This window comes from Campylobacter concisus (genome assembly GCF_902460895.1).
Taxonomy (GTDB): domain Bacteria; phylum Campylobacterota; class Campylobacteria; order Campylobacterales; family Campylobacteraceae; genus Campylobacter_A; species Campylobacter_A concisus_BC.
The window spans coordinates 1-115,343 of record NZ_CABPVL010000001.1 but is presented as its reverse complement, the minus strand read 5'-3'; the positions used below and the strand labels follow the sequence as shown (position 1 = coordinate 115,343).

At 40.3% G+C, this 115,343-nt stretch carries 113 protein-coding genes, 2 tRNA genes and 1 pseudogene (1 of these 116 running past the window's edge); 82 read left to right on the top strand and 34 right to left on the bottom strand.

Annotated features, from left to right (window positions below):
* Positions 1-1,422, top strand: the 3' portion of a protein-coding gene (locus F3G98_RS00585) for an EAL domain-containing protein (RefSeq protein ID WP_149725603.1). 948 nt of this gene lie to the left of the window's left edge; only the last 1,422 of its 2,370 coding nucleotides appear in the window; its start codon lies off the left edge, out of view; its stop codon occupies positions 1,420-1,422.
* Here F3G98_RS00585 and F3G98_RS00580 read toward each other — a convergent pair.
* Complete coding sequence (locus F3G98_RS00580) at positions 1,419-1,607, bottom strand: hypothetical protein (protein ID WP_002940779.1); 189 nt, start codon at positions 1,605-1,607, stop codon at positions 1,419-1,421. The genes F3G98_RS00585 and F3G98_RS00580 overlap by 4 nt on opposite strands.
* 129 nt (positions 1,608-1,736) lie before the next feature.
* On the opposite strand from F3G98_RS00580, the gene dut reads away from it, so the two are divergent.
* Positions 1,737-2,432: a dUTPase gene (dut, locus tag F3G98_RS00575; protein WP_149725602.1), complete on the top strand. Its 696-nt coding sequence runs from the start codon at positions 1,737-1,739 to the stop codon at positions 2,430-2,432.
* The gene (locus F3G98_RS00570) at positions 2,429-3,169 is read left to right on the top strand and encodes an EI24 domain-containing protein (RefSeq protein WP_149725601.1); all 741 of its coding nucleotides are present in this window, start codon (positions 2,429-2,431) and stop codon (positions 3,167-3,169) included. The genes dut and F3G98_RS00570 overlap by 4 nt, the downstream gene beginning before the upstream one ends.
* Positions 3,170-3,186: 17 nt before the next feature.
* Here the strand turns inward: F3G98_RS00570 and F3G98_RS00565 are convergent, their stop codons facing one another.
* Positions 3,187-3,708: a hypothetical protein gene (locus tag F3G98_RS00565; RefSeq protein ID WP_021092115.1), complete on the bottom strand. Its 522-nt coding sequence runs from the start codon at positions 3,706-3,708 to the stop codon at positions 3,187-3,189.
* 84 nt (positions 3,709-3,792) lie between these two features.
* On the opposite strand from F3G98_RS00565, the gene F3G98_RS00560 reads away from it, so the two are divergent.
* From F3G98_RS00560 to F3G98_RS00450, 23 genes are all read left to right on the top strand, one after another.
* Complete coding sequence (locus F3G98_RS00560; RefSeq protein ID WP_035169808.1) at positions 3,793-4,161, top strand: hypothetical protein; 369 nt, start codon at positions 3,793-3,795, stop codon at positions 4,159-4,161.
* On the top strand, positions 4,162-4,569 hold the full coding sequence (locus tag F3G98_RS00555) for a hypothetical protein (protein ID WP_149725600.1): 408 nt from the start codon (positions 4,162-4,164) through the stop codon (positions 4,567-4,569).
* Between the two features lie 293 nt (positions 4,570-4,862).
* A complete protein-coding gene (locus F3G98_RS00550; RefSeq protein WP_149725599.1) occupies positions 4,863-9,884 on the top strand; it encodes a retention module-containing protein in 5,022 nt (1,673 codons plus the stop codon).
* A 110-nt stretch (positions 9,885-9,994) separates the two neighbouring features.
* Complete coding sequence (locus tag F3G98_RS00545; RefSeq protein ID WP_021088893.1) at positions 9,995-10,588, top strand: LemA family protein; 594 nt, start codon at positions 9,995-9,997, stop codon at positions 10,586-10,588.
* Positions 10,588-11,445 carry a TPM domain-containing protein gene (locus tag F3G98_RS00540; RefSeq protein ID WP_103643024.1) on the top strand — a complete coding sequence of 286 codons (858 nt, stop codon included), beginning with the start codon at positions 10,588-10,590 and terminating at the stop codon, positions 11,443-11,445. Before F3G98_RS00545 ends, F3G98_RS00540 begins: the two co-directional genes overlap by 1 nt.
* Positions 11,446-12,066: 621 nt before the next feature.
* A complete protein-coding gene (locus F3G98_RS00535; protein WP_103643023.1) occupies positions 12,067-12,750 on the top strand; it encodes an ABC transporter substrate-binding protein in 684 nt (227 codons plus the stop codon).
* Complete coding sequence (locus F3G98_RS00530; protein ID WP_103643022.1) at positions 12,731-13,252, top strand: 4'-phosphopantetheinyl transferase family protein; 522 nt, start codon at positions 12,731-12,733, stop codon at positions 13,250-13,252. The genes F3G98_RS00535 and F3G98_RS00530 overlap by 20 nt, the downstream gene beginning before the upstream one ends.
* 26 nt (positions 13,253-13,278) lie before the next feature.
* A complete protein-coding gene (locus F3G98_RS00525) occupies positions 13,279-13,656 on the top strand; it encodes a hypothetical protein (RefSeq protein ID WP_149725598.1) in 378 nt (125 codons plus the stop codon).
* Positions 13,643-14,809, top strand: a complete 1,167-nt coding sequence (locus F3G98_RS00520; protein WP_149725597.1) for a beta-ketoacyl synthase N-terminal-like domain-containing protein — start codon at positions 13,643-13,645, stop codon at positions 14,807-14,809. The genes F3G98_RS00525 and F3G98_RS00520 overlap by 14 nt, the downstream gene beginning before the upstream one ends.
* Complete coding sequence (locus tag F3G98_RS00515; protein ID WP_223231277.1) at positions 14,809-15,249, top strand: hotdog family protein; 441 nt, start codon at positions 14,809-14,811, stop codon at positions 15,247-15,249. The genes F3G98_RS00520 and F3G98_RS00515 overlap by 1 nt, the downstream gene beginning before the upstream one ends.
* Positions 15,242-15,961 (top strand): 3-oxoacyl-ACP reductase FabG, encoded by a 720-nt coding sequence (gene fabG / locus F3G98_RS00510; RefSeq protein WP_149725596.1) that lies wholly within the window; start codon positions 15,242-15,244, stop codon positions 15,959-15,961. The genes F3G98_RS00515 and fabG (F3G98_RS00510) overlap by 8 nt, the downstream gene beginning before the upstream one ends.
* A complete protein-coding gene (locus F3G98_RS00505; protein WP_149725595.1) occupies positions 15,961-17,214 on the top strand; it encodes a beta-ketoacyl-ACP synthase in 1,254 nt (417 codons plus the stop codon). The genes fabG (F3G98_RS00510) and F3G98_RS00505 overlap by 1 nt, the downstream gene beginning before the upstream one ends.
* Before the next feature lie 12 nt (positions 17,215-17,226).
* Complete coding sequence (locus F3G98_RS00500) at positions 17,227-17,643, top strand: hypothetical protein (RefSeq protein ID WP_021088905.1); 417 nt, start codon at positions 17,227-17,229, stop codon at positions 17,641-17,643.
* A complete protein-coding gene (locus F3G98_RS00495) occupies positions 17,643-18,311 on the top strand; it encodes a beta-ketoacyl synthase chain length factor (protein WP_103643017.1) in 669 nt (222 codons plus the stop codon). Before F3G98_RS00500 ends, F3G98_RS00495 begins: the two co-directional genes overlap by 1 nt.
* Positions 18,247-19,047: a lysophospholipid acyltransferase family protein gene (locus tag F3G98_RS00490; RefSeq protein ID WP_223231276.1), complete on the top strand. Its 801-nt coding sequence runs from the start codon at positions 18,247-18,249 to the stop codon at positions 19,045-19,047. Before F3G98_RS00495 ends, F3G98_RS00490 begins: the two co-directional genes overlap by 65 nt.
* Positions 19,031-19,288, top strand: coding sequence for a phosphopantetheine-binding protein (locus tag F3G98_RS00485; RefSeq protein ID WP_103573562.1), 258 nt, complete (start codon positions 19,031-19,033; stop codon positions 19,286-19,288). The genes F3G98_RS00490 and F3G98_RS00485 overlap by 17 nt, the downstream gene beginning before the upstream one ends.
* A gap of 2 nt (positions 19,289-19,290) precedes the next feature.
* The gene (locus F3G98_RS00480; protein WP_012140380.1) at positions 19,291-19,536 is read left to right on the top strand and encodes an acyl carrier protein; all 246 of its coding nucleotides are present in this window, start codon (positions 19,291-19,293) and stop codon (positions 19,534-19,536) included.
* Positions 19,526-20,071: a COG4648 family protein gene (locus F3G98_RS00475; RefSeq protein WP_103643015.1), complete on the top strand. Its 546-nt coding sequence runs from the start codon at positions 19,526-19,528 to the stop codon at positions 20,069-20,071. The genes F3G98_RS00480 and F3G98_RS00475 overlap by 11 nt, the downstream gene beginning before the upstream one ends.
* A complete protein-coding gene (locus F3G98_RS00470; RefSeq protein ID WP_103643014.1) occupies positions 20,061-21,617 on the top strand; it encodes an AMP-binding protein in 1,557 nt (518 codons plus the stop codon). Before F3G98_RS00475 ends, F3G98_RS00470 begins: the two co-directional genes overlap by 11 nt.
* Entirely contained in the window at positions 21,614-23,224 is a 1,611-nt protein-coding gene (locus tag F3G98_RS00465; RefSeq protein WP_103643013.1) for a glycosyltransferase family 2 protein, read from the top strand. The genes F3G98_RS00470 and F3G98_RS00465 overlap by 4 nt, the downstream gene beginning before the upstream one ends.
* Positions 23,221-23,649, top strand: coding sequence for an acyl-CoA thioesterase (locus F3G98_RS00460; RefSeq protein WP_103643012.1), 429 nt, complete (start codon positions 23,221-23,223; stop codon positions 23,647-23,649). Before F3G98_RS00465 ends, F3G98_RS00460 begins: the two co-directional genes overlap by 4 nt.
* Positions 23,646-24,164: a LolA family protein gene (locus tag F3G98_RS00455; protein WP_012140375.1), complete on the top strand. Its 519-nt coding sequence runs from the start codon at positions 23,646-23,648 to the stop codon at positions 24,162-24,164. Before F3G98_RS00460 ends, F3G98_RS00455 begins: the two co-directional genes overlap by 4 nt.
* Entirely contained in the window at positions 24,161-26,389 is a 2,229-nt protein-coding gene (locus F3G98_RS00450; RefSeq protein WP_149725594.1) for an MMPL family transporter, read from the top strand. Before F3G98_RS00455 ends, F3G98_RS00450 begins: the two co-directional genes overlap by 4 nt.
* A gap of 50 nt (positions 26,390-26,439) precedes the next feature.
* On the opposite strand, the gene F3G98_RS10865 is transcribed toward F3G98_RS00450, so the two are convergent.
* The 3 genes from F3G98_RS10865 to F3G98_RS00440 form a co-directional block, all read right to left on the bottom strand.
* The gene (locus tag F3G98_RS10865) at positions 26,440-26,871 is read right to left on the bottom strand and encodes a pectate lyase family protein (protein WP_262974959.1); all 432 of its coding nucleotides are present in this window, start codon (positions 26,869-26,871) and stop codon (positions 26,440-26,442) included.
* 49 nt (positions 26,872-26,920) lie between these two features.
* Complete coding sequence (locus tag F3G98_RS10860; RefSeq protein WP_262974958.1) at positions 26,921-27,685, bottom strand: pectate lyase family protein; 765 nt, start codon at positions 27,683-27,685, stop codon at positions 26,921-26,923.
* A gap of 90 nt (positions 27,686-27,775) precedes the next feature.
* Positions 27,776-28,873: a CinA family protein gene (locus F3G98_RS00440; protein WP_149725593.1), complete on the bottom strand. Its 1,098-nt coding sequence runs from the start codon at positions 28,871-28,873 to the stop codon at positions 27,776-27,778.
* Positions 28,874-28,968: 95 nt separating this feature from the next.
* Here F3G98_RS00440 and ileS point away from each other — a divergent pair, with 95 nt between their 5' ends.
* The 15 genes from ileS to F3G98_RS00365 all read left to right on the top strand — a co-directional run bounded on the left by ileS (position 28,969) and on the right by F3G98_RS00365 (position 45,565).
* A complete protein-coding gene (gene ileS, locus F3G98_RS00435) occupies positions 28,969-31,725 on the top strand; it encodes an isoleucine--tRNA ligase (RefSeq protein WP_149725592.1) in 2,757 nt (918 codons plus the stop codon).
* Positions 31,726-31,824: 99 nt separating this feature from the next.
* Positions 31,825-33,183, top strand: coding sequence for an Asp-tRNA(Asn)/Glu-tRNA(Gln) amidotransferase subunit GatA (gatA, locus tag F3G98_RS00430; RefSeq protein ID WP_103643007.1), 1,359 nt, complete (start codon positions 31,825-31,827; stop codon positions 33,181-33,183).
* A 4-nt stretch (positions 33,184-33,187) separates the two neighbouring features.
* Positions 33,188-34,636 carry an IMP dehydrogenase gene (gene guaB / locus F3G98_RS00425; protein ID WP_021085271.1) on the top strand — a complete coding sequence of 483 codons (1,449 nt, stop codon included), beginning with the start codon at positions 33,188-33,190 and terminating at the stop codon, positions 34,634-34,636.
* On the top strand, positions 34,636-35,742 hold the full coding sequence (gene metX / locus F3G98_RS00420; protein WP_103643006.1) for a homoserine O-acetyltransferase MetX: 1,107 nt from the start codon (positions 34,636-34,638) through the stop codon (positions 35,740-35,742). Before guaB ends, metX begins: the two co-directional genes overlap by 1 nt.
* A 3-nt stretch (positions 35,743-35,745) precedes the next feature.
* Positions 35,746-35,937 (top strand): exodeoxyribonuclease VII small subunit, encoded by a 192-nt coding sequence (gene xseB, locus F3G98_RS00415; protein ID WP_004317712.1) that lies wholly within the window; start codon positions 35,746-35,748, stop codon positions 35,935-35,937.
* The gene (locus tag F3G98_RS00410) at positions 35,930-36,724 is read left to right on the top strand and encodes a carbon-nitrogen hydrolase family protein (protein WP_103621071.1); all 795 of its coding nucleotides are present in this window, start codon (positions 35,930-35,932) and stop codon (positions 36,722-36,724) included. Before xseB ends, F3G98_RS00410 begins: the two co-directional genes overlap by 8 nt.
* Complete coding sequence (locus F3G98_RS00405; RefSeq protein ID WP_103643005.1) at positions 36,721-37,281, top strand: DNA-3-methyladenine glycosylase I; 561 nt, start codon at positions 36,721-36,723, stop codon at positions 37,279-37,281. The genes F3G98_RS00410 and F3G98_RS00405 overlap by 4 nt, the downstream gene beginning before the upstream one ends.
* Before the next feature lie 3 nt (positions 37,282-37,284).
* A complete protein-coding gene (locus F3G98_RS00400; protein WP_103643004.1) occupies positions 37,285-37,638 on the top strand; it encodes an MmcQ/YjbR family DNA-binding protein in 354 nt (117 codons plus the stop codon).
* A gap of 86 nt (positions 37,639-37,724) precedes the next feature.
* Complete coding sequence (gene murC / locus F3G98_RS00395) at positions 37,725-39,032, top strand: UDP-N-acetylmuramate--L-alanine ligase (RefSeq protein ID WP_103611688.1); 1,308 nt, start codon at positions 37,725-37,727, stop codon at positions 39,030-39,032.
* Positions 39,032-39,349: a hypothetical protein gene (locus F3G98_RS00390; RefSeq protein WP_103611667.1), complete on the top strand. Its 318-nt coding sequence runs from the start codon at positions 39,032-39,034 to the stop codon at positions 39,347-39,349. The genes murC and F3G98_RS00390 overlap by 1 nt, the downstream gene beginning before the upstream one ends.
* Positions 39,343-39,687: a hypothetical protein gene (locus tag F3G98_RS00385; protein ID WP_103611668.1), complete on the top strand. Its 345-nt coding sequence runs from the start codon at positions 39,343-39,345 to the stop codon at positions 39,685-39,687. Before F3G98_RS00390 ends, F3G98_RS00385 begins: the two co-directional genes overlap by 7 nt.
* Positions 39,684-41,888, top strand: a complete 2,205-nt coding sequence (locus F3G98_RS00380; RefSeq protein ID WP_149725591.1) for an endonuclease MutS2 — start codon at positions 39,684-39,686, stop codon at positions 41,886-41,888. The genes F3G98_RS00385 and F3G98_RS00380 overlap by 4 nt, the downstream gene beginning before the upstream one ends.
* A 90-nt stretch (positions 41,889-41,978) precedes the next feature.
* Entirely contained in the window at positions 41,979-43,889 is a 1,911-nt protein-coding gene (locus F3G98_RS00375; protein WP_149725590.1) for an EAL domain-containing protein, read from the top strand.
* Positions 43,889-44,980: a succinyl-diaminopimelate desuccinylase gene (gene dapE / locus F3G98_RS00370; RefSeq protein ID WP_149725589.1), complete on the top strand. Its 1,092-nt coding sequence runs from the start codon at positions 43,889-43,891 to the stop codon at positions 44,978-44,980. Before F3G98_RS00375 ends, dapE begins: the two co-directional genes overlap by 1 nt.
* Positions 44,981-45,169: 189 nt before the next feature.
* Complete coding sequence (locus tag F3G98_RS00365) at positions 45,170-45,565, top strand: YeeE/YedE thiosulfate transporter family protein (RefSeq protein WP_223231275.1); 396 nt, start codon at positions 45,170-45,172, stop codon at positions 45,563-45,565.
* A gap of 25 nt (positions 45,566-45,590) precedes the next feature.
* On the opposite strand, the gene F3G98_RS00360 is transcribed toward F3G98_RS00365, so the two are convergent.
* A complete protein-coding gene (locus F3G98_RS00360) occupies positions 45,591-46,421 on the bottom strand; it encodes a peptidylprolyl isomerase (RefSeq protein ID WP_107968971.1) in 831 nt (276 codons plus the stop codon).
* A 70-nt stretch (positions 46,422-46,491) separates the two neighbouring features.
* Here F3G98_RS00360 and gltX point away from each other — a divergent pair, with 70 nt between their 5' ends.
* The 6 genes from gltX (at position 46,492) to F3G98_RS00330 (ending at position 51,303) form a co-directional block, all read left to right on the top strand.
* Positions 46,492-47,871 carry a glutamate--tRNA ligase gene (gltX, locus tag F3G98_RS00355; protein ID WP_103636571.1) on the top strand — a complete coding sequence of 460 codons (1,380 nt, stop codon included), beginning with the start codon at positions 46,492-46,494 and terminating at the stop codon, positions 47,869-47,871.
* Positions 47,868-49,121, top strand: a complete 1,254-nt coding sequence (locus F3G98_RS00350) for a malic enzyme-like NAD(P)-binding protein (RefSeq protein WP_103575121.1) — start codon at positions 47,868-47,870, stop codon at positions 49,119-49,121. Before gltX ends, F3G98_RS00350 begins: the two co-directional genes overlap by 4 nt.
* A gap of 90 nt (positions 49,122-49,211) precedes the next feature.
* A complete protein-coding gene (gene upp, locus F3G98_RS00345; protein WP_012140343.1) occupies positions 49,212-49,838 on the top strand; it encodes a uracil phosphoribosyltransferase in 627 nt (208 codons plus the stop codon).
* 9 nt (positions 49,839-49,847) lie between these two features.
* Positions 49,848-50,354 (top strand): ribonuclease domain-containing protein, encoded by a 507-nt coding sequence (locus F3G98_RS00340; RefSeq protein ID WP_103558710.1) that lies wholly within the window; start codon positions 49,848-49,850, stop codon positions 50,352-50,354.
* Positions 50,351-50,623, top strand: coding sequence for a barstar family protein (locus tag F3G98_RS00335; protein ID WP_149725588.1), 273 nt, complete (start codon positions 50,351-50,353; stop codon positions 50,621-50,623). Before F3G98_RS00340 ends, F3G98_RS00335 begins: the two co-directional genes overlap by 4 nt.
* Positions 50,620-51,303: an MqnA/MqnD/SBP family protein gene (locus F3G98_RS00330; protein WP_103642998.1), complete on the top strand. Its 684-nt coding sequence runs from the start codon at positions 50,620-50,622 to the stop codon at positions 51,301-51,303. The genes F3G98_RS00335 and F3G98_RS00330 overlap by 4 nt, the downstream gene beginning before the upstream one ends.
* A 201-nt stretch (positions 51,304-51,504) precedes the next feature.
* Here F3G98_RS00330 and cooS read toward each other — a convergent pair whose 3' ends face one another.
* On the bottom strand, positions 51,505-53,544 hold the full coding sequence (cooS, locus tag F3G98_RS00325) for an anaerobic carbon-monoxide dehydrogenase catalytic subunit (RefSeq protein ID WP_149725587.1): 2,040 nt from the start codon (positions 53,542-53,544) through the stop codon (positions 51,505-51,507).
* Positions 53,545-53,697: 153 nt separating this feature from the next.
* Between cooS and F3G98_RS00320 the strand changes: the two genes are divergently transcribed.
* The 4 genes and pseudogenes from F3G98_RS00320 (at position 53,698) to F3G98_RS00305 (ending at position 58,118) form a co-directional block, all read left to right on the top strand.
* Positions 53,698-54,615 (top strand): ABC transporter substrate-binding protein, encoded by a 918-nt coding sequence (locus F3G98_RS00320; protein WP_149725586.1) that lies wholly within the window; start codon positions 53,698-53,700, stop codon positions 54,613-54,615.
* A complete protein-coding gene (locus F3G98_RS00315; RefSeq protein WP_149725585.1) occupies positions 54,612-55,337 on the top strand; it encodes an ABC transporter permease in 726 nt (241 codons plus the stop codon). Before F3G98_RS00320 ends, F3G98_RS00315 begins: the two co-directional genes overlap by 4 nt.
* Positions 55,334-55,829, top strand: a pseudogene (locus F3G98_RS00310) (ABC transporter ATP-binding protein); the annotation flags it as partial. The gene F3G98_RS00315 and the pseudogene F3G98_RS00310, both read left to right, overlap by 4 nt.
* Before the next feature lie 453 nt (positions 55,830-56,282).
* Entirely contained in the window at positions 56,283-58,118 is a 1,836-nt protein-coding gene (locus tag F3G98_RS00305) for an aryl-sulfate sulfotransferase (RefSeq protein WP_103642994.1), read from the top strand.
* Between the two features lie 34 nt (positions 58,119-58,152).
* Here the strand turns inward: F3G98_RS00305 and F3G98_RS00300 are convergent, their stop codons facing one another.
* The 10 genes from F3G98_RS00300 to gatC all read right to left on the bottom strand — a co-directional run bounded on the left by F3G98_RS00300 (position 58,153) and on the right by gatC (position 66,280).
* Positions 58,153-58,545: a hypothetical protein gene (locus F3G98_RS00300; RefSeq protein ID WP_103642993.1), complete on the bottom strand. Its 393-nt coding sequence runs from the start codon at positions 58,543-58,545 to the stop codon at positions 58,153-58,155.
* 245 nt (positions 58,546-58,790) lie between these two features.
* Entirely contained in the window at positions 58,791-59,579 is a 789-nt protein-coding gene (locus tag F3G98_RS00295; protein ID WP_103642992.1) for a shikimate dehydrogenase, read from the bottom strand.
* Positions 59,576-60,469, bottom strand: coding sequence for an SPOR domain-containing protein (locus F3G98_RS00290; RefSeq protein ID WP_103642991.1), 894 nt, complete (start codon positions 60,467-60,469; stop codon positions 59,576-59,578). Before F3G98_RS00290 ends, F3G98_RS00295 begins: the two co-directional genes overlap by 4 nt.
* A gap of 9 nt (positions 60,470-60,478) precedes the next feature.
* Positions 60,479-61,021, bottom strand: coding sequence for a DUF1882 domain-containing protein (locus F3G98_RS00285; protein WP_002941307.1), 543 nt, complete (start codon positions 61,019-61,021; stop codon positions 60,479-60,481).
* Positions 61,021-62,265, bottom strand: coding sequence for a serine hydroxymethyltransferase (locus F3G98_RS00280; RefSeq protein ID WP_103569665.1), 1,245 nt, complete (start codon positions 62,263-62,265; stop codon positions 61,021-61,023). Before F3G98_RS00280 ends, F3G98_RS00285 begins: the two co-directional genes overlap by 1 nt.
* Positions 62,262-63,770, bottom strand: coding sequence for a lysine--tRNA ligase (gene lysS, locus F3G98_RS00275; RefSeq protein WP_223154912.1), 1,509 nt, complete (start codon positions 63,768-63,770; stop codon positions 62,262-62,264). Before lysS ends, F3G98_RS00280 begins: the two co-directional genes overlap by 4 nt.
* Before the next feature lie 4 nt (positions 63,771-63,774).
* A complete protein-coding gene (locus tag F3G98_RS00270; protein ID WP_002941362.1) occupies positions 63,775-64,242 on the bottom strand; it encodes a Fur family transcriptional regulator in 468 nt (155 codons plus the stop codon).
* Positions 64,239-64,856: a CvpA family protein gene (locus F3G98_RS00265; protein ID WP_149725639.1), complete on the bottom strand. Its 618-nt coding sequence runs from the start codon at positions 64,854-64,856 to the stop codon at positions 64,239-64,241. Before F3G98_RS00265 ends, F3G98_RS00270 begins: the two co-directional genes overlap by 4 nt.
* Positions 64,856-65,989, bottom strand: a complete 1,134-nt coding sequence (locus F3G98_RS00260) for a type IV pilus twitching motility protein PilT (protein WP_021085022.1) — start codon at positions 65,987-65,989, stop codon at positions 64,856-64,858. Before F3G98_RS00260 ends, F3G98_RS00265 begins: the two co-directional genes overlap by 1 nt.
* Positions 65,990-65,992: 3 nt before the next feature.
* Positions 65,993-66,280 carry an Asp-tRNA(Asn)/Glu-tRNA(Gln) amidotransferase subunit GatC gene (gatC, locus tag F3G98_RS00255; RefSeq protein WP_002941258.1) on the bottom strand — a complete coding sequence of 96 codons (288 nt, stop codon included), beginning with the start codon at positions 66,278-66,280 and terminating at the stop codon, positions 65,993-65,995.
* Between the two features lie 124 nt (positions 66,281-66,404).
* Between gatC and F3G98_RS00250 the strand changes: the two genes are divergently transcribed.
* From F3G98_RS00250 to F3G98_RS00225, 6 genes are read left to right on the top strand one after another with little or no spacing between them, the layout of a single operon-like run.
* The gene (locus F3G98_RS00250; RefSeq protein ID WP_103558699.1) at positions 66,405-66,968 is read left to right on the top strand and encodes a hypothetical protein; all 564 of its coding nucleotides are present in this window, start codon (positions 66,405-66,407) and stop codon (positions 66,966-66,968) included.
* Complete coding sequence (locus tag F3G98_RS00245) at positions 66,968-67,975, top strand: L-seryl-tRNA selenium transferase (protein ID WP_012140326.1); 1,008 nt, start codon at positions 66,968-66,970, stop codon at positions 67,973-67,975. The genes F3G98_RS00250 and F3G98_RS00245 overlap by 1 nt, the downstream gene beginning before the upstream one ends.
* Positions 67,972-68,304 carry a hypothetical protein gene (locus F3G98_RS00240; protein WP_103642988.1) on the top strand — a complete coding sequence of 111 codons (333 nt, stop codon included), beginning with the start codon at positions 67,972-67,974 and terminating at the stop codon, positions 68,302-68,304. The genes F3G98_RS00245 and F3G98_RS00240 overlap by 4 nt, the downstream gene beginning before the upstream one ends.
* Positions 68,291-68,920 (top strand): type III pantothenate kinase, encoded by a 630-nt coding sequence (locus tag F3G98_RS00235; RefSeq protein WP_103642987.1) that lies wholly within the window; start codon positions 68,291-68,293, stop codon positions 68,918-68,920. The genes F3G98_RS00240 and F3G98_RS00235 overlap by 14 nt, the downstream gene beginning before the upstream one ends.
* Positions 68,917-69,531, top strand: a complete 615-nt coding sequence (gene hisG / locus F3G98_RS00230) for an ATP phosphoribosyltransferase (protein ID WP_103642986.1) — start codon at positions 68,917-68,919, stop codon at positions 69,529-69,531. The genes F3G98_RS00235 and hisG overlap by 4 nt, the downstream gene beginning before the upstream one ends.
* A gap of 38 nt (positions 69,532-69,569) precedes the next feature.
* Complete coding sequence (locus F3G98_RS00225) at positions 69,570-69,881, top strand: DUF6980 family protein (RefSeq protein WP_219810504.1); 312 nt, start codon at positions 69,570-69,572, stop codon at positions 69,879-69,881.
* 391 nt (positions 69,882-70,272) lie between these two features.
* On the opposite strand, the gene F3G98_RS00220 is transcribed toward F3G98_RS00225, so the two are convergent.
* The 10 genes from F3G98_RS00220 to tupB all read right to left on the bottom strand — a co-directional run bounded on the left by F3G98_RS00220 (position 70,273) and on the right by tupB (position 79,891).
* Entirely contained in the window at positions 70,273-71,598 is a 1,326-nt protein-coding gene (locus tag F3G98_RS00220; RefSeq protein ID WP_103642985.1) for an aminotransferase class V-fold PLP-dependent enzyme, read from the bottom strand.
* Positions 71,599-71,683: 85 nt separating this feature from the next.
* Complete coding sequence (locus F3G98_RS00215; RefSeq protein WP_002941192.1) at positions 71,684-71,872, bottom strand: hypothetical protein; 189 nt, start codon at positions 71,870-71,872, stop codon at positions 71,684-71,686.
* Between the two features lie 25 nt (positions 71,873-71,897).
* Entirely contained in the window at positions 71,898-72,641 is a 744-nt protein-coding gene (locus F3G98_RS00210) for a winged helix-turn-helix domain-containing protein (protein WP_103616443.1), read from the bottom strand.
* Complete coding sequence (gene fdhD, locus F3G98_RS00205) at positions 72,634-73,416, bottom strand: formate dehydrogenase accessory sulfurtransferase FdhD (RefSeq protein WP_103616444.1); 783 nt, start codon at positions 73,414-73,416, stop codon at positions 72,634-72,636. Before fdhD ends, F3G98_RS00210 begins: the two co-directional genes overlap by 8 nt.
* A 219-nt stretch (positions 73,417-73,635) precedes the next feature.
* Positions 73,636-74,277, bottom strand: coding sequence for a formate dehydrogenase FDH3 subunit beta (gene fdh3B / locus F3G98_RS00200; RefSeq protein ID WP_021087450.1), 642 nt, complete (start codon positions 74,275-74,277; stop codon positions 73,636-73,638).
* A gap of 1 nt (position 74,278) precedes the next feature.
* Complete coding sequence (locus F3G98_RS00195) at positions 74,279-77,101, bottom strand: formate dehydrogenase subunit alpha (RefSeq protein ID WP_223231273.1); 2,823 nt, start codon at positions 77,099-77,101, stop codon at positions 74,279-74,281.
* Between the two features lie 30 nt (positions 77,102-77,131).
* Positions 77,132-77,305 (bottom strand): twin-arginine translocation signal domain-containing protein, encoded by a 174-nt coding sequence (locus F3G98_RS00185; RefSeq protein WP_021085020.1) that lies wholly within the window; start codon positions 77,303-77,305, stop codon positions 77,132-77,134.
* Positions 77,295-77,990: a TorD/DmsD family molecular chaperone gene (locus F3G98_RS00180; RefSeq protein WP_103642982.1), complete on the bottom strand. Its 696-nt coding sequence runs from the start codon at positions 77,988-77,990 to the stop codon at positions 77,295-77,297. Before F3G98_RS00180 ends, F3G98_RS00185 begins: the two co-directional genes overlap by 11 nt.
* A gap of 245 nt (positions 77,991-78,235) precedes the next feature.
* The gene (tupC, locus tag F3G98_RS00175) at positions 78,236-79,189 is read right to left on the bottom strand and encodes a tungstate ABC transporter ATP-binding protein TupC (protein WP_149725583.1); all 954 of its coding nucleotides are present in this window, start codon (positions 79,187-79,189) and stop codon (positions 78,236-78,238) included.
* A gap of 9 nt (positions 79,190-79,198) precedes the next feature.
* Entirely contained in the window at positions 79,199-79,891 is a 693-nt protein-coding gene (gene tupB, locus F3G98_RS00170) for a tungstate ABC transporter permease TupB (RefSeq protein WP_149725582.1), read from the bottom strand.
* Between the two features lie 71 nt (positions 79,892-79,962).
* On the opposite strand from tupB, the gene tupA reads away from it, so the two are divergent.
* Together tupA and F3G98_RS00155 are read left to right on the top strand one after the other, a co-directional pair.
* Positions 79,963-80,781, top strand: a complete 819-nt coding sequence (gene tupA / locus F3G98_RS00165) for a tungstate ABC transporter substrate-binding protein TupA (protein ID WP_103558927.1) — start codon at positions 79,963-79,965, stop codon at positions 80,779-80,781.
* 258 nt (positions 80,782-81,039) lie between these two features.
* Complete coding sequence (locus tag F3G98_RS00155; RefSeq protein ID WP_223231272.1) at positions 81,040-83,283, top strand: molybdopterin oxidoreductase family protein; 2,244 nt, start codon at positions 81,040-81,042, stop codon at positions 83,281-83,283.
* Between the two features lie 453 nt (positions 83,284-83,736).
* On the opposite strand, the gene F3G98_RS00150 is transcribed toward F3G98_RS00155, so the two are convergent.
* The 7 genes from F3G98_RS00150 to mraY form a co-directional block, all read right to left on the bottom strand.
* A tRNA-Ser gene (locus tag F3G98_RS00150) sits at positions 83,737-83,827 on the bottom strand.
* 30 nt (positions 83,828-83,857) lie between these two features.
* Positions 83,858-83,933: transfer RNA gene (locus tag F3G98_RS00145), tRNA-Phe, on the bottom strand.
* 126 nt (positions 83,934-84,059) lie between these two features.
* A complete protein-coding gene (locus F3G98_RS00140) occupies positions 84,060-89,372 on the bottom strand; it encodes a TonB-dependent receptor (protein WP_149725581.1) in 5,313 nt (1,770 codons plus the stop codon).
* Between the two features lie 104 nt (positions 89,373-89,476).
* Positions 89,477-91,360: a hypothetical protein gene (locus F3G98_RS00135; RefSeq protein ID WP_149725580.1), complete on the bottom strand. Its 1,884-nt coding sequence runs from the start codon at positions 91,358-91,360 to the stop codon at positions 89,477-89,479.
* Between the two features lie 170 nt (positions 91,361-91,530).
* Complete coding sequence (gene murD / locus F3G98_RS00130) at positions 91,531-92,748, bottom strand: UDP-N-acetylmuramoyl-L-alanine--D-glutamate ligase (RefSeq protein WP_149725579.1); 1,218 nt, start codon at positions 92,746-92,748, stop codon at positions 91,531-91,533.
* Positions 92,749-92,752: 4 nt separating this feature from the next.
* Entirely contained in the window at positions 92,753-93,268 is a 516-nt protein-coding gene (locus F3G98_RS00125; RefSeq protein ID WP_149725578.1) for a hypothetical protein, read from the bottom strand.
* 3 nt (positions 93,269-93,271) lie between these two features.
* Positions 93,272-94,336 (bottom strand): phospho-N-acetylmuramoyl-pentapeptide-transferase, encoded by a 1,065-nt coding sequence (mraY, locus tag F3G98_RS00120; protein ID WP_103606821.1) that lies wholly within the window; start codon positions 94,334-94,336, stop codon positions 93,272-93,274.
* A 79-nt stretch (positions 94,337-94,415) separates the two neighbouring features.
* Between mraY and gpmI the strand changes: the two genes are divergently transcribed.
* The 23 genes from gpmI (at position 94,416) to F3G98_RS00005 (ending at position 115,294) form a co-directional block, all read left to right on the top strand.
* A complete protein-coding gene (gene gpmI, locus F3G98_RS00115) occupies positions 94,416-95,879 on the top strand; it encodes a 2,3-bisphosphoglycerate-independent phosphoglycerate mutase (RefSeq protein WP_149725577.1) in 1,464 nt (487 codons plus the stop codon).
* A 36-nt stretch (positions 95,880-95,915) separates the two neighbouring features.
* Complete coding sequence (fabG, locus tag F3G98_RS00110; protein WP_021083753.1) at positions 95,916-96,659, top strand: 3-oxoacyl-ACP reductase FabG; 744 nt, start codon at positions 95,916-95,918, stop codon at positions 96,657-96,659.
* Positions 96,660-96,745: 86 nt separating this feature from the next.
* Positions 96,746-96,979 carry an acyl carrier protein gene (gene acpP, locus F3G98_RS00105; RefSeq protein WP_002941395.1) on the top strand — a complete coding sequence of 78 codons (234 nt, stop codon included), beginning with the start codon at positions 96,746-96,748 and terminating at the stop codon, positions 96,977-96,979.
* Between the two features lie 34 nt (positions 96,980-97,013).
* Complete coding sequence (locus tag F3G98_RS00100; RefSeq protein ID WP_021085320.1) at positions 97,014-98,225, top strand: beta-ketoacyl-ACP synthase II; 1,212 nt, start codon at positions 97,014-97,016, stop codon at positions 98,223-98,225.
* Between the two features lies 1 nt (position 98,226).
* Positions 98,227-99,162: an acetyl-CoA carboxylase carboxyl transferase subunit alpha gene (gene accA, locus F3G98_RS00095; RefSeq protein ID WP_149725576.1), complete on the top strand. Its 936-nt coding sequence runs from the start codon at positions 98,227-98,229 to the stop codon at positions 99,160-99,162.
* Between the two features lie 200 nt (positions 99,163-99,362).
* Positions 99,363-100,217 carry a CbrC family protein gene (locus F3G98_RS00090; RefSeq protein WP_149725575.1) on the top strand — a complete coding sequence of 285 codons (855 nt, stop codon included), beginning with the start codon at positions 99,363-99,365 and terminating at the stop codon, positions 100,215-100,217.
* A gap of 11 nt (positions 100,218-100,228) precedes the next feature.
* Complete coding sequence (locus tag F3G98_RS00085) at positions 100,229-101,071, top strand: YwqG family protein (RefSeq protein ID WP_103608612.1); 843 nt, start codon at positions 100,229-100,231, stop codon at positions 101,069-101,071.
* A gap of 427 nt (positions 101,072-101,498) precedes the next feature.
* Positions 101,499-102,113 (top strand): riboflavin synthase, encoded by a 615-nt coding sequence (locus tag F3G98_RS00080; protein WP_149725574.1) that lies wholly within the window; start codon positions 101,499-101,501, stop codon positions 102,111-102,113.
* Positions 102,114-102,123: 10 nt separating this feature from the next.
* On the top strand, positions 102,124-102,843 hold the full coding sequence (locus tag F3G98_RS00075) for a purine nucleoside phosphorylase YfiH/LACC1 family protein (RefSeq protein ID WP_149725573.1): 720 nt from the start codon (positions 102,124-102,126) through the stop codon (positions 102,841-102,843).
* Positions 102,833-103,042: a hypothetical protein gene (locus F3G98_RS00070; protein WP_002941393.1), complete on the top strand. Its 210-nt coding sequence runs from the start codon at positions 102,833-102,835 to the stop codon at positions 103,040-103,042. Before F3G98_RS00075 ends, F3G98_RS00070 begins: the two co-directional genes overlap by 11 nt.
* 10 nt (positions 103,043-103,052) lie before the next feature.
* Positions 103,053-104,192 (top strand): beta-aspartyl-peptidase, encoded by a 1,140-nt coding sequence (gene iadA / locus F3G98_RS00065; RefSeq protein ID WP_103608615.1) that lies wholly within the window; start codon positions 103,053-103,055, stop codon positions 104,190-104,192.
* A 190-nt stretch (positions 104,193-104,382) separates the two neighbouring features.
* On the top strand, positions 104,383-105,171 hold the full coding sequence (gene rpsB, locus F3G98_RS00060; protein WP_002941277.1) for a 30S ribosomal protein S2: 789 nt from the start codon (positions 104,383-104,385) through the stop codon (positions 105,169-105,171).
* A complete protein-coding gene (gene tsf, locus F3G98_RS00055; protein WP_103608616.1) occupies positions 105,171-106,235 on the top strand; it encodes a translation elongation factor Ts in 1,065 nt (354 codons plus the stop codon). The genes rpsB and tsf overlap by 1 nt, the downstream gene beginning before the upstream one ends.
* The gene (locus tag F3G98_RS00050; protein ID WP_103608617.1) at positions 106,235-106,879 is read left to right on the top strand and encodes an ABC transporter ATP-binding protein; all 645 of its coding nucleotides are present in this window, start codon (positions 106,235-106,237) and stop codon (positions 106,877-106,879) included. The genes tsf and F3G98_RS00050 overlap by 1 nt, the downstream gene beginning before the upstream one ends.
* Positions 106,880-106,969: 90 nt before the next feature.
* Positions 106,970-107,731 (top strand): flagellar biosynthetic protein FliR, encoded by a 762-nt coding sequence (gene fliR / locus F3G98_RS00045; protein ID WP_103608618.1) that lies wholly within the window; start codon positions 106,970-106,972, stop codon positions 107,729-107,731.
* Between the two features lie 56 nt (positions 107,732-107,787).
* Entirely contained in the window at positions 107,788-109,338 is a 1,551-nt protein-coding gene (locus tag F3G98_RS00040) for a Highly acidic protein (RefSeq protein ID WP_149725572.1), read from the top strand.
* Positions 109,339-109,950, top strand: coding sequence for a guanylate kinase (gene gmk, locus F3G98_RS00035; protein ID WP_009294763.1), 612 nt, complete (start codon positions 109,339-109,341; stop codon positions 109,948-109,950).
* 51 nt (positions 109,951-110,001) lie between these two features.
* A complete protein-coding gene (locus F3G98_RS00030) occupies positions 110,002-110,223 on the top strand; it encodes a Sec-independent protein translocase subunit TatA (protein WP_103635478.1) in 222 nt (73 codons plus the stop codon).
* Positions 110,224-110,232: 9 nt separating this feature from the next.
* Positions 110,233-111,816, top strand: coding sequence for an arginine--tRNA ligase (argS, locus tag F3G98_RS00025; protein WP_149725571.1), 1,584 nt, complete (start codon positions 110,233-110,235; stop codon positions 111,814-111,816).
* Between the two features lie 32 nt (positions 111,817-111,848).
* Positions 111,849-112,814: a Gfo/Idh/MocA family oxidoreductase gene (locus tag F3G98_RS00020; protein ID WP_012140264.1), complete on the top strand. Its 966-nt coding sequence runs from the start codon at positions 111,849-111,851 to the stop codon at positions 112,812-112,814.
* Positions 112,814-113,389 carry an acyltransferase gene (locus F3G98_RS00015; RefSeq protein ID WP_180995835.1) on the top strand — a complete coding sequence of 192 codons (576 nt, stop codon included), beginning with the start codon at positions 112,814-112,816 and terminating at the stop codon, positions 113,387-113,389. Before F3G98_RS00020 ends, F3G98_RS00015 begins: the two co-directional genes overlap by 1 nt.
* A 3-nt stretch (positions 113,390-113,392) precedes the next feature.
* Entirely contained in the window at positions 113,393-114,487 is a 1,095-nt protein-coding gene (locus tag F3G98_RS00010) for a DegT/DnrJ/EryC1/StrS family aminotransferase (RefSeq protein WP_103608622.1), read from the top strand.
* Between the two features lie 21 nt (positions 114,488-114,508).
* Entirely contained in the window at positions 114,509-115,294 is a 786-nt protein-coding gene (locus F3G98_RS00005) for a glycosyltransferase family 2 protein (RefSeq protein ID WP_103608623.1), read from the top strand.
* Positions 115,295-115,343 lie beyond the last annotated feature (49 nt).

Below are 115,343 nucleotides of genomic sequence, written 5' to 3'. Positions count from 1 at the left end.
GATCAAAGCGAAGAGATATATAACGCAGAGCAAAATTTACATGATGCTAAAAACAAAGAGAAGCACCTAAAGACAAACGAACTTGAGATGATAAATTTAAGCTTAGAGGGTGTATCTGAAAAAGACTATCTAACCTCTCTTGGCAACAGAGACTCATTGTTAAATGAACTAAAAGGTATGTGTAGCGTTTTGGGCGAGAAGCAAGAGATCGCAGTTTATTATATAAATATAAGTCGCTTTAAAAATATAAATACCTCTTACGGACATGAGGTTGGCGATAAAATTTTAAAAGCGGTAGCAAAGCGCATACGTGAAGCGTGCAACAGACAAGAGGTCACCGCAAGGATAGGCGCTGATGAGTTTATCGTGCTTTCCAAAATGGAAGAAAATAGCCACACTAAACGCATGAAGCTTGGTATGGAGCTAAGAGATACGATAGAAAAACCTTTGCAAATAGATAAGTATCACTTTGCGATCAAGAGTGTCGTTGGTATCCACGTTGTCACAAGAGATAACATCAGCGATCCTAGAAATATCATCAAAAAAGCTGATATGGCGATGTACTACGCTAAGCAAAATCCAGCCAAAAACCCGATGGTTTATAATAATGAGATAGATAGCGAAATACAACAAAGCTCAAACATAGAGATAGCTCTTAAAAAAGCAAATTTACAAGAGGATTTTGAGGTATATTTTCAGCCGATTTATGACATTAAAAATTTAAAGATCATCTGCGTAGAAGCGCTACTTAGATGGCAGTCAAAAGAGTATGGACAAAAAGAAGCTGGCGAGTTTATGGATATAGCTAGCTTAAATAGCGACATCTTAAACGACATCTGCACGCTTTCTGTCTCAAAAACAGTAGAACAAGCCGTAAGATGGCAAAACAAAAAGCTAAAAGTACCAAAAATAAGCATAAACGTAGCACAAATTCAAAGCACATCTGAAAAATTTGTAAATGAATTTATGCTAACTTTAAACTCGCACCACCTAAATCCAAAGCAGTTTGAGCTTGAATTTAGCGAAGATATATGGAAAAACGACCAAGAGACGCTTGATAAAATTTTCTCACTTTTGGAGAAAAATAGCATAGATGTTTGTATAGATGACTTTGGATCTGGATATATGTCATTTGTCTATATCAGAAAGTATAAGATCGATCGCATAAAGATAGCAAATGACTTTGTCGCTCAGTCAGTGATCAACAAAAAAGATATGCAAATAGTCGCTGCTATCATAAATATAGCAAAATCAATGAAGCTAAAAGTAACAGCAAAAGGCGTTGAAAGCCACGAGATAAAAGAGCTTTTAAAAGAGCTTAATTGTAATGAAATGCAAGGATATTTCTTATCTCGTCCGATGAGTGCGGAGGAGTTTGAGAATTCTTTAAGGCAGAATTCTCACATGGTGGCCGATATTTAAATTTCAGCCTTTATCTCTTCGTTTGATTTTACGACCATGCCTGAGCCATGTATCACGCTTGGGATACAGCTTGTGCAGATATCGACCTCTTCGCCGTTTTTGTGAGCGTGGATGAAAACTGCATTTTTATCATCGCTACTTTTTAGTCCGCAAACGTTGCAAACTACTAGATCTTTCTCTCTCATCTTTTCTCCTTTGAAATTTTGGGTGATTTTACATCTTGTAAGCTTGCATTAAGATGATTTGGGTCAAGCTTGTCGCTTGAGCATTAATTGTTTTTTGTTATAATCATTTAAAATTTAAAAGGTTTAAAAATGGATGAAAGAACTATTGTTTTAGAGATGTTAAAGATGCAACAAAGCCTAAATGACGAGACAAACGGGCTTGGTTGGGAAAATGGCTATACAAATAAAAATAAACTCATAAGCTGGAGGCGCTGCATATATATGGAGTGCGCTGAGCTTATCGACAGCTTTGCGTGGAAGCACTGGAAGAGCATAGATGCCAAGACTGATGAGCAAAATTTACGCATCGAGGTTGTCGATATCTGGCACTTTATAATGAGCCTAGCACTACAAATTTACAAGGCAAAGCAGCTTGGTGATGTTGAGACTTTGGCTGAGGATATCTGCCAGTCAAGCGGTTTTAGTGACTTTTGCAAAGAGCCACTAAGTGTCGAAGACGAGAGCATTTATGAGATCATGAACGACGTTGAGATGCTCATACATGAGTGCAGCGGCTTTGACTATGATATCTTTGATATCTTTAAAATTTATTTCTCAATGTCTTTAAAATGTGGCGTAAATTTATACTCGCTTTATGAGTGCTACATTGCTAAAAACGTGCTAAACCGCTTCCGCCAAAATAACGGCTACAAAGAGGGAAGCTATAAGAAAATTTGGAACGGACGCGAAGATAACGAGGTAATGAGCGAAATTTTATCAAATGGCGTTAGTAAGATAGATGAAATTTACGCCGCACTTGAGCGTGAGTACAAAAAGGTAAAATGATAAATCTTCTTCGCCTTGGCTTTAAAGACTTTTTTACAGCCAAATTTATAACACTATCGATCTTGCCGCTTTGTCTTAGCATACTTTGCCTAGCTTGGCTAAGCATCTGGGGAGGCGGCGAGATATTTGACCTTTTAAGCGATGGCGCTAAAAACGAAAATTTCGCCTTTTTGGAGACAAACTCGACGCTATCTTTTATAGCTATTAAAATTTTAAGTTTTAGCGCTACAAAGTGGATAGTTAGCATACTTTTTTACGTCTTAAGCACCTTTTTAACGATCATCATTAGCATCGTGATCGCCCTAGTCGTAGCTGGCTTTTTAACGCCAGTTGTAGCCAAAGAGATAAACAAAAGGCACTACAACTATGTGCTTAAAAGCGAGGCTAGCACGGCTAGAGTGCTAAAGGTGATGATGGTTGAGATCATGAAATTTCTCGGGATCTTGCTCGTTTGCTTGCCACTTTTGTTTGTGCCATTTGTAAATTTTTTCATCATCAACGTGCCGTTTTTTTACATCTACTATAAGCTTTTGCTAATAGACGTTGGCTCAAACACGCTTGATAGCGATAAATTTGAGCTAGCACTGCTTGAGGGTGGCGGGGTTAAATTTGTAGTTTTTACACTTTTGTTTTATCTCATCTCGCTTGTGCCGCTTGTGGGATTATTTTTTCAGCTTTATTTCGTGATAGTCTTGTCGCACCTCTTTTATCAAAGAGAGGCGCTAGTTAAAATTTAGAGCCAAAAGCTCTAAATTTATGCGTAGTAAGATACTTTTTTGCTCTCATCAAGCAAGGTATCAAATAACCTTTTTGTCGCACTTAGTAGATTTTTGTTTGCATCATTTTTAGCTAAAAGTTCGTCAAACATCTTTAGCATATTATCATTTATGAAATTTTTGTGATCCAGATCTTTTGCGTCAGGCAACATCTGCTTGATCTTGTTTGAAAGCTCGCTTATGCTTTGACTGCTACCTGCGATCTTGTCGCCCTCTTTGACATTTTTCATAAACTCATCAACCTGTGGGCGAATTTGCTTCATCGCCTCTTCGATCTCTTTCATATCCTGCTCGTCTATGCCGTTTCCTTTATAGGCAAACTCGTAGCCGTATTCGTGCGTTAGAGTTAGGCTTCTTTGGCTTGAAGTGCCATTTTTCTGGCTTGAAAACTCTAAATTTTTGTTGTCATACATCGAAAAGCTTATCTCGTCGCCTGAGCTAGTCTTCATCGAAAAGCTCATGTTGTTGTAGCTTCCTTGAGAGTAAAAATTTGTTTGCATTTTTAAATCCTTTTGAGGCTAAATCGGCAAAATTTTAATTTCATAAAGCAAAATTTTGTAAAATGCGTCAAAAAAGGACGGGCGATGTGTTGTTTTGGGACTAGGATCTTTTTGCTGATGCTTATCACTGTTTTAAGCTTCGTTTTTGCTAAGCTTTGCCCAGTTTTGCCAGTCGTTGGCTACTACTTGATACTTGCAAATTTACTTGCCATTTTGATGTTTTCACTATTTTTTAAAGGGCTTTTGCCAAGCTTTGTAAAGGTAAATGCGATCCACTATTTTTCGCTAATTGGTGGCTTTTTGGGAGCATTTTTAACAATGCTTGCTTTTAAAAAGCTTGCAAAAGATAAATTTACTTTAATAGAGCTCATTATTTTTACGCTCTGGGTGCTGATAATCGCCATAGTCATCTTTAAATTTCAAACCATTCTTGACATTTTTAGGGGAATTTAGATGGATGAGAGGATAGTTAAATTTTTAAAAAAGATGCATCTTGCAAGCGTTTGCGCCATTGATGATGATGGGCAGCCTTACGCTTTTAGCGCGTTTTACGTCTTTGATGAGGTAAATTTTTGCCTTTTGCTAGCTAGCTCTGACGAGAGCTCACATATTAAATTTTTAAAAAACTCAAAGCTCGTTGCTGGCACGGTCGCTCTTGATACGAAGATCGTTGGCAAGATAGAGGGCGTGCAGTTTCAAGGAGTGATGAGAGAGGCTTGCGAAAGTGAGCGAGAAATTTACTTTAAAAGATTTTTTTACGCAAAGGCGATGGATCCAAAAATTTGGTCTATAAGCCTTGAAAAGGTTAAATTTACGAGTAACACTCTAGGTTTTGGCAAGAAAATTTTTTGGCAAAAGTAGCTAAAAACCGCATAATATTTTCGTGTTAGCTTAAAAGATGCTCTTTCTTAAGGCGTTCAGAATAACGCTTTTATGAAACGAAAGGTACATGTACCATATAAAAATTTTTTTTAAAATTTTTTACACAAAAGTTACACAAAATGCCTTTTTTAGGGGGAATTTTAAAAATATTAAAGTGTGATAAAAGAGTATTAAATAACTAAAAATAAACTTAAATTTACCCAAATTTTACTTAATATCCCTAGCCTCACTCTTATTATATAATCGCCGAAAAAATTATTAAGGAGAGTTTTATGGCTAAAGAAGCGGGTGTAGTAAAATCGCTAAGTGGCAAGGCGGTCGCAGTTGATCAAAACGGAAACGAGAGAGAGCTAAAAGTTGGCGACATCGTTTATATGGGTGAGAGTGTCAAAACTAGCGATGCAGCCGACAAAGTAACTATTGTTGCAAATAACGGCAAAGAGCTAACTGTACTAGGTAGTGACACGCTTTCTTTAAATCCAAATACGATAGGTGCTGAGGGCTTAGCTGATATAAGCGCTTTGCAAAATGCTATTTTAAATGGCGGTGATCTAACAAAACTTGAAGAGACAGCTGCTGGCGGTAATGCTGCTGCTGGCGGTGGAGATGGCGTTAGCCTTGGCGAAGCTAGATTTGCTGAGGGCGGTCACTACTCAAATATCAATGAAACTTATAGAAATTTAACTGATACAAATAGAGCTTTTGCTTCATACGATAGCCCAATAGGCGGCTACAATGATGGCAACGATGGTGATAATGGTGATAATGGCGCAAACGTTAATATAATCCCAGGTGCACCAACTGTTAAATTTATAAATGATATAAATGGAAACCACACTTTAAGCAGAGTAGAGCACGGAAATGATACAGATATAAATACATCTAAAGTTCTTATCACTGTACCAAATGACGGCACAGTAAGAGCTGGCGATATACTAAAAGTCACTGTAACTGATCCAAATGGTAATGAAACTACAACAAACATAACCATTACTCCAGCTATCATAACTAATGGCTATCCAATAGATGCGCTTGTAGAGCCAGGTAAAAACTCAAAAGTAGAAGCAAGCGTTACAAATTTCCAAGGCAACACTAGCGGTAGCAGTGAAGATCACGTAACTCCTACAAAATCAAGCGTAAGTGTTGAATTTACAGAAGATAGAGATAACGATAAATTTTTAACTTACACAGAAAACAACAATGACAGCAAACAAAATGAGTCACCAGTACTTATAAAAGTAAGTGATGTTATCCCTGGAGATAAACTTCACATTACACTAACAAAACCAGATGGCACAACTGAAAATAGAGAAGTTACTATCGATCAAAATATAATCAATAATGGCTATAAGATAACAGACATGCCAGTTGCTGAGGGTAAAGTTTCAAAAGTAGATGCTTATGTTACTGATAGCACAAACTCTAACACTTGGAAGAGCGATATAGCAACCGATGATGTTACTCCAGATGTAAGACCAACTTTAACATTTACTGAAGACCGCGATAATGATGGCGGCATAAGTGACTTCGAAAATAGCAAAGATGGCAACTTTAGAAGCACAACTGTTGAAGTTACACTTCCAAAAGATGTTGTAGCAGGTGATAAAGTTGTCATAACTTACACTGATCCACTAACTAAACAAAATACAACAACAGAAGTGCCAGTTACACAAGCAGATGTTGATAACCATAAGGTAAATACATCATTACCAGTATTCCCTGACGTATGGAACTATGCAAGTGCTCATGTCGTAGCTGCAGATGGCACACCAAAGAGTGCAGAGTCTAACAAAGACAATGTAATACCTATCGGTAGAAACATGGAGATAAAATTTATAGAGCAAGATACTCTTCATGAAATTTCAAGACAAGAGAGTATGGATGAGCATGAAGTAAATGAGACAACGGCTCTTATAAGACTTCCAAACAAAATAGACAATGGTGACATAGTTACACTTACTATAAATGAGCCTACAAAAGGCGTTTATACAAGAAATTTCACTATAAATATGAATGATAAAGGTGAGGTAACAAGTATAACTGAGATCGGCAATGGCGGACAAAATTTCCCATTGACAAAAGAGAGCTTTAATCAATACTCATTTGAAGTGCCAGGATTTGATCTAAGGCACGGACAAGATACCACTATCAAAGCTAGCATCACAAATATGACACCAGGCAGACATAATACATATATAAATGAGCCAGAAGTTTCAGCTAGCTTAGAGCATGTAAAAGCACCTGAGGTTATCTTTGATGAGGCGCATAACTCAAAAACTATGAGCAGAAAAGCTTCGGCTGCTGATGGTGATGAATTTAACACAACTGCAACTATCAAGATCCCTAAAAATGCAGTAGATGGTGATAGGATCGAAGTTAAGATCACTGAGCCACAGCTTGATGGCACAACTAAAGATAGAACGCTTAAATTTAATGTTCATAAAGATGCTTCAGGCGTTAAGATAACAGATGAGCATGGCAATGATGTAGCAGTAAGCGACAACGGCTTTAAAATTTCTCATGTTGGTACATTAACAGGAGCTGAGACCAAAATTTCAGCTACTATCATCGATAAAGATGATGTTCAAAGTGCTACTGGAACAAATAGCGTAAGCGTAACAGAGCTTGATGACTCTGGAATTTTCTTTGGTGAAGACATTGATGCTAATACATCTATCACAAGAGATGAGAGCATGAAAGATCACGATCTTCATAAGACTGATCTAAAAGTAAAAGTGCCAAATAACGTGATAACTGGCGACAAGATGATACTTGAGGTTAAAGCTGATGGCAACACAACTTTACAAAAAGAATTTACTATCACAAGAAATGGCAATAGCATTACTCTAACAGATGGCACTGATACTATAACAGCTGATAGCGATAATAAAATCACAGTACCAGGCATAGTAATAGGTGAAGGTAAAAACACTGAAGCTCAGGCAACATTTACAGATGCTAAAGATCATGCAAAAACTATAGTAACAAATCATGCCACCCTTGAAAATCTTCACGATGATATGACTGTTATATTTAAAGAGGATGCAGACTTTAACGGAATTTTAAATAGAGGCGAAGCAAGTTCAGATGGTGTTTTAGATAAAACCACAGCTACCATAAAACTACCAAGCAATGTTGTAGATGGTGACGTGTTAAAGATAACTACAAGCATAGAAAATGGCACACCAACTACTACAAGTCACACTATCCACAAAGACGCTCATGGCAACATCACAGTAGATGATCTAAATGTGGTTGGCAATAAAGCTGTTGAGTATACAGTGCCGTTACAAGAAGATAAAACAAGCAAGGTAAGTGCAACAGTTAGCGATGCAACAGGTGTTGATAAGGTAAAAGCTGGTAGCGATATCTTACTTGATGCTGATGGTAATGGTGGTACAAATTTCTATGTACTTATCGATGAGGACAAAGATAGAAATGGCAAACTAAGCAGAGATGAGGCAAACTCAGATGGTAAGGTTAAAGAGACATCTGCAACTGTATCTCTACCAAGTGGTAACCTACATGCAGGTGATACATTTACTGTAAAAGTAAATGGTGTGCCAACTACTTACAAAGTAACTAGCAAAAATAATGATGTGCTAACTATAGAAGATGCAGCTGGACAAAATAAACATTTAGAGCCAGGCAACTTACTAAAGATACCTAATGTCGCTGTAAGCGTTACAAATCCTGCTAAGGTTGAAGTAGAGATACCTAATATCGCGCCTAAATCAGCAGAGGCGATACTACAGCCTATAAACAATAGCGAGCTAAGCGTAATTTTCAACGAAGATAATGCTAATAGAAACAATGAACTAAGTAGAGATGAGGCTATATCAGACAATAACCTAAAAACTACAACAGTAAGCGTAAAAGTGCCTTACAATGTTGTAACAGGCGATCACGTAAAAGTTGATTATGTTGATCCAAATACTGGCACCCCAGGAAGTAGAGAATTTAAAATAACTAAAACAGCAGATGGTAAAATCACTGCTACAGATATAATAAATGGTGGAACACCACAAGATATCATAAAAACTAACACCATACAAGTAGATAATGTCCCTATGAAGCCAGGTGAGAAGACAAAAGTAGATGCGACTATAACTACTCAAGATGATCAAACAGCACATGCTGACGCAGAGGCAAAACTAGCACAGCTAAGCAGCAAAGGTCTAAGTGTAAGCATAGCAGCTGATGCAAACGACAATGGCACTATTACAAGAGATGAGACAAGTAGCAATACTTCAAAAGTAAGTGTATCTCTACCTGGTAGCGTAATAGCTGGTGATAGCATAAAAGTTGAGATCACAAATGCTGGTAGCACAACGCCTGTGACTAAAGAATTTAAAGTTCTTAGCAAAGATCCACTTGGCAATATCGTACTAGAAAATCAAGCTGATCACAGCCAGATCACTCTTGAAAATGGCAAACCACTTGAGCTTGATGCAGCTATCGCAGTAGGACAAGAGACAAAAGCGAAAGTCACTCTATCTGATGGAACAACTACTGTAAGCACAGAGGATCATGCAAAAGTTGAGATGGACGCTATAAGAGGTATGCAGTTTAGCGAAGACGGCAATAGAGATGGACATCTATATGGCAACGAAAATTTTGGCGGTAATAATAAAACTCAAGATACAACGCCAGTTAAAATTTATGTTAGCGATGATGCAAGAGCGGGCGATACAGTTGAGATCAAATATACTGATCCAGACAATCACGCTCAAACAAAAACAGTAAATCATGTACTAACAGCAGATGATATGAGTAAAGGTGTATTTGATCAGTTACTAGACATCAATGCAAGATCAGCTTATGATCTAAAAGTAGATGCCACACTTAAAACTCCAGGCGGTCTTGTAAATAAAACTCATAGCGATACACTTCGCATAGAGCTTGAAGACTTCAGGATGGATTATGATCCAAGCAAAGTGATGAAAGGTGGAGAGGGTACATCTGATACGATCGTCTTTAGAGATACTTCTCACGTAGATCTTAGCGGCGTTACTGACCTTAACACAAAAGTTGAGAGCATCGAAAGGATCGAGCTAAAAGGCAACTCTGAGATCAAATTTGACGCAAAAGATATCTTTGCTATGACTGATAACATCAACACTATCCTTAAGATAAGAGGCGATAGCACTAGCAAGGTAGATATAAAAGATAAGTGGCATGAAGATTCAACAGTAAATGCTGACTTTGGCTCAAAAGGCTACACAAGCAACGATACTGTAAATGGTCAAACAGTACATATCATCATTGAAGATAAGATCCAAACAGACCTATAATCCCAAAAAAGTGAGTGCACTCTAAGCACTCACTTCACTTACCTAACTTTAAATTTACATCATTTTTTAAGCCTTATTTTACTAATATCACCCCTTTTAAAGGAGAAAATATGAAAAATTTAATAGCCATCGTTGTGGTCATCGCCGCACTTGTTTTTGGCGCTTTCAAATACGCAAATTCATTTGTCGTGCTTGATGAAAACACCAACGAGAAGTGGTCGCAGGTGCTAAATCAATACAAAAGAAGAGCCGATCTCGTGCCAAATTTAGTTGAAACCGTAAAAGGCTACGCAGCTCACGAGCAAAAGGTCTTTGAAGATGTGGCAAACGCAAGAAGCAAGAGCATGCAAGTAAGCATCGATGCAAGCAGTCTTAGTGACGAGGCAAAGGTTAAAGAATTTATGGCAGCTCAAGGTCAGTTAGGCTCCGCACTTGGCAGGCTAATGGCAGTTAGCGAGAGCTACCCAGAGCTAAAAGCAAATCAAAATTTCCTCTCACTCCAAAGCCAGCTTGAAGGCACAGAAAACCGCATAAGTGTAGCAAGACGCGACTACATCGAGGCTGTAAAAGAGTACAACGTAGCTCTTAGAAGCTTTCCTGGTAAATTTATAGCTAGCATCTTTCATCCAGAGATGAAGCCAAAGCAAGGCATCGAAGTTAGCAGCGAAGATATGAAAAATCCAAAAGTTTCGTTTGAGAAGTGATGAAAAAAGCTCTTGCTCTTTTGCTCTTTGCGTTTTGCTTTTGTTTTGCTCTAAATTTCAATGAGCAGATCAACGATGAGGCTCATATCTTTTCACAAAACGAAAGAGATGAGCTTTTAAATTTAGTGCAAAATTTCGAGCAAAACAGCACCACGCAAATCGCTATAGTGACTTTAAATTCGCTTGAAAGCAGGAGCATCGAAGAGCTGTCTCTTGAGATCGCTAGAGGCTACAAACTAGGTCAAAAAAAAGATAACAACGGCGTGCTTTTGGTGGTCGCTCCAAATGAGAAAAAGGTCCGCATCGAGGTTGGATACGGACTTGAAGGGATGCTAACTGACGCCGTAGCAAGCCAGATCATAAATAGCGTGATGATACCTCGGTTTAAAAATGGCAAGATGAGCGAAGGCATAAAAGAGGGCGTTTTGGCGATCATAAAAGTGGCTAGTGGCGAGGAATTTAGTAGTAAATCCGGCCTTAGCGACCTGCCTTTTGGCGTGTTTGCCTTTTTTGCTGGCATGCTCTCTTGTTTTGCCTCTGTGATCTTTGGTAAATTTTTTATGCGAACTGGCTTTAGCACGTGCTTTGCTGGACTTGTATCAACCGCACTTGAGCAGGGATTTGGCGTGCAAAACTACCTCATCATCTTTGGCGCTTTTGCCTTTATATTTGCAGTATTTTTCTTTATTTTAAAAGACGTTTTTAAGAGAAATAGCCAAGGCGGCTCTTTGCCAATGGGCTTTAGGCGAGGTGGTTCAGACTCAAATGGAGGTGGTGGTCGCTCAAGTAACAGAGGAGGCGGCTTTAGTGGCGGCGGCGGTGGTTTTGGCGGCGGCGGAGCTAGCGGCAGCTGGTGAAATTTGCCTGTCTTAGAAGTAAATTTCACTACCCTTTGCAAATTTTAAAATTCCATTCATCCCTAAGAATTGACTGCTAAAATTTGGCTTCGCTTACCGCTTAGCTCAAATTTTAGAGCCGAAATTACTCGCTCATGAAATTTTAAAATTTGCTATAAATTCTCTCACACAAACGCATGCAGTGCTTTAGCACTGACGCATGCCACTTCTAACGTCGTAGGAGTTAGGGGATTGTTAAGGGGGAAGGGAGCTCTTTTGCTTCGCAAGCTCACAACTGCAAGCAGAGCGTAACTCAAGCCTCTTCCCCTTTAACAAAGAAATAAAACTTTAAATTTCTAAAAAACTATTTTGTAAATTTTAAAATTTCATTCACTCATAAGAATTGACTACTAAAATTTGGCTTCGCTTACAGCTTAGCTCAAATTTTAGAGCCGAAATTACTCGTTCATAAAATTTTAAATTTGCTTTTTTGGAGTAAAACGCATGCCGTGCTTCACATAAGTCTTAATTTTAAAATTCACTATTTTTGTAATTTAAGAGATCGTTTTGTGGATTTTAGACCCAGCATTTGCATATAAAAGCTAAATTTCTTAAAATATGCCAAAAAATTAGGAGCAAAAAATGCTATCAGGCGAGCTACTTAAAAGCCATTTTGCTAAATTTGATCTAGTGGCGATGCTTAGTGAGTTTTTAAAGCAATGTTGTTTTGATAAAGAAAAATTTCAAGCACTTAAGCGAGATGGTTTTAAAAGCTTAGACAAGAGCCAAAGAGAGGAGCTTCTTAAAATAGCAGGTTTTAAGGCGTATCTTGACGCGAAATTTCAGGGCTTTTTGCGTGAGCTGATGCAAAGCAAGATCCTCGTTGTAAGCGGTGTGGAGTATAAATTTAGCGAGCTTGAAATTTACACCTGCTTTGATGCAAACACCTACAAAAGATCGTGCGAGGCGGGCGAAATTTACTTTCACAATTTTGGTTTTGACATCTCTTTTAAGAGCGAGCCAGCGCTTTATGGCGGCATCTTGGTAAGGAGTTTAAAGCCCTTAAATGAGCGAAATTTCATCTTTGGACCAAGAAAATGTGCCTTGCATATCTTAAATAGCAAAATAAGTAATTTAAATTTTGATCTAAAAGAGGCTGATTTTAGAAATGATGAGGTCGCTTTTACGCCAAGGATTAGATCGTTTAAAGATGAGAGTGAGCTTCAAGATGACGCTTTAAGGGCGGTTAGTGGCGAGTTTAGTAAGGCGCTTGAAAGTGCAAAAGAGTATAAAAAAAGAGTTGAAAATGCCTATAAAAAAGGGTGAAATTTATCTTTTTGTCGGCTTTGAGGCTGAGAAATTTAGCCCCAAAATGCTCTCTAGAAAAGAGCGTAGAAAGCTAAAAAAATATCCAAATTTAGTAAATTCAAACTCATTCAAACTCTCTAGATATTTAAAATTTAAAGCAAAAAAACGAGGCAAAATTTGCCTCTCTCACAAAGAAAATATCGCTGTTTTAGCTATCTCAAAAGAAAAAGTTGGCATTGATGTGGAGGAGCTAAAAGAGCGAAATTTTGACGGAGTGATCAAATTTTGCTTTAACAAAAAAGAGAGCGAAATTTACGCAAATGCCAAAGATAAAATGCAAAAATTTTATGAAATTTACACCGCAAAAGAGGCTGTGATAAAAGCCAAAAATTTAGCCTTTAGTGACCTTGCTAGCGTTAAATTTGACGAGATGGATAGAAGATACTTGATTATTAATAATCTATTTATCATTTGCCTTGCATTTAAGCATTGCAAAGATATAATTGTTAAATTTTTATGATTTTAGAACACTAAAAAAGGCAAAAAGTGCTTGTAAAAAAGATAGCTACGATCCTTGTGGTAACGCTTCTAGCTCTTGGCTGTGCGAAGAAATTTGATGTGCCAAAGCTGGCAGATTTTAGCTTAAAGGCATTTGAGGTTAGTTCATCAAAAGGACCGTTAATGCTCTATGTGCAAAATAGTGAGAATGAGTATAAATTTAGCCTTGTAAATGCACTTGGCGCACCAGAAGCTAGGCGAGTTTTAAAGGACGGCACGTTTGCAAATTTGGGCTTCTTGCCGCCAAATAGCGCCTACAACGAGCTTTTTATCAAGGTGCTTGAGATGATAAAAGATGAAAAAAATGAGCAAAAATTTATGATAAATGATCAAATTTATGAGGTAAAAAGCGTTGATCTACGTTAGCAAACCAGCCATTATCAGCGCTGCAGGCAGTAGTAGTGATGAAAATTTAAGCTCGCTTTTAAGTGGCAAGAGATTTTTAAGCAAAAGCTCTGAATTTCACCCGCAAAATGAGTTTTTGGTGGGTAAATTTAATAGCGCTTTACCTAGCTTTTCAAATAAAACCAAAGAGCACTTCAAAACTCGCACAAATGCTTTGCTTTTAAGCACGATGCTAGAGATTGACGAGGAGATAAAAAGAGCGATCAAAAAATATGGCAAAAGCCGAGTGGGAGTAGTTCTTGGCACTACAACAAGCGGCGTTGAGGAGAATTTCGAGCCATTTAAAGGCTATATCTCGACTGGATTTTTTGATAAAAGCAGGTTTGGCATAAACAGAAACTGCCTTGCAAACGTGGCCGAGTTTGTGAGCGACTTTTACGAGCTTAGCGGTCCAAGCTACTGCGTATCGACTGCGTGCACCTCTGGTGTTAAGGCGGTTATTGAGGCAAAAAGGCTCATTGAGAGCGAGCTTTGTGACGCGGTCATTTGTGGCGGCGTCGATAGCCTAAATACGCTTACGATAAATGGCTTTAACTCGCTTAGCATACTAAGCAGCGCCCCAAGTCAGGCCTTTTCTAAAAATAGAGAGGGGATAAATATCGGTGAGGGAGCTGGGTTATTTTTGCTAAGCCGTGATGAAATTTCAAATGTTGTGGTCGCTAGCTCTGCCTCAAACTGCGACGCTTTTCACATGACGCAGCCTGATTTTAGCGCTAAAATGGCAGTAAATTGTATAGAGGGCGCGCTAAAAAGAGCTAGTGTGAGCTGCGTGGATTATGTAAATTTGCATGGCACCGGCACGCAGGCAAACGACAAAATGGAGGCAAAAGCTGTAAATTTAACGCTTGGTGCCACCTTTGCAAGCACGCTAAAACCACAGATCGGCCACACGCTTGGGGCTGCTGGAGCTATTGAGAGCGCCATTTGCGCCATGCTTTGCATGGAGCAAAATAGCCTCTTGCCACCACACGTTTATGACGGCGAGTATGATGAGAGCTTGGAGGCTATAAATTTAGTAAAAAGCGGCACGAAATTTGACGTAAAAACAGCGATGTCGCTATCTTTTGCCTTTGGCGGAGATAACGCCGCGATAATATTTAAAAGAGTGAGATGATGATAAGTGATTATTTGCCGCACAGCAGCGCCATAACCCTGATCGATGAAATTTTGGAATTTATCCCTTGCGAGAGCATAAAGGTAAGAAGCGTGATAAATGAGCAAAATCCCTTTTTAGAAGATGGTAAATTTATGACGCAAAAGGCGATAGAGATGATGGCTCAAAGTCTTGGGATCTACGACTCAAAGATGCGTGAGCTAAGGGGCGAGAAGGCGATATTTGGCTTTTTGCTTGGTAGTAGAAAATTTGAAATTTTTAGGCCATATTTTAAAGTGGGCGATGAGATAGTGATCATTTCAAAGTGCTCCATTCAAGATGAGAGCGGTTTTGGCGTTTATGACAGCGAGCTTTTTGTAAATGGTGAGCTTGGCGCAAGGGCGGTTTTAAACGTTATGAGCCCTGATGAAGAATTTGTAAAAAAGGCACTTAGTGAGTAAGAGAGTATTGATAACTGGATCAAGTAGGGGTATAGGAGCTAGCATCGCTAGGCGCCTTGCTAATGAATACGAAGTGGTGCTTCATGCAAGAAGTAAGAGCGATGAGCTTTTAAAGATGGTTAGCGAGCTTGGGGCTAAATTTATGACATTTGACGTGGCTGACACTGCTGCGGCAAAAGAGGCCATAGAGGCCGACATGGAGACAAATGGCGTCTATTACGGCGTTATTTTAAACGCTGGCATAACAAGGGATAATACCTTTGTGGGGCTAAGTGACGAAGAGTGGTTTGATGTGATAGATGTAAATTTAAATGGCTTTTACAACGTCCTAAGACCAGCGCTAATGCCTATGATAAGGGCTAGAAAGCCAGCTAGGATAGTGACGCTAAGCTCTGTTTCAGGGGTTATTGGTAACAGAGGTCAGGTGAATTACTCAGCTAGCAAGGCAGGCATCATAGGAGCTAGCAAAGCCCTTGCAGTCGAGCTTGCCAGCAGAGGCATAACAGTAAACTGCGTGGCACCTGGGCTTATAAAGACAGATATGAGCGAAGAAATTTTAAATAGCGATTTTTTAGATGAGGTGCTAAAGGCCATACCTGCAAAAAGAGCTGGCGAGGCAGATGAGGTGGCAGGACTTGTTAAATTTCTACTAAGCGACGAGGCTAGCTACATCACAAGGCAGGTCATCGGCGTAAATGGAGGACTTTGCTAATGCGTGTATTTGTCACAGGTATCGGCGCAGTCAGTGCTTTTGGCAACAGCTGGGAGGAGATGAAGGCTAAATTTCTTGCAGGCAAAAATGCCGTGAGATATATGAGCGAGTGGGAGGGCTATAAAGAGCTAAACACACGCCTAGCAGCTCCCATCATAGACTACAAACACCCGCAGGAGTGGGATAGAAAACAGCTAAGAAGCCTTGGCAAGGTCTCAACTTATAGCGTGCACGCGGCTGGACTTGCATTAAAAGACGCTGGTTTGCTAAATGGCGAAGGCTTGCAGGCTGCAAATTTAGACCCAAGCGTGCAAGACGGTAGAATGGGCGTGGCAAGTGGCTCAAGCACTGGCAGCACCGACTCTATACTTGACATGGCAAAACTAGTTTTGGACATGGATAGTGGCTTTAACGCAAATACCTACATAAAAATGATGCCTCACACCACAGCGGCAAATATCGCGCTATTTTACTCGCTAAAAGGGCGTATCATCCCTACATCTTCAGCATGTACGAGCGGCTCACACGCCATTGGCTACGCTTATGAGAGCATAAAAAATGGCAGCATAGATATGATGCTAGCAGGAGGCGCTGAGGAGCTTTGCGTGAGCGAGGCGTACGTTTTTGACAAACTTTACGCTACAAGTGTGAAAAACAGCACGCCAAATTTGACACCAACGCCGTTTGAAAAAGATAGAGATGGCTTGGTGCTTGGCGAGGGAGCTGGATTTTTAGTGCTTGAAAGCGAAGAGAGCGCCTTAAAAAGAGGAGCTAAAATTTACGCTGAGGTCGTTGGCTTTGGCTCTACGTGTGATGGCACGCACATCACTAGACCGCAAAGCGCTACGATGAAAGCGGCGATGAGTTTAGCACTCCGCGCGGCAAAACTAGAGCCAAAAAGCATAGGCTACGTAAATGCCCATGCGACCGCTACAAAACATGGCGATATAGCTGAAAGTATCGCTACAAATGAGCTTTTTGGAGAGGGCATCGCCATTAGCTCACTTAAAAGCTATCTAGGTCACACGCTTGGCGCTTGTGGCGGGCTGGAGGCGATCGCTAGCATAATGATGATGAGAGAAGAGCTATTTTTCCCAACTATAAATTTAAACGTAACTGATCCTGAGTGTGCAAAGCTAAACTACTTAAAGGAGCCAACGCCGATAAAGACGGACTTTGTGATGAGTAACAACTTTGCATTTGGTGGTGTAAATACATCTTTGATATTTAAAAGAGTAGATAACAAATTTTAAAAAGGATAGAAAATGAAAAGATTAGTTTCATTAGTTGCCGTTTTGGCATTTGCCTCAAGCCTTAGCGCTAGAGATGACGTGAAGTATCACTCACTAGATTTCTTAAATGGTCCAAAGGCTAAAGAATTTTTGCTACCAAACATTAGCGTTAACTTTGGCACAGGCTACACAGGCAACATAATCGTTAAAGACCTAACAGCCAATAAAAAGACAAATGGCTTTAACAAAAGTGACGAAGAGGCTTGCCAGATCGCGCTTCTCTCTGCTATCAAGACATTTCAAGAAAGAGCGGTGAAAGAGGGCGGCACTAAGGTTGTAAATTTGACTGGATATTACAAAAAACAGCCATTTAACTCTAAAACCCAGTTTCAGTGCGGCAGCGGTTCTTTGATGTCTGGCGTTACACTAAAAGGTGACATCGCGAAATAATGAAATTTCAAGTAGATTTTTATGACGTGGTAGCTTATGGTGAGATCAGCGAGGATTTAGCTAGATACAAAAAAGAATTTGATCTAGCAAAGATCCCGCCTATGCAAAGAAGGAGACTAAGTAGTGCCGCAAAGTGCGCTTTTAGCCTGCTTAGTAGTTTTGAGAGCATCGACATGCCAGTCATTTTTAGCTCCTATGAGGGCGAGATAAATCGCTGCTTTGAGTTAGAAACTGCGCTTGCAAAGGCTGAGCCAGTATCGCCAACGTCGTTTTCGCTCTCTGTGCATAACGCTATCTCATCGCTTCTTAGCATCGAAGCTAAAAATCACAATGAAATTCTAGCCATCTCATCATTTAGTCCAGTAGAAGACGCGCTGCAAGCTGCGTTTTTAAGGCTAAATGACGGATATGAAAAGGTGCTCATCCTTGCCTATCATGAGTCGATATCGCAGAGTTATTTTGATGAGCAAAAGCCATCATTTATGCTAGCGCTTGTCGTCTCAAAGGCAAAAGATAAGAGAGCTTTAGCTCTAAAAAGAGTGGAAAAAGAAGAAGAAATTTCAGAAAATTTACTACAAAGCTTCATCGTAAATTTTGACCCAAATGTGGCAAAAACGTGGCAAAGTAGTAGCCATTTTTCATCTTGGAATTTTAGCTATGAGCCTTAAAATTTTAAGAACTGGATTTTTATTTTTCTTTTTTGCGCTCATTTGCATAAGTGGCGACCTTTTGCTAGTGCCAGTCGTGCTTTTAGGGCTAAATAAATTTAAATTTGTGCAAAATTTATGCCGAGATCTTGTTAGAGTTTCTTGGGGATTTTTTATAAAAGTTACTAAAATTTGTGGGTATCTGGACTATAAATTTGAGCTAGACGATCTAAATGGCAGCTCAAATTTAGTCATCGCAAACCACCCTTCACTGCTTGATGTGGTCTTTCTGGTCTCAAAATTTAAAAGGATAAACTGCATCGTAAAGGGTGAGCTTGGTAAAAATATATTTTTATTTGCAGCCATTAGGGCGTGCAACTACATACCAAACACAAATAATGAGGAATTTTTACAAAAAAGCGTAGATGTTTTAAAAAGTGGCGAAAATTTGCTCATTTTCCCAGAGGGCACACGCACAAAAGAGGAGATCATCTTTCATAAAGCGGCCGCGTATATGGGTATAAAAGGCGCGTCTAGCGTGCTTTGCGTGGGTATAAATATGGCTCCAAGAAGCCTTAGAAAAAATGAGCCATGGTACAAAACGCCAGATAAAAAGATAAAGTACGTCTTTAAAGAGCTAAAGAAATTTGAAGTTAGTGAGTTTTTAAAAGATAGGCCAAGCCCCGTAAGGGCGAGAGCCTTGCATGATGAGATAAGTAAAATTTATAAGGAGGAATTTAGTGAAAGAACTAGTTAATGAGATAAAAGAGCTGATCATTACAAGCTTAAATTTAGAGGATATGAAGCCAAGCGATATCGACGAGAACGCACCGCTTTTTAGCGAGGGGCTAGGCCTTGACAGCGTCGATGCACTAGAGCTTGGGCTTGCTGTGCAGAAAAGATATGGCCTCGTGCTTGACTCAAAGACAGCAAATTTAAAAGATATATTCTTTAGTGTATCTTCTCTTGCAAAATACATTTACGAAAATAGGAAATAACAATGAGCGAAGTAGAAATTTTTGAAATTTTAAAGAAGGCTTTGATCGAGCTTTTTGAGATAGACGAGAGCAAGATAAAGCCTGAAACTAGGATATATGAGGACTTGCAGATAGATAGTATAGATGCTATTGATATGATTGACTACATCAAGCGCCAAACTGGTTATAGGCTGATGCCAGAGGACTTTAAAAACGTGAAAACGCTTGATGATATCGTAAAAGCCGTAGCAAAGAAATTTGAAGCATAAGATAGTAAAAGTAGCGCTAGTTTTAGCAAGCATCGCCTATCCTTTGGTGCTATTTTTTTGGCAAAAGGGTGCAACTCTTATCTTTTGCGTGCTATGCGCTCTTTGGTGGGCTAGGGCGTATTTTGAAAGCGGTAAAACAAGGCAGGTTTGCTTAGCAGCTGGGCTATTTTTTGCCGTCTGCGCTATTTTTAGAAGTGTGAATTTAGCGCTTTTATACCCAAGTATCGTAAGTCTTGGCTTTTTGGCGGTATTTTTTTACAGCTTAAAGGGCGAGGCGGTGATAACTAGGCTTGCTAGGCTAAAAGAGAAAAACATAGATGAAAAGGTCGTTAGCTACACAAGAGGGCTAACTAAAATTTGGTGCTGGTTTTTCGTTTTTAACGCAGTTCTCGCCTTTGTTTTGGCGCAGTTTGAGGATAAAATTTACTGGAGCATTTACTGCTCATTTGTATCTTATATCTTGATGGGAGTTTTGTTTTTTGGCGAAATTTTATATCGTAAAATTTTTATTTTAAAGAGGGAAAATGGATTTTAAAAATTGTCTAAAGGCATTTAAATTTGTGGATATAAACAAGGATCTTTACGAGTATGCGGCTACTTTTGGGGCAAATTTAAAAGAGAAAAATTTAAGCGAGATAGAAATTTATTTAAGCCAGAGCTTTGACTTTTGCGCAGCTTTTTTTGGAGCGCTTGGGGTTGGCGTAAAACCTATCTTGCTTGCAAAGCCGATATATAGTGGTGATAAATTTGTCATTAATGATGAAAATTTTGGTGATTTTTTAGACTTTAGCAAGAGCATGGAGCTAAAATTTGATCAAAATTCTACATTTTTCCTTCAGACCTCAGGCTCGACAGGAAATAGCAAAAATATCCCAAAAAAACTTGGCGCGATGATAGATGAGGGGCTATTTTTAAAAGATGAGCTTGGATTTAATAAGGGGGATAAATTTTTTGCTAGCGTCTCGCACCAGCATATGTTTGGCCTTACATTTAAAGTCTTTTTGCCACTCATCTCTGGCGCAAAGGCCGTTAGCAAGGAGCTAAACTACCCAGAGGCGATCTTTGAGCTTGACCTTACAAATTTAAGCTTTGTAACAAGCCCAGTCCTGCTTCAAACGCTAGTTTCTAGCCCAAGAGCAGCTGAAATTTCAGGGCTAAAAAATATTATCTGTGCGGGATCTGCATTAAAGAGCGAGCTAAGAGCAAAGATAGAAAGCTTAAGTAGCGCTAGGATAATTGAAATTTATGGTAGCACCGAAACTGGCATAGTTGCTAGAAATTTAGGTGATGAGCTTTTACTTTTTAGTAAGGTAAAGGCTGCTTTAAACGAGGATGAGGCGTTAAATGTGAGCTCGCCGTGGTGCGAGTTTTTCCAAACTAGCGACTGGGCGCAGATAGATGGCAGCAGGCTCACGCTAAAAGGCAGGATCGATAGGATCGTTAAGCTAAATGACAAAAGGGTCAATCTAATAAGTATCGAAAATAAAATGTTTGAAAGCGGGCTTATAAAAGACTGCTACTGCGACACGCATCCTAAATTTAAGCGTCTAGCTGCGCTTTTGGAGCTTAGCGACGAGGGTGTGAAACTCTTTAGAGATAGCGGTAAAAAGGGCGTTGTAGCAAGGCTAAATGAGCTTTTAAGGCCTGAGTTTAAAAATAGTGTTAGATATTTTAAGATCGTTAGCTCTCTTTGTAAAAACGCTCAGGGCAAGTTTTTAAAGGCAAATTTTAAGCTACTTTTAGAAAAAAACGAGGAGCTTTCTTGGGATAAAAGTAGCGAAGAGGGCATTTATAAATTTAAGACAAAGCTTAGCCCTGCACTTGGCATTTTTATGGAGCATTTTCCAAATTTACCGCTTTTGCCTGGCTTTGTGCAACTTGATTTTGTATTTAAATTTGCAAGAGAGCTTGGCGTAGAAATAGGCGATCAATATGTGGTGGAGAATTTGAAATTTTTAAAATTTGTAAGGCCAAATGACGAGCTTTGCATAGAAATTTCGCAAAGAGATGAGAAGATTTACTTTGAGATATTTTGTAACGGCACCAAGAGTGCTGGCGGTAGGATAAAGCTGGGCTTATGAAGACGCTCTTTCTCATACCATTTTACAACCATCCAGAGAAGATAAAAGCCCTTTGTGAGGCGCTTGCAAGATACAATCTACACATTTTGATAGTCGATGATGGCTCAAACGAGGCATCAAAAAAGGCATTACAAAATTTGAGCGAATTTGACGTAGAAATTTTAACAAGAGAGCAAAACGGCGGCAAGGGAGCTGCACTAAAAGATGGCTTTAGGCACGCCTTGCAAAATGGCTACACGCACGCGTTTCAGATCGACGCTGACTTTCAGCATGACATAAGTGAGGTGGCGGAGTTTTTGGAGCTTAGCAAAAGATATCCAAGAGATCTAATCATGGCTGATCCAATTTACGGCGAAGACGCGCCAAAGTCGAGGTTTTATGGCAGAAAGATCACAAATTTTTGGGTCAAGATCAACTCTTTAAATTTTGACATAAAAGACGCGATGTGTGGCTTTAGAATTTATCCGTTAAAAGAGCTTGAGAACGCGACCCTCCAAAGCAGCTCAAATAGGATGGAATTTGACATGGAGATCTTGGTAAATGCCATAAGATCTGGCGTAGAGATCAAGTGGATAGCACTAAAAGTAAGATACGAGGCTGGCGGTGTTTCGCACTTTAAAATGCTAAAAGATAACGCGCTAATAAGCCTCATGCATGCAAGATATTTTTTTAGTTTAGTGCCATTTTTGCTTGGCAAGATCACTGGTAAAGAGAAGTACATATGGTGGCAACAGGGCGAGAGATCGAACGAATTTTTTCTTAGAGTTAGCCTATTTTTAACTAGAAATTTGCCTATATTTCTCATAAAACCTATCGTTATCATCGTCGTTTGCTTTTACTATCTCTTTTCAAAAGTTGAGAGAAAAAATATAAGAGAATTTCTTTTAAATGTAGAGAAATTTAGCGGCAAAAAGCCGGAAACTAGCGTTTTTAGTAACTTTTATGACTTTGGTATAGCAATATGTGATAAATTTCGTATCTGGCAAAATGGTGTGCTTGAAAGCGAACTAGAGTTTAGTAAATTTAATAGCATAAAAGATGAGTTTGAAGCCTCTAAGCGTGGCAGGATCGTGCTTACAAGCCATCTTGGAAATGTAGAAATTTGTAAGGCGCTCTCACTTAGATCGCCAAATTTTCGCATGATCATCTTGGTTTATAGCAAGGGAAGTGAGAATTTTTATAAAATTTTAGAGCAGATCAGCAAGGGGCAGATCAAACTAATCAGCGTTGAAAAGCTCGACGCGGCTGCTATGCTTGAGCTAAAAGAGGCGGTTGAAGATGGCGTAAATATCGGCATAATGGGCGATAGGACACCGCTTAATGGAGATAAATTTATAAGGCTTAGCTTTCTTGGCAAGGAGGCTAAATTTAACTACGGCCCATACTTGCTAGCTGGGATTTTGGGAGTAAAAATGAGCGCGCTTTGGTGCGTAAAAAATGGCGATAAATTTGACATCGAACTAAGCGATATTGCTGATGAGATAAAACTAGGTCGCGACCGCAAGGCAAGCGTCCTGCCATACGTGCAAAGCTATGTAAGGCAGCTTGAAGCAAGGGCTTGCAAGAGCCCGTCGCAGTGGTTTAACTTTTTTGATTTTTGGAGATGAGAGTGAAAATTTCACACGTTAGTACGTTTAAAGTGGCGTTTTTTGACGTTGATAGCATGGAGGTGATGTGGCACGGCAACTACGTCAAGTACCTAGAAATAGCGCGCTGCGAGCTACTTGATAAGCTAGGATACAACTACATCGCTATGAAAAAAGATGGTTACGCCTTTCCTATCGTAAAGCTTGACGTAAAGTACGTCCGCCCAGCCTTTTTTAACGACGTCATAAAGGTCACTACGACGCTTAGCGAGTGTGAAACTTTTTTGAAATTTCACTACCTTATAGAAAATGAAAAGGGCGAAAAACTAAGCGAGGCAAATACCGCGCAAGCTGTCATTGAGATGAATAGCTTGCAAACTTGCTTTGAGATGCCAGACACCCTAAAAAAGGCGCTTAAAGCCTATAATGAAAAGGAGAAAAGATGAGAAAAATAGCTCTTTTTTTAGCCATTTTTATATCTTGCTTTGGCTACGAGCTGGGTGAGCTTAAAAATATAGTAAAAACAGATGGAGTAAGCGGAAATTTCACGCAGACAAAGAGTCTAGCTGGCTTTAACAAAAGCATAAAAAGCTCTGGCGAGTTTAAGCTAGAAAAGGGCGGACTTTACTGGGATACGCTTGAGCCTGTAGTTTCAAAGGTTTTTATAAATAAAGATGGCATTTTTAAAAACGAAAATGGCAAGCTTGAAAAGACGAGCGCAAATTTTGATGAAAAGCTCTTTCTTGCTATCATCAGCCTTGATGAGAGTGAGCTTAGGAAAGAATTTGACATAAAGACAAGCGGCAGCCTAAAAGAGTGGAGCATAGAGCTAAGCCCTAAAAATTTACTCTTTAAACAAATTTTTAAATCCATAAAGATAAGTGGCGACAAGGCGGTAAAAAAGATCGAGCTTGACGAGGTAAGCGGCGATAAAACGATAAATGAGTTTAGTATAAAATGAAAAAACTAGCCACGATCTTGGCTTTTATCTTTGTTTTTTTAGCCTCGCTTGGATATTCGCTTGCGAGCCTAAAAAACGTCCAAACTGATATATTTTCGCTTATAAATTTCAAAGACGCCAAAGAGGCAAAGGTGCTAAAAGAGGTGCAAGATGAGATGGCGTCAAATTTTTTAGTACTGGTAAATTCCAAAGAGCTAGCCAATGACGTGCAAAGCTTGGCGCTTAAAAGCTTGCTTTTTAAGAGCTTTGAGGCGAACATTGACGTAAATTTAAATGATATAAAAAGTGACATCAACCGCTCAAAGATCGCGCTTTTAAGTAGGGGTGATTTGGAGCTTTTAAAGAGTGATAAAAACGCCTTTTTTAAAAAGCGCGCAGAGGAAATTTTTAATAGCTTTAGCTTTAGGCTTTTAAATGTAAATGATGATTTTTTTTCGCTAAGTAGTGGCTTTAGCGCAAAAAATGGCAACATAAGCCTAAATTTAGCAGATCTCATGCTTGAGGTAAAGGATGGCAAAAAGAGCTTTTTCTTACTAAAAGGCGAGCTAAAAAAGGGAGTTTCGAGCGAAGGACTAATAAATTTTTATAACGAGCTAAATGCGCTAAAAGTTGGGCAAAACGAGCTTTTTGTGCATTCAAGTGCGCTTTATCAGGCATTTTCAAAGCAAAAAAACGAGAGCGAGAGCCTTTATATGAGCGTGGTTTCGCTTAGTTTGACCGCTATATTTTTGATGCTTGCTTTTAGAAATTTGCGAATTTTTTATGTGATATTTATCGCTGTATTTGGCTTTAGCGTGGCATTTGCGGGTACTTTGCTCTGTCTAAATGAGCTAAACATCCTTACTATTTTAATAAGCACGAGCCTCATTGGCCTTATGTTCGACTACGTCTTGCACTGGCTTAGCAAAAACGAGGGCGAAGCGATCAGGGCTAGTAGCATAAAAAATATGCTAAAAATTTTCTTGCTAGGCCTATTTATCACGCTTAGTGGCTATCTGGCTTTTACATTTTCTGATCTTAGGCTGCTAAAAGAAGTGGCGCTATTTTCGGCGTTTGCGCTAGTTGCTGCGTTTTTAGCTAGCTACTTTTTTATGCCTTTAGTCTTTGAAGGGGTGAAATTTTATAGATCAAAGATTTTTGACGCGTTTTTAACTAAATTTTGTGATCTCTCAGGCGCGGTTGCTAGGCATTTGGGGGTTAAATTTCTAGCTATCTTACTTATTTTGCTAGCTATTTTTCTTGTTTTTGATCTTAAAAATTTATCAAAAAGCGAAAACGTAAAAGACTACTCAAATATGCCAAAGAGCCTGCTAGCGGACTCTTCTTATATCTTAAGCCTAACTGGCAACAACCAAAATACGATGATCGTGACAAGATCAAGAGGTGACATTTTGGCTGATGAAAAGAGCCTTTTAGATGAGCTAAAAAAGAGAAATTTGATAAAAGATGAGAGCTCGCTAAGCGATATGTTTTTAAGTAAAAGCGAGCAGTCTGAGCTAAAAGAGGCCTTTAAAAAAGCGCTTGATGATGAGCAAATTTATGGGGTTTATGAGAAATTTGGCTTTAGCAAAGATGAAGTGCGAAGTGAAATTTTAAAGGTTTTGAGCGAAAAAGAGCTTAGCGTGAGTGAAATTTTGGCTCTAAAATCTATGAAGGATTTTAAGAAATTTGTCCTTGATGAAAATGCAAGTGTGGCTTACGTGAGTGGCTTTGTAAAAGGGGCGGCAAGTGATGAGCTGCTCGAGCGCTACAACGCTTTTAGTCTAAATTTCGCTAGCTCACTAAATGAGAGCCTAACTCAGGCAAAAGAGCTTGCACTAAAGCTAAAAATAGCAGCGCTTGTGATCGCGTTTTTGCTACTTTGGTTTTATTTTAGTGCGCTTATTTCGGCACTTGTGATGGGTGTCATTATTTTTGGCGTGCTTCTTACGCTCTTTATCTTTGCCATTTTTGGCGTAAATTTAAGCATATTTGGCGTCTTTGGGCTCATCCTTGCAAGCGCTGTGGGGATTGACTACATGATATTTGCGCTAAATGAGAGCCTTAGCGAAAAAGAGCGAATTTATGGGATATTTTGTGCATTTATCACGAGCTTTATCTCGTTTTTTACACTCTCTTTTAGCCAGACCGCCGCTCTTAGCGTCTTTGGGCTAAGCGTTAGCCTTTGCGTGCTGATATATGGGCTATGTGCTAGCGTTTTGGCTTGTAAAAATATAAAAATTTAGCTTTGTTTTTATGCCCCAAGCGTTTTGGCTAGCTCGGGGCTTTGGTGATATTATTTTATAACGGCTAGTTTGCCTGTGCCTGCGTTTTTATTTACCTCGTTTTGGACGCTTAAAGCTTCTAGGAGCTCAAATTTATATGGAGGCTCAAATGGCGGCTTGGTTAGCTTTTCGCAAACGCTGCCTTTTTTAGAAAGGTCTATGTTGCCGCTTTCAAAAATGGTACCTTTGTTACATTTGTAGCTTATCTTGACGCCATTTGTAAAGTAGTTGTTTTGAGCGTATATTAGTGAGCCAAAGCGCACTCCAATGGCGTATTTTTGGTCATAAAAGCCATCTTTTGAGTCGTAAAAGTTGTTATAGACGTGCACCTTTGCATTGCGTGCCATAGGTAGGCGTTGCGCGCAGTTGTCAAAAATGTTATGAGCGACCGTTATAGTCCTTGTTTCGCTGCTGCCGTCCGAGTCTCTTGAGCCTATTAGCATCGTTTTGTCGTGGTTTTCAAAGATGTTGTGCGAGATCGTGATAGCCGCACTATCCCCCTCGCACAGCCCCGTCGTAAGTTTGCCATTTAGTAAGCTCTCCGCCTGCTAAATGCACATGGCTAAGCTTAACAGTGTCCTTAAAATGGCAGTGATCTACCCAGATGTTTTTGCTTGATTCTATGCTAACGCCGTCATATTGCGCGTTAAAGCCATCATTTTTTTGTACATCTGGAAATGGATCAAAAGCATCTAGGATATTCATGTTGTGGATTGCGATATTTTGGACATTTTTTAGCAAAAGTGAGCCACCTTTTATGCCTGAGTTTTCGCCTAGGCCGATTATCGTGGTATTGCTAGCTACCGGCACTACGATGAGCTTTTTGTATTCGTTGGCTAAATTTTTGCGAAGCGCTGCTAACTTTGGATCTTGCGAACCATCTAAAAATGCACGGCACGAAGCGCCGTAAGCCTGCATAAATTTAGTATAAGAGCTAAACTCGCCACCGCTAATCTCACTTATAAATTTATCCAGCCCATCGCTATTGCCATTTTGCGGGATCTTGCCTTCGCTAAGGTCTATGAGCCCATCCACATAGATGACGTAACCACCCATTTTGGCGTATTTTACGAGCTCTTGCCTATTTTGGATGGCGACTTCTTTGCTCTCTTTGCCGGCGTATCCGCCAAAATTTTGCTCTGCACCAATGCTAGCGTAACCAAAGGGCGAGTTGCTTGCTTTTATCTCGCCCGCTTGAGCTAGAGCACCAAATGCAAATAACGAAAAAACAGCTAGAAACAATATCTTTTTAAACATCTTTAGCCTCCTAAATTTGGCTTTTTATTTTTGATATTTTATTGCGAATGTCGCTGTTAAATTTAGTGCAATTTGTAAAAAAGATAAAATTTACGCGAAAAATATCTCGCTTTTTAGGCGAAGCAAACATAGATAGGCGCTTAGCACGCTTTGCTCTCTAACATAGTTGCGATCCCCTTTTAAAAGTAGCCTCTCAACCTCGATGTTGCCGTTTCTATCGCCAGCTGCGACATATACCGTGCCAACTGGCTTGCTAGCTGTGCCACCGCCTGGTCCTGCTATGCCACTTATAGCAAGCGCAAAGTCCGCATTTGTCGTGCTTAGCGTGCCTTTTACCATCGCTTTTACGCAAGGCTCGCTCACGGCTCCGTAAGTATCTAAAATCTCATCCTCAACGCCCAGCCACTCGTGCTTTATGTGGTTTGCATAAGTTACTAACGAGCCATCAAAGCTAGCTGAGATGCCGCCATATCTTGCAAATTTAGCCGCCGCAAGCCCAGCCGTGCAAGACTCAGCAAATGAAATTTTAAGCCCTTTTTGCATGAGCCTTTTTGCTATAAATTTGATCACATCTTTTTGCGGGATAAATTTTTGCGAAAATAGCGTTTTTACCCCTTGTAAAAAGCTCTCGATCTGGCCAAATTTATTGCTTTTTGCCCTTACTAGTATCAAATTTGGCAGAATCTGCGCAAGAGTGATATCGACCTCGTAAGTTTTAGCAAGTGGCAGCATAAGGATCTTCGCGCTATCTGCGTCGATGTCTATTAGATGAAAGTAGCTAAAATCAGGCTCATATTCGGTTAGAAACTCGCCTAGCTCTTCATTTGGATTAGCTTTTATGAGATTTATCTGGGCGTTATTTAGGCTGGCTAAAAAGCTATTTTTAGAATAGTCTAAGCTATCTTTAAGCGCAAGTGTCGTGCTATCTTTTAGCTCGAGCGAGCCCCCAGTTAGCGTCGCTACGATCTTTGCGGCGATGGCAAAATTTTCATCCGAGCCAAAAATGCTTACAAAGTCGTAATCTTTTGATAAATTTTCGATGATAAAAGGTAGCTCTTTGCTATTTTTTGGAGCAAAACTGACCACTCCAAGCTCGCCAAAATGATCCTCGTAACTTTGAAAAATGTAGTTTAGAAATTCTCTATTTATCTCAAGATCTTCGCCTATTATCAAGATACTTTGTCTCATTTTTAAGCTCCTTTTTTTGCCTCATTATACTATTTTTCAGTGTGATTTAACCAGCACAGGTGTAAAATTAGCAAATTTTAAAATCAAGGTAAAAAATGGACTACAAAGAGACACTTTTACTCCCAGAGACAAATTTCCCGATGCGCGGAAATCTCCCACAAAATGAACCACAAAGACTAAAATCATGGTATGAAGAGCGCAAGGTTTATGAAAAAATGAAGAAAAACCGCCAAAAAGCGGTTAAAAACTTCAACATCCACGACGGCCCTCCGTATGCAAACGGCCACCTACACATTGGCCACGCGTTAAATAAAATTTTAAAAGATATCATCACAAAAACGCACTATTTTTACGGCGAAAACGTCCGCTACGTGCCAGGCTGGGACTGCCACGGCTTGCCGATCGAGCAGCAAGTCGAAGTAAAGCTTGGCGATAAGAAAAAAGAGCTTAGCAAGGTCGAGATCAGGGAGCTTTGCAGGCAGCACGCGAGAGAATTTATAGACATTCAAAGAAATGAATTTAAAAGCCTTGGCATCATCGGCGACTTTGAAAATCCATACATGACGATGAAATTTGAGTTTGAGGCTGACATCTACAAAGCGCTTTGCGAGATCGCTAAAAAAGGGCTTTTGGTTGAAAGAAGCAAGCCAGTTTATTGGAGCTGGGCGGCTAGATCGGCGTTAGCTGAAGCTGAGGTCGAGTACGAGGAGAAAGAGGACTATTCTATTTACGTAGCGTTTGAGCTTGATAGCGACGCGCTAGAAAAGCTTGGCGTAAAAGAGGCAAGCGCTGTCATCTGGACGACCACGCCTTGGACACTTCCAGCAAATCAAGCCATAAGCCTAAAACCAGATGAAATTTATGTGCTAACGGCTGAAAATTTGATCTTTGCAAAGCCACTACTTGAAAGCGTTGTGCAAAGTGGCCTAAGCAAGGGTGAGATCAAAAAAGAGTTTAAATCAAGCCTGCTTGAAAACACTCACGCGGTAAATCCACTAAACGGTAGAAAGTCACGATTTTTACTAGGCGATCATGTCATGATGGATGGGGGTACTGGACTTGTTCATACAGCTCCAGGTCACGGCGAAGACGACTACTACGTATGTTTGAAGTATGGTTTTAGTGAAATTTTGATGCCGGTTGATGATGGTGGCTGCTACGATGAGAGCATAAAACATCACGGACTATTTAGAAGCGACGTGGTAGACGAGTTTGTCGGTATGCATATCTTTAAAGCAAATGAGAAAATTTTAGAGCTACTTGGCAAAAGCTTGCTTAGCGTCTCTAAATTTAGACACTCTTATCCATTTTGCTGGAGAACGCATAAGCCTGTCATTTATAGAGCGACAAAGCAGTGGTTTATAGCTATGGACGAGGCTAAACTAGGTGGCAAAACGCTTAGACAAACAGCGCTAAAAGAGCTTGAAAAGGTTAAATTCTACCCAAGCGTGGGCATAAAAAGAATAGGCTCGATGATAGAAAATCGCCCAGACTGGTGTATCTCTCGTCAGCGTGACTGGGGTGTGCCGATCGCGTTTTTCATGGACAAAGCGACAAAAGAAGTTATATTTGATAGTGAAATTTTAGACCACATCGCAGGCATTTTCAAAGAAAAAGGCGCTGATGCATGGTGGGCGCTAAGCATAGACGAGCTTTTACCAAAGGGCTCAAAATACAAAGCTGAAAATTTAGAAAAGGTGATGGATATCCTTGACGTTTGGTTTGATAGCGGCTCGACGTGGCACGCGGTCTTACAAAGCGACAACTACGACGCTGGCAAATACCCTGCAAGCATGTATCTAGAGGGCTCAGATCAGCACAGGGGCTGGTTTCAAAGCTCGCTTCTAGTAAGCACAGCTATAAATTCTCACGCACCTTACGAGAGCATACTAACTCACGGCTTTACAGTCGATGCCAAAGGTGAGAAGATGAGCAAGAGCAAGGGCAACGTCATCGCTCCACAAGACGTGGCTAAGACCCACGGCGTGGAAATTTTACGCCTTTGGGTTGGCATGAGTGATTACTCAAGCGACCTAAAAATAAGCGAAGATATATTAAAGCAAATAAGCGAGCAATACCGCAAAATCCGCAACACGATCCGCTTTTTACTAGCAAATGTAAATGATCTTGAGAGCTTAAATACAGAGTTTAACATCCTTGATAAGTGGATACTAGCACGCGCTAAAAAGGTCTTTGATGAGGCGAGCGCTTGCTTTAGAAACTACGACTTTTCAAAGGGCTTTAACATCCTTTTAAATTTCCTATCAGCCGATCTTAGCGGCGTATATCTTGATGTTTGTAAAGATAGACTTTACTGCGACGCAAAAGACGCCCCAAGAAGAAGATCAGCTCAAAGTGCGATGGCGATCATCACAAAGGCACTTTTGCCACTCATCGCTCCAACGCTTACTTACACCGTTGATGAGGTGATGGACTACGCTCCAAAGATCATCAAAGGCGACGCAAAAGACGCGTTTGATCTAGTCTATGAGCCAATCAAATTTGACCTTAGCTTTGAAGATGAGCTGCTTTTTGCCAGCAGGGAGAAATTTAACGAGATCGTGGACGTTCTTAAAAAAGAGAAAAAGATAAAATCAACCCTAGAGCTAAGCCTAGAGACCACAAACCATAACATCACAAGCTACGACGAGCGCGAAGTGGCTGATCTTTACATGGTAAGCTCCGTTAAAGCTTATGATGATAGCGAGCCACTAGCCGAGTTTGAGCTAGAGGGCGATAAATTTAAGATCATAGCAAGCAACCTTCACAAATGTCCAAGATGCTGGAAATTTAACGCTAGTAAAGAAGATGCACTATGCCCAAGATGCGAAGAGGTCATAAGTGCTAAGTGAGCCAGTAAGCGCAACTATCATAATAGCAACGATCGCTGCAGTGGTCGTTGTTAGCTTGTTTGGCATATTTTTGGTTAATAAATTTAAAGGATAAAAATAGTGGTAACTTTAAAAGAAGCTTTGAAATTTTCAGCTGAAGAGATAAAAAATTTAAGAGCCGAGCTTGAGGCAAAGATCATAAAAGAAAAAGAGCTTGGCGCTTATGTCGAGCAGCTAGCAAATTTAGAGATCGCAAAACTAGGTGAGGGCGTACCTATCGCTATAAAAGACAACATCCAAGTAAAAGGCTGGAACGTAACAAGTGCCTCAAAAATTTTACAAGGCTACTTAGCACCTTATAACGCAACTGTCATCGAAAAGCTACTTAGTAAAAATTTAGCTCCATTTGGCCGCACAAATATGGACGAATTTGCGATGGGAAGCACGACTGAGAGCTCATTTTACGGCAAAACACTAAACCCACTAAATCACGCTCACGTCCCAGGTGGCAGTAGTGGTGGCTCAGCAGCAGCAGTTGCAGCTGGCCTTGCAGTTGCAGCACTTGGTAGCGACACTGGTGGCTCGATCCGCCAGCCAGCGGCATTTTGCGGATGCGTAGGACTTAAACCAACCTACGGCAGAGTGAGCAGATACGGCCTTGGCGCATACTCAAGCAGCCTTGATCAAATAGGCCCTATCGCTCAAAACGTAGAAGACGCAGCCATTTTATATGACGCGATCGCTGGACACGACCCAAAAGATAGCACGAGCGCAGATGTGCCGTTTGTTAGCGTTAGCGACAAGATAGATGGTAACAAAAAGCTAAAAATTTGTGTCATCAAAAACTACGTAGAAAACGCAAGTGAGCAGACAAAAGTAGCTTTAAATTTAGCTATCGAAAAGCTAAAATCACACGGCCACAGCGTAACTTACACAAATTTTGAAGACTCAAAATATGACGTCGCTGCCTACTACATCATCGCAACCGCAGAGGCAAGCGCAAATTTAAGCCGCTACGATGGCGTGAGATATGGCAGACGCGCAGATGCTAGAAATTTAAAAGAACTATATGTAAATTCGCGCTCAGAGGGCTTTGGCGAAGAGGTAAAAAGGAGAATTTTACTTGGTACATTTGTGCTAAGTAGCGGATACTACGATGCTTACTACATTAAAGCGCAAAAAGCAAGAGCGCATATAAAAGCCCAGTACGAGAAAATTTTAGAAGAAAATGACCTTATCTTCATGCCAGTTGCTCCAAGCACAGCTTATAAATTTGGAGCACACAGCGATCCGCTTCAAGCCTATCTAAGCGATATCTATACGATCAGCGTAAATTTAGCAGGCCTACCAGCTATCTCTGTGCCAGTTGGCAAAGATGATCAAAATTTAAACGTGAGCGCCCAGCTCATCGCAAAAGCGTGGGACGAACAGACCTTGATAAATGGTGCTAAGAGCCTAGAAAATTTAATAAAAGGATAAAAATATGAAGATAGTAAAGAGAGCTTTAACATTTGAGGATGTGCTTCTTGTGCCGCAATACTCTGAAATTTTGCCAAAGCAAGTTGATGTAAAAACCAGGATCAGCAAAAACGTCACGCTAAATATCCCGATCGTCTCTGCTGCGATGGATACGGTTACTGAGCATAGAACTGCTATCATGATGGCAAGGCTTGGTGGTATCGGCGTCATCCACAAAAATATGGACGTCGAAAGCCAAGCAAAAGAGGTCAAGCGCGTTAAAAAAAGCGAAAGTGGCGTCATCATCGATCCTATCTTTATAAATCCAGAAGCGACCGTGGCTGAAGCTCTAAGCCTTATGTCAGATCTTCATATTTCAGGCGTTCCAGTCATCGACAAAGACCGCAAGCTAATAGGAATTTTAACAAACCGCGATTTGAGATTTGAGACAAATATGAGCACTTTGGTAAAAGACCGCATGACAAAAGCACCACTTATCACTGCGCCAAAGGGCTGCACGCTTGATGATGCGGAGAAAATTTTCTCTCAAAATAGGGTTGAGAAGCTACCTATCGTCGATAAAGACGGCAGACTTGACGGCCTTATCACCATAAAAGATCTAAAAAAACGCAAAGAGTATCCAAACGCAAATAAAGATAGCTACGGCAGACTTCGCGTGGCTGCGGCTATTGGCGTGGGTCAGATAGACCGCGCTAAAGCACTTGTTGATGCTGGCGTAGACGTCATCGTAATCGACTCAGCTCATGGTCACTCAAAGGGCATCATCGACACTTTAAAAGAGGTAAAAGCAAATTTTAATGTCGATGTCGTAGCTGGCAATATCGCAAACCCAGCAGCCGTAAAAGACCTAGCAGAAGCAGGAGCTGACGGCATAAAAGTGGGCATCGGACCAGGGTCTATTTGTACCACAAGGATCGTTGCTGGTGTCGGTGTGCCTCAAATTTCAGCTATCGATGACTGCGCAAGCGAAGCAGCAAAATACGGCATCCCAGTTATCGCTGACGGTGGCTTAAAATACTCAGGTGACGTGGCAAAAGCCCTTGCAGCAGGTGCGGCGTGCGTTATGGCAGGTAGCTTGCTAGCAGGTTGCGAGGAGAGCCCAGGTGAGCTTATAACATTCCAAGGTCGCCAGTACAAAGTATATCGCGGCATGGGATCGATCGGTGCTATGACAAAGGGCAGCTCAGACCGCTACTTCCAAGAGGGCACCGCTCAAGATAAGCTTGTGCCTGAAGGTATCGAGGGCCGTGTGCCATTTGCTGGCAGCATAAAAGATGTGATACATCAGCTAATAGGTGGCCTAAGAAGCGCTATGGGTTATGTCGGTGCAAAAGATATCCCAACTCTTCAAGAAAGAGCTGAATTTGTCGAGATAACAAGCGCAGGACTAAAAGAGAGCCACGTCCACGACGTAGTTATCACTCACGAGGCACCAAACTACAAAGTTAATTAGTGTTAGACCTGCAAACTAGAACTATTAAATTTAACGAGCCACTCTATCTTGAGAGTGGCCGTATGCTATCAAATTTCAAGCTTATTTACGAGACTTACGGCACGCTAAATGCTGATAAAAGCAACGTTATCGTGATCTGCCACGCTCTAACTGGCTCGCACCACGCTGCTGGCACATACGCAGGCGATGAGAAAGCTGGCTGGTGGGACGGGCTAATAGGCAGCAAAAAGGCGGTCGATACCGATAAATTTTACGTTATCTGCGTAAATATTTTAGGCTCTTGCTTTGGCTCGACCTCGCCCTTAAGCGTGGATAGAAGTAGCGGCAAAGAGTATAGGCTAAATTTCCCTGTCCTTGCCATAAGCGACGTGGTAAAGGCGCAGATGAGGCTATTTAGCGAGCTTGGCATCACAAGAGCAAGAGCCGTGATAGGCGGCAGTCTTGGTGGTATGCAGGCGCTTTGCTACGCTATCGAGTTTCCGGAATTTGCCCAAGATGTCGTTATGCTTGCAAGCACCTACCAGACGAAGCCTTGGGCGATAGCGTTTAATAAAATCGCAATCGAAGCCATTTTAAACGATGAGAATTTCAAAAACGGCGAATATGACGTGGAATTTATAAGAAAAAACGGGCTAAAAGGTATGGCTTACGGCAGGATGGCAGGGCATATCAGCTTTTTAAGCCCTGATAGCATGGATAAAAAATTTGGACGAAACTACGTAGAAACTGACGGCCTTTACGATCTTTTTGGGCATTTTCAGGTCGATCGCTACATGGAGTATAACGGCTACAACTTCCCAAAGAGGTTTGACCCGCTAAGCTACCTATATATCGTAAAGATGATGAATATCTTTGACTGCACAAGGCACTACGATAGCCTAAAAGACGCCCTTGCGCCGATCAAAGCAAATTTGCATCTAATCGCTTTCAAAGGTGATCTACTCTTTCCGCCAAGCTGCATGAGAGAAATTTACGACGCACTTTGCGAGATGGGGCGGGAGGCAAAGACAAATTTTATAGAGATAGATAGCAACTACGGCCACGACGCCTTTTTGGTTGAGATAGAAAAATTTGATGGATATATAAAAAATATATTAAAAGGATAGAAAATGGAGCAAAAAGAGCAAAGTTTTGAAGAGAAATTAGCCCTAGCTGATAAAATTTTAAACGATCTAAACAAAGATGATGTGAGCTTAGAAAATAGCATAAAGCTGCACGAGCAGGGCAAAAAGCTCTTAAATGAAGCAAGAGAAATTTTAGAAAACGCAAAACTTAGTATAAAGCAGGTGGATGATGAGTAAAATTTGCGCTCTTCAGCTACCAACGCAGCCCTTAAGCGAGGCGAGGCTTGATTATTACCTTAAAATTTGCGCGGACGAAAACGCAAGGCTGGTTGTCCTTGGCGAATACGTGCTAAATAGCTTCTTTAAAGAGCTTGCTAGCATGCCAAAAAGCCTCATAAAAGAGCAGAGCGAGCGCAAAAAAGAGGCGCTCTTTGCGATGGCAAAAAAGTATGATCTAAACATCATCGCACCTATCATAAATTTAAAAGGCAAGGAGATATTTAAAAGCCTAGCCAAATTTAGCCAAACGCAAGTAAAGCTATACGATCAGCAAATTCTCATGCCTTACGCGCATTGGAACGAGGCGAAGTTTTTTAGCAACGCAAGCGAAGAGCTAAATTTACCCATCTTTACATACGATAAATTTAAGGTTGGCGTCATGTTTGGTTACGAGGCGCACTTTGACATTTGCTGGGCATATATGAGCGCTAAAAAGGTCGATATCGTGCTTGTGCCAACGGCTTGCACGTTTTTTTCTCAGGCGCGCTGGGAGGAGCTTTTAAAGGTTAGAGCCTTTACTAACAACGTTTATGTGCTTCGTGTAAATCGCGTGGGAAGCCACAAGAGCGAGGATGAGCAGTGGAGTTTTTACGGCGACTCGATGCTCATTAGCCCATTTGGCGAGGTTAAGAACAGGCTTGGCAAAAATGAAGAGATGATGATCGATGAGCTTAGCAAAAAGGAGCTTAGCGAGGCTAGAAGCACTTGGGGCTTTATGCAGATAGAGGCTAAATTTAAAAGATGAAGCGCTGCGTCTGGGCCAAAAAGAGCGAGTTTAGCAGGAGCTATCACGACTATGAGTGGGGTAGGGTGGTCAAAGATGATAAGAAATTCTTTGAAATGCTCATTTTAGAGGGCTTTCAAGCAGGCCTTAGCTGGGACTATGTGCTACGAAAAAGAGCTGGGCTTGCTCAAATTTTAGACGGCTTTGACGCAAACAAGATCGCTAGCTACGATGAGGCAAAGCTTCAAAGCCTTTTAAGCGATGATAGAGCGATCAAAAACCGACTTAAAATTTACTCTTTGCCAAAAAATGCCAAGGCTTTTTTAGAGCTTTGTGCTGAATTTGGCTCGTTTTATAACTACATCTATAAATTTACAAATGGCAAACGCGTGATAAATGACATAAAAAGCGCTAAGGATATGCCAGCAAGTAGTGAGCTCTCAGAGCGCATCTCAAAAGATATGAAAAAGCGTGGCTTTAAATTTGTAGGCGCTGTGATCATCTACTCGTTTTTACAAGGCGTTGGCGTCATCGATGATCACGAAAATGAGTGCTTTTGCAAAGGAATTTCGGAGTGAAATTTGAAACGAAGTGAAGTTGAAAAATATATAAAAGAGAAATTTGACATTTTGGGTGAGCAAATTTTTCCAAAATATCCAAAATTTAGCGTCTTTCGTCACAAGAATAACAAGAAGTGGTTTGCGCTACTTATGCAGCTAAACGCTAGCAAGCTTGGTCTTAAAAGTGACGAGATGATAGAAGTTTTAAACCTAAAATGTAGCCCAGATCTAGCGATGGTGTTAGTTGATGAGAGGCAAATTTTTAAAGCATATCATATGAATAAAAAGCACTGGATAAGTGTAAATTTAAACTCAAAAATCCCACAAAAAACCGTTTTTGACCTGATAGATGAAAGCTTTAGTTTAAGCAAATAAAAGCCATTTTTCAGCCTTAAATTTAGTAGTTTTTGTTAAAATCACGAAAAACTTAAGGATAAAATTTGCAAGAGCTAAACAACGAGATCAAAAAAGTCCATTTTATAGGCATCGGCGGCATCGGCATCTCAGCCATCGCTAGATTTTTACACGAAAAAGGCCACAAGATAAGCGGTAGCGACATCAAAGAGAGCAAGACGACGCTTGAACTTCAAAGTGAAGGCATCGAGGTCATCACGCCACACTGCAAAGAGGCGATAAAAGACCAAGACTTCGTGGTCTACTCAGCTGCGATAAAAGAGGACAACATCGAGCTAGTCGAGGCCAGACGAAAGGGCATAAAGTGCTTTTCAAGAAAAGAAATTTTGCCTTACGTGCTTGAAGACAAGTGTGTCTTTGCAGTAGCTGGCGCGCACGGCAAAAGTACGACTTCAGCGATGCTAGCAAGCCTAATAGAAGGCTCAGTTATCATCGGTGCCATCTCAAAGCAGTTTGGCTCAAATATGCGCTACGCAAAGAGCGATAACGTCGTATTTGAGGCTGATGAGAGCGATTCTAGCTTTCTAAACTCAAACCCATATCTAGCCATCGTCACCAACGCAGAGCCAGAGCATATGGAGCACTACGACTACGATCTAGCTAAATTTTACGCAGCCTACAAGGGCTTTTTGGAGCGCGCGAAAGTTAGGGTGATAAACGCTGAGGACGAGTTTTTAAGCACGCTTAAGCTTGATGCGATCAGACTTTACCCAAGCACAGATATCACTGAGCTAACGATGGTTGTAAGAGACTATCAGCCATACACTAGCTTTAACCTTAAAAATTTAGGCAAATTTGAAGCCTTTGGCATGGGCGAGCACATCGCCATAGACGCATCTTTGGCTATTCTAGCTGCGATGCACGAGACGCCGCTAAAAGATATCAGAGAAAATTTATTAAATTTTAAAGGCATCAAAAAGCGTTTTGACATCCTTAGTGCAAACAAGAATTTCGTCCTAATAGACGACTACGCGCACCATCCAACCGAGATAAAAGCGACGCTAAAATCAGTCTTTGAATACGCCAAAATTTTAGGTATAAAGAGCGTAACAGCGATATTTCAGCCACACCGCTACACAAGACTTAGCACAAATTTACCTGGCTTTAAAGAGTGCTTTAAAGGCGTTGATGAGCTTGTCATCTTGCCAGTTTATGCAGCCGGAGAAAATCCGATCGAAGTTGATATGAAGAGCGAATTTAGCGAGTATAACCCGATCTTTACAGACAAGGTCGAGAGGGTTGAAGAGGGGATAGAATTTACAGATGAATTTGGCGTGAAAAACCGCCTAAGTGACGGCATCGTAGTTGGCTTTGGAGCGGGCGATATCAGCGTGCAGTTAAGAGGCGGATATTAATGGATCTAAGTAGTTTCAAGCCTCAAGATGAAAATGAAATTTTAAAAGAGATAAAAGAAAAAGAGCTAAGTGAAGAAGAAATTTCAAGCCTTATAAATTTAGGCAAAAAAGATATCTTGATCGCGCTTGCAAGGTCGCAAAAGCTAAATAGCACCCAGATAAAAGATATGCTGCCAAATGCCCCGTATCTTGCCGTTTGCTTGCTGGTTGAAAAGCAAGATATCAGCGAGGTTAGGGCTGAAATTTTAGAAAAGATCAAGCCTCATGCTGAGCTTTACAAAGAGCTCATCGCAAAGTATAAAGGCGTGAAATGGTAAGAAATTTGATAATAATCGCCGGCGTGATGCTACTTTTTGGAGCGATCTGGGCGATAAAAGATGAAAAGATCAGTAAAGGCGTAAAAGCGCTCGTTAGCGCGGTGCTTGTAGCTATCCTTGTTTGCGTCTATTTTTACGAAGAGAATTTATCAAAAAACGAGGATGCTATCTCAAAGCTAGTGACTGACTTTAAGCAGGGCAAAACACTAAAATGTGGCGAATACAACGTAAGCGCTGAGAAATTTAACTACGAATTTGGCACGGCTTCATTTTTGCCAAAGCGAGAATTTAGCGATCTTTCAGGCGTCATCGTGCCTATAAAAAGTTGCGAGCAATGACTGAAGAGATATTTTTAAAGCTCGATCTAGGCGAGTATCTGGATAAATTTAACTCCTTTTTAGCAAGGCAAAAACCGCTATTTTTACAAGGCGACAGTAAAATCCACTTTGAAAATATAAACGAGCTTTCAAAGTATGATTTTAAGGCTCCTGATGAGATAAAAGAGCTTGACGACGCGCTTATGAGACTTAGTAAGCAAGCAGTGCTTCACATCAGCGAAATTTACGAGTTTGCAAAGATTATTAAGTATTTTTCATATCTAAAAAAGCAAAAATTTGAAGGCAGGCTTGGCGAGTGGATCGCTAAAGTTGAAATCCCTGAAGCGATGAGCCAGATGGCAAACAGCTTTGATGAAAACGGCGAGTTTAGCGACAGCGTGGATGAGAGATTTGCTGCGATAAAGCAGGCTTTTAGCGAGAAAAAGCGCCAGATCGACGCTGAGCTTAAAAAACTCATCTACTCAAAGCACATCACGCCCTATCTAGTCGATACCCAGACGCACTACATCAACTCGCAAGAGGCACTTTTGGTGCGTGGCGGCTTTAATCACGCCCTAAAAGGCACAGTGATCGCTAGAAGCTCAGGCGGCTACTTCTACGTCGCACCTGCAAGCACTGAGCGCCTAAAAAAGGAGCAAAGCGAGCTACTTGATAAAAAAGAGGAGATCATTTTTGAGCACTGCAAGAAATTTAGCCTGCAGATGAGCAAGAGCCTGCTCTTTTTGAAATTTATAAATAACGCTTTTGATCAGTTTGACGCATATCAGGCTCGTGTAAATTTGGCTAGGTCACGTGACTATGAGTTTGTTTTGCCAAATAGCTCGCATGTTATAAAGCTTGAGAAATTTGCCCACCCAGCGCTAAAAAACCCAAAGAGCGTGAGCGTGGATTTTAGTAAAAAAGTGCTTTTAATAACTGGCGTAAATGCTGGCGGTAAGTCGATGCTTTTAAAATCAATCATCTCAGCCACGCTGCTTGCAAAGTATCTGCTGCCTATGCGTATTGACGCAAACCGCTCAAGCATCGGCTCTTTTAAAGAATTTGACGCGATCATAGAAGATCCGCAAAGCGTGAAAAACGACATCTCGACCTTTGCTGGCAGGATGGTGCATTTTGCAAAGCTTTTTACTAAAAAATCGATCATCATAGGCATCGACGAGATCGAGCTTGGCACCGATTTTGAGGAGGCTGCGAGCTTATATGGCGTCATGATAGAGCGCCTCATCACTCAAGATATCAAAATGATCATCACGACCCACCACAAGCGCCTTGCGATGTTGCTAGCTAAAAATCCAGAGGTTGAGCTAGTGGCGGCACTTTACGACGAGGCGGCTCAAAGGCCTAAATTTGAGTTTTTAAAAGGCACGATCGGCAAGTCTTATGCCTTTGAAACGGCGGCAAGATACGGTATATCTCAAAATTTAGTGGCGCAGGCAAAGAAAATTTATGGCGAAGATAAAGAGAATTTAAACGAGATCATCACAAAGACGCTAAATTTACAAACCAAGCTTGATGAGGGGATAAAAGAGGTTACGTCAAAAGAGGAGCGGCTGGAGCGCTTGCTTGAGGAGCAAAAAGAGCTAAAAGAGAGAAATGAGATCAGGCTAAATGCGACTATTGCGCGCCTTGAAAAAGAGTATTATGAAGCGATAAATGCGGCAAAAGCTGTTATAAATTTCAAGGACATTAAAGACAAGCAAAGAGCGCTAAACGTGGCAAATGAAAAAAAAGCTGCCATCGTTAAGCCTAAAAAAACTGAGCGCGAGAGCCTAAAAGTAGGCGATAGAGTGAAATATGAAAATATAAAAGGCACGGTTTTAAGCATCTCTAAAAATGACGCAATGATCGAGTCAAATGGCATAAATTTGCGTGTACCACTTGAGCTTTTAAGAAAAAATGGCAACGAGGTAGTCTTGCCTAAAAAAGGCGGCGTAAGTTTAAGTGTCGATAAGCCAAAAACGGCCTCGCTCTCGCTTGATCTGCACGGCATGAGAGCTGACGAGGCGATAGCTAAGCTTGATAAATTTATCTCAGATAGTCTTGTTATGGGATTTGATGAAGTTAGCGTATTTCACGGCATCGGCACTGGCAAGCTCGCCTTTGCTGTTAAAAATTTCTTAAAAGAGCATCCAAGCGTAAAAGAATTTCATGATGCACCGGCAAATCAAGGCGGATACGGCGCAAAGATCGTTAAACTTTGAGCTAAATTTTTAATTAAAAAATGAAAGAAATTTTTTATTTAGCTTAGATATAATCTATTAGAAAAATTTAAGAAAGGAAGTTTAAACTTTATGCCAGGTGACGAATCGCAAAAAAAGCACTTTAGTATGGTTAAAACCGTCACTTTGGTCGTGGTTTTGCTTTTTGCTTTCTTTGTAATTGAAAATTTAACTGTCTATTCATATAAATACAATAATGCGCTCTCTACAAACAACTTTGGCCTCAAAAAAAAGACTGAGTATCTAACAGATCAATATGTGAATTACTTTAAAAATATAAGTAAATTTAGTGTCTTAGATTTTCAAAATTACATAAGCAATGCCGCCTTTGGCGATGTCTTTTTACTAAAAGAAAATGGCAAAAATGGCTTTAAGATAGAGGCCTCTTCAGACAAAAGCCTCGTAAATAAAGACTACGAAGACAAGAGCTGTGGTGACATCTACTCGCATGATTTTCAAAAGAATTATTTCAAGGCTGAAATTTTGCCAGAAAACAGCGCCAAAGTATGTATGTTTGTCGCCGTGAACGACTATATTTTAGGCTTTAAAGCGCATATAGATCAAAGGATAACTGGCACTAGCGACCAATTTTATTTTCAGTGGCTGATGAAAAATATGACTCTTACTTTGATCTTAAGCTCGATCGGTCTATTTTTAGGGCTTGCGGTCTGTCTTTGGTTTGTATTTAAGTATCTAAACATCAAATTTGACTATCTAAAAGTAAAAGAAGAGAGCACTATTAAGATCGCTGAACTAAAAGAGAGGCTATACATCGATCCGATGACTGGACTTTTTAACAAGGCAGCACTCATAAAAGATGTGAGCGAGTATAAATATCCAAAAGTGATACTTATGGATATCGATGATTTTGGCAAGATGAACGACTATTACGGCAAATACGTGTGTGACCAGATACTAAAACAGATGGCAAATCTCATCAAGGAATTTGCAAAAAATGAGAATATGAAGGCTTATTGTATCGAGGCAGACAGATTTGCTTTGGTTGAAGATAATAACGACTTTATCGACAGATACGAAGAGCTTGCTGAAAATTTACTAGATATCTTTAAAGGCAGGATGCTTAGCATAAAAGATGAAAATGGCGTAGAGGTCGATGATATAGAAATTCACAACACCATAGGCTTTGCGCTTGATAGCGACCAGACCTTAAGAAAGGCAACCATCGCGCTAAAATCAGCTAAGACGCTTGATAAAGACTATGTTTGCTACTTTAAAGGACTAAGTCAAAAAGATGAATACGCAAATCAGATCGAGCGCTCAAAACTGATCCAAAACGCTACGATAAATGATAACATCGTGCCGTATTTTCAGCCGATATTTGACGAGAAAAAGATCCCTATAAAATATGAATGCTTGATAAGAATTTTAGACCGCGACGACGTCATCTCGCCAAGTGTATTTTTAGATATCTCAAAGCGTATCAAGCGTTACGCAGACCTTGAAAAACAGCTCATCAAGAAGTGTTTTGACCACTTGATAGAGGATCCAAATTTGGTTCTTTCTATAAATTTAAGCAGCCGAGATATGATAGATGGCGACGTTAGCGCACTTGTTTTAAATTTACTAAACAAGCACAATGTCGCTGGCAGGATAGTGTTTGAGATAGTTGAAGACGAGGAGCTAAAGAGTGCTGAGCGCGTCTCAGTCTTTATCGAGCGAGCAAAGAGCATGGGCGCTATGATAGCGATCGATGACTTTGGCTCTGGCTACTCAAATTTCTCTTATATCATAAAGATCAAGCCAGACTATGTGAAGATAGATGGCTCTATCATCAAAGACATCGATATCAATAAAGACTCATACGCCATCGCTAGCGCGATCGTGGCTTTTGCAAAGGATCTTGGCATAAAAACGATCGCAGAGTATGTTCATTCTAAAGAAATCTTTAACGTCTGTAAGGAGATAGGCATCGACGAATTCCAGGGATTTTACTTGGGAATTCCTTCTAAAAAGGCGTTTTAGTGGTAGTTAGCTTTTTAAAAGAGCTTTTAAGCTTTCGCTCTATCACGCCAGAAGATGCTGGAAGTTTGGAGTTTATCGCTAAATTTATGCCTGATTTTGAGGCTAAATTTATAGAAAAAAACGGCACAAAAAATCTCATACTTTCTAAAATTTATGGAGACGGCGAGCACTTAGCCTTTGCAGGACACGTTGATGTCGTGCCTCCAGGAGATGGCTGGGATAGTGAGCCATTTAACCCACTTGAAAAAGATGGCTACATCTACGCAAGAGGTGCGCAGGATATGAAAAGTGGCGTGGCTGCCTTTGTTTGTGCTGTTAAAGATGCAAAATTTAATGGCAAGCTAAGCCTAATTTTAACAAGCGATGAAGAGGGCGATGGCACTTATGGCACGCCTTTGGCACTTGAATATCTGCGTGAGATAGGTGACCTGCCAAAATTTTGCGTCGTGGCTGAGCCAACTTGCGATAAGAAATTTGGCGATAGCATAAAGGTTGGCAGACGTGGCTCGATAAATGGCAAGATCGTAATAAAGGGCGTTCAAGGTCACGTGGCATACCCTGAAAAGTGCCTAAATCCAGTAAATTTAATAGCTCCACTTTTAAGTAAGATAGCTGATCACGATATGGACGGCGGGAGCGAGTTTTTTAGCCCAAGCAAGATCGTGGTGACGGACATTCGTGGTGGCATGCAGGTTTGCAACGTCACGCCAAGCGAGCTTAGCATAATGTTTAACGTTAGAAACTCAAATTTAACCGATGTAAATGACGTTGAGAGCTATCTTAGAAGCGTTTTAGATGGGCTTAGCTACGAGCTTAGTATAAAGCAAAGCTCAAAGAGATTTTTAACGAACAAAGATAGCAAGATCGTAAGAAATTTAATGGCATCTGTCACAAAGATCACTGGCGTTACGCCACTTTTAAACACAAAGGGCGGTACGAGCGATGCAAGGCACTTTGCTGAGTTTGGCGTAGATGCGATAGAATTTGGTGTCATAAACGACCGCATACACGCCAAAAACGAACGAGTGAGCCTTGATGAAGTAAATAAACTTTATGAAATTTTTAAAGACCTTATAGAAAATTTTCACTAATCTTTTTTATCAAATAGCTAAATTTAAACGCCATTTCTAGCGTTTTTAGAATAAATTTTCAAAAAACGGCTACGTTTTGTCTGAAAATGAAACCACCGCAAAGGTGATAGGACTTTTGCTAACTATCATTGCTATTTTATTTTTGATAGCACTTATCTTTGACATAAAACTTGGCAAAATGGCGCATTTATGCAAAGAAGTAAATTTTGCTCAGTTGGTGCGATCAGTAAAATTTTCGAGCGTGACTTTTCGATGTTTTATGGTGTCATCTCTATCATCGTCTGCGCAAGCGTAACGAATTTAGTGCTAAATCAATACAAATTTGGATTTGAAGCTCAGCCTATCGCTCACAATGATATGCTTTGGAATTTCCTTGGTATGACGCTCGCTGGTCTTTGCTTTAGCCTAAGCTATGGCTGCCCTGGCAAACACCTAGTGCAAATGGGAGCTGGCATCACACCTTTTGCCCCGTATGCCGTAACAGCCCTCATATCTACGCTATTTACGTTGAATTTTTACCAAAAAAGCGTAATTAAATTTGACTGCTTTTGCAGGTTTTTGCTTATAAATTTTGAAGAAATTTAGCCACCAAAGATGGCTAAATTTGAAGTTATCTTAGAATTTGAATTTTAGCTTTTGCGCGGAGTTTTTCGAAGTAATCACTCATTAATTTCTCTTGCTCGCCTTGGTAAAGCTCGTTTATAACGTTATCTTTTACATCAGCAAAGCTTGGTGTATATGAGCCGATCTTCTCTTTTACCAAAAACATATCAAAGCTGTCAGGTCCTTGCAAAGGCTGTGTGTAGTCGCCGTTATTTGTGCTTGAGATGATAGCAGCAAGCCTTGGATCTATGCTTTGATAGTCCAAGCTAACCTCTTGTGTTTGCACGCCATCTAGCAGCTTTGGACTTGTCTTTTGAGCTTCAAGCAGATCTGGGTCTTTTGCTCTATAAACTACGACTCTAGCGGTGCTAAAGACCTTAAATTTATCAGGATTAGCGTCAAAATACGCCTTTGCTTTTTGCTCATTTATATTTTTGCCAGCCTCAGCAGCTATGCTTTTGTAAAGTTTTTCTTGAAGCATCTTGTGCTCTAAGTTGTTTTTAAAGTCTAAAAAGTCCATGCCTTGAGCTTGGATAGAGCTTCTAAACTGCGCATTTGTCATGCCATTTTGCTTTGCGATCGCCTCGATCCTGTCGTTTAACTCAAAAGGCGTAACGCTTAAATTTAAGTTTTTTATCTGTGCATCTTCAAGCCTATCTCTGATAAGCAAATTTAAAGCGTCCTGCTCTGTTGTCTTTAGCTGTTCCTTCAAACTATAAACCTCGTAAAGCGTGATAGGCTCGTTCTCCACGATAGCTGCGATGCCGTTTATCATCTGAGCTGAATATAAATTTAAGGCACTTAACACGCCAGCAGCCAAAAAGAGCAATTTTTTCATAATGAAACCTTTGTTTAAGTATTTAGTAAATATAATTTTGGGCAATTATAACATAAAAATAAGGCACAAAATGATAGTTACTAGATTTGCTCCGTCGCCTACTGGATACCTACACATAGGCGGACTTAGGACAGCTCTTTATAATTATTTATACGCAAGAGCTAACAATGGAAAATTTTTGCTCCGCATCGAAGATACTGACTTAAAACGAAACTCAGAAGAAGCCACGCAAGCCATAAAAGAGGCATTTGCCTGGTGCAAGCTAGATCACGACGGCGAAGTGACCTATCAGTCAAAGAGATTTGATCTTTACAAAGAGTATGTTAAAAAGCTGCTTGATGAGGGCAAAGCCTACAAATGCTACATGAGCAAAGAGGAGCTTGAGGAGCTTAGAGCTAGCCAAGAGGCAAGAAAAGAGCGCCCAAAATATGATAATAGATATAGAGATTTTAAAGGCACGCCTCCAGCTGGTATCGAGCCAGTTATCCGTATAAAAGCCCCACTTAGCGGCGAGATCGTCATACATGATGGCATAAAAGGCGAGGTTAAATTTAAGGTTGAAGATATACTAGACGACTTCATCATCGCAAGAAGCGACGGCACACCGACATACAACTTCACGGTCGTGATAGATGACGCGCTAATGGGAGTAACAGACGTTATTCGTGGCGACGATCACCTCTCAAATACCCCAAAACAGATCGTTCTTTACGAGGCGCTTGGCTTTAAAACGCCTAAATTTTACCACGTCGCGATGATAAATGGCGAGGACGGCAAAAAGCTTAGCAAAAGACACGGCGCGACTGACGTTATGGAGTATAAAAAGATGGGCTACTTGCCTGAAGCGCTCTTAAATTTTCTCGTTCGTCTTGGTTGGAGCCACGGCGATGATGAGATTTTTACTATCGAGGATATGCTTAAATACTTTAATCCAAACGATATTAACAAAAGCTCAAGCACCTACAACGCCCAAAAGCTTGATTGGCTAAATTCTCACTACATCAAGACCTTGCCTTACGAGAGACTAGCGCACGATATGCTCGAGTTTGGCGTGGATTTTAAGGCTTTGGTAAAAGGCGAGCTGCTGCTAAATTCACTCCGTGAGAGATCAAAAACGCTAATCGAAATGGCAAATAGCGCAAATGCGATAATCAACGCTCCAAAAAGCTATGATGAGAAAGCTTGGGCTAAATTTATAAATGAAAATAGCAAAGAAATTTTGGCGAAATTTGCTCAAATTTTAGACCGCGACCTTGACGCAAAGGGCTACGAGGAGCTAACTAATAAATTTTTAGAACAAAATGGCTTAAAACTAAAAGATCTGGCTCAAGCCTTGAGGATAGCGCTAACTGGCTCAAGCGTGAGCCCAAGTATCTTTGAAGTGCTTGAAGTAGTAGGTAGCAGCGAGATCAAAAACAGAATACAAAATTTATTAAAGGAAGAGAAATGACACATGTAACTAAAGAAGAGGCACTAAACTACCATATAGGCGGTAAGATCGAGATCAGGGTAAAGACACCTTGCGAGACTTCAAGAGACCTTTCAATGGCCTATACACCAGGCGTTGCAGAGCCTTGTAAAGAGATAAATGCAGATACTGAACTAGCTTATAAATATACAAATAAAGCAAATTTAGTAGCTGTTATCACCGATGGCACGGCTGTTCTTGGACTTGGCGACATCGGCGCTATCGCTGGTAAGCCAGTTATGGAGGGCAAGGCGGTGCTATTTAAGAAATTTGCAAACGTTGATGCCTTTGACATCGAGCTAGATGAGCATGATCCTGATAAGATCGTTGAGATTTGCAAGGCTCTTGCTCCGACATTTGGTGGTATAAATTTAGAAGATATCCGCGCTCCAAAGTGCTTTGAGATAGAAAGAAAGCTTCAAGAAGCAGTCGATATCCCTGTAATGCACGACGATCAGCACGGCACAGCGATGATAACAAGCGCTGGCATTATAAATGCGATGGAAATTTCTGGTAAAGATATATCTAAGATAAAGATCGTAGTTAGCGGCGCAGGTGCAGCTGGCATCGCTTGCGCGAAGATGTATAAAGCACTTGGCGCAAAACACATCGTGATGATAGATAGCAAAGGCGTCATCCACTCAAAAAGAACAGACCTAACTCCAGAAAAGGTTGAATTTGCGCTTGAGACCGAGGATAGGACACTAGCAGATGCGATGAAAGGCGCTGATATGTTTTTAGGTCTTTCTAAGCCTGGCGTTGTGACAAAAGAGATGGTTGCGTCGATGAACAAAGAGCCTATCATCTTCGCTTTGGCAAACCCAGTGCCTGAAATTTTCCCAGAGGACGTCGTAGCTGTAAGAGATGACGTTATGATGGGCACAGGCAGAAGCGACTATCCTAACCAAGTAAATAACGTTTTGGGCTTTCCATTTATCTTTAGAGGTGCGCTTGATGTTAGAGCTAAAAAGATCACTGAAAATATGAAAATGGCAGCAGCTAAAGCGCTTGCACAGCTTGCAAAAGAGCCAGTGCCAGCTGAAGTTTTAAAAGCAAGTGGTGTTAGCGAGCTAAAATTTGGCAAAGAGTACATCATCCCAAAACCATTTGACAAGCGCGTGCTAACAGCGGTCGCTCCAGCAGTTGCAAAAGCTGCAGTTGAAGATGGCGTAGCGAGAGTAAAAGAGTTTGACGTTGAGGCTTACAAAGCCAAACTTGCAAAAGGTTTTTAATCAAATTTAGCCCAAATTTTGGGCTAAATTCTTCTCTTGGCATTTTATAAAAGACAAACCTTGTAAAAACAGTAAATTTAAGGACAAAAAATGCAAAACGTGAAGCTCATCTCACACCCATTGATCGAGCATAAATTAACAATCTTACGTGATAAAAACACCCAGCCTTTTCAGTTTCGCATGCTAGTTGATGAGATCAGTTATCTTATGATCTTTGAGGCGACTAGAAATTTAAAGGTAAAAGATGTCAAAGTCCAAACCCCAGTTGCGCTGGCAGACGCAAAGAGGCTTACTACAAAGGTGATGATATGCCCTATCTTAAGGGCTGCGCTTGGCATGCTTGATAGCGTTTTTACCATCATCCCAGATGCGAGTGTGGGCTTTTTGGGCTTTCAGCGAAACGAGGAGACAGCGCAGGCTGAGTTTTTCTACGCAAAGCTTCCAAAAGACGCAAAAGAGCGCATGGCGATCATCATCGACCCTATGTTTGCAACTGGCGGCACGGCGATAGACGCGGTTAAGTTCTTGCGTGAAAAAGGCGTTAAAGAGATCAAATTTATCTCTATCATCGCTGCACCTGAAGGACTAAAGAGATTTAGCGAAATTTACCCAGACGTCGAGGTCTATACGGCATCGATCGATGAGAAGCTAAACGAGAAAAACTACATCGTTCCAGGCCTTGGTGACGCTGGCGATAGAGTTTTTAACACACTTTAAGGGCAAAATTTGAACAAAAGACTTTTTCCAGCCTTAGTTGCCTTTGTCATTGCTATCATCATAGGCACCTTCTTTTTTTCAAAAGAGGGCGGCGAGGCAAACAAAAACGCTCAAATTTTACTTGAGCAGCTAAACAAAGAGGGGCAAAAGAGCCAGAGCCTTGCAGAAAACGGCTCATACACCTCAAAAGATGAGGTCGCACTTTATATCTATAAATTTAACAAGCTGCCAAAGAATTTTATAACTAAAAAAGAGGCACTTGAACTTGGCTGGGACGCAAAAAGCGGAAATTTATGGCAGGTAAGTGGCGGCAAAAGCATCGGTGGAGATAGATTTTCAAACCGAGAAAAGAGGCTGCCTGAGGCTGATGGTAGAAAGTGGTTTGAGTGCGATGTAAATTATAATGGCGGCAGGCGTGGCGCTGAGAGAATTTTATATTCAAACGACGGACTTATCTACTACACGCCCGATCACTACGAGCATTTTTATCTGCTTTATGAGAAGAGGATGCAATGAAAATCGTGATCTTGGATGCTAAAAAAATGCTCGAAAAAGAGAAGATGCATGAGTATTTTGCAAAGAAATTTGACCTGCCAGAGTACTACGGCAAAAATTTAGACGCGCTCTTTGACTGTCTTTGCGAGATAAATGAGCCAACTCTTATAAAGCTAAAAAACGAAGATGCCTTAGAAACAGGGCTAAAAGAGAGCTTAACCCAGCTATTTTGCGACGTTTGCAACGAAAACGAGCTAGTTAAATTTGAGCTTGTAAAAGATGAAAAATGATATTTGGAAAGATTGATTATCTAAATTTACTCCCATTTCACGTTTTTTTAAAATCAGCTCCACTCAAAACTCAGGTAAAAAAGGCGATCGAGTTTAAAAAAGGCGTGCCAAGTAAGCTAAATAGAGCGCTAAACGCTAGAAAGATCGACGCTGCGGTGATCTCAAGCATAGCAAGTAAAAAGGCAAATTTAAAGAAGCTAAATTTTGGAATAGTCGCCAAAAAAGATGTCAAAAGCGTGCTTGTTCGCAAAAACTCCGCTATGAAATTTGACCCAGCTTCAGCTAGCTCAAACGCCCTAGCAAATATACTTCATCTAAAAGGCGAGGTGATCATAGGCGATAGGGCGCTAAAGGCATACTTAAGCGAGGGTAAAGAGTGCTTTTACGACCTTGGTCAAATTTGGCACGAAAAGACAAATTTGCCATTTGTTTTTGGTAGATTTTCTTACGTAAAAAATGGCTCGTTTTACAAAAGGCTAGTCGCAAAATTTCTACAAAAAAATGTAAAAATCCCAAACTATATCTTGGCCAAGTACGCTAAAAGCCGCGACATAAGCGAGCAAGATATCAAGTGGTATTTGAAATTTATAAGCTACAAAATAGGCCCAAAAGAGCAAAAATCACTCCGCAAATTTTTTAAAGAGTATAGGTTTTTAAGAGAGGCAGTATCGCAAAACTAGATGAATTTAGAGTTTTATATAAATGTTTAAAGTTGTGATGCAAAAAAATCCTCTAAGATAAGACTTTGCTTTATTTTTGACAAAATCACAAAAGCATTTTAGAGGCAAAATTTCATCTTATTTTGATCACGTTTTTATAAGATCTGCTCCGCCAAAGTGGCTTTTTGGAGCAGACCAAAGTGCTTAGCGTGTAAATTTACCTTACGCTCTCCAGCTAAGTTTTTCTCGTTTTGTCTTCATGTCAGTTACGATATTTTCGGCAAGTGCGACGGGATCAAGATTTACTACCATTTTTGAGCCAAGGATCGGCAATGTGCCATTTGCCATAAATTCTTCAACATTTTTTGAGCCTTGAACTGGGGCAAATACGCAGTGGTAAGATGAAATTCCAAGTAGTCTAAAGCCAAGTGCGGCATCTATGCCCTTTTCATTTGACCACTCAGGGCTTGAAAATGCGTATGGCAGGTCTTTGATGTCAGTGCTTAAGTTTTGGCTAAGCGCATTAAACATCGCTGAAGCCCTAGCGTTGTCCAAGCACTCGCCCATGTGCCAGATCGGTGGGATCTTATAAGGGGCTAAAAATTCTCTCAAGCTATCGCCGCAGTATTCAAGCGCATTTGCATTGCAAAGTCCTGTTTTTAGTAGTGGAAATGAGGCGCAGCCGTTTGTCATTATTAGGACATTATTTTTTAGAAGCGTTCTAGCTACGTTTACAACAGCTTTTTCATAAACTACGCGTGGATTTGAGCAGCCGACTAAATTTACAAGTCCAAGTATCTTGCCCTCTTTTATCGCATCAGCGATAACCTGTGTTGAGCCAAAAATTTTATTTACATTTTCTAGTGAAAAGCCCATTTTAGCTTCGACTTCGTATTGCGGGATATGCACTGGTATGCCTTTTCTAGCTTCATGGCTCTCAAGTGCTCTATATAAAATTTTCTCTGCGATCTCGTGAATTTCACTCATATTTGAGTGATGATGATCAAAGCCGATGTGCTCAGCTCCAGGAAGCCTTGCAGAGTCGCTTGTAGTGATGACTGTCGTTTTAAAGCACCTTGCTACCTCCATAACGGTAGGATAGACATCTTGCACGTCAGCTAGCCAAAGATCAAGCGCTCCCGTGCCAACGACAAGCTCTGCGCCAACTGCGTTTGAAAGCGGTATAACGCCGTCGTAGCGATACATAGCCGAAAGTCCGTTACAGCAAACACCATAAAACTGAATGCCTAACGCACCCTTTTCTTTAGCTAAATTTTGAAATTTCTCACTCTTGCCAAGCTTAACGACGACACTTACTAAAAGTGGAGAGTGTCCGTGAAGTGCGATATTTACGTAGCCTTTTTTGATAGCGCCTAAATTTATCTTAGAGTCATTTAGCTTTGGCAGACCAAATAGACAATCCATCGCAATAGACGTGCCAAGCGTGCTTGACCAAGCGTAAGCTAGGCCTGTGCGGAAAAACTGCTTCATTACATTTCGCCAGTCGCCATCTGTGCCTGTGCTCGTTCTATGAAGGCTCTCTGTAACCTCGTGATAGACGCCTATTGGCAAGATATCAAGCTTTTTCCACACCTCTTGACGCTCTTTTGGAGCAAAGGTCTTTATGGCTTTGTGCTCTTCGGGCAAGGTGCGAGATAGATCTTCAAGCAAGATATCAGCGATCTGCGAGGCAAGCTCGTTTATGCTTTTGCTCTCATCAAGCCCAAAAGCCTTTGCGACCGCACGCACTTTCTCTTCGCCTTCTATTGGGATATTTAGCTTACCAGTTGCTGCGTTTTTAAGAGCTAGCATGTTTTCTCTGCCTCTTGCGCCGTGAGCCGCTGCACCGCCAGCTACGTGACGGAGTAAATTTCTAGCTACGATGACGTCCGCATCAGCGCCGCACACGCCACGAGTTGCCTTTGATGTGATCTTACATGGCCCCATAAAGCAGATCTTACAGCAAATTCCAGCCATGCCAAATGTGCATTGTGGCTTTTGCTTGTCAAATCTATCAAAAACAGTCTCGATCCCCATATCTTGCATTTTTAGGAGCATTTCGCTAACGGCTGGATCAGGTGTTTCTTCTATTACTTTTTGCTTATTTGGAAAGGTTTTTTTATAAAGTGAGATAGCGTTTGAGTAGTCTGTAAATTCTGCCTCGTCTTTGTAGTCATAAAAGCCTTTTTCATTTGGCTTAGCCTCTTTATCAAGTCCGTATTTCTGGATCTTGATGCCTAAAATTTCGTCGTTTGTTTGCATTTTTGCTCCTTATGCAAGTAAATTTTATCTTTTGGATAAGTCTTGGATTATATCATCAAAAATTTTCACAGAGATTGATTTAGGATAAATTTAGTGTAAATTTTAGCTTTGGCTACTATAATTACACACTTAAAATAAAATTCAGGAAAATTTATGACCAGGCGTTATGCTTTACAAATTTTAGGCTCTTTCTTGGCTCTTAGTAGCCAAAAAGCTCTAGCAAGCACTCCAAAGATCGGCGTAAAAATAGGCTTTGTGCCGATAAGCGATCATCTATGCATCATCGCTTCAAAGCTTCATAAAAGTGAAAATTTCATGATAGTGCCTATTAAATTTGCCAGCTGGGTTGATCTAGCTGAGGCGCTTAGGGCAGGGGCGATTGACGGGGCTTTTATGCTAGCTCCACTAGGTCTTATGCTAAGAGCAAATGGCGCAAAGATAAAGACTGTGCTATCAGCTCACAAAAATGGCTCAGCCCTTGTGGCTAGAAGCGACGTGACCGGTCTTAAGCAGCTTGCTGGCAAAAAGATCGCTGTGCCTTCAAAATTTAGCATGCACTATTTTTTACTTGATACGATCTTAAAGCGTGAAAATATGAGTGCAGATATCATTGAGATGGCGCCACCTGAGATGCCTTTTGCGCTTCTTAGCCATCAAATAGACGCTTATATCGTGGCTGAGCCATTTGGGCAAATGGCGGTAAATTTTAAAGGCAGGGCGAAAAATTTACTCTTTTCAAAAGATATAAAGCCAAACCACATCTGCTGCACATTAAATTTTCAAGAAGAGATCCTCTCAAAGCCTTATTTTAACGAGCTTTTAGATGCTTTTAGAAAAGCAGCAAGCTTTATCACAAAAGATCACGAAAAAAGCGCACTTTTGGGCAATGAGATCTTAAGTCAAAATGCAAATTTATTAAAGCTAGTGCTTGATGAAGAGATCGTAAGCTACGACGATCTAAGCCTAAAGACAGAAGAGCTAGAAGAGCTAAAAGAATTTCTAATCAGCAAAAAATTAGGCAATCAAAAACTAGCAAATTTAGAGATAAACTCATACTTGGAGCAAAGATGAAATACCTTTTTCAAATTCTCGTTTTAGCCCTAGCTTTGCTTATCTGGCAAGCTTTTAGTGGGGACTTGGTACCAAGCGTAAAAGAGGTGGTAGGTGCATTTTTAGAGCTTGCAAAAAGCGGCAAACTGCTTCTTGGCGTCACTGACTCACTCATTAGATACGTCATAGGACTTCTCGTTGGCTCGCTTGTTGCGGTTTTGGTTGGACTTATATTTGGACTTTTCCCAAAATTTGCAAACGCATTTGAGCCGCTTATCGGGCTTTTGCGTCCTATTTCGCCGATTGCTTGGATACCTTTGATAGTCCTTGCCTTTGGCATCGGAGATAAACCGACCATTTTCATCATCGCTTATGCGATATTTTTTCCTATGCTGCTTCTTACTATAAATGCCGTAAAAAGCGTGCCAAATGAGCTTGTTTTAGCAGCTCGTGGCTTTGGAGCTAGCAAAATGCAAATAATCACTGGCGTCATCATGCCAGCAAGCCTTTTTAGCATCATCTCAGGGCTAAAACTAGCAGCGAGCCTTGCTTGGATAAATTTAGTAGTTGGCGAGATGGTGGGAGCGCAAAGCGGGCTAGGATATCTCATAATAGACGCTAGAAACCAGCTTAGGATAGATAGCGTAATGGCGGTGATTTTTGTGATCGGCGTGATAGGTATCGTGATAAATTTCATCTTTTCGCTCATTGAAAGATACGCAGGGGAGAGACTTGGACGATGATAAAGATAAAAAATTTAACCAAATCTTTTGGGGACGCTAAAATTTTAAAAGGGATAAATTTAGAGATAAAGCAGAATGAATTTTGCGTTTTGCTTGGTGGCAGTGGCTCTGGCAAGACGACACTTTTAAACATCCTAAGTGGCACGAGCGAGCTTAGTAGCGGTGAAATTTCAATGCAAAATAAAATTTATACAAAGAAAATTTCACTAGACAAATCGCGCCAGATCATCACTCAGACCTACTCGCTAATGCCATGGCTAAGCGCAAAAGATAACATCAAATTTGCCCTAAAATGCTCTGGCATAAAGGATAAATTTGAACAAGAAAAGAGAGCTAGCAAATTTCTGGAGCTTGTTAGTCTTTCTCACAAGGCCGAGCTCTTCCCACACTCGCTAAGTGGCGGCCAAAAGCAGCGTATCGCTATAGCAAGGGCACTTAGCTTAAGCCCTGAGGTGCTATTTTTAGACGAGCCATTTTCTGCACTTGATCCAATAACAAGGACAAATTTACAAAAAAGCTTAAAGCAGATGTCAAAGACGCAAACCACTATCTTTGTCACGCACGATATCGATGAGGCGTTATTTTTGGCTGATAAGATCGTGATCCTGCACGATGGCGTGATTATAAAAGAGATAACTAATCCAAATTTTGGCGTGCATGATCTAAAGTATTTTGAGCTAAAAGCTAAGATCTTTGACCTTATAAATGGCGAAGATAACGAGGTTGAATACGCTATTTAATAAATTTTAAATATATTTTTAAATTTTAAGCTATTATTAATCTTAGCGTGAAATTTATGTTATAAAGATTTACTACAATTACACACAAAGCAAATCATTTTTGTTATTCCTTTTACTAATTTAAGCCTTGGTTTTTGCCGAGGCTTTTTCTAAATTTTATAAGCTTTATGAGTAGAGTTTATAAAATTTATCTAAAGGAGATGTTATGAGAAAGACTTTGAGTTGTGTTGCACTAGCCTCTGTGCTTTGCTCGAGTGCTTTTGCGATAGGCGGTCCAAGCGGAGCTAAACTTGACTACGCTATCACTGGGCAGATCGGCGAAGTAGTGGTAAATCCTTACGATACTGCCCCACTTACAGCAGTCATCAAAAATGGCGGTTACACACTAAGCAACGCTAAGGTCACTATCGTGCCAAAACAAGGTGGTCAAGTGATAAGCTACAAAGTGGCTGACAAGCATCTTCGCACACATGGTGGCATCCCAGTTTTTGGCATGTATCCTGACTATCAAAACACCGTTGAAGTCGAGTACGACAAGAGCTACAAGGGCAAGACTGAGCATATAAAAGAGAGCTATAAAATTTACGCTCCAGCTATCTACCTAGAGAGTGCTGGCACACCAAATCAAAAGGGCGCGCTATTTGACAAGATCGAGGTTACTAAGCCTGCGAGCGCTAAATTTGCAAACCGCCTCTACTATGTAAATAACTTTGTAAATAAAACAGGCAAGGGCACAAAAGTCGTTTGGAACAACCCAGCTGGCGGTGCGATCGAGTGGAACTACAGCCCAAATAACTTCATCCTTGACACAAAAGGCGAGGTTAGATGGTACCTTGAGCCAAGCAAAATTTACGACCTAAAACAGCCATTTCACGCTGGCGTTATGATGGGCTTTAAGCAAAATGACGACGGCGCTATGACTTGGGGATATGGCCAAAGATACGCAAAATACGACATTATGGGTAGAGAAATTTTCAACCGCGAGCTACCAGCTAGCTACAACGACTTCTCACACTCGATGGACGTAGCACAAAACGGACACTACTTCTTGCGCGTGGCAAATGCCGACTACAAAAGGGCTGATGGCAAAAACGTAAGAACAGTGCGCGACGTCATCGTTGAGCTTGACCGTGACGGCAACGTAGTTGATGACTTTAGACTATATGAAATCCTTGATCCTTACCGCGATATCGTGCTAAAAACGCTTGATCAAGGCGCAGTTTGCTTAAACATAGACGCTAAAAAAGCAGGCCACACTGCAAGCTCTGATGAGCTTCAGTCTATGGATACACACGATAAATGGGGTGACATAGTTGGCGCTGGTCCTGGACGTAACTGGGCACACGTAAATAGTGTGGATTACGACCCAAGCGATGATAGCATCATCATCTCAAGCCGCCACCAAGACGCAGTTATAAAGATCGGCCGTGACAAACAAGTAAAATGGATCATGGGCGCTCACAAGGGTTGGAGCGATAAATTTAAAGATAAGCTTCTTCAGCCAGTCGATAGCAAAGGCAACAAGATCGTCTGCGAAGATGAGTACTCAAAATGCCCAGGATACGAGAGTGACAAAGGTGGCTTTGACTGGCAATGGACGCAACATACGGCATTTAGGATAGATAGCAAGTCTAAAAAAGGCGAAATTTATCTAAGTGTCTTTGACAACGGCGACACAAGGGGCATGGAGCAACCAGCAATCGCTGGCATGAAGTACTCTCGCGCGGTCGTTTATAAGATCGATGAGAACAAAAAGACCGTTGAGCAGATCTGGGAGTATGGCAAAGAGCGCGGCAAAGAGTGGTATAGCTCAGTTACAAGCCTTACGCAGTATCAAGATGACCTTGATAGCGTGATGGTCTATTCAGCCGTTGCTGGCATGCAGTTTGACATCGCAAAAGGTCGCCCAGTAGGACTTCCTAGCCCACACATCGATGAGTTTGAGTGGGGCGCAAAAGAGCCTAGCATCGAGATAAAGATGACAAATGCTATGGGCTATCAAGCGTTTCCATTTAGCTTGCAAAAAGCGTTTGAAAAGTAAATTTTTCCCTCCTTTGCTTCGGCAAGGGGGGCTTTTAGTTTTGCTTGATTTTAAAATTTATTTGCTCTTTTATAACAACCTTTGCATTTTTCTCCTTTTTACAAAACTCTAAAAAATTTAATCCATTTTTTGTATCGTCATTTAGCCCGATGCATCCAAAACCTCTCTCATCATGCGGATAAAGCGCTAAATTTAGGCTTGGAAAGATAAAAAAGCACCACTCGTTTAAGGAGTATGTATAAAGCATGAGTAGTTTGGCTAGATCTTTGATCTCATTAAATTTTAAAGCATCTATCCTAAGGCAGATGGCAGGCAGCAAAATCTCACCATCTAAACCAAGATCAAAGTGCTCATTTGGCTCTTGCAAGATGCCTAGCTTTTTAAATTTATCGTGCAAATGTTTTATTTCAATCGTTTCATCGCTCAAGTTAGTATCGTCGTAGTTTAAGGCGCTTATGACAAATGCTTCATTTTTAAATTTATTAAAATATTTATCAAAAAGCTTTAGTGCGGTATCTACGCCAGAAGCCCAGTTTTCATCCTCTATCTCAAAAAGCCTATCCAGTTTTTAGAGTGACTAAAGGAGTTAAAATTTATATCGCTAAGCTTTAGAGCCTTATTTATCAAGCTTGATGATTTTTCCATTTTGTTTAATGCACTCTTGCAAGAGCTCTATAAACTAAGAGCCTCTCGCATAGAAATTTCTATCTTTTTCTCATCAAGGCTGCCATTATAAAATAAATTTAACGCTAAAACCGCTTGATACAAGAGCATATCAGCTCCATCTTTGCATGCTAAATTTTGCCTTTTTGCCTCTTTTAAAAATGGCGTTTGCTTGCCGTAAATAACATCAAATGCAAATTTAGCGCTTTTTAAAATGCCATCTAAAATCTCTTTTGGTGCTGGCAAAAGGTCATCTTTTAGCCCTGCTGAGGTCGAATTTACCACTAGATCAAATTTATGCTCTTTATAGTCATCCCAGCTAAAGCACTCATAGTGATCTTTAAATTTATCAAGTCTTGCCTTGCTTCTATTTAGTATGCAAACATCTATGTTTTGTGATTTAAGTGCGTAGGCTAGGGCATTTGCGGTGCCTCCAGCTCCAAGGATGATAGCGCTTTTTGCCTCTTTGAAATTTGATATCGCTTTTAAAAAGCCAGGTGCGTCAGTGTTGTAGGCATAAATTTTCTCATTTTTTAGCACCAAAGTGTTTGCAGAGCCTATTTTACGTGCTGCTTCTGAGGCCTCATCAGCTAAATTTAGAGCAAATTCTTTATGCGGGAGTGTGACATTTGCGCCGTTTAGTTTTAAGGATTTAAATTTATTGATTAGCTCATTGCCATCTTTTAGCAAAACCCTTGTGTAAAGGGCATCAAGAGCCAGATCGGCAATGGCTTTGTTGTGTAGTCTTGGAGATACCGAGTGAGCTATCGGATCTCCAAAAACTGCGAAGGTTTTCATTTTGCTCTAAAGACAAAAGCGTCTTTATTGACATCTTTTCTTATGTCATTTACAGCTTTTTGTAGCCCTTTTTCATCAAACGGACCAACTAAAATTTTAGTTAGCTCGCCAGCTTTTATAGTTTTGTAGCTATAACCTTTGGCTGCTATTTTTTTCATGTAGTCGGCATTTGGGTTAAATTTACTAGTTGCAAATACTTGAACATAAGAGCCTTTTGCGACGCTCTCAGCTTTTGCTGGAGTTTCAGCTTTTTTCTCTACTTTTTCTGCTTTTGCAGGAGCTTCAGCTTTTTTTTCTACCTTTGTTTCAGGTTTTTTCTCAGCTTTAGTTTCAGCTTTTTTATCTGCTTTTGCCTCAGTTTTAGCTGGCTTTGCTTCAGGCTTTTTCTCTACTTTAGATTCGCTTTTTGTTTCAGCTTTTTTAGCTGGAGCCTCTACCTTTGTCTCAGCTTTTTTAGGTGCTTCAGCTGGATGCTCGACAGCTTTTACTACCTCTTTTGGCTCTTCAATTTTAGGAGCTGATTTTGCACCTTCTTTATCTTTTAGCTTTTTGATCATATCTTCAAAATCATCTTGTTGCTTGTTTTCAGGCACGATAGGCACTTGCTCAAAAAGTTGTGTATCGCCTTTTTTAACATCTGAATTTGTATCTTGTGCAGGCACTTGCGTATCGACTGGCTGCTCTGCTGGCACTGGAGGCAGAACTAGTCTTGAGTCGGCTTCATTCTGTGCTTGTGTCGAGTCGCTTGAGTTTATAAGCTTCATGGCTACGATGATGATTAAAAAAAGTATAACAAGAGCTGCTATAAACATAAGAAGTTTCTTTAGTTTTGCGCCCTTTGCCTCATCATCTTTTTCTAAAAGTATATCTTTTAACTCTTCGTTTTCCATTATTTCTCCTTACATATATTTTGACCAACTTGCCCCACGCTCTTTTTGATAGAGGTTATATGGCAAAGTTAGGATGTTAAATTCTTTTGGCATATCTTGATTAGGAAACATTCTCCACTCTTTGGCTAGCTTTTGTGAGAGCTTTGCGCTTAGCATATTTGCAAGCGTGCAAGCTTCATTTAGCGTAGTGTGACCTTTATGCACATAAAGGTGCAAATGCCCTGGCGTCTTGGTCTCGTAGGCTGTGAAATTTATAAAGCCTTCTTCTCTTAAAAGAAGCTGCGCTCTATGCCAAAACCTATCTGGAGTTCTGCCGTTGTAGTCAAAAACTATATTTTCGACCTTATCACTTGCATTAATCAGCGAGTGGGCGATTATAGCTTTGCCCTCCTCATGCTCTTTCATGACACTATAAGTTAGTGGTTCGTTGATCTTTTCAAATTTATCAAAGAAAATTTTACCCTTGTACTCTATCTTATTGACGATCGTGTCACGTTTGATGTAGTAGTGGGTCGTTATTATCTTTATAAGAGATGTATCAATACTTTGCATCAAAATGTCGCTTTATCGTAGATTATAAATTTATGAGCAAGATCGACTAGTTCGGCTTTTATCTTCTCTTGTAAAGATGCGTTGTTGATGTCGCTTAGCACGTCAGCGATCTTGTTTGCTATTAGCTCAAATTCAGCCTCTTTCATGCCGCGCGCTGTAAGAGCTGGGCTACCTACACGTATGCCACTTGTGATAAACGGACTTCTTGTCTCACCTGGAACTGTATTTTTATTTACAGTTATACCAGCATTTCCAAGAGCGATATCAGCGTCTTTTCCGCTAAATTCGCGGTTTAGAAAGCTCATTAGGATTAGGTGGTTGTCAGTGCCGCCGCTTACTAGATCAAAGCCTCTGCTTATTAGCACTTCGCCAAGTTTTTTAGCGTTTGCTTTTACTTGTTTGGCGTAAATTTTCCACTCAGGGCTAAGGTTGTGCTTAAAGCCAACTGCCTTTGCAGCGATGACATGAACTAGTGGACCGCCTTGGATGCCTGGAAAGATAGAAGAGTTTATCTTTTTAGCGTACTCCTCGTTGTTTGTCATGATGATGCCACCTCTTGGGCCTCTTAGAGTTTTATGCGTAGTTGAGCTTACGACGTCGCAGTGCGGGAAAGGATTTTGATGCTCGCCAGCTACAACTAGGCCAGCGATGTGTGCAACGTCTGCAAAGAGTATCGCGCCAACAGCGTCAGCTATCTCTCTAAATTTCTTAAATTCAATCTCTCTTGTGTATGCGCTTGCGCCACAAACGATCATTTTTGGTTTTACTATCTTTGCGATATCCATAACTCTATCGTAGTTTATGCGACCATCAAGCTCGACGCCATAAAAGAAGCTCTCATACATCTTACCAGAGCTGCTTACCTTTGCGCCGTGAGTTAGGTGCCCACCGTGGCTTAGATCCATGCCTAAAATTTTATCGCCTGGATTAAGCAAAGCACCATAAACGCCTTGGTTTGCCTGAGAGCCTGAGTTTGGTTGAACGTTTGCAAATTCACATCCAAAGAGCTCTTTACATCTATCGATCGCGATTTGCTCGATCTCATCGACAAATTCACAACCACCATAATATCTTTTGCCAGGGTAGCCCTCAGCGTATTTGTTTGTTAGGATTGAGCCCATCACCTCCATAACATCTGGATATGTGAAATTTTCACTAGCGATCATTTCTAGGTGGTCGCACTGGCGTTTTAGCTCTAAATTTACTAGGTCAAAAATTTCTTTATCGTAGCTTTGCAAACTCATTTTTCATTCTCCTTTGTCTCAGTTTTTAGTGGTCTCATCGCTGGGAAGAGAACAACGTCACGGATTGATTTTTTATCTGTTAGAAGCATCACAAGTCTGTCTATGCCTATGCCTTCTCCTGCAACTGGCGGCATGCCGTATCCTAGGGCTTTTACATAGTCTTCATCCATCTCATGAGCCTCGTCATCGCCTGCGTTTTTAGCATCGATTTGCGCTTTAAAGCGGTTGTATTGATCGATTGGATCATTTAGCTCGTTAAAGCCATTTGCTAGCTCACGACCAGCGATAAATAGCTCAAATCTCTCTGCCACATCAGGATTTGTGTCGCTTCTTCTTGAAAGTGGGCTTATAGAGATCGGATAGTCGATGACAAAAGTTGGGTGGATGAGCTTGCTCTCCACGTAGTTGTCAAAGAGTTCAGCCTGTAAGTGGCCAAGGTCGAGCTTTTCGTTTGCTTCAAAGCCATCAGCTCTTAGTTTTGCTAAAATTTTAGCCTTATCGCTTACGATATCTTCAGCAAGTCCGCCTATCTCAACTAGAGCTTTTTTATAGCTTATGCGTTTAAATGGCTTGCTAAAATCAATCTCCATGCCATCAAAATTTATCACTTTCTCCATGCCAAGTTTTTCTAAAATGACATTAAATAAATCCTCTGTGATGCCCATTAGATCGTGGTAGTTGTGATATGCCCAGTAAAACTCTATGCTTGTAAATTCAGGGTTATGGGTTAGATCCATACCCTCGTTTCTGAAGTTTCTATTCATCTCATAAACAGCTTCAAAACCACCAACTACAAGGCGTTTTAGATATAGCTCAGGAGCGATCCTTAGGTATCTCTCAACTCCAAGAGCGTTGTGAAATGTCACAAATGGTTTTGCATTTGCGCCACCAGCTATTGGGTGAAGCATCGGAGTTTCAACCTCTAAAAAGCCCTTTTCTTCAAAAAATCTTCTAATCGTGCTTATAATCACCGAGCGCTTTTTAAAATCAGCCCTAACTTCAGGGTTCATTATCATATCAAGGTATCTTTGGCGGTATCTTGTCTCAACATCAACTAGCCCGTGGTACTTCTCTGGAAGCGGACTAATTGATTTTGTAGCTAAGCTAAGCTCATTTACATGCATTGAAAATTCGCCAGTTTTTGTTATAAAAGCGTAGCCTCTAACATATACGATGTCGCCTATTTCTACATATTTTTTAACGATTTTAAACCACTCTGGGTCAAGTGTCTTGTTACTAAAATAAATTTGTAAATTTCCATTTTCGTCTTCGATGTTTGCAAAGACCGCTTTACCAGCGTCACGGATCAGCTTTATCCTGCCTGCAAGGCCAACTAGCTGTCCCTCTGCTTTTTTCTCTTCTGTATCTTTTATATAGTTAAATTTAAGTCTAAATTTAGAGATATTCATATCTCTTCTAAGAAAATGTGGATATGGATTTATGCCTAAATTTCTAAGCTCATCTATGCTTTCTAATCTTTGAATTTCGTGTTGGTTGTCAAATATCACCTTACTTTCCCTTTATATTATTTTTTGAACATTTTTCGCAAATTCCATAAAGCTGCATCATGTGACCAGTTAGTTTAAAGCCATGCTCTTTTGCGATGCTTATCTGCCTTTTTTCTATCATAGGATCTTCAAACTCTATGATAAGGCCGCACTTTCTGCATATCATGTGGTCATGGTGTGGCTTTGTGGCAAGCTCAAATTTCTTGCCTTGAGAACCAAAGCTGATAGATGTTACCATCTCTGATTCTTCTAGTAAATTTAGCGTCCTATAAACAGTTGCGATACCGATATTTAGCTCAGGATAGGTCTCTTTTATAAAAAGATATAGCCTCTCTGGCGTAAAGTGTTCGTCGTTGTTGTAAAGCGTTTTTAGTAAAATTTCACGCTGTTTTGTATATTTTAAACCGTTGTCGCGAAGAACTCTTTTAAATTTCTCAAGCAAGGCATCATATTCTAAATTTTCTATCATTTTTCTTCCCCTTTAGTGGCGTTTGTGTCGGTATTTATGCTTGCATTTGCATCCATTGATATAAATGCATCACTCTTGTTTGTATCCTTTGGTCTTACTACCATCTCATCTAGCTCACTTTTGATGTTTTTCACATCGATATTTGTTATCCATCTACCAGTTTCAAGTAGGAGCGGATAGACCTTGCTGTTTGTGAAGTATGGCTCGATCATTTTATTTAGCGAAGTGCCTGATATTACGGCAACGACTGCTGAAAATGTGAGGAAAATTTTGCCACTTCCCATGACAAATCCACCAAGCCTATCTAAAAAGCCAAGGCCGCTTACTGAAACTATCTTTGATAAAAATTTGCCAACTAGCAGACAAACTAGCCAAAAGACTAGCCAAAGTCCGATAAATGCGACAAATTGTAAAAATGAAGGATTTTCAAATTTATAGATATTTTTGCTTATGAAGCTCTCAGCTACATCTGAAAATCTACTAGCGACAACTAGACCACCTATTAGCCCGATAAGCCCAAATGCCTCTTTTATAAGCCCGTTTATTATGCCTTTTACACCAAGTATCAGGACAAGGGCGATGACGATAATGTCAAACCAAGTTACTAAATCCATCATACAGTTCCTATTAAATTTTGAAGTTCTTGTTGGCTAGTTGAGTAGGCTAGCGCGTTTTCTTTTGTGATCAAGCCCTCTTTTAGCGCTTTCATCAGTGCTTGAGTCTGCGTGCTCATGCCGGTTTGTTGCTGATTTAGCTGCATTTGAGAGTAAATTTGATGCACTTTGTTTTCGCGTATCAAGTTTGATATCGCCATGTTATTTATCAAAATTTCATGTACAGCGCACCTTCCGCCGCCTATTTTTGGGATCAGACTTTGTGAGATGACGGCAGTTAGCGAAACGCTAAGCATATTTCTTACTTGAAGCTGCTCGCTTCCATCGAAGCTATCAACTATCCTATTTATAGTTTGTATGGCTGAGTTTGTGTGAAGCGTGCCAAAGACTAGGTGTCCAGTCTCAGCCGCTGTGATAGCTGTAGAGATCGTCTCTCTATCCCTCATCTCGCCAACAAGTATGATATCTGGGTCTTCACGAAGTGCAAATTTTAACGCCTTTGAGTAAGAGTGCGTGTCAGTGCCTATGTTTCTATGTGAAAATAGGGCTTTTTTGTTGTTATGCACAAACTCAACTGGGTCTTCAACGGTGATAATGTGCTTTCTATAATTTAAATTTATCTCATTAAGCATCGCCGCAAGCGTTGTTGATTTACCACTGCCCGTTGGTCCAGTAACTAGGATAAGGCCCTTTTCGCGTTTGATGATATATTTAAAAATTTGTGGTGCATTTAGATCATCAAGCGAAGGTATATCGATAGGTATGATACGAAAAGCTGCGGCTAGATCGCCATTCATCGTGTAGTAATAGTTGCCACGAAAGCGGCCGATATTTGGAAGCTCTATGGCAAAGTCAAGCTCTTTGTTGTTCTCAAGCTCGCTTTTTTGGGCGTCTGTGATAAGCGCGTAGCATAAATTTTCTATATCTTTGCCGCTTAGAACGCCAAATTCAAGTGGTCTTAAAGTGCCATCTATCCTTATCTGAGGCTCAGACCTTGAGACTAGATGAAGGTCGCTGGCTTTATTGAAAACAACAGTTTTTAGAAGTGTTTGGATGTCACCAGAGAGATTGCTCTCTGATGCTTTGGTTTGGGCATCCGAGCTTTGCGCTCTTAGTTGTTCGATTAGATCCATATTTTACTCTATGATCTTTGGCACGGCAAAAAAGTGTCCCTCGCGTGAAGGGGCGTGCTTTAAAATTTCATCGACAACGTTACTTAAATGTGGCTCATCTTCTCTTAATGGAGTGCCACCCTTTATAGAGCTAACTACTGCCTCGTCGCTGCTTAGATCAAGCTCGTTTAAAACATCGACAAAAGATACAATTTCACTTAATTGCTTCTTGATCTCTTCTCTTTTTTCATCATTAATTTGTAATGCGGAGAGTTTTTCTAGTTTATTTAAGAGAGTGTCGTCTATTTGCATTATTAAGCAACCTTTTAATTGATTTTGAGGCATTATATCACATTCAAGCTTTAATTTTGGGCTACTTTTAATTTAATTATGCTAAAATCTGCGAATTAAAATTTTTCAAAAGCAAGGAAAAACGTTGGCTATAAAAGAAGACTTAACCGAGATAAAAAAAGAGATCGACGCCCAAGAGCAGTTTCTTGAGAGTATGATCAAGGGAGAGCGTTTTTTTAGGAAATACAAAACTTTGCTGATCGTGCTATGCGTGGCAGCTATCGTCGCACTAATCGGATTTTACGCTAGTAAGGTTTTAAACGACAACAGGGTTGAGGAGGCAAATTTAGCCTATTCAAAGCTTATCTTAAATCCAAATGACGCAAACGCTTTAAATGTTTTAAAGGAGAAAGAGCCAAGCATGTATGCGCTTTTCTCACTTGGACAAATGCTTGATAAAAACGATACAAAGGGCATTAGCGAGCTTGTAAATTTAAAAGTAAATCCGATCGTAAAAGATATCATTCTTTCACAAACTGGCGATGCAAATACTCAAATTTTAAGCGAATACAACGCACTTTTAAAAGGTTTTGAGCTTTTAAAACAAAATAAAATCAAAGAGGCAAATGTGGAATTTGACAAGATCGCACTTGACTCACAACTACAAACTTTAGTTAAAAATCTAAAACACTATCAGGGAATAAAATAATGAAAAAACTTACACTATTCTTGGCCTTTGCCTTGGCTTTAGTTCTAAGCGGATGCGGCACAAAAAGACAATATTTTGAGCCTGCGCAAACTTCTGGTGAGATATCTTTGTCAAAAGATCTTCCTTCTTACATCAAATCAGCAAATGCAAATGGCGCAACGCTTGATAATGGCAACATCATCACTAAAAATGGGCTAAATAAAAGCGTTACCTTGCCTGAAAATTTCAACTTCTTAAATGAAAACAACGGCTTTGTCATCTCAGCTAGCATAAATGGCGATCTAAACGTGACTGATCCTAGCGGTCACAGCGTTTATAGTGGTAAATTTCCAACTGCGATCGTAGCAGCCTCGCTTGATCAAAACCAACTTGCAGCTATCAGCGCATCAAACCACATCTATCTAATCGACATCAACACAGCTACGACACTAATGGAGTATAGTTCATCTGACATCGCAGCGGTTGATTCAAGAGTTGTTGCACCTTACTTTATGAGCTCGCTCATCGTCTATCCAGCACTTGATGGCAAAATTTACATCGTGCAAAAAGAGACTGGTAGAATTTTACGCGACGTTGTCGTAAGCTCTGAAAATTTCTTTAACAACATCATATTTTTAGGCGTTGAGGGCGATAATCTAATCGCAGCAACAGCCAAAAAACTAATCGTCATCAACCCAAGCCAGACAGTTTATTATGACGGTGAGATCAAAGACGTGCTAGTTCATAACGATGAAATTTACATCTTTAAAAAAGATGGCACGATCGTAAGAACAGACCTTATGCTAAAAGAGCAAAATAAGGTAAATTTCAAATTTGCTATCTTCTCAGCGGCTACTATCATCAACAATAAGCTCTATGTCATCGAAAAAACAGGTTATGTTATAAAGACAAATTTAGACCTTAGCGGAGCTGAAATTTATGAGTTTAGCGACGAGATAAAAGATAAAAGCTTCATGGGAAATGGCGCATTTTACTACGATAACGAGTATGTTAATCTAGGGCAATGAACCAGAAAATTTGGGAGCTTTTTGAAGCTAAAAAGATCTTGCTAAGGGATCTAAAAAGGCTTGATCTTAGCGAATTTACCAAGAAACGCTCGCTTGAGGCGTTTTTTGGTGTAGATACAAAAAATTTCTACGAGATCGTTTTTTTAAGAAGTGCAAAGAGTAGACTTTTAGTCAAAGAAGCCAGCGAGATAAATGAAATTTGCACTAAATTTGAAGAGAAATTTCAAACCAAGATCAAAAAACGTGTGATCTTTTACAACTCTCAAATTTGCTCAAAGTCCCTAAACTACTTCAAAGAGCAAGGCTGGAGCTGTTATGATTTTGTGTGATATCGGCAACACCAACGCCTCTTTTTTGCAAAATGGCAAGATCACACACATAAAAGTTAGCGAATTTAAAAACTACAAGCCAGATGAAAAGGTCTATTTTATCTGTGTAAATGAAGAAATTTTACGCATGGTAGATAAGGATGAAATGTTTGTAAATTTAGAGCCTTACTTTGAGATAGACACGATCTATCAGGGGCTCGGAGTAGATAGAAAAGCGGGTTGCTATATGATAAATGATGGCGTTATAGTAGATGCTGGAAGTGCTATCACCGTTGATATAATGGCAAACTCACTTCATCTTGGCGGCTACATCTTGCCAGGCATCGCAACTATGTTAAATGCCTATAAAAGCATCTCACCACGCCTTGATGTGACACTAAATTCGCAAATCGACATCGATGCATTGCCTCAAAAAACGAGCGATGCTGTGAGTTACGGCATCATAAAGCCCATTATCACGCTCATTTCAAAGCTTGCAGGTAGCAAAAAAGTCTATTTTACTGGCGGAGATGGCGACTTTTTATCTAAATTTTTTAAAAATGCCATTTGCGATAAGATGCTGATCTTTCGTGCCATGCAAAAAATAATCGATGAGAAAAAGGAAATTTTAAAATGATAACAGTAGCCTTGCCAAAGGGCAGGATCGCAGAAGATACGCTTGAGATTTTTAGAAAAATTTTTGGTTCGAGCTTTATATTTGAGGATAGAAAACTCATCCTTGAAGAGGGAAATTTTAGATTTTTAATGGTTCGCAACCAAGACATACCAACATACGTCACTGAAGGAGCTGCAGATATCGGTGTGGTCGGTCTTGATGTGCTTGAAGAGCATAAGCCAAATGTGGTTAGACTGCTTGATCTACAAATAGGCAAGTGTAAGGTCTGCATCGGCATAAAAAACGAAGATGAGCTTGACTTTTCAAGGTCTGAGCTAAAGATCGCTACAAAAATGCCAAATATCACGAGAAACTATTTTGCCAAGCTTGCTGTTGGTGTGAAGATCATCAAGCTTTATGGCTCGATCGAGTTAGCGCCACTTGTTAGGCTAAGCGATGCGATCGTCGATGTGGTCGAGACTGGCTCAACTATGAAGCAAAATGGGCTAAAAGTAGCTGGTGATATCATGCAAAGCTCAGCCTATCTGATCGCAAATAAAAATAGTTTTATCATCAAAAAAGATGAAATTTTGGAGCTTTATCAAAAGATAAAAGATGAAATTTCAAAGTAAAAATTTGAAAAAAAGCAAATAGCACAAATAAAGGAAAAATGGTTAAGGTAAAACACTGTTGCTCTCAAATGAAAAAGGCAACGAAATTAAATTGCAAGATTCATAACAATATTTATGATTGCCCAGACGTACTTATTTCGTATTATCCTAAATTTGATGAATATGGAATTATCATTCACGATGGTGGCACAAGTAGTATTTCAATTAAATTTTGCCCTTTTTGTGGTACAAAATTACCAAAATCAAAACGAGATAAGTGGTTTGACAAAATGGAAAAATTAGGAATAGATATTGATAATGATGAAATTCCTAAAGTATATTTAAATTATGGTTGGTGGTTGAAGAAGTGATTAAAAATTATTTTTTAATCAACATAAAAACTAGTTGTTGCCAATTTTAAACGGCTACCGCATAAAAGATCTTGAGAAATTTCTATTTAACTAGATGTAAAAGCAAGATAAAATGCTTAATATTTTTTTGTCCACTCACAATGGCGGTGTGTTTTGTTAGATTTTTTAAGACCGAGCAGATATAACTTTGTATAAAAACAGCAAATTTGCTTTATATTCTGCTGGCAAAATTTGATCCAAGATGGTAAATTTTTATTTGATACAGTTAAAATTTAAATGGGAAGAACGAGCAAAATCAGATCAAAAAATAATAATTGTTTTTGCATTTTAAAATTTTAAATTTTTAACTTTTCTTGATAGTTAAATTTTAACCCGAAACAACAAATTTAGCCTAAATTTTACCGCCAAACATCTCATACATCGCTTTTTCTTCGCCCCAAAGCTCTCGGTGCTTTTTGATAGATGATTTGATAGCGTTTATGAGATAGAGCACGTCCTCTTTTGTATGCGTGTAGTGCAGGCCAACTCTTACAAAACCTGGCTTTTTCTCTAAAACCTTATTCTCTTTAAGCCCAAGCAGATCAAAAGCATAAGGCCCAGCGCACATCACGCCAGCGCGGCTTTGTATGCCATAGTTGTTGCTAAGTGTTGCAGCAAAGTCATAAGGCGAAATGTCTCGCACATTAAATGAAAAAATAGGCAGTTTTTCTGCATTTTTAGGTCCATAAATGGTGATATCTTCGATGCTGCTAAGCTCTTTTTCAAAAAAATTTGCCAGTTCATCTTCGCGTGCTTTGATATTTTCTACTCCGACACTCGCTTGCAAGTTGTAAGCTAGACTTGCTCGCGCCAGCCCCAAGATAGAGGGCGTGCCAGCCTCTTCAAGCTGCTCGGCGTTTTTTATAAAAAGGTGCTTTGACGGCGTCGCAAGAGCGATAGTGCCACCACCTGCAAAGCTTGGTATATCGCTTGTATAAAGCTCTTTTTTGATCGCCAAAAGCCCGCAACTACCAACTCCTCCAAGTAGCTTGTGAGGCGAGAAAAAGGCTGCGTCAAAGTAGGTGGCGTCTAAAATTTCATGCGAGCTGGTCGCTGCACAGTCAAATGCCACCACTCCGCCAAATTTCTTAACGAGCGAGTAAATTCTCTTGTAGTCGGTTTTTACGCCTGTGACGTTTGAGGCGGCGTTAAAGCAGGCGATGATCTTTCTTTTTGCGTTTAGTTTTAGCGTCCTCTCAAGCATCACGTAGTCTATCTCGCCATTTTCATCAAGCAAGGTGCGCTCGCAGTCGCAAAGTCCCTCGCGAAAGCTGATCTCGTTTGAGTGGTGCTCATAGGGCCCAACAAGCACGAGTGGCAAATTTACGCTTCTTAAATTTGCTTCGCCGATCAAGGCTCTTGTTGCTGGCGGCAGATAAATTCCCATTATCTCTTGAAATTTCTTTATCGCAGCCGTTGCGCCTTGGCCTGTTGCTATTAGATAAAAGCTATCATCAAGCCCCAAAAGTTCCTTTAGCTCGGCTCTTGCGTTTTCATAGCGTTTTTGCGTTAGCACGGCGCTTGAACTGCTGTCTGAGTGAGTGTTTGCGTAGGTTTTTAAAAAGTTTGAAATTTCATCTTCGATAGGCGCATAGGCAAGTCCTGAGGCCGTGTAGTCAAAATAGTAAATTCCATCTTTTAAAATGATATTTTTTCTTACTTCATCTATGGTTGGCACGATTTTCCCTTTGGTTAAAAGCGCGATTATAATGAAATTTTGTATAAACTGAGGTTACAAGCGGGCAGGGCGCCCACTCGCGTGATTATTTGTTTAAGAAGTTTTTCTCTAACCACTCGTTAGCTTTTGCTTCACTCTCAAATCTTTGGCTCTTAGCAACTTGGTTTGCACCCTCGTAAAAACGGATACGAATGCCGTCTTGAACGCTATCGATCTTGATTCTAGTGATCTTATCTTTGTTTAGATAAGTCCTGTCGTTTAGTTTTACATACATGTTTTTCTCCTTTTAAAAATTTGGTTTATTTTTTATCGTTTTTCTTCTCGTCTTGTTTTAAAAATAGCTCTTTAAAGCGCTTATTTGCATAGTCTTCGATGTCGTTTTGAAGCTGTTTATAGGCGTTTATAAGCTCGTGTGCTCTATCATTTAGCGTAGTGCCAGCATTATCTCCGCCGCCTTGTTTGGTCGTAAAGAGATCTTCTTTTAAATTTTTTTGCAAAATTTGTAGATGTGACCAGCATTTTTTATAGTTCATGCCTAAAATTTCAGCTGCCTTTGATATCGAGCCAACCTCGGCTATAACGTCTAAAACTTCGGTTTTACCCTTGCCAAATATAAGCTCGCCCTCGTCGTTTTCTATCCAAGTCTTCGTCTTTACTCTCATCTTTTTGCCTTTCTTTTCCTTAAAACAGCCTAGCTGACAGTACTTCACGTCAAAGCCGTAGTCTCTAAGCGTCGAGCGCATGGTCTTTAGCCCGCCGTTAGCCGCCGCCATCTCTCTTGCATCTTTGCAAAAAACTCTGCCCTTTTCGTCGCTCACTTCTTTTAGTTTTAGTGACAATGTAAATTTACCGCGGTCTTTATCTAGGGCGCCAAACTGCCCAAGCTCGCAGTTGTCTATCTTGATGCCAAGCCTAGTTGCCTCGTCGCTTACCTCGCCGATCTCTATGCCAAGCTTGCTAGCGATCTTAAAAGCCGTGCCACAGTCAAGTTTGCCGCTTTTATTTAGCGTTTGTTTTATTAGCTCTTCTAAATTTTTACTCATAAATTCTCTCTTCGCCGCTATAAACGTTGATATTTTCGCCCCTTGCAAAACCACAAAGTGTAAGCTCAAATTTACGAGCGATCACCACGCCAAGGCTCGTTGGCGCTGTCCTTGAGATAAGCGCTGGAACGCCGTGCATAACGGCCTTTGCGACCATCTCTGAGCTAAGCCTGCCACTCACCATCAAAAATGAATTTGCTAAGTTAGCTCCGTCTAAAACAGCCTTGCCAACGGCTTTGTCTATCGTGTTGTGCTGAGCGATATCCTCGCCTATGTAAAATTTATCTTCGCTTACAAAAAGCTTTGCCGTATGCACGCAGCCAGTCATCTCATAAAGCTCGCACTGCGTGTAAAACTCCCTCATTTGAGCAAGGATCATATCTTTGTTAAATTTAGCTCCGCTTTTTACAGCTCTTGCCGCCATCGCCTGTGGGTCGATATTTGCCGTTGAGCTTCTGCCGCAGCCACTTATTATGACCTTTTCCTCGTCAAACTGCTCTAGGCGCTTTTCGTTCACTTTGGCGCTTACATAGACGCTTAGCTCGTCGCTTGAGAGCCTAACTTCAGTTATGTCCTCTGGCTTTGTGATGACGTTTTCACTGATCAAATAGCCCACAGCAAGCGCCTTTTGATCCGTTGGCGTTGCCATAACGGCACCAAATTTTTTGTCATTTATGTAAATTTCAAGCTTGATCTCACGCACCAAGATATCATCAACCTGCGCTTTTTGCTCGCCTTTATATTTGATGATCTGCGTTTTATAAATCGGTTCCATCTTGCTCCTTGAAGTTTTCACAAATGATAGCCCAAAAAGCTAAATTTAATTTTGGATTGTAGTAAAAACTTGCTTAAACAAAGCAAAAAGCTTAAACACATTTTGATACGAAATAAACGTTATTGTAATTAAAATTTGATATGCAAAATAGGCATATTTCTTAAAGTATAAAATTAGAGAAAATAACAAATTTTATAGGTGCAAAAAGCACCTATAAATTTACGCTTTTAGTTTTAGCCTGTCGCCAGCGTAGTAAGCGATCTTCCAAACAGTAGTTTGTTTTAGGTCTTTTTCGCCATAACCTCTTGCAGCAACTCTATCGTTATAAATTTTCTCGATCACATCTGACTCGCCAACTAACAAAGCCTTTGTAGAGCACATCGCAGCACAAACTGGCACTTTGCCCTCAGAAATTCTATCTTGTCCATATACTTCGCGCTCTTCTTCGCTATTAGTTGGTAGCGGACCGCCTGCGCACATAGTGCATTTATCCATTACGCCTCTTGCGCCAAACGCACCATCTTTAGGGAACTGCGGTGCGCCAAATGGGCAAGCATACAAGCAGTATCCACAGCCTATACAGATATCTTTATCGTGAAGCACGATGCCATCAGCTCTGATGTAGAAACAATCAACTGGACAAACAAGCGAACAAGGTGCATCTTCGCAGTGCATACATGCGATTGATGTTGAAATTTCTTTACCAGGCATACCTTCATTTAGTGTTACGACGCGGCGTCTTCTAACGCCGATAGGCAACTCATGAGCTTCATCACATGCTACTGCGCAACCGTTGCAATCAATGCATCTATCTGTGTCGCAGTAAAATTTAAGTCTATTGTTATCGTTAAATGCGCTCATATTATGCCCTTTCTATGCGGCAAAGACCGCCTTTTGTTTCTGGAATTTGAGTGACTATGTCATATCCGTAGTTTGTTACGGTATTTGCACTCTCACCAACCGCAAATGGCAAAGTTCCTTCTGGGAAATTTCCAGTCATATCAACACCTTGCATATATCCAGCCCAGTGGAATGGCAAGAAGATCATATTAGGCTTGACTGATGGCACGATCCTTGCGCGAACCTTGATCTTAGTGCCCTCAGGTGAATGAACCCAAACAAAATCCCAATTTTTAATGCCATGTTTGGCTGCTAGCTCTGGGTGGATGTCAGCAAACATCTCAGGCGTAATGCGTGATAGATACTTACTAGCACGCGTCTCCATACCAGCACCACTGAAATTTACGAGACGAGCTGTGATGAGATTGATAGGGAATTCTTTTGAGAAGTCCTTGCTTTGTTGCAAGCTTTCAAATTTAGTATCAACGCGGTATTGTTTTGCTTTATCTTTAAAGCTTGGATACTTCTTGGCTAGATCTGGTCTTGGTGAGTGGATCGGCTCTCTGTGTTGAGGGATCTGATCAGCAAATGTCCAAACGATAGTTCTAGCACGTGCATTGCCATATGGAGCGATGTTTTTCTCCAAGCATTTTGTTGCTATGATATTACTATCATCAGTTGACCAGCTAGCTCCGATCCTTGCTTTTTCATCATCAGTTAGTGTGATGCCTAAAATTTTCTCGATATTGTCTTTTTTGATCTCAGGATATCCGCCATTTATAGATGAACCAACTGGCGCTGAGCCTTCAGCTGCTAGCTGGCTAACACCGTTGTGCTCTAAACCAAAGCGGTTTCTAAAGCCCATTCCGCCTTCGCGAACTGATTTATGTGTATCATAAAGTATTGGGCTACCTGGGTGATTTTCTGTCCAGCATGGCCATGGAAGTCCGTAGTATTCGCCCTCAACAGGAGTGCCAGGCTTGCCAAGAGATGTTACTTCATCGAATTTATCCCAGTTCTCTTGGTGGCGTTTCAAGCGCTCAGGTGTCCAGCCAGTCATACCGATAGTTTTTATAATATTTGCTATCTCGTGAGTAGCAGCTTCTGGCCATTCTATCTTGCCGTCAGCATCCCTTATAGTGCGAGTTAGCTCGTCATAGAAGCCTATACGTTTAGCTAGTTCAAATAACAATTCATGATCAGGTATGCTCTCATAAAGTGGTTTGCATACTTGGCTTCTCCATTGACCACTTCTGTTTGTAGCTACGACTGTGCCGCTAGTTTCATACTGAGTTGAAGCAGGTATGATATATACATTATCTTTTTTATTTGTTATAACGGCAGCGTCATTTACAAACGGATCTACACAAACAAGTAACTCAAGTGCATCAAGACCTTCTTGAACCTTTGCTTGTTGTGCAGTAGATGTTATGCCGTTACCTATAACTACAAGAGCTTTTAGGCTATCTCCTGCATTATCGATTGCATCATTGCCATCTTTACCATTTAGCGTACCAGCCCACCAGCGTGCAAGTGAAAATCCTGGCTTAAACATCCACTCAGGCTTGATAAAATTCTTTTGCAGCCACTCGAAATCAACCTTCCACATTTTTGCAAAATATTTCCAGCTTCCTTCATTTTTAGGGTAATAACCAGGTAGGTTATCTGGTAAATTTGCCATATCGGTTGCACCTTGAACGTTGTCGTGGCCTCTTAGGATGTTACATCCGCCGCCACTTACGCCCATGTTGCCAAGCACTAGTTGCAAGATCGGAGCTATACGAGTGTTTGAGCTACCTATTGTGTGCTGAGTTAGACCCATCGCCCAAACGACTGAGCCAGGGCGGTTTTTAGCATAGACTTCCGTGATCTCTTTAAGAGTTGCAGCTGGCACTCCAGTCACGTCTTCAACGACTTCTGGTGTCCATTTTGCAGCCTCTTCACGAATCAGATCCATGCCATAAACACGGTCATCAATAAATTTCTTATCCTCCCAGCCATTTTCAAAGATGAGATTCATCATGCCATATACAAAAGGTATATCCGTTCCTGGGCGAATTTGTGCGAAATAATCAGCCTTTGCAGCTGTTCTTGTATATCTTGGATCGATTACTATTAGCTTAGCGCCCTTTTCTTTTGCTTTTAAAAAGTGTCTAAAGCCAACTGGGTGATTGACCGCTGGGTTTGATCCGATTATAAAAATAGACTTCGCGTTTTGGATATCTCCAAGGTGATTTGTCATAGCTCCATAACCCCAAGTATTCGCCACACCGGCGACTGTAGAGCTGTGTCAAAGACGTGCTTGGTGATCTAGGTTGTTTGTTCCAAACATCGCAACGAATTTGCTTATATAATAGCTTTGCTCGTTGCAGTCTTTTGCTGATCCTAAAAACATTACTTGCTCTGGATTTTTCTCGCGGTAAGCTTTTAGTTTTGCGCCGATCTCGTCAAGTGCTTGCGTCATAGAGATGCGTTGCCACTTGCCACCAACTTTTTTCATCGGATATTTTACACGGCAGTGTGAGCGCACCATATCGATAACGTCTGCTCCTTTGCAGCAGTGACCACCAGCACTTACTGGGTGATCTTGTGCTACTTCTTGACGTACCCATGCACCATTTTCTACCTCTGCTAATACTCCGCATCCTACAGAGCAAACTGTGCAGACAGTTTTTACTATTTTTGAGTCTGGAAATGGGTTTGCCATCTCTTGAGCTGTTGCTTCTCTTGTGACATTGCTTGCTGCAAAGCCGGCCGCTCCACTAGCACCTGCTAATGCAGCCATTTTTAAAAACGATCTACGGCCGATGTTGTTTGGCGTAGCGTTTAATCTAGCTTCAGACATTTTCATCCTTTCTTAAATTTCTATCAAATTTTATTTTGCTTGTTTGTAGTAAAGTTCCCAGTATTTGCTTCTTTTGTAAAGCACCTCGGTCTTTTTACTTTTTCCTGATTTTAAATTTTCATTAGCATTTGCTGCTACCGCACCACTTGCTGCCACAGCGCCAACTAGACCAACTTTTTTTAGAAATTCGCGTCTATTTTGCATATGTACCCTCCGTTCTTAGTTTTCTTATCCTGTTTTTTTCTCTTCTTATGCTTTCAGATCTTGAAAGACCATCGCTCTTTTTGTGGTCCATCTTGACTGGTTTTGGTGAGTTTAGTGCCACGCGCTCAAACGCGATAAATTCGTTTAGCAAAATGGCCACATCCTTGTAAATTTCACTATTTTTATGCTCATATAAATTCTCTATAAACTCATCAATGTTTGGATTTATAATATTTTTAAAAAGCTCCTCCTCACACTCGTCAAATTTACCGATAAATTCGTTCATCAGCGTAAAGACAAAGCCCACGTTATCTTCATTCTCTTTAAATTTACTCTCATCTCTTCTAATGTTTGTCTTAGCTAAAATTTTACGCACATTAGCGCAAGCATGACCCACTTCATATCCCTCATCGTAAAAAGAGAGCGAGTTTCGAAGCGGACTTGGCGGAGTGTGAAAAATGTCATCAAATTCGGTGATCAAATTCTCTGGATTTTTTTCATTAAATTTACTTTTTATATTAGTAGCAGCTTGCGATACTTCATCGTTTAGGCTATATTCTTTGATAAGATCAAGCATTTTACTAAGGCCATCAAATCTCTTTTCATCTTCACTAAATACGAAGAATTTAGAGAAAGTAGCGTAGTAAAGTTTTCTGCCAGCTGCAAATTCCTCTTTTGTGCTCACCTTTTTCCTTAAATAGTTTTTTAATGACACTGAAACTATACAATTAATTGCCTTATTAATGTGGCTTAAAATAAAATAAATTAGAAAAGTTAAAAAAAGCTTAAATATGCCTTGATTGCATATTTATAAATGCTATTTTTAGGGAGTTGTATAAGATATGATTTTTTAGCATGATTATTAAAATTTAGCTCTTTTTTGATATCCATTTTTAAATTTGGGCTAAATTTAAAAAGTGGGAGTAAATTTTACTCTAAAGCTAGCATCGAGCCATCTTCAAATTTTAAAAATACCTGCTCGCCAATCTTTGTAATTTCATCATCGTGGCTAAAAATTTTGATCAAAAAGTCGCCAACTTTGACCTTTAATAGCTTTTCATTACCCATATAGAGCGATGCCGAGTGCAAAATCCCTGAAATTTGACCCTCACCACCTGTTTTAGAAATTTTTATCTTGCTTGGATTGATCGTGATCTTGCTTTTACCTTTAAAATTTGAAGGTAAATTTAGCTTCGCATTATCGCCAAAGCTTAGCACGCCACCCTCTATCTCAAAGATATTTTTGTATTCAAACTCGCAGACTCTGCCTTTGTGCAAAAACACGCACTCGTTTGCTAGCATGCTAAGCCACTTCTCGTCGTGACTTGCAATGACAAAGCCGCAGCCATATTTCTCGTGCATCAAATTTATAGCCTTGCTAAAAAGCTTTGAAGTGCCGATATCAACGCTGTTTGTCGGCTCATCAAGCAGATAAAATGGCGCTCTTAAAGAAAGTGCCAAAGCAAATGCGATGCGCTGCGTCTGACCTGAGCTTAGCTCAAAGTGGCGCTTGTCTAAAAACTTCTCATCAAGTCCCACAAGTGCCAGAGCTTCGCTAGTTCGCTCCTCAAATTCGCTTAGTAAATTTCTACTTTTTAAAATGACTTTGAAATTTTCTCTCACACTTCTTTTTAAAAGGGCAGGCTCTGGCAGCAAAACGCAAATTTTACGCAGCATTTCAAGGCTTGGTTTATTTTCACCCCAGAGTGAAATTTCGCCGCTGCTTGGGCTTTGCAAGCGTGAGAGCACACGTATGAGCGTGCTTTTGCCGCTGCCGTTGCTGCCCATTAGAGCGGTTATCTTTTTAGTATTTATATCAAGGCTTGGGATATTTAGGATCTCGCTTTTGCCGTAGTTTAGGTGTAAATTTCTTATCTTTATCAAAATTTGCTCCTATTTGTCGAGTTTTCTTAGCGCAAAGATCGCTAAATTTACTAAAAATGCGATAAATATCAAAACCATCGCGAGCGCTATACCCATGGCAAATTCGCCCTTGTTTGTTTCAAGCGAAACGGCTGTGGTGATCGTTCTGGTAAAGTACTTGATGTTGCCGCCTATCATCATCGCAACGCCCACTTCAGCGACTATCCTGCCGTATGCGGTGGCGATAACCACCATGAGAGCGTAACGCAGCTCATAAAGCACGCAAAAAACTAGCTTTGCTGGCGCAAGGCGTAAATTTAGGATAGTTAGATAGTGCTTTTTCTCCATATTTTCAACCACACTTGCAGTAAGCGAGATGATGATAGGAAGGGCAAGCACAAACTGGCCTAACATGACCGCTTTTAGCGTAAAGAGTAAATTTAGACTACCAAGTGGGCCATTTCTAGTGATGAATGCGTATAAAATAAGACCAATAGCAACCGTTGGCATAGCAAGAGCCGTGTCACTTAGAAGGCGTAAAATTTTGCGACCTTTAAAGTCATAAAAGCCAAGTATAAAACCAAGCGGAAAGCCTATAAGAACGGCAAAAAGTATCGACACGCTTGATGTGTAAAGGGTAGCCTTGATGGCTGAATATGTTTCAAGGTTGCCGTTTAAAAGTAGATTAAAAGCTTCTGCAAAGCCATTAAGTAAAAAATCCAAATATTATTCCTATTTTTTTATTCATATTATTTTAATATGCTATAATACCACATTTTCTAAAAAGGAGAAAAATGAAAAAGATTATTTTAGGCTCACTAGCAGCCGCAGTTTTGGCATTTGGCGCTGACAATGAACTAATCATGGCGACTACAACAAGTACAGATAACACTGGCTTGCTTGACGCGATCTATCCAGTTTATAAGGCTAAAACAGGTGTTGATATAAAATGGACAGCTGTTGGTACAGGTGCAGCTCTAAAGCTTGGCGAAGACTGCAACGCTGACGTACTTTTCGTTCACTCACCAAAAGTTGAGAAAGAATTTGTAGAAAAAGGCTTTGGCTTAAAAAGAAATGCCGTAATGTACAATGATTTCGTCGTTATCGCTGATAAATCAATCGCTGATAAATTTAAAGGTAAAGATATCAAACAAAGCTTTGAGCTTATCAAAAAAGATGGTATCAAATTCTTCTCACGTGGCGACAAATCAGGCACAGACAATAAAGAAAAAGGCATCTGGAAAAAGATCGCTGGCGAAGTCCCTGAAAAAGATAGCTGGTATATGCAAACAGGTCAAGGCATGCTAGCTACGATAAATGCTGCTGCTGAGCAAAAAGGCGTTACATTTACTGACCGCGGTACTTACATTAAATATGAAGCAAACCAAAAAGGTCATCCTGAGATGGTCATCATCAACGAGGGCGACAACGACCTTAAAAACTTCTACTCTCTAATCGCAGTAAATCCAAAACACTGCCCTAAAACTGACATCGAAAATGCAGAGAAATTTATAAAATGGGCGACAAGCGAAGAGGGTCAGAAATTTATAGGCGACTTCAAACTTCTTGATAAGCCACTTTTCACTCCAGACGCAAACACACGCAAAAACTAATTCAAAGGGCGAGCAATCGCCCATTTTTTATAAATTTTCATAATCTTTAAATTTATTTTTAATCACTTAAGCTAAAAACCAAATTTAAAATAAGACAAAAAATGGTAAAAAGCTCCGTAAATTCAGCGTCAAAGTAATATGCAAAATTTGCATATTACTTAAATTTTTTTTAAATAAAATAATTAATTTTAAAACTACTTTTATTTTATAAGGTATATAATAACCGAACTATTAGAAATATTACTTGAAAGGAAATCTATGCAAAAGATTGTTCAAACAACCTGTCCGTATTGCGGAACTGGTTGCGGCATAGACCTTATCGTAGAAAACGGTAGGATAGTCGATGCAAAGCCGACTGATAACCACCATGTAAATGATGGCGAGTTGTGCTTAAAAGGTATGTTTGGTTGGGAATTTGTAAATTCTCCAAAACGTTTAACTAAACCAATGATGAGAAAACTAAACGGAGAGTTTAACAAAGAGGGCAAACTCGAAGAGGTTAGCTTTGAAGAGGTTTATGAATTTTTAGGAAAGACTTTTAAAAATAGCGTAGAAAAATATGGTCCAAGTTCTATCATGGGCTTTAGTTCAGCTCGTTCAAACAACGAAGACAACTATGTATTTCAAAAATTCTTTCGCGCTTTAGGAAGTAACAACGTAGATCACTGCGCTCGTCTTTGACACGCTCCAACAGTGGCAGGTCTTGCCAGCACCCTTGGAAACGGAACAATGACAAACGATCTTGTTGAGTTTGCGACTGATACAGATGTATTTTTACTAATAGGCACAAATACAAGCGAATGCCACCCGATCATCGCTATGCAGATGCAAAGAGGCTTAGAGCGTGGTGCAAAAATGATCGTTGTGGATCCAAAACGCACCGATATGGCTAAAAAAGCCGATATATTCTTGCAAATTCCAGTTGGCTCAAACATCAAAACACTAAACACAATGATGAACATCATCATCTCTGAAAATTTACAAGATACAGAATTTATCGAAAAATATGCAGAGGGTTTTGAGTATCTAAAAGAAGCCGTAAAAGACTTCACTCCTGAGAGATTTGAGCGTGAGACTGGTGTCAAAAAAGAGCTTATCACTGAGGCTGCTAGGATGTATGCAAAAGCTGGTAGCGCTGCTATTTGCTACACTATGGGTATCACTCAGTTTAGCGACGGTACATCAAATGTATTCTCACTTTCAAATTTAGCTATCCTAACAGGAAATTTAGGTAAAAAAGGCGCTGGAGTAAATCCACTTCGTGGCCAAAACAACGTTCAAGGCTCATGCGATATGGGCGCACTACCTAACGTCATCCCAGCAGGTGCAGTAAATAGCGCTTATGCACAAGAGCAAGCTCGTAAAGTTTGGCACTTCGAGCTTAATCCAGTGCCTGGCTTTAAACTAACATACGCACCTGATAAGATGGATAGCGGCGAGCTAAAAGTGCTTTACGTTTATGGCGAAAATCCTGTTATGAGTGACCCTTGGACAGAGCACTTTGTGCATGCTACACACCACCTAGACTGCTTTATCGTACAAGATCTATTCTTTACTGAAAGTGCTCAAAAAGCCGATGTCGTCTTACCTGCAGCTGGTTGGGGTGAGAAAGATGGAACATTTATCAACACATCTCGCCGCGTTCAAAGAACCAGAAAAGCAAGCGAGCCAGTAGGTGGTGTAGAGCCTGACTGGAAAGTAGTTTGCAACATCGCAAACGCAATGGGACTTGAGGGATTTGACTTCTTAAGCGCAGAAGAGGTTTGGGACGAGCTTAGAAAACTAATGCCTAAATTCTTTGGCGGTATCAGCTACTATAGACTTGAAAAACTAGGTGGCATCAGCTGGCCATGCCCTGATGAAGATCACCCAGGCACACCTGATCTTTATACTGATCACAAATCAATGTTACCTGATGGTAAATTCCGCCTAGCTCCAGTACTTTATGCTGACGACAAAGATAAGCGTGAGAGCATGGAGGCTGAATTTAAAGCCAAAATGCATATACCTGATGGCTATCCAGTAGGTTCAGGTGCTATGAGCGAAGTGCCTGATGAGGTCTATCCTTGCCTATTTACAACAGGTAGAAAAGTCTATCACTACCACACAGGAACGATGACAAGAGAGTGCCCACCGCTAGAGTATGGTGCTGGCATCGAAGGCCCGCTAATCGAAGTAAGCCCTGATATCGCAAGAGAAAGAGAGCTAGAAGATGGCTGCTACGCAATGGTAGAGAATAAACGTGGTAGGATCGCAGCTAAACTTCGCGTAAATCCTGACCTTAGAGAAAGCACGATATTTACGACTTTCCACTATAGTGAGGCTGACGGTAACGAGCTTGCAAACGCACAAGACCACGATCCACTCTCAGGTATCACACCTCTTAAGATCACTATAGCTAACATAAAAAGGTTAAGCGAAGAGGAGTATATAGCATTTAGACAACAAAACGAGATGTCTATGCACTCTGAAAAACCTTATCTTTCACCTGTTAGATCATAATTTCAAGGGCGCAATGCCCTTGAATTTTTAATTCAAATTTTCATAGCAAATCAACTTTTATTAACTAAAATTTTCTATTGTTTCTAGATGAAATTTCATAGTAAGAATGGGTTATATAAAATTGCTATGAAGTTCTATCTCTATTTTTACATCTATCAAGGCTCTTAGGTTTTTAAAGCTTGTATGCGTCGGCTAAAAGCTTTGTTGGCTTTAACTTTTAAATTCTGTGATCACTAATTGGCGTGAGAGTATAGGTATTGTTTTTCTTTTAGCTGACTAAGGCAAATGTTTTGGCTGTTTTTTTGAGCTAGTCAGTCAAATAGTCAGCTAAAAAGTTATGATAATAATAGTTTGCTATTGTTTGTTTTTTTTGAATAAAGTTTTAAAATAACGTTAAAATCGCGGTTCAATGTTTGCAAAAGTTGGTAAAAGTTTGTGATTGTTTATAAGTGGTGGCGGACAGAGAGGGATTTGAACCCTCGAGCCCCGATTAAGAGCTGCACCCTTAGCAGGGGTGTGGTTTCAGCCGCTCACCCATCTGTCCATGTTTATGAAAAATTTTATTAAAAAGAAATGGTGGTTAGAGGCAGAATCGAACTGCCGACACGCAGATTTTCAGTCTGCTGCTCTACCGACTGAGCTATCCAACCACCTTGATAAAAGAAATTGGATTATACATTTTAAATATTTAAACTAAGTTTAAAAATCTATAAGAAGCTTTTGTTTTTAAGAAATTTAAATATAAAACTATAAATTTTAGCCTGACAGAGTTAAATTTAATGCACCAAATTTACTACACTTACATCTTTATCTATCTCGATAAAAAATGTTTGTGCGCCAGCTCCGCTGCCATATACGCCTTTATAGACTTGATTTACAGCGTGACCGCTACTATCAATAGCTACTTGGTTATGTGTATCGCCTAAAGCGCTATGTTTTAAATTTAGTGCCGCTACTTCGCTGTCTGTTGCTTGCGCGAAGATAGTGCCTTTGCCCTCTAGTGCCACTTTGTCGTTATTGTCGCCTTTGATCTTTAGCACGGTATTTACACTTTTTAGCCCACCATCTGTTACTTGTGAGTCTATGATATCAAGCACACTTTTAGCGTCTAGCCCTATCGAGACTGCCTGAGTGCTGTTGCTACCAAGCTGTAAAGTTTCAAAGCTCTTTAGTTTATCATTTAGATCATCCACTCTGCTAAGATCGATATTTTCAGTAAAGATGAGCGTATCAACGCCACCTTTTGCGTCTATCTTGTTGCCTTCGTAGGTAAATGTATTGTTTTGATCATCTCCCTCGTGAGTGATCTTGATATTTTTATCTATCTCGACGAAAAATGTTTTTGTGTTAGCTCCATCAGTGTATGTGCCTTTATAGACGTGATTTACTGGAGTGTCGTAGGAGTCGATGATCGGCTTACCACTTGCATCTTTATATGTTTTCCACACGTCTGGGTTATGCGTTGGATCTGGCTGGAATTCTCTTATATGTCCGTTACCGTCAGTTTCTACTTTATTATAGCTACCACCTATGGCTTTGCTGTGCTTCCAGTTTAGCAAAGTCACCTCTTCGTTTGTTGCTAATTCAAATTTATTTGAGCCATCGTTTATTAGTTTTACGATATCGTTACTATCCCCTAGTATTTTTAAAACCGTGTTTATGCTTTCAGTGCCAGATACGGTTGTTAGAGTTGAGTATTCGCCCTCTGTGATCTTTGTTGTTCTAGAGTCTATTATGTCAAGAACATTTTTTGTGTTAAAAGATATTGAAACAGCTTGGTTTTCTGTGCCTAGCTGCAGACGTTCGAAGCTTTTTAGATTATCGTTTAGATTACTCACCTTTTCTAGTTTTGTATCTTCAACAAATATCAGCTTATCAACGCCACCTTTTGCGTCTATATTCTTGCCGTTATAGATAAAGACATCGTTTAGGTTGCTACCTTCAAGAGCGTCTGTGTTGTGTTTTAGGTGTATTACTTTATTGAAATCATCCGCATCATCACCAAAATATTTTGCTGGTTTGCTTGTATCTTTTTCTTGATTTATTAAGCTTCTATACCCCTTTTTACCAGCTATAAGACCATCTTTTTCATCGCTAACATATCCTTTGTCATGTAGGGCTTTTACGTAGCTATCACTAAAAAGGTGCGTGCCACTATCTTTTGAGCCTATGATTTTATAGTCGCTAGGGTTTTGTGAGCTTTTCTTTATCATTATGTCTAAGAGTGTGTCTTTTGTTCTATCGACATAATCAACCTCTATCCTATAAAATCCTTTTTTTAGATTATAAGGATGAGTTTGTCCATGGGGACCATTATCTCCTGAACCAAACCAATATGCCCACTTTCCAAAACTTTCATCTGCTATTTTTACATCTACCATATCTTGAAAGTGTTTTGCAGCTATGTTGTATTGACCATCTTCTTTTATATATATCCAACCTTTCATTTTCATGATCAGATCAGTTCCTACAGGCTCTGCCTCTTCAAGGACGTAGTTTCCTGTTTTGTTTAGGTTGTAATGCGCCCCAGTGTGATCGGTATCCTTTGCATATGGAGAGTGACCTACTTTTGCCATATCGTCCATATTTAGCTCTTCTTTGTGAGGTCTTGTTGAGCTTAATTCCCAGTCTTTACCTCCTTGAAAAGAAAGCTCATTATAAGTAGTAGTTGCACTAACGCCAGCCCACTCCATCCACTGTGTATAGTGGTTAGCTACGTGGTATCCATATCCTGCTTTGTTGTCGTTAAGATCCTTTCTATCATAGATTGGTCCATGAGGATGTTGTATATGGGTTGTTACTTCTGGATATATATCCATAAATTCTCTATTAGTGCAGTCAAAAAACCACATATCAACATCAAGCCCTTTGTTTGCCACCATAGTTACGGTTTGAACAGCTAAATTTCCTGCATCATCTAGTCTTTCTACTATGTAGTTTTTGCTACCAGTGTTTTGTGCTACGTTAAAGCTTCCAGAGTAGCTTAAATTTCTATCAAGTGTCAGTGTCGTCTTCTCAGATGTCTCAGCATCTATGACCTCTACATCTTTTGATTTTTCATCGTGTGGATTATTTGCAGCTTCGCCTTTGCCGCTAAAATTTATAGCGTAGTTGCCAGAGCTATTTTTTATATTATCAAAGTCAGATTCTATTAGCTTATCAGGCTTTGAGTCAAGATCGACTGTGATAGTTAGGTTATCATCTCTTTGTGGCACGCCGTCAGTTCCCACGTAGGTGGCGTCTATGATGTGGTGAGTCCTATCTAGCTTTTTGCCAACCTTTTCAAAGTCTGCTATGACGGTGTTGTTTTCGATCTTGGCTATAAAGCTATCACTTACATTTGCGTTTTCGTCTTTTATCTCGATTAGCACGTAGCCTTTGCCGTCGCTTGTGGTGTCAGGCTTATTTATGCCAAATTTAATGTATGGCTGTTCGTCATTTGTAAGAGCGATGTTGTAGTTTATCTTTTGGGCCAGATTTGACTCATACTGACTTGTCGAGATGATATGCTCGTAGTCCTCTTCGTTTAGGTATTTTGCGGAGTGGATATCGGCATTATCTATCTTTGTAACAAGCTTTACATCGTCTATATAGTCAAGCACGCCAAAGGCAAATAGCCTACCACTTGAAGTGCCAGAGATCGTACTCCCGTCATCTTTTATAAGGGTCGCATCGACTAGGGTCGGACGCTTGCTACTTACCGTCACGTCTGGTATGGTGATAGCGCCGTCACTTATCACTTTTATATCGCTTGGATCTTTTTTGTTTATCATATGCACGCCATCATCGTCTAGGATGTAGCTTACGGTTGATTGTTTGTTGGTAAGCGGGTTTAGGATGCTTATCTTTAGCTCATCTTTTGGCACTGCGCTACTTGGGAGATAGACCTTTACATCAGAGGTCGTTATAGATCCGGTGGTGTCATCTATGAGCCCATCTCCGTCAGCGTCTTTGACAAATTTAGCCACTGGGCTGTCACTAAATTTTATCTCATTTGTGTCGCTCTCGCCTTTATTACCAGCCTTATCCATCATGGTCGTCGTTATACTTGTGGTTTTGCCATGTTCTATTGGCACTGTGATCTTAAATTTACCATCATTTAGTGGCACTTCATTGTGATCAGGGGCGATTATCTTGCCATTAGTATATGTGTAAATTTTGTGCGTTTTACTGCCGTCTGGGTTGGTGACATCGATGGCTATCTTATCGCCTTCTTTTATCACGCTTGGGATTTTTATAGAGGCCTCGGTCTTTGTTGGGTCGCCGTCATTGTATCTGTTTTCTGAGGTATCTATCTTGCCATCTGGAGTTCTATTATTAGGACCTAGATCACTATCAAAGCTTATCTTGGCTGATTTTACAGGTGGAGCTACTACGACGCTTGGGGTGGTTTGGCTGCTTGTGCCATTTGGTTTTGGCGCACCATGCTCGTCATTAACCGTTGTATTTATAGATACGCTTGAGCCAGGTGTTACTGGTACGCTTATGCCTGGCACTTCAAATTTAGCATTAACTATTGGCACTACTACGCTTGGGTTATTTTTATCATAGACGCTTGTGCCATCATCGCTTACGACAAATTCTTTTGGCGAGCCACCTATGTTTATAGTGACGCTCTCTTTTGGCTTTATAGTGCGAGGTAAATTTATCTCAACCTTTGAAGTGCCGTCTCCTATCTCGTTGCTACTTATTAGCCCATCGCCGTTTTTATCAGCTGTTAGCGTCACTTTGACGGTGTCACTTACATTGCTGCTTGGTGTAGTACTTGTGGCTGAGACGTTGCCAAATTTATCAACTACGCCAGTTTCTATGCTGCTTCCTGCCGTGATGTTTGCGATGTTTGGCACGCTAAAGCTAACTGCGCCATTTTCATCGGTTGTAAATGTATAGGTGTTGCCGTCCTCGTCAGTTGCCGTGCCATTTTCTTTATCTAGCGTAAATTTCTTCTGGGTTGGCGGTTTGCCTGGTTCATTTAGCTTAAACGTGATCTTATCTCCAGTGCTAAGCTCGTCAGGCACTACAAATTTCATGCCGCTAGTTTGCGTGCCACTGCCATATCCTAGCTCGGTCGCATCTATCACGCCGTCGCCATTTTTATCAAGATCAAGCGTGGCTGTCACTTTTGAGATGGCTGGCGTGTCGTTTAGCTCATAGGCAGTTGGCGGTGCGGTAAATGTCCTGCCACCAGTGGTGTATGAGCTTGTCACGGTAGTTTTGCCATGGTTTAAAATTTCAACCCCAGTGATCTCTGCTTTGCCATTTACGATAGGTATAGGAGGCGCGCCAGTGGGCGTGCCGGTACTATCAACTGGGATTAGCTCGTTTGTTATCGTATTTACTTTGTAGTTGCTAGTTTTGCCGCCACCTTTCATATTTGTCTTTATCGTGATGATATCGCCATTTTTAGCAACGTCTGGGATATCAACGCCTATGCTTGTGATGATTTTCTTGCCATCAGGTGTTTTTGGTAGCGAGTTTAGCTGCGCTCCTCCTAAAAAGCCCTTTTTTTCGCCAGTGTCGCTTGTGAGGTTAAAATTTAGCACGATGTTTGGCTCTGGTTGTGAGTTTATAGTGCTTTTAGCACTATAAAATGCCCCTTTTATAGTCCCACCAACTGGCCATTTGACCTCATCGTACCTAGCTTCAAGAGCGCGCAAACCAGTGTAGAAGTCGTAGATATTTGAGTAGTGGCCGCCTAGTTCAAATTTGATGCCACCACTGCCCACTGAAGCAGAGTATTGCGATGATGAGCCGTGAGAAGATAGCTCTTGATGGGAGATTTGATCATCGTCATTTGCGTGTTCTTTGTGATTTTCAAGGATATTTGCGTTTTTTGGGATGACTAGCTCGCCTTTGTGCTCAGCAAAGACATTTATAGTGTGAAATACCGAACTAAAGCCGACATAAGCCTTTTCGCCGTCATCAAAAACAATGGTAAGGTTCGAGTTTTCGCTCGTTTTTATATCATCACCAAGGTAAATTTCATCGCCTTTGTGCAGCACCCTCATAGTGCCGTCCCTGCTTATGGCGATGGCTTCACCCTTGATCTTTTTGATAACGCCGATCCTTATGGCGTCAAAATTTGGCATTTTTTCATCCCTGTAAAATGTGTGTATTGTAGTATCGGAAAATCTCTTAAAATTTATATAGTTTTGTAGCTTTTTGGATGAGGTCTTTAGCTCTTGTAAATTTACTACATCACCTCGACATGCACGTTTTTATCTATCTCGACAAAAAATGTCTGTCCAGCGTTGTTTTCACCTTTATAGACTTGATTGACCGCTTCGCCACCAACCTCATTGAGCTTGTTATCATCAGCTCCGATGACGCTATTTTTTGCATTTAGGGCGGCTACTTCGCCATTTGTGGCCTTTACGAAATTTCCAACTAGTTGCACCACGTCGTCACTATCGCCTGAAATTTTAAGGATGGTGTTTAGGCTCTCTAAGCCATCAGGCCCTTTGGTAGGGTTTGAGTCTATCATATCACTTATGTTTTGCCCGTTTAGCTTTAGTTTTACTGCCTTTGTGCCGTCAAGCTCGATGCGCTCAAAGCTTTCAAGGCGCTTATCTAGCTCATCTATCTTTGTTAGATCCACGTTTTGGGTAAAAAGTAGTGTGTCTATACCGCCTTTTGCGTCGATATCGTGTGAGTTAAAGATAAATTTATCATCATCGTTACTACCAACGTCTTTAGTGCCTTCAAATTTTAGGTCAAATGGCTTATCAAAATCGCTTGCATTATCGCCAAATCTCACGCCATTTGTTTCTTTTGCCTTATAAAACGTATCGCTCTCTTTTGTCACAAGATGATTGTATTCAAGAGCCTCCATGTAGGCATTGCTGACTAGTTTTATATTAGGGTCATTTGAAATAATTTTATTAGGGCTGATGCCAGAGAATGCTATAAAACTATAACTATATCTATCATCAGATACTTCTATATGTACTTTATAAAAGCCGTAGTCTTCTGTTAAATTTAGGCTACTTGTGCTTACGTTTTGTATGATACCGCCTTCATCCCTGCCGCCATTTTTACTTGCCGATGCAAATGGCTGCCATGAAATTTCTCTACTATCAAATTCAAACTTCATACTTTGCCTTTCAGGCTTTTCATTATAATAAAAATTATTAATATCACTACGATTTTTTATAAATATCCAGCCATCCATACTGACCATCACTCCATCTGCTGTTATCTTGGACTCATATAGTTTATAGTGTCCGTTTAAATTGTGTGGCTTGAAGGGGCTGGTCATATTTTCGCTTAGTCTATCATTGGCATAGTCTGCATTTGAAGCTCTGCCTATCCTAGCGAGCTCCATAGCTGTCGGAGTACGGTCGCGTAGTCTGCTAGCTTTAGCTGGATCTGATGTGTCGAAATATCCAGGATCAGCCTGTTGCCCACTATAGTAATATAGGTCATTAAAAGTACTTGTCGCACTTACGTGATGGCTTGCACTCCACTCTTTTAGTATGCTTTTGCTATTATGCTCTATATCATAATAATCAAGTAAACGACCACCATTTCTAACGGAGTCATAAAGCCAGATATCTGCGTCCAGTCCTCTGTTTGTGACATTTAACACATTTATGGTATCTATAAATGGCTCTTCTTTTGGTTCTGCAGCGCCGCCGCTTTTTTCTACCAGCGTGCTAGAGGCACCTGAGACGCTTTTTAGCTCACTTGGCTGGGCGCTACTTACGTTTGACTCTAAAGATCTGTGGTGGTTATAAATTTGATGGATATTTGCGCTATGTCCGCTTGTAGCAAAGCTAGCAGCACTTAAAGATATGCCCTCGCTCGCCGATGATCCATATCCGCTCTCGCTCTCGCCTTTTTCTTCTGCTGGTTTTGTTGAAATTTTTAAAATTTCATCTAAATTTACGCTTTGATGAGCGTTTAAATTTATCTCCTCGCCACCTTCTAAAGTGATCTTGGCATCTAAATTTTTAGTAAAAATTTTCTGATCAGCGTAAATTTCATCGCCATCTTTTAGCATTTTTATGCTTCCATCTTGGCTTATGACGTAAATTTCACCCTGAATGTCTTTTATGATCAGCTTTTTTTCTTTCATATCTTTCCTCGTTGTATTCTAAGCCATATCGGACAAATTTATAAAACATATATAGCTAAACTATTATTTTTTGTGATTTTAGTGAAATATACTAGGTGATATCGTTGCTTCAGATCAAAAAGCCTATAAATTTATGAAATAGCAGAGTAAATTTAAGAGAAAATTGTGCTTTAAAGAGCCCTTATAAACTCTTTAAATTTATCTCCTCGCTCGGCGTAGCTCTTAAACTGATCAAGGCTCGCAGCTGCTGGGCTTAGAAGCGCTATCTCGCCACTTTTTAGCTCTTTGCTTATCTCATTTACAGCGTTTTGTAAAAAGTCGCACTTTAGGGCAGGCACGTTAAAATTAGCAGCTAAATTCATAAGTTTGTCGCTGTTTGAGCCGATGGCGTAAATTTTGACTTTAAGACCCTTTAAAATCTCAAATAGCTCATCCATGCTAACGCCCTTGTCGTCGCCGCCTAAGATTAGGTGCATGAAGTGATCTTTGTAACGTTTTACGGCTTGAATGCTCGCATCTATATTGGTCGCTTTTGTGTCATTTACCCAGGTTCGACCCATCTTATCAGTAAATTCTTCGAGCTTGTTTGCTTCAATAACAAATGTGTTTAAAAGCCCTACATCGCAGCGGTCAAATAAAATTTTCTCCACCGCAAGTGCTAGCAGTGCGTCAAGCAAAAACGGCGTTTTAAAGGCTATATCGCTTAAATTTACGCCGCAAAATTTAGCCAAGTCGCTCTCATCTTTATAGGTGATCACTTTGGCTTTTGTAGGCGTTTTAGCGTAAATTTCAGGCACGATAGCTACGCTTGTTTCACTCATGCTAGCAAGCGGCTTAAGCTTTGCTTTTTCGTATTCGCTCATGTTGCCATGCCAGCTTAGATGATCTGGAGTGATCGGCAAAAGCACGTAGATGCCAGGCGTTGTGCGGTTTGTGTAGTGTAGCGTAAATGAACTAGTCTCAAGTATCCAAATTTTAGCGTGCGGGTTTAAATTTGCTAGCGCGATGCCGACGTTTCCGCCCATGACTGAGCCTTTGCTCTCTAGCAGGTGCTGCATCATCTTTGTAGTCGTCGTCTTGCCGTTTGTGCCGCTTATCCAGACGTTAAATGGCAGATGCGCCTTGTAAATTTCATAAAAATAGTCATATTCGCTAATTAAATTTTTAGCTTTTTTTATAAGCTCGTGGTGAGGCGGGATGCCTGGGCTTGGTATCTCTAGGCCGCTTTTTGCTGGGTCAAATTCGCTAACTGGCAAAAGAGCGTTGCCAAACTCGTCCTTAGAAATTTCGCTAAATTTATCATCATATATATCCCAAAGTCCGTTATTTACGAAGTTTTTAGCGATAGCCTTTGTCGTGCCACCATAGCCAAATAGTGATTTTCTCATGCTTTTATCCTCTTTTGCCCCATAAAATTTCTACTATCTCGTTAGCACTTAGCTCACGCATCACGCCCTCTATCTCGCGGCGATCAAAGAGCTCAAAGCTAAATGTTTGGGCAAAATTTAGCTTTAAAAACTCTGCAAAATAAGCGCCTTTGCAGGCAAATGTCACTCTTGCGTAAAATGCCTCTAAAAAATCATCATCAAATTCAGGCACAGGCGCCAACATACGCTCTACGATCTCGCTAAGCTCGTCTTTTGTTATATCAGGCACCACTTTTGGCTCTGGCAAAGCGATGTCAAAGGCGAGATTTTCAGCGCCCTCGGCCTCCCACCACTCGTGCAGGCTAAATTTACTCATATCTTTGCCGCTGATCTTGGCTAGACGCTGCTCTACTTTGTGGTACTCTTCGCCATCCTCATCGCCAAATTCGTCGCAATAGTCGGTATAGGCTAAAATTTGCTCCAAAATTTCATCATATTTTTTTCTAGCACTCTCAAAGTCTGGCTCTATCTGCGCTCGCATGATCTACCTGATCTTTAGCGCGGTTAGTGCGATCAAATTTGCTAAAAGTGCGATGATCCAAAAGCGCACGATGATCTTATTTTCCGCCCAGCCCTTTATCTCAAAATGGTGATGTATAGGCGCCATTAAGAAAATTCTGCGTTTAAAAATTTTAAAGCTGCCCACCTGTAAGATGACGCTTAGTGTCTCAACGACAAAGATGAGGCCGATGATGGTGAGCAAAATTTCATTTTTGGTCGCAACACCCATAAAGCCGATATATGCACCAACGCTTAGGCTGCCGCTATCGCCCATAAAGACCTCGGCCGGATGGCAGTTAAACCACAAAAAGCCCATGAGCGAGCCAATTAGCGCAGAGGCCACAACGACGCTCTCGCCAACGCCTGCGATTTTTGGTAAAAGTAGGTACGAGCTAAAGACAGCGTGGCCACAGATGTAGGCAAAAACGCCAAGAGTTAGAAGCGAAAATATCGATGGCACGGCGGCAAGTCCGTCAAGTCCGTCTGTTAAATTTACCGCATTTGAGGCTGCGACGATAACAAGCGTCCAAAAGAAAATGGCAAAAATTTTCATATCAAAGATCGGCTGCTTGTAAAATGGCAGGTAAAACTCGGTGTTTAGCTCTTTGCTGATGTATAAAAATGCTGCGAGCAAAAAGGCGATGAGAAACTGAAAAAAGAGCTTTGCCTTTGGGCTTAGGCCGGCGTGGTTTTTCGCACCTAAAATTTTGCTGTAGTCATCCTTGTAGCCAAGCAGAGTGAAGCAAACTAGGCAAAAGAGCGATGCTAGCACAAAGGCGTTATCAAGCCTAGCGCAGATGATCGTGGCGATCACGGCCGTAAAGACAAAGACAAGTCCGCCCATGGTCGGCGTTTTGGCCTTTTTTTGGTGAGTTTGTGGGGCTAGCTCGTAGATAGGCTGGGCGGCGTTTTTTGCCTTTGCCCAAGCGATAAATTTAGGCATCAGATAAGCTGTCAAGATAAATGCTATAAAAAACGCGATGCCAGCGCGAACGGTGATATACTGAAAGATATTAAAATTTAAAATTTCATAGATATAGTAAAACATAGGGGCCTTTATTTTAAAAAAAAGCAATTTTAGTATAATGGCCTTAAAAATTATCTAAATTTAAGGATAAAATTTAAAAATGGCTCAAAAAACTATACTTATAATAACTGATGGCATTGGATCAAACAAAAATGGCAAATTTAATGCATTTGAGGCGGCCAAAAAGCCAAACTACGATAAATTTTTTAAAGAAATTCCAAACTCACTCATAAAAACCTCTGGAAACGCTGTGGGGCTACCTGAAGGGCAGATGGGAAATAGCGAAGTAGGGCACATGTGCATAGGAAGCGGACGAGTTTTGTATCAAAATTTGGTCAAAATTTCACGCAGCTTTGATGATGGCTCAATAGCAGAAAATGAAGCGCTAAAGGCTCTTTTTAAAAAGTGCAAAAAAATTCACGTCATGGGGCTATATAGCGACGGTGGCGTGCACTCTCACTTAGAGCATTTTGATGGTATGTGCGAGCTTGCTAGTAAAAATGGCTGCGAGGTTTTTGCCCACGCTATCACCGACGGACGCGACGTTAGCCCAAATAGCGGTTTAAATTTCATCAAAAGCTTGGAGGCTAAATTTAAGGTAGCGACCGTTTGCGGGAGATTTTACGCGATGGATAGAGATAAACGCTGGGAGCGCGTAAAAGAGGCCTATGATAGCTTGGTAGGGGGAGCAAATTTAAGTAGCTTATCGCCAAGCGAGTATCTACAAAAAAGCTACGATGAGGGCGTGACAGACGAGTTTGTAAAGCCAGCAAGCTTTAATGGCTTTAGTGGCATAGGCAAAGATGACGGCGTGATCGTAATAAATTTTAGAAATGATAGGGCAAGAGAGATTTGTCAGGCTCTGGGTGAAGAGAAATTTAGCGAGTTTGAGCGACCTTTTGCTATCAAAAATCTAATCACCATGACCGAATACGACGCAAATTTTAAATTTGAAGTGCTATTTAAAAATGAAAAGATAAAAAACACCCTAAGCGAGGTCATAGCAGCTGCTGGTCTAAGGCAGCTTCACACGGCTGAGACTGAAAAATACGCCCACGTAACATTTTTCTTTAATGGCGGCGTCGAGGAGCTAGCTAGCAACGAAACTAGGGTGCTCATCCCTAGTCCAAAAGTAAAAACCTATGATGAAAAGCCAGAGATGAGCGCTGCTGAGGTTTGCAAAGCCGTGCTAAAGGGCATGGATGACGAGCAAGACTTTATCGTGGTAAATTTCGCAAATGGCGATATGGTGGGGCACACTGGTAACTACGAGGCTGCTATCAAGGCAGTCGAAGCGGTGGATGCGGCTCTTGGAGAAATTTACGCAAAAGCAAGAGAAAAAAACTACGCTATGATCATCACGAGCGATCACGGAAACTGCGAAGAGATGCGTGATAGCAGCGGCGAGCTACTGACAAACCACACTACCTATGACGTCTTTTGCTTTGTGATGGCTGATGGGGTAAAAGAGCTAAAAAATGGCGGCCTAAACAACATCGCGCCTAGCGTTTTAAAGCTCATGGGGCTTGATATCCCAGCTGAAATGGACGAGGCGTTATTTTAAATTTGATAATATAAGCAAAATTTATAAGGAGAATCTATGAAATTTAGCGGAAAAAACGTGCTAATAACAGGTGCAAGCAGAGGTATCGGCGCACAGATCGCAAAGACGCTTGCAAATATGGGCTTAAAGGTGTGGATAAACTACCGCTCAAAGCCTGAGATAGCAGACGCTTTGCAGGCTGAGATCGAGCAAAATGGCGGCAAGGCTGCGGTGATAAAATTTGACGCAACAGACGAAGATGAGTTTATAAAAGGTATAAATTTGATAGTTGATAGCGACGGCGAGCTAAGCTACCTCGTAAATAACGCTGGTATCACAAATGACAAGCTAGCGCTTCGCATGAAAACTAGCGAATTTACAGATGTGATAAATGCAAATTTAACTTCAGCTTTCATAGGATGTAGAGAGGCTTTGAAAGTGATGAGTAAAAAGCGCTTTGGAGCGGTCGTAAACGTCGCATCTATCGTTGGCGAGATGGGAAATGCAGGACAGGTGAATTATTCAGCCAGCAAGGGCGGACTAATCGCCATGAGCAAGAGCTTTGCAAAAGAGGGCGCAAGTAGAAATATCCGCTTTAACAGCGTAACTCCAGGCTTTATCGAGACTGATATGACGCATGGGCTAAGCGATGAGGTGAAAAAAACTTATAGCGATAATATCCCGCTAAAACGCTTTGGCAGTGCTAGCGAGGTGGCCGAGGCGGTTGCATTTTTACTAAGTGATCACGCTAGCTACGTGACTGGCGAGACGCTAAAAATAAATGGCGGACTTTATATGTGATGAAATTTCAACAAGTTTTGAAATTTAAAATAAATAAAAGCGTAAATATTATAAGATAACAGACATTTTTTATAAGGAGACCTTAAATGGCAGTATTTGAAGACGTAAGAGACGTAGTTGTAGAGCAACTAAGCGTAGATCCACAAGCGGTAAAACTAGAGTCTAAAATCATCGAAGATTTAGGCGCTGATTCACTTGACGTTGTAGAGCTAGTTATGGCTTTAGAAGAGAAATTTGAAGTAGAAATTCCTGATAGCGAAGCAGAAAAATTAGTAAGCATTCAAGACGTTGTAAATTATATAGAAAAACTAGGCAAATAATTTAAATTTGCATAGTTTGATTTAAGGAGATGTATTGAAACGAGTCGTTGTAACTGGTATTGGCATGATAAACGCACTTGGTCTTGATAAAGAGAGCTCTTTTAAGGCTATTTGCGAGGGTAAAACAGGTGTGAAAGAGATCACGAGCTTTGATGTAAGCGAATTCCCTGTTAAAATTGCTGCCGAGATAACTGATTTTGATCCAAATAGCATTTTAGACGGCAAAGAGGTGAAAAAAGTAGATCGTTTCATACAGCTTGGCATAAAAGCATCTAACGAAGCTATGGCTGATGCAAATTTTAAGGAGTTTGATGCTCATAAATTTGGCGTTAGTTCAGCGGCTGGTATAGGTGGTTTGCCAAATATTGAGAAAAACTCAATCACATATTTTGAAAAAGGCGTAAAGAGAATTTCGCCATTTTTCATCCCATCTGCACTTGTAAATATGTTAGGTGGCATAGTTTCAATAAACCACGGACTAAAAGGTCCAAATTTATCAAGCGTAACAGCTTGTGCGGCAAGCACTCATGCGATATCACAAGCTGCAAAATGCATAATGATCGGTCAAGCAACAAATATGCTAGTTATCGGCGCTGAATCAACTATCTGTGGCGTTGGCATAGGCGGTTTTGCAGCGATGAAAGCGCTATCAACTAGAAACGATGAACCAAGTAAGGCATCAAGGCCATTTGATGCAAACCGCGATGGCTTTGTAATGGGTGAGGGCGCTGGCGCACTTGTGCTTGAAGAGTATGAGTCAGCTGTTGCAAGAGGTGCTAAAATTTACGCTGAAGTAGTTGGCTTTGGTGAGAGCGGAGACGCACACCACATCACATCACCAACACTTGAAGGTCCATTAAGCGCGATGAAACAAGCACTTGATATGGCAAAAGGCGTAAAGATAGACTATGTTAATGCACATGGTACTTCAACACCAGTAAATGATAAAAATGAGACAGCTGCACTAAAGGCTGTTTTTGGTGATAAGTGCCCACCAGTTAGTTCAACTAAAGGTCAGACTGGACACTGCTTAGGTGGTGCTGGTGCGATCGAAGCTGTCATATCTATAATGGCAATGAGAGATGGCATCATCCCTCCAACGATAAACTACGAAACGCCAGATCCAGACTGTGATCTAGACTACGTTCCAAATAAAGCTAGAAAAGCTGATATAAAAGCTGTCATGAGCAACTCATTTGGCTTTGGCGGAACAAACGGCGTCGTGATATTTAAAAAGTTGGATTAAGATGTCAAATTATTTAGATTTTGAAAAGAGCATAAAGCAGATTGATGAAGATATAGCAAATGCTAAGATCAGAGGCGATGAACATGCTGTTGAAATTTTAAATAAGAACCTATCTAAAGAGATATCAAAAGTATATAAAAATTTAAACGAATATCAACGTTTGCAACTTGCTCGTCACCCAGATAGACCATATGCTATTGACTATATAAATTCATTTTTAGTTGATGGCTATGAGATCCATGGCGACAGGGCGTTTCGCGATGACCCAGCAATAGTCTGCTACATCGGCTATATCGGAGGCAAAAAGACTATCGTTATAGGCGAGCAAAAAGGTCGTGGCACTAAAAATAAACTAAAAAGAAATTTTGGTATGCCTCATCCGGAGGGCTACCGAAAGGCTTTACGCGTAGCAAAATTGGCTGAGAAATTTAACCTACCTATCTTATTTTTGATAGACACTCCAGGTGCGTATCCTGGTGTTGGTGCTGAAGAGCGAGGTCAAAGCGAGGCCATAGCTAGAAATTTATTTGAATTTGCAAATTTAAAAACTACAATAATAGCTGTCGTTATCGGCGAAGGCGGAAGTGGCGGTGCTTTAGCTATTGGTGTGGCTGATAGACTTGCCATGATGAAAAACTCTGTCTTTTCAGTCATCTCACCAGAAGGTTGTGCGGCGATACTTTGGAACGACCCAGCTAAACAAGAGCAAGCCACAAAATCGATGAAGATAACGGCTGATGACTTAAAAAATTTATCGCTTATAGATGACGTGATAAATGAGCCGATAAATGGAGCTCATAGAGATAAAGATGGTGCAGCAAAGGCACTTGCAAACTACTTCATCTCAGAGCTAGCCGAGCTTGAGAAGCTTGATATAAACGAGCTTGTCGCAAAAAGAATAGACAAAATCCTCTCTATTGGAGCTTACGAAGAGTAAAATTTATAGTCGCAAGTGAGTTGAAATTTAAGTAAATTTGCTTGCGGCTCTCCTTTACGCTAAATTTAATACTTTTTTTAAATTTTAAAAATTAAACAATTTTATATTTTTATCCCATTCTTTTAAATTTTAATAACTCATCTATGCGACTTTTAAGTGTTTAAAGCTAAAATTCTTAGCAAATTTCATAAAGGCTATTTGTGGATAAATTTCAAGAAAAATATATAAAACTTTCAAAAGATTACTACAAAAATAACGGCGATGCAACGAGCGTGGAGGCTTTGTATCAGTTCAAAGAAGAGCTTGAAGCAAGCAAGGACGCGCAGGCAAAACACGTTTTAGTCGATATTTATCAGCTTTTGTCTATGCAAAAGAGCGCTTACGAGTTACTTTTAAAGATACACTATAAAAACGACAAAAAGCAGTTAAAAACGCTTGGCTACCTTGCGCAGTTTTTGGATGAGGGCGACAAATGGGCGGTGCCAAGGCCAAAAAGTAAAGAGCAAATTTTAGCTCAAAAGGCAAAGGCTGCCACCTTGCCAAAATTTCGTTATCACCCAGATCCATTAAAAACAGGTGCATTTAAAGATGATATGAGCGTTACCTGCGAGTGCTGCGGTAAAGAGACAGAAATTTACTATGAAAATGGCGTCTATAGCGAGCAAGATATTACATATCTTTGCCCAGCCTGCATCGCAAATGGAGAAGCTGCTAACAAATTTGACGCTACCTTTGTGCAAGATGCCGACAAACTAGCCACTACTGACGCCAAAAAAGATGATGAGCTTTTTAATAGAACACCTGGCTATGAGAGCTGGCAAGGCGAGCACTGGGTGGCGTGCTGTGATGATTATTGCGCATTTTTGGGCGATGTGGGCACTAAGGAGCTTCTTGAGCTTGGCATTGCATACGAGGTCTTTGATGACTACGCAAAAAGAGACGAGTATGACGTCAAAATGGCTCGCGAGCTGCTCGTAGCGGGCGGCGACTTTGCTGGGTATTTGTTTCGATGCTTGCACTGCAAAAAGTATCACATCTACATTGATGCTTGCTAGAAAGAGGAAAAATGGATCTAAATGAAATTGCAAAAGGCTGCAAAGAGCGCGGCTTGGAGGGGCTTTTTGAGTTTTTAAAGCCAATGGCCAAAAATGCTATAAAGATAGATACGCAGGCTAAAGATGACGGTGATATCGCTGTTGGAGTGTCTAAATTTGGCGGACAGCCAGATCTGCCAGTTAGCGTGTCTTGGCCATCAAATGAAAACGGCTCGCTTAGCTTTGTGGCGCAGATAAATTTTGCTGAAGTTAGCAAATTTGACACCGACGGGTTATTACCAAAAAGTGGCATGCTCTATCTTTTTTATGATATAAATTTACGCATTTGGGGCTACGACCCTGCTGATAAAAAGGGCTTTGCCGTGATCTTTAGTGAGGTAGCTCAAGACCAGCTTGCTCGACAAAACGTGGATAGCAGAAATTTCACATTTGGCGCACGCTCTCTTAGCTTTAAAAATGAGCAAAATTTGCCAAGTTTGCAAAGCTCGCTCGTGCCATTTGCCAAATTTAGAGAGGAGGAGTGGGAGGCATATCACGAGATCATCGAGCCAAGCTGGCAGGCCAAAGAAAACAAGCTCCTTGGTCACTCTGACAACATCCAAGATGGCATGGAGCTAGAGTGCGAGCTCGTGGCAAACGGCCTTGACTGCGGCGATGGTAGCGCTTATCACCACCAAAATATCGCGGAGTTTGAGAAAAATGCCGCCCAGTGGCAGCTGCTTTTGCAGATAGATAGCGACTGGGAGAGTGACATGGACTGGGACGGAGAGGGTAGAGTTTATCTATGGATAAAAAAGGACGACCTAGCGGCGCGTGACTTTAGCAAGACGTGGCTAGTTTTGCAAACGAGTTAGGGGCGAAATTTAGCCAAGAGCTTTTGATATGCGTCTGGTAGTAAAATTATTATTGCTGTTTTTTGGTGAGCCATATAAATTTCGCGCTTAGAATATGTAAATTTAAAGGCAAATGGTAGATTAAATTTACGCTACTTAGATCAAATTTAATTTTTTTATAATTTACCGCCAGCTAAATTTACCTTGCAAGTGACTTTTACTCCCAAACTAGCGGCTTAACACCAAATTTGCCAGCTTTTTTATATTCTTTTTCTAGGTTGCACTCGCGTTTTTTTGTTTTTTTGCGTGACCGCTCAAAAGCGTATCTTTATGCCAGTTGTGATATTTGGCATTTATATCTTTTAAATTTCACGTAACCAGCAAATCTATCCATACGCCAAATTTAGGCAAAATTTAGTAAAATCCTTAAAAAATTTAAAGGCAAAATATGTTTAATGGCTTAATCAGGGAGCTTGCCGAGGTCATTAGCTACTCGCAAAATGTTTTACGACTAAAGGCTAAATTTCGTCCAAATTTAGGCGATAGCATCGCAGTAAATGGCGCTTGCTTAAGCGTCATAAAACTATACGATGATGGCTTTAGCGTGGAGCTAAGCGCAGAGAGCAGGGCAAATGTCGCGGTTGAAAATTTAAGTGGCTTGGTGCATATCGAGCCCGCGATGAAGCTTGGCGAGCGCGTAGATGGGCATTTGATGCAAGGGCACATCGACTTTATAGGCGTGATCTCGGCTATAAAAAAGCATGAAAATGGCGTTGATTTTTACATAGACTTGCCATGTGAGGCGATGGCTCTTATGGCAAACAAGGGCTCGGTGGGAGTCGAGGGCGTGAGCCTTACGATAAATGAAATTTTGCCAAAGGGCATAAGGCTAACCATTATACCGATCACATTTAGAGATAGCCTTTTTGGCACTTTCAAGGTCGGCAGACGCGTAAATATCGAGAGTGACCTGCTGGCTCGCTACGTGGCTAGGATGATTGAAGCTAAGCAAAATGGCGGCCTTAGCTGGGACGAGATCGAGAGAATTTCAAGCCTTTACTAAGCGAGTGAAGATGCGTGAAAATTTAGATATCGTTTTTGATAAAAATGGCATTATGGCTGGCTTTACAAACAGGCTTGGCGGCGTGAGTGAAGGTAACTTTAGCTCGCTAAATTTGGGCGATCACGTGGGCGATGAGCCAAAAGATGTCATAAAAAATAGAGAAATTTTGGCTAGAAATTTAGGCGTTAGGCAGCTTAAATTTATGAAGCAGATCCACTCGGACAAAGTTTTTGTCCTTGAAAATGAAAAAGACGAGCTGCCAGAGTGCGACGCTGTGATCACAAATTTAAGTGGTGTAGGCATCTGCGTTTTGGTGGCTGACTGCTCGCCAGTTGTGATGATAGATGAGAGGCAGGGCGCTATCTGCGTGGCTCATGCAGGAAGAGCCGGCGTGATGCTAAAAATTTGCACAAAAGCAGTTACGCTTATGGGCGAGAAATTTGGCTCAAGAGCGGGCGAGATGAGCGTCTTTGTCGGAGCAAATATAAAAGGCGGCTGCTACGAGGTGGGCGAGCTTGATCTTGGGGAATTTAACGCATATAAGATAGGTAGAAATTTTGATATGAACGCGGCCTTGAGAGATGAATTTAGCGCACTTGGGGTTAGAAATTTAAACTTTAGCGAAGTCTGCACGCACTGCGATGAGAGATATTTTTCATACCGAAGAGACGGCGTGTGCGGCAGATTTTGCGGATTTGCAGTGAAATTTAAGGATAAAAATGGGATATGAGAGCTTTAAAAATCCACTAGCGGCAAAAATAGCTCAAAACGCTAGAAATTTGGGCTTTGAGCAGCTTATGAATGAAGAGTTTGTGCAGATGCTACTTAGCTCAAAAAAGATGGAGCTAAGCGCCGTGGATAGAGAAAATATCGAGCAAATTTTTATAAAACTGATGGAGATAGAAGAAAAAGTACAACTTAGCAAATAAAGGAGAAAATATGCTTTTGCTTAAAAATGCTAATCTATACACGCCAAAATTTCTTGGCAAATGCGATGTTTTGGTGGGTGGCGGTAAAATTTTAGCCATCGGCGAGGGGCTAACTTTTAGCGTAGAAGAGCTTAGCGTTTACGACCTAAAGGGCAAGGTTTTAGCTCCAGGCCTCATTGATCAGCACGTGCATATCACGGGTGGTGGCGGAGAGGCTGGATATCACTCAAGAACGCCTGAGATCACGCTTAGCCAGATCGTAAAATACGGCACTACGACGCTTGTTGGCGTTTTGGGGACAGATGGTGTCACTAGAAGCCTGGAAAATCTCTACTCAAAAGCAAAAGCGCTCGAGTTTGAGGGCATCTCGACCTTCATCCACACTGGCTCATACGCAAGCCCCTGTGTGACATTTACCGGTGACATCGCAAAAGATCTCATACTAATTGACAAAGTGATCGGCGTAAAGATCGCACTGACCGACAACCGCGGCAGCTACGTCTCAAAAGAGGAGCTCATCAAAATTCTAAGCAAGATACGCATAGGCGGCATGGTCTCTAAAAAAGGCGGCGTGCTTCACATGCACATGGGCGGACTAAGCGAGAAATTTGACAACGTCTTTAAGGTGATAAAAGACTATGAATTCCCAGTTCATTACTTCTCGCCGACGCACTGCGCTAGGACGAAAGACCTGTTTAATGAGGCTTTAAAATTTCAAAAAATGGGCGGAAACATCGATATCACGAGTGGTGGTAGTAAATTTGCCCCACTTCACGAGGTGGTGGCTTACGGCCTTGAAAATGGGCTAAATTTAGAGCGCCTAACGATGAGCTCAGATGGCAACGGCAGCGTGCCTAAATTTAACGAAAATGGCGAGCTAGTGGGATATGGCTGCGCGTCATGTGCGTCAAATTTAGAGGTATTGCAAGCTTTGGTGAGAAATAAAATTTTAAAGATAGAAGACACTTTGGCTTTGATGAGTAAAAACGTGGCGAGATATCTAAATTTAAGCCAAAAAGGCGAGATAAAAGTAGGCAACGACGCTGATCTTTGCGTCTTTGACGAGGAGCTAAATTTATACGACGTGATCGCAAAAGGCGAGTTTTGCGTTAAAGACGAAAAGGTCGTTAAAAAAGGCTTTTTCGAGTAAATTTAAAGAAATTTGAGCTTTATTTGTAGCTAAAGAAATCTTTAAATTTAGCTTCAATAAAGCCAAGTTTCAATATAATCCAAGCTTTATTTCACACACGACAATCCTAAATTTGGTTGTGCGAAAGCATTAATGGTCGTGGAGGATAAAACTAAATTCAAGGCAAAATGCCTATAACAAGGAGAAACTCATGGTAACTATGAGAGATTTATTAGAGTGTGGCGTACATTTTGGTCACCAAACACGCCGCTGGAACCCAAAGATGAAAAAATTTATCTTTGGCGAGAGAAAAGGTATCTATATTATAGATCTACAAAAGACTATCCGCTACTTCCGCTACACTTACAACATCGTTCGTGACGCAGCTGCTGAAGGCAAGTCAGTGCTATTTGTCGGTACTAAAAAACAAGCTATCGACGCTATCAAAGAGTACGCTGAAAAATGTGGAATGCCTTATGTAAATCACCGCTGGTTAGGTGGTATGATGACAAACTTCGGTACTATCCGCCAGTCTATCCGCAAACTAGAAGTTATCGAGACTATGGAAGAAGATGGTTCGATAAATTTACTAACTAAAAAAGAGGCTTTGATGCTTCGCCGCAAAAAAGAGAAACTTATCGCAACTCTTGGCGGTATCCGCAATATGAAAAGCCTACCTGATATGATATTTGTTGTTGATACAGTTAAAGAAAAGATCGCCGTTCAAGAGGCAAATCGCCTAAAGATCCCAGTTGTAGCACCGATCGATACAAACTGCGATCCTGATGTTGTTGATTATCCTATCCCAGGAAACGATGACGCGATCCGTTCTGTTCAGCTTTTCTGCCAAGAGATGGCTGAGGCGATCAACGAAGGCAAATCACTTCTTGAGCAAGATGGTGGCGAGCAAGCTGCTGGAGAAGAAGTAAGCCAAGATGAGAAAGACGCAGTTGTAGCTGAGGCTATGAGCGAAGAAGACTTTGGCGAGGATGAAGAGTAATGGAAATAACTGCACAAATGGTAAAAGAGCTCCGCGAATCAACCGGAGCTGGTATGATGGACTGCAAAAGGGCACTTGGCGAAGCAAATGGCGACATGGAAAAAGCTGTTGACATCCTTCGCGAAAAAGGCCTAGGTCAAGCTGCTAAAAAGGCTGACCGCCTTGCAAGCGAGGGCTTAGTAAGTGTTGAAGTTTGCTCAAAATGCAAAAAAGCAACTATCAGTGAGATCAACTCTGAGACTGACTTTGTTGCTAGAAACCCACAGTTTCAAGCGCTTGCAAAAGACACAACAGCTCACATCCAATCAAGTGGTATAAAAACAGTTGAAGAGCTAAATACAAGCACTTTAAATGGTGTTAAATTTGAAGAATACTTCAAAACTCAGATCGCAACTATCGGTGAAAACCTTGTAGTTCGCCGCTTTGAGACTATTAGCGCTGATGATAAGGGCGTGGTAAATGGCTATGTTCACTCAAATGGCCGTGTTGGCGTGCTTATCGGTGCAGCTTGCGAAAGTGCTGAAGTTGCAAACAAAGCAGCTGAATTTATAAGAAATTTATGTATGCATGCAGCTGCTATGAAGCCAAGCGTTATAAGCTACAAAGACCTTAATAAAGAGTTTGTTGAGAAAGAATTTATCGCACTTCGCGCTGAGCTTGAAAAAGAAAATGAAGAGTTAAAACGCCTAGGCAAGCCACTTCACCACATCCCTGAGTATGCTAGCCGCTGCCAGATAGGTGAGGCTGAGCTTGCAAAAGCTACAAAAGCGATTGAAGAAGAGCTAAAAGCTGAGGGCAAACCTGAGAAAATTTGGGACAAGATCATCCCTGGCAAGATCGAGAGATTTTACGCTGATAACACAGTGCTTGACCAACGCCTTACACTTTTAGGTCAGTTTTATGTAATGGACGATAAAAAGACTATCGAACAAGTTATTGAAGAGAAAAGCAAAGAGCTTGGCGGCAAGATCGAGATCGTAAAATACGTTCGTTTCGAGCTTGGCGAAGGCTTAGAGAAAAAAGTAGATGACTTTGCTGCAGAAGTTGCTGCTCAAATAGGCTAATGGAAATTTTAAGAGCGTCTAATCTAGGCTTTGCGTATGATTATACGCTCTTTAACAATATAAATTTAACTCTCAATCAAAAACAAAGTATCGCGATAACTGGTGTTAGCGGTTGTGGCAAATCAACGCTTTTACACATACTTTCAACACTTTTAAAGCCAAATTTTGGCGAGGTCATCTATCAAGATAGATCGATCTATGAGCTTTCTCAAAATGAGCTTTTGGCCATTAGAAGGCTTCATTTTGGCATTATTTTCCAGTCGCACTATCTTTTTAAAGGCTTTAGCGCTTATGAAAATATCGAGCTTGCAAGCATCTTATCTGGCGAAAATATAGAAAAAAATGATCTTGAAGCACTTAAAATTTCAAGCGTTATTAACCAAAAAGTTGGAGAGCTAAGCGGCGGCCAGCAGCAGCGCGTCAGCATCGCTAGAGTGCTTACTAAAAAGCCAAAGATCATCTTTGCAGACGAACCAACAGGCAACCTTGATAAGCAAACAGCAAATGAAGTGATGCAAGTTTTGTTTGACTATATAAATGAAAATAACGCTGCCCTTGTTCTAGTCACTCACGACAACGACCTAGCCGCGAAATGTGACAACTCATACAGGCTTGAGAACAAAGAGCTTGTGCAAATTTCTTAAAATTTAGCTTCAAATTTCTAAAAACGACCACATAAATTTAAAAAACAAAGTAAAATTTTGTAAAATTAGCAAAAAATTTAAAAGAGCAAAATGGAACTAGTAGAATTTTTTGGAGCCGATAAAACCATAGTTTTTATGCTTTTGTTTGCACGCCTAAGCGGTCTCATCGTTTTTTTTCCATTTTATTCGCACAACCAAGTCCCGCTTACAGTAAAAACGCTTTTAGTTTTTGTCCTTTGTGTCGTGCTATTTCCCATCTCTAAAGCTCATGAAAACTCTATAAATTTCCTAGTCGGTGAGATCTTGGGCGAGGTTATGCTGGGTCTAAGTGCTGGACTTATGCTAACCATCATATTTGCCACGCTTCAAATGGCAGGCGAGCAAATCTCGATGGTCATGGGCTTTTCGATGGCCTCTGTGCTTGACCCACAAACTGGCACAAACTCTCCAGTCATAGCAAACCTTATAAATTTCATCGCGCTATTAACATTTTTGGCATTTGACGGCCACCATTTGCTCCTTCAGTTTTACGCTAGCTCGCTTGCTGTTGTGCCGCTTGGCGATTTTTATCCACGCCCTGGCATCATGAGCTATGCGATAAATTTATTTACAAATTTGTTTATGTTTGGCTTTATCATGTCATTTCCCATCATCGCCCTATCTTTGCTCTCAGACTCTATCTTTGGCATGCTCATGAAGACGATGCCGCAGTTTAACCTACTAGTCATCGGCTATCCTATCAAAGTGACGATCGGATTTTCCGTTTTGATAGCCATTTTAGCAGGCATTATGAAGATCATGAGCGACCTACTTTTAAAAGTGATAAATGATCTGCCGGCTCTGTTTTTTTAAGAAAATAGCAATGAAATTTATCATAGAATAGGCTTTTACTATTACAAGGAGGGATGATGAAAGTTGCTCTTATAAATAAAAATCCAGCAGTTTCACGTCTGATAACTTTAAGTCTGAATAAAATCGGTACCGAATATAGCGAATTTGAGGATCTAAATGGATTTGACGATACTCAATTTGACTTTATCATAATCGATAGTGACGTGGACAGCAGCGAGCTTGCGACTACAAAAGATGTGATGTATCTAGCAAGTCGTGGCGAGAGCAAACCAGAATTTGCTACTTTGATGCTTGAAAAACCATTTTTACCGACTGAATTTATAAGTGTTTTTGAGCAAAATAGGCCAAAAGATGAGCCAGCTCCTGAGCATGGTGCGAGCGAGCAAGGCGAAAGCGACTTTGGCGACTTTAGTGATGAGGCTATAAATTTTGACGAGATGTCAGGGTTTAAGCTACCTGATATAGATACAAATTTAGAAAATTTCGCAGACCTTGACAAAGAGCTTTTAGAAAGTGGCATAGATAGCCCAAGCGAGGAGATTAACAAGAGTGACTTGCAAGAGGAAAATGAAGCTAGCGATGTGGAGTCTTTAGAAGAGTTTGAGGACCTGCAAGAGCTTGCTAGCGAAGACCTTGCTGATGAGAGTGTGGATGAAGAGACTAGTGAAGCGATAAGTGATGCAAATGAGAGCGAAGAGAGCAAAGATGGCGATCTAGCAGAGCTTAGCGCGCTTGTCGATGAGATAGAAAATATGCCAGAAGAGTCTGAAGCAGATGAAGAGCTAAATAAAAATTTAGATGATATTATTAGCCAAAATGACGTTGCAGGCTTGGTTGATGATGAGAATACGGGTGGCGAGCTTGATGAGATAGATCAGAGTAAATTTGAGCTTAGTGAGATCGATTCACTTGATGAAGAGCTAAATAGCGAAGAGGCTGACGAAGAAAATAAAAATTTAGACGATACTGAGCTAGATGTTCAAAATTTAGAGCAAGAAGAGCTAAATTTAGACGAGCTAGCTAAATTTGATGATGAAGATAGCCTTGAAAATGAGATAAATTTGGAAGATGAGCCTAAAGATGAGGAGAATTTAGATGAGACTTCTAATGCTGATGAAGAGCAAATTCAAGTAGATGATGAAAAAGCAGAAGAGGATATAGAAGAAGAGGCTTTGGATGAAATTTCAAGTGAGGAGCTAGAAAATTTAGAGTCTAGTGAGAACACTTTTAGTGAGATGCCAGTAGAAGAGCTAGAAGATGTGAGCGAGCCAGAAGCCAAAGAAGATCTAGGCCTTGCGGATGAAACTTTCGAAGAAGAAAATGCTCAAGAAGAAGACACGAAAGATGAGAGCAAAGACGCAGCATCAAGTGAGTTAAATTTTGACGTGGCATCGATAGATGATATAGATGAAAACACGATGTTAGCGGCATTTGGACTAAAAGATATGCCTCAGACAAGATCAAAAAATGATGCAAAAGAAGACTACAAAGAAGAGCTAACTAAAAAGATCACAAAACACGTCCATGAGTCGCTAAATGAGAGCTCGCTAAGAGATGTGCTAAAAGATATGAACATCAAGATAAATATAAGTTTCGAGGAAAAGTAGTTGCAAGGACAAATTTTAGTAGTTTCTGGACCTAGCGGAAGCGGTAAAAGCACGCTTTTGGGCCGTCTTTTAAAGGAAGAGAAAGACCTATATTTTTCTATCTCAAGCACAACAAGAGCCAAAAGAGAAGGCGAAGTTGATGGGGTGGATTATTATTTTATAAAAGAAGATGAATTTAAAAGCGGAATAGAAAAAGGCGAGTTTTTAGAGTGGGCGCAAGTGCATAAAAACTACTATGGTACGAGCTTAAAGCCAGTTTTAGCAGCGCTTGAGGCTGGAAAGATAGTTATATTTGACATCGATGTGCAGGGCTTTCACATCGCACTTGAGAAATTTAAAAGCTACATCACTTCAGTTTTTATAACAACTGCGAACAAAAAAGAACTCAAAAGACGCTTGAAAAACCGCGGAACAGATAGCGACGAGACGATAGAAAATCGCTTGATGAACGCAGTTGGAGAGATGGAACATATTTTAGAGTATGATTATTTTTTAGTAAATGATGATATAGAAAAGAGCTACAAAGGACTAAAATCAATCCTTCGAGCGATGAGGTTAAAAAGCGCTAAGATAAACTTAAGAAACGTCATCGACGAGTGGATAGATTGCTAGAAATTCAGGAATTTATGATAATATTTTGAGAAAATTTGATAAGGAGAAAAGATGGGTTCTTTTAGTATTGGCCACTGGTTGATCGTTTTGGCGATCATTGTATTACTTTTTGGAGCAAAGAAGATCCCAGAGCTTGCAAAAGGACTAGGTAAGGGTATAAAGACTTTTAAGGCTGAGATGGAGGACACAACTCCTGAAAAGAGCGAAAAAGTCGAGCATAAAGAAGATAGTGCTACTAGTCAAAAGATAGAAGAAACAACTAAAAACGCATAGGTTTTAGAGTTGAAAAATAAAATAAAAGCTGAAATTTCAAAGGTTTTAGAGCGTGAATTTGTGCTTGAGAAGCCAAAGGATAAAAATTTAGCCCACTATGCGACGCCACTTTTTAGTCTTGCAAAGGAGCTAAGAAAGTCGCCGGCTATGATAGCTAGCGAGTTTGCTGATAAATTTAGTGACAGTAATATAGTGGAAGCTAGCGCGGTAAATGGCTACTTAAATTTCAAGCTTAAGAGCGAATTTTTAGATGAAATTTCAAAGCAAATTTTGCTAGATAGCGAAAATTTTGCAAAAGAAGATGCGAAAAAAGATAGCTATTTAATAGAATATATCAGCGCAAATCCAACTGGACCGCTTCACATCGGGCACGTTAGAGGCGCAGTTTATGGCGATACTTTGGCAAGACTTGGCAAAAGACTTGGCTACGCCATCTCAACAGAATACTACATAAATGATGCGGGCAATCAAATAGATCTGCTTGGCACATCGATATCACTTGCGGCTAAAGAGCAGCTTTTTAACGCAAGTGTCGTCTATCCAGAGAAATATTACCGCGGGGATTATATTTTAGATATCGCTAAGCTTGCAAATGAGAAATTTGGCAAGGAAATTTTTTATGACGAGAGCAGAAACCTTGAGCTTGCTGAGTTTGGCAAGGATATCGTGCTTGAGATCATCAAAAAAGACTTGGCTGATGTTGGCATTTTTATAAAGAGCTGGGCTAGCGAAAAAGCTCTTTACGACCGCCTGGAGCCAACTATAGAAAAGCTAAAACGCTCAAATCAAATGTACGAAAAAGAGGGCGCTACTTATATCGCTTCGACCACGCTTGGCGACGACAACGATAGGGTTGTGGTTAGAAATGACGGCAGACCGACATATCTAGCTGGCGACATCATCTATCATAACGCTAAATTTGAGAAAAATTTTGACCACTATATAAACATTTGGGGCGCGGATCACCACGGATATATCGCAAGGCTAAAGGCTGCGATAAATTTCCTTGGTTACGATGAAAACAGGCTTGAAGTGATACTTATGCAGATGGTTAGCTTACTAAAAGAGGGCAAGCCATATAAAATGAGCAAGCGTGCTGGCAATGCGGTGCTGATGAGTGATATTGCGAGTGAGATCGGTGCTGAGGCGCTTAGATTTATCTTTATAAGCAAGGCAAATACGAGTAGTTTGGAATTTGACGTGGATGAGCTTAAAAAAGAGGATAGCTCAAACCCTATTTTTTATATAAACTACGCTCACGCTAGGATAAATCAGGTCTTTGCAAAGGCTGGAAAAAGCGTTAGTGACGTAATAAATGCAGACTTTGAGTGCCTAGATGAAAATGCTAAAAATTTACTTTTTGAGGCGCTTATATTGCCTGAAATTTTAGAGGATGCTTTTGCTTCAAGGCAGCTTCAAAAAATACCAGACTATCTAAAGTCACTAGCTGCTAGCTTTCATAAATTTTATAATGAAAACCGTGTGGTTGGAAATGAAAATGAAGATAGCTTACTAAAGGTATTTGCAGTCGTTGCTGTCTCGATAAAAACAGCATTTAATATAATGGGAATCACAGCTAAAGATAGGATGTAAGATTTAAATTTCAGATAAAAAGGATTATTAAGATGAGTGGTATAAATTTTGGTTTGATAGGCGCTAGTGGATATATAGCTCCAAGGCATATGAGGGCTATTAAGGATACAGGCAATGAACTGATTGCAGCTCTAGATCCCTATGATGGAATAGGAATAATGGATAGTTATTTCCCGCAAGCTTATTTTTTTACTGAATATGAAAGGTTTGATAGATTTGTTGATAAGTGGCGAAGAAACGGTAATAAAAAAATAGAGTATATTGCAATAACTACTCCAAATTATCTACACGACAGCCATATTCGTTTTGCTCTAAGAAGCGGAGCAAATGCAATATGTGAGAAGCCACTTGTTTTAAATCCGCATAACATAGATCAATTAAAAATAATCGAAGAAGAGAGTGGCAAAAAAGTATTTAATATTTTACAGCTAAGGCTTCATGAGTCAATTGTTGCATTAAAAAACAAAATTTCAAAAGAGCTTTTACAAAATCCAGACAGAATTTATGATGTAGATTTGACCTATTTAACATCTCGTGGTAAATGGTATTTTATATCATGGAAGGGCGATGAAGATAAGTCTGGTGGCGTTGCTACAAATATTGGAGTGCATTTTTTTGATATGCTCTCTTGGATTTTTGGACCTATAGAGGAAAATATAGTTCACCTTAAGCAACCTGATGCAAATGCAGGATATATGAGGCTTAAAAACGCAAATGTTAGATGGTTTTTGTCTGTCAACTATGATTATATTCCTGAGAATATAAAAAACAGTGGAAAAAGAACTTTTAGAAGTATTAAGGTTGATGGTGATGAAATAGAATTTTCCGATGGTTTTACTGATTTGCATACCAAAAGCTATGAGCACATCCTTTCAGGAGAAGGATTTGGCTTGGATGAGGCTAGAAATTCCATAAATATTGTTTCAAGTATAAGAAAAATGTCACCTATTGGATTAAAAGGAGAATATCATCCTTTTTGTAAAAAGGTGGTAGAATAATGCCATATTTTGCTCACGAAAGTTCGTTTATAGATAGTGATGTAATAATTGGGGAAAAAACAAAGATTTGGCATTTTTCTCATATATTAGCCAATTCTATTATTGGACAAAATTGTTCATTTGGTCAAAATTGTGTTGTTGGACCAAATGTTAGAGTCGGTAATGGTGTAAAAGTGCAGAATAATGTTTCAATATATGAAGGTGTTGAAATAGAAGATGATGTGTTTTTGGGACCATCTATGGTTTTTACAAACGTTATAAATCCACGCGCTTTTATAATTAGAAAAGAAGAATTTAAAAAAACACTTTTAAAAAAAGGCTGTAGCATTGGTGCAAATGCTACTATAGTTTGTGGTGTTACTATCGGTGAGTATGCTCTCATAGGAAGTGGAGCTGTTATAAATCGCGACGTGAAACCTTATGCGCTTATGGTTGGTGTGCCGGCGCGACAAATAGGTTGGGTTAGTAAGGCAGGAAATACACTGAAATTTGATGGCAATGGATTGGCTGTTGATGATTTTGACGGTAGTAGTTATAGGGTAGTTGATGAAAATTTAATAGTAGTAAAAGAGTAAAATATGAATATAGATTTTGCAAATTTAGCGTATCAACACGAACTTTACAAAGATGAAATAGAAAAAGCTATTTTAAAGGTTGCTAGAAATTGTAACTTTATAATGGGAACTGAAATTTCTGAATTTGAAACGGAACTAGAAAAATATATAGATGTTAAGTATGCCATAAGCTGTAGTAGTGGAACTGACGCCATTTTGATGGCTCTAATGGCTATTGATATTAAGCCAGGTGATGAAGTTATTACAACACCTTTTACTTTTGTAGCAACATCTGAAATGATTGCTTTGCTTGGAGCAAAACCAGTTTTTGTTGATATCGATGAAAAAACTTATAATATAGATGCTAATAAAATAGAAGCAGTCATAACTTCAAAAACAAAAGCCATACTTCCAGTTTCACTTTATGGTCAGCCTGCTGATATGGACGAAATTTCAAAAATAGCCAAAAAACATAACCTAAAGGTTGTAGTTGATGGTGCGCAGAGTTTTGGCGCAACATTTAATGATGTCAAAGATTTGGCTCTTGGTGATATCGCTACTACATCATTTTTCCCAGCTAAACCACTTGGCTGTTATGGTGATGGTGGTGCTGTTTTTACAAATGATGAAAATTTGGCGGTAAAGTTAAAATCTCTACGCTTACACGGGCAGTCAAAAAGATATCATCATCAGTATATTGGTATTGGTGGTAGATTAGACACTATTCAAGCAGCTGTCTTGTTGGTAAAACTTAGACATTATAAAAAAGATTTATCATTAAGACAAGAGGTGGCATCTAAATATATAGATGCATTGCAAGATAAAAATGTAATATTGCCATATATTGATAGTAGGGCTCAGTCAGCTTGGGCACAGTATTCTATTAGGATAAAAAATAGAGATGAAGTGCAACTAAGATTAAAAGAAGCCGGTGTGCCAACAGCTGTACATTATCCTATGCCGCTTCATTTGCAAGAGTGCTTTAAATATCTAGGATACAAATTTGGTGATTTTCCTGTTGCTGAGAAAATTTCAATAGAGATAATGAGTTTACCTATGAATCCGTATTTAACAGAAAATGAAATGAATTATATTTCAGAAAAATTTACTAATTTGTAAATTAAAAGAGGAATAGTTTTAATGATATATATATTGTTGCCCGCATATAATGAAGAGAAATCCATAGACCAACTTTTCCCTAAAATAGATAGAGTATTAAAAGGCGAGATGAACGCTGATTATCACATAATAGTTTGTAACGATGGAAGTTCTGACAATACAGGAAGAAAGCTGAAAGAATATTCAAAGCTCTTTCCTATAACAGTTATTGAACATGTCATAAATAGAGGTTTAGGCGAGACGTCTAGGGATCTTTTTGAAAAAGCTGCAGAAATTTCAAATAATGAGGATATTATTATTAGAATGGATTGTGATGATACGCATGAGCCAAGTTTTATTCCAAATATGATTGAAAAAATAAATGATGGATTTGATGTGGTTATTGCGTCAAGGTTTGTACAAGGCGGAGGACAGGAAGGTTTGAGCACCTATAGGACTATTATATCAAGATTAGCAAATATTTTTATGAAAGTCTTTTTTCCAATAAATGGGCTAAAAGAATACTCTTGTGGGTTTAGGGCATATAGGGCAAGTGCGATAAAATATGCTATTAATATTTTTGGTAATAATTTTATTCAATTAAAAGGACTTGGCTTTACTGCTACTTTGGAGAAGATCGTTAAACTTAAAATGATAGGTGCAAAATTTGGAGAATCGCCATTTGTGTTAAAGTATAATCAGAAACGAAGTGAGTCCAAAATGGTTAGCTCAATTACTACTTTTGGATATGCATCTTTAGCCTTGCTGTATTATTGGCCATGGGGTGGATGGAAATCTAAATATAAAAATATTAAAAAGATACATTAAATAAGCTGTTTGTAATATTAAAATAATGAGATGGTATGTGTGGTATAGT

What these genes read in the sequence shown, in the direction of transcription:
- F3G98_RS00450 (WP_149725594.1), top strand. Translation starts at nt 24,161, where the DNA reads ATGAAAAAACTAGCCACGATCTTGGCTTTTATCTTTGTTTTTTTAGCC.
- F3G98_RS00360 (WP_107968971.1), bottom strand. Translation starts at nt 46,421, where the DNA reads ATGAAAAAATTGCTCTTTTTGGCTGCTGGCGTGTTAAGTGCCTTAAAT.
- F3G98_RS00515 (WP_223231277.1), top strand. Translation starts at nt 14,809, where the DNA reads ATGATAAGTGATTATTTGCCGCACAGCAGCGCCATAACCCTGATCGAT.
- ileS (WP_149725592.1), top strand. Translation starts at nt 28,969, where the DNA reads ATGGACTACAAAGAGACACTTTTACTCCCAGAGACAAATTTCCCGATG.
- mraY (WP_103606821.1), bottom strand. Translation starts at nt 94,336, where the DNA reads ATGTTTTACTATATCTATGAAATTTTAAATTTTAATATCTTTCAGTAT.
- F3G98_RS00455 (WP_012140375.1), top strand. Translation starts at nt 23,646, where the DNA reads ATGAGAAAAATAGCTCTTTTTTTAGCCATTTTTATATCTTGCTTTGGC.
- F3G98_RS00540 (WP_103643024.1), top strand. Translation starts at nt 10,588, where the DNA reads ATGAAAAAAGCTCTTGCTCTTTTGCTCTTTGCGTTTTGCTTTTGTTTT.
- F3G98_RS00050 (WP_103608617.1), top strand. Translation starts at nt 106,235, where the DNA reads ATGGAAATTTTAAGAGCGTCTAATCTAGGCTTTGCGTATGATTATACG.
- F3G98_RS00260 (WP_021085022.1), bottom strand. Translation starts at nt 65,989, where the DNA reads ATGGATCTAATCGAACAACTAAGAGCGCAAAGCTCGGATGCCCAAACC.
- F3G98_RS00550 (WP_149725599.1), top strand. Translation starts at nt 4,863, where the DNA reads ATGGCTAAAGAAGCGGGTGTAGTAAAATCGCTAAGTGGCAAGGCGGTC.
- F3G98_RS00290 (WP_103642991.1), bottom strand. Translation starts at nt 60,469, where the DNA reads ATGGAAAACGAAGAGTTAAAAGATATACTTTTAGAAAAAGATGATGAG.
- F3G98_RS00440 (WP_149725593.1), bottom strand. Translation starts at nt 28,873, where the DNA reads ATGAGACAAAGTATCTTGATAATAGGCGAAGATCTTGAGATAAATAGA.
- F3G98_RS00390 (WP_103611667.1), top strand. Translation starts at nt 39,032, where the DNA reads ATGGATCTAAGTAGTTTCAAGCCTCAAGATGAAAATGAAATTTTAAAA.
- F3G98_RS00330 (WP_103642998.1), top strand. Translation starts at nt 50,620, where the DNA reads ATGATATTTGGAAAGATTGATTATCTAAATTTACTCCCATTTCACGTT.
- F3G98_RS00010 (WP_103608622.1), top strand. Translation starts at nt 113,393, where the DNA reads ATGAATATAGATTTTGCAAATTTAGCGTATCAACACGAACTTTACAAA.
- F3G98_RS00495 (WP_103643017.1), top strand. Translation starts at nt 17,643, where the DNA reads ATGAAATTTCAAGTAGATTTTTATGACGTGGTAGCTTATGGTGAGATC.
- cooS (WP_149725587.1), bottom strand. Translation starts at nt 53,544, where the DNA reads ATGCAAACAAACGACGAAATTTTAGGCATCAAGATCCAGAAATACGGA.
- F3G98_RS00265 (WP_149725639.1), bottom strand. Translation starts at nt 64,856, where the DNA reads ATGGATTTAGTAACTTGGTTTGACATTATCGTCATCGCCCTTGTCCTG.
- F3G98_RS00280 (WP_103569665.1), bottom strand. Translation starts at nt 62,265, where the DNA reads ATGAGTTTGCAAAGCTACGATAAAGAAATTTTTGACCTAGTAAATTTA.
- F3G98_RS00040 (WP_149725572.1), top strand. Translation starts at nt 107,788, where the DNA reads ATGAAAGTTGCTCTTATAAATAAAAATCCAGCAGTTTCACGTCTGATA.
- tupA (WP_103558927.1), top strand. Translation starts at nt 79,963, where the DNA reads ATGAAAAAGATTATTTTAGGCTCACTAGCAGCCGCAGTTTTGGCATTT.
- upp (WP_012140343.1), top strand. Translation starts at nt 49,212, where the DNA reads ATGCAAAACGTGAAGCTCATCTCACACCCATTGATCGAGCATAAATTA.
- F3G98_RS00570 (WP_149725601.1), top strand. Translation starts at nt 2,429, where the DNA reads ATGATAAATCTTCTTCGCCTTGGCTTTAAAGACTTTTTTACAGCCAAA.
- F3G98_RS00085 (WP_103608612.1), top strand. Translation starts at nt 100,229, where the DNA reads ATGGATCTAAATGAAATTGCAAAAGGCTGCAAAGAGCGCGGCTTGGAG.
- F3G98_RS00240 (WP_103642988.1), top strand. Translation starts at nt 67,972, where the DNA reads ATGAACCAGAAAATTTGGGAGCTTTTTGAAGCTAAAAAGATCTTGCTA.
- F3G98_RS00305 (WP_103642994.1), top strand. Translation starts at nt 56,283, where the DNA reads ATGAGAAAGACTTTGAGTTGTGTTGCACTAGCCTCTGTGCTTTGCTCG.
- F3G98_RS00530 (WP_103643022.1), top strand. Translation starts at nt 12,731, where the DNA reads ATGCCTATAAAAAAGGGTGAAATTTATCTTTTTGTCGGCTTTGAGGCT.
- fabG (WP_021083753.1), top strand. Translation starts at nt 95,916, where the DNA reads ATGAAATTTAGCGGAAAAAACGTGCTAATAACAGGTGCAAGCAGAGGT.
- F3G98_RS00465 (WP_103643013.1), top strand. Translation starts at nt 21,614, where the DNA reads ATGAAGACGCTCTTTCTCATACCATTTTACAACCATCCAGAGAAGATA.
- F3G98_RS00080 (WP_149725574.1), top strand. Translation starts at nt 101,499, where the DNA reads ATGTTTAATGGCTTAATCAGGGAGCTTGCCGAGGTCATTAGCTACTCG.
- dut (WP_149725602.1), top strand. Translation starts at nt 1,737, where the DNA reads ATGGATGAAAGAACTATTGTTTTAGAGATGTTAAAGATGCAACAAAGC.
- fliR (WP_103608618.1), top strand. Translation starts at nt 106,970, where the DNA reads ATGGAACTAGTAGAATTTTTTGGAGCCGATAAAACCATAGTTTTTATG.
- F3G98_RS00245 (WP_012140326.1), top strand. Translation starts at nt 66,968, where the DNA reads ATGAAAAAACTTACACTATTCTTGGCCTTTGCCTTGGCTTTAGTTCTA.
- F3G98_RS00380 (WP_149725591.1), top strand. Translation starts at nt 39,684, where the DNA reads ATGACTGAAGAGATATTTTTAAAGCTCGATCTAGGCGAGTATCTGGAT.
- F3G98_RS00365 (WP_223231275.1), top strand. Translation starts at nt 45,170, where the DNA reads ATGCAAAGAAGTAAATTTTGCTCAGTTGGTGCGATCAGTAAAATTTTC.
- gpmI (WP_149725577.1), top strand. Translation starts at nt 94,416, where the DNA reads ATGGCTCAAAAAACTATACTTATAATAACTGATGGCATTGGATCAAAC.
- F3G98_RS00020 (WP_012140264.1), top strand. Translation starts at nt 111,849, where the DNA reads ATGAGTGGTATAAATTTTGGTTTGATAGGCGCTAGTGGATATATAGCT.
- guaB (WP_021085271.1), top strand. Translation starts at nt 33,188, where the DNA reads ATGAAGATAGTAAAGAGAGCTTTAACATTTGAGGATGTGCTTCTTGTG.
- F3G98_RS00285 (WP_002941307.1), bottom strand. Translation starts at nt 61,021, where the DNA reads ATGCAAAGTATTGATACATCTCTTATAAAGATAATAACGACCCACTAC.
- F3G98_RS00580 (WP_002940779.1), bottom strand. Translation starts at nt 1,607, where the DNA reads ATGAGAGAGAAAGATCTAGTAGTTTGCAACGTTTGCGGACTAAAAAGT.
- xseB (WP_004317712.1), top strand. Translation starts at nt 35,746, where the DNA reads ATGGAGCAAAAAGAGCAAAGTTTTGAAGAGAAATTAGCCCTAGCTGAT.
- F3G98_RS00270 (WP_002941362.1), bottom strand. Translation starts at nt 64,242, where the DNA reads ATGATAGAAAATTTAGAATATGATGCCTTGCTTGAGAAATTTAAAAGA.
- F3G98_RS00075 (WP_149725573.1), top strand. Translation starts at nt 102,124, where the DNA reads ATGCGTGAAAATTTAGATATCGTTTTTGATAAAAATGGCATTATGGCT.
- F3G98_RS00460 (WP_103643012.1), top strand. Translation starts at nt 23,221, where the DNA reads ATGAGAGTGAAAATTTCACACGTTAGTACGTTTAAAGTGGCGTTTTTT.
- accA (WP_149725576.1), top strand. Translation starts at nt 98,227, where the DNA reads ATGTCAAATTATTTAGATTTTGAAAAGAGCATAAAGCAGATTGATGAA.
- F3G98_RS00500 (WP_021088905.1), top strand. Translation starts at nt 17,227, where the DNA reads ATGAAAAGATTAGTTTCATTAGTTGCCGTTTTGGCATTTGCCTCAAGC.
- F3G98_RS00225 (WP_219810504.1), top strand. Translation starts at nt 69,570, where the DNA reads ATGGTTAAGGTAAAACACTGTTGCTCTCAAATGAAAAAGGCAACGAAA.
- F3G98_RS00385 (WP_103611668.1), top strand. Translation starts at nt 39,343, where the DNA reads ATGGTAAGAAATTTGATAATAATCGCCGGCGTGATGCTACTTTTTGGA.
- murD (WP_149725579.1), bottom strand. Translation starts at nt 92,748, where the DNA reads ATGAGAAAATCACTATTTGGCTATGGTGGCACGACAAAGGCTATCGCT.
- F3G98_RS00560 (WP_035169808.1), top strand. Translation starts at nt 3,793, where the DNA reads ATGTGTTGTTTTGGGACTAGGATCTTTTTGCTGATGCTTATCACTGTT.
- gltX (WP_103636571.1), top strand. Translation starts at nt 46,492, where the DNA reads ATGATAGTTACTAGATTTGCTCCGTCGCCTACTGGATACCTACACATA.
- F3G98_RS00565 (WP_021092115.1), bottom strand. Translation starts at nt 3,708, where the DNA reads ATGCAAACAAATTTTTACTCTCAAGGAAGCTACAACAACATGAGCTTT.
- F3G98_RS00005 (WP_103608623.1), top strand. Translation starts at nt 114,509, where the DNA reads ATGATATATATATTGTTGCCCGCATATAATGAAGAGAAATCCATAGAC.
- tsf (WP_103608616.1), top strand. Translation starts at nt 105,171, where the DNA reads ATGGAAATAACTGCACAAATGGTAAAAGAGCTCCGCGAATCAACCGGA.
- F3G98_RS00490 (WP_223231276.1), top strand. Translation starts at nt 18,247, where the DNA reads ATGTGGCAAAAACGTGGCAAAGTAGTAGCCATTTTTCATCTTGGAATT.
- fdh3B (WP_021087450.1), bottom strand. Translation starts at nt 74,277, where the DNA reads ATGAGCGCATTTAACGATAACAATAGACTTAAATTTTACTGCGACACA.
- F3G98_RS00185 (WP_021085020.1), bottom strand. Translation starts at nt 77,305, where the DNA reads ATGCAAAATAGACGCGAATTTCTAAAAAAAGTTGGTCTAGTTGGCGCT.
- F3G98_RS00545 (WP_021088893.1), top strand. Translation starts at nt 9,995, where the DNA reads ATGAAAAATTTAATAGCCATCGTTGTGGTCATCGCCGCACTTGTTTTT.
- F3G98_RS00505 (WP_149725595.1), top strand. Translation starts at nt 15,961, where the DNA reads ATGCGTGTATTTGTCACAGGTATCGGCGCAGTCAGTGCTTTTGGCAAC.
- rpsB (WP_002941277.1), top strand. Translation starts at nt 104,383, where the DNA reads ATGGTAACTATGAGAGATTTATTAGAGTGTGGCGTACATTTTGGTCAC.
- F3G98_RS00350 (WP_103575121.1), top strand. Translation starts at nt 47,868, where the DNA reads ATGACACATGTAACTAAAGAAGAGGCACTAAACTACCATATAGGCGGT.
- F3G98_RS00375 (WP_149725590.1), top strand. Translation starts at nt 41,979, where the DNA reads ATGCCAGGTGACGAATCGCAAAAAAAGCACTTTAGTATGGTTAAAACC.
- F3G98_RS00320 (WP_149725586.1), top strand. Translation starts at nt 53,698, where the DNA reads ATGACCAGGCGTTATGCTTTACAAATTTTAGGCTCTTTCTTGGCTCTT.
- F3G98_RS00235 (WP_103642987.1), top strand. Translation starts at nt 68,291, where the DNA reads ATGATTTTGTGTGATATCGGCAACACCAACGCCTCTTTTTTGCAAAAT.
- F3G98_RS00015 (WP_180995835.1), top strand. Translation starts at nt 112,814, where the DNA reads ATGCCATATTTTGCTCACGAAAGTTCGTTTATAGATAGTGATGTAATA.
- F3G98_RS00470 (WP_103643014.1), top strand. Translation starts at nt 20,061, where the DNA reads ATGGATTTTAAAAATTGTCTAAAGGCATTTAAATTTGTGGATATAAAC.
- F3G98_RS00410 (WP_103621071.1), top strand. Translation starts at nt 35,930, where the DNA reads ATGAGTAAAATTTGCGCTCTTCAGCTACCAACGCAGCCCTTAAGCGAG.
- F3G98_RS00135 (WP_149725580.1), bottom strand. Translation starts at nt 91,360, where the DNA reads ATGAAAGAAAAAAAGCTGATCATAAAAGACATTCAGGGTGAAATTTAC.
- F3G98_RS00125 (WP_149725578.1), bottom strand. Translation starts at nt 93,268, where the DNA reads ATGCGAGCGCAGATAGAGCCAGACTTTGAGAGTGCTAGAAAAAAATAT.
- F3G98_RS10865 (WP_262974959.1), bottom strand. Translation starts at nt 26,871, where the DNA reads ATGCTAATAGGCTCAAGAGACTCGGACGGCAGCAGCGAAACAAGGACT.
- F3G98_RS00315 (WP_149725585.1), top strand. Translation starts at nt 54,612, where the DNA reads ATGAAATACCTTTTTCAAATTCTCGTTTTAGCCCTAGCTTTGCTTATC.
- F3G98_RS00335 (WP_149725588.1), top strand. Translation starts at nt 50,351, where the DNA reads ATGAAAATCGTGATCTTGGATGCTAAAAAAATGCTCGAAAAAGAGAAG.
- F3G98_RS00140 (WP_149725581.1), bottom strand. Translation starts at nt 89,372, where the DNA reads ATGCCAAATTTTGACGCCATAAGGATCGGCGTTATCAAAAAGATCAAG.
- F3G98_RS00480 (WP_012140380.1), top strand. Translation starts at nt 19,291, where the DNA reads ATGAGCGAAGTAGAAATTTTTGAAATTTTAAAGAAGGCTTTGATCGAG.
- F3G98_RS00555 (WP_149725600.1), top strand. Translation starts at nt 4,162, where the DNA reads ATGGATGAGAGGATAGTTAAATTTTTAAAAAAGATGCATCTTGCAAGC.
- F3G98_RS10860 (WP_262974958.1), bottom strand. Translation starts at nt 27,685, where the DNA reads ATGTTTAAAAAGATATTGTTTCTAGCTGTTTTTTCGTTATTTGCATTT.
- F3G98_RS00215 (WP_002941192.1), bottom strand. Translation starts at nt 71,872, where the DNA reads ATGTATGTAAAACTAAACGACAGGACTTATCTAAACAAAGATAAGATC.
- F3G98_RS00070 (WP_002941393.1), top strand. Translation starts at nt 102,833, where the DNA reads ATGGGATATGAGAGCTTTAAAAATCCACTAGCGGCAAAAATAGCTCAA.
- iadA (WP_103608615.1), top strand. Translation starts at nt 103,053, where the DNA reads ATGCTTTTGCTTAAAAATGCTAATCTATACACGCCAAAATTTCTTGGC.
- F3G98_RS00210 (WP_103616443.1), bottom strand. Translation starts at nt 72,641, where the DNA reads ATGAGTAAAAATTTAGAAGAGCTAATAAAACAAACGCTAAATAAAAGC.
- fdhD (WP_103616444.1), bottom strand. Translation starts at nt 73,416, where the DNA reads ATGGAACCGATTTATAAAACGCAGATCATCAAATATAAAGGCGAGCAA.
- F3G98_RS00030 (WP_103635478.1), top strand. Translation starts at nt 110,002, where the DNA reads ATGGGTTCTTTTAGTATTGGCCACTGGTTGATCGTTTTGGCGATCATT.
- F3G98_RS00295 (WP_103642992.1), bottom strand. Translation starts at nt 59,579, where the DNA reads ATGAAAACCTTCGCAGTTTTTGGAGATCCGATAGCTCACTCGGTATCT.
- F3G98_RS00535 (WP_103643023.1), top strand. Translation starts at nt 12,067, where the DNA reads ATGCTATCAGGCGAGCTACTTAAAAGCCATTTTGCTAAATTTGATCTA.
- F3G98_RS00405 (WP_103643005.1), top strand. Translation starts at nt 36,721, where the DNA reads ATGAAGCGCTGCGTCTGGGCCAAAAAGAGCGAGTTTAGCAGGAGCTAT.
- hisG (WP_103642986.1), top strand. Translation starts at nt 68,917, where the DNA reads ATGATAACAGTAGCCTTGCCAAAGGGCAGGATCGCAGAAGATACGCTT.
- acpP (WP_002941395.1), top strand. Translation starts at nt 96,746, where the DNA reads ATGGCAGTATTTGAAGACGTAAGAGACGTAGTTGTAGAGCAACTAAGC.
- gatC (WP_002941258.1), bottom strand. Translation starts at nt 66,280, where the DNA reads ATGCAAATAGACGACACTCTCTTAAATAAACTAGAAAAACTCTCCGCA.